Raw genomic sequence first — 110,003 nt, 5'->3', positions numbered from 1 at the left:
GCCACCATTGCCGGTATATCCACCTTCGCGGAAACCACCGCCAAGAAGCGACGTAGTGGCTGCGCCAGCAGCCATAATCCCCGCAATCGCAGCAACAGAGTTCACGCCGAAGCTGGCCAGCGAAGCCATGGTGGCAGCCGGAGCATAAGCTTCTGCAATGGCGGCCCCGGTTGTCGTAGCCTGAGTCACTGCGGTAGTGGATCCAGCCTGCCCGATAAATGCCTGCGCAGCCTGAGCTACAAGCCATTGCGCCGCCATCTGGGCCAGCGCCTGGACGATCGACTGCCCAATAGTCGCAGCGATATTGCCGAGCGCATCATTCAAGCTCTCGGCGCCAGTCAGAACATCGTAGATGCCATCGCTAAGCCCCTTAACGGAGCCATTCAGAATGGTGTTCGCGGCATCCGCCGCCTGCTGGTAGTAGTTGCTGGCGTTGTCGACGTAGTTCTGCAGGGATTCCTGTACGCCTTTCCCCCAATCCTGCTGGGCGGCGTCCAAATCTTCATAATGCTTCTTCTGCTTCTCTTTGGACTTGGCGTAAAAGTCATCGAGAGCATCCAATTGCTTCTTGTACTGCGACTGGCTAATTCCGCCATTGCCCTCGCCCAGGGTGGCCAATTTCGCAAGTTGGGCCATATCGTTCTGGCGACTCTGCTCAAGCCTCAATTGCTCCTGAATGCGCTGGCGCTCTTTGGAGCCCGCCCCAAGTCCAGCAAGATCCAGGTCATAGGCCTGCTGCTGGGACTGGAGCTTGCTGTTCAGGCTATCCTGATAGGCCAGAACCTTCAGGTTTTCCTGGCGCAGTTTCAGCTCCTGCTCCAGGCCAGCATTTCGCTTCAGCTGAGCCGTGATCAGGTCGGAGCTGGCCAGTAGCTGCTGCTGGTCTGCGGTGAGCGTCTTCTTCGACTTGATCTGTGCGAGCTCTTCTTCCCACTTAGCCAGCGCCTGAGCCTGGGCGCCCAGCTTTTCGCCGGTATCCAGTTGTAACTGCATGGAGGCGTATTGCTGGCGGAGGTTGTCCAGCATCTTGGTGCCGGCGTCTTCTTGGTAAGCCTTGGGCTTGGCGGTGGACTTCTTGTCGAACTGATCGTTGATTTGCTTAACCCGCTCGGCATAGGAACCACCAGAAAACTCCTGGCCGTTGTACTCGACGCCGGCCAGCAGCGGGCTTGATTGACCGGTAATCGCGGAGGCCTTCATCAACCCAAGGTATTCGTCTTTCAGATCATTCAAGGCCTTCGCCTTGCGCTTCTCTGGCGATCCATTGGAGAGCGCAGCATCAATGGTGCCGGACAGGCGGATATAGTCCTGCTGCGCCTGGTTAACGTCGGCCTGGGCTTGCGCCAAGTCCCCTTCGGATTTGACCTGTGTATCCAGCAGCTTGAGGCGCTGCTGAAGGTATTGGATACCTTCCTGGCCGGTGACGGTGCGACGCTCACCAGGGACGGAAACCTCTTGTCCCGGAAACTTCTGCAGGAAATCCAATTGGCTCTTGGTCTGAGTCAGAAGCTCGGAGTTAGTCTGTGGCATGAACTTTGAGCGACCGAAGTTGTAGGCACTGGCCGCAGCCTCAGCGATGCTGTTCCAAATCTGCTGTACGCCAGTAAGGGATTCCTTGTAATCCTTCAAGCGCGCCATTGCGTTCTTGTTCAGGCTTTCCCCGAGAACATCCAGAGCCTTCTGGTGGTCGCCTTGATCATCAAGGGCCTTGATAAGATCGTATTGCTCGGCGGTGACAAGGTGATATTGCTCACTTGCCTTCTGTGCCGCTTCAGTGGCGTTTTTACCAAGCCCGGCAAAGGCAGTGGCGATGTCGGCAGCGCTCTTGCCTGTGTACTGAGCCACGGCAGCAGCAGCTTCGCCGAGATTAGCGACTTGGCTATAGCTGAGGTCACCGGCAGTGGCCAGGGCTTTCACCGCATCTTCAGCATCACTAAAGTCTCCGACCGTAGCGCCAATCTGACTGGAGAGCGCAATTAGTTGCCCAGTGGTAGCGCCGATGGTCTTGTTTCCAGCGAGGAGAGCTTGATCGAACTCGCTCTGCGTCTTCTCTGCATCGTAATAGGTAAGCGCAAGTGCAGCGACAGTCGCTCCAGCCAAAGTCGCAGGCCCAACCAACCCAGCAATATACCCGGCAGTACCTTTCAAGGCAGAGCCAACACCGCCAAACTGATCCTTGATTTGGCCGCCTTGTTGCAGAAATACCGTCAGCGGATTTTGTCCGGCCTGAAGCGATACGGCGATATCTGTGAACTGGGCCGGAAGGCCGCGCATGGCCCAAGCTGCTTGTTTGGCAGTTTGGCCATACTTATTTAGCGAAGAGCCACCAGCATCCAAGGAATTTCGCGCTTCATTAATAGCTTTGCTGAGGTTCTCATATTCCGTCTTATCAATAACCCCGGAACCGCTTTTGAAAATGCGATTCAGTTGTTCTTGTCTCTTTTCCAGACGATCATAGGCAGCAAGCGTCGGGTCGAATTCTTTCCGGAGATTCTCCAGGGCCTTCTGCTGCCCCTTGATGGTCCGCTCTGCCTGATTCATACCGCGCTCAAAGCCACCGGTATTGGCGATCAGATCGACCGTCAGGGTGCCAAGGGAATCTGTTGCCATATCAATCTCCGGACAATAAAAAACCCGCCTAGGCGGGTTGTGTTAAAAACACAATCAATAGAATCTGATAACGAATCCGTGCAGTTTAATTTTTTTGTCAATTTCTTCTGCCTTCGAATCAGCAATGCTCCTGCTGTCGAAAGGCCCGGCGTAAACTAAATTAACCCCATCCCGCTCCTTGATATATGACGGGATATCAATAGATTCGACATTCCCCTTGATTTTTTCCGCTCTATCCCTTGAAGAAAGAGATGCCAGCATGACAGACCATTTAACATTACTGGCCTCTGTATTTGCTGGCTCTATTTTATACTTTTCCGGATCATACCCGATCACGCACCTGGGATTCCAAAATGTCATTTCGAAAGGAGTTTCCAGCCTACCGGGAACGAATTTATCTTCTCCAGTATCCATCTGTGCATCTACTACAATCGCGCCAGATTTAGACAGAATTGTTTTTGCCACGAATCTAACTGATCCGGCATAAGCTCCAAATGCATTCTTTCCGTTTACGTATCCGCAAACATAACCTATCGGCTGATTGTCTACTGACTCTTCCGATCTTTTTAATGCGACATCTTCAAATTTTGCTGAATCCGGGTCCTTCAGCATCCTTGCTATTGATTTCTTGGCTTGGCTAATTGCCAGCTGCTCATTATCACCGCATCCGACAAGCAGAGCGGAAACAATACAAATAAGCGCTACTTTCCTCATGGCATCCCTCCCAGTCATAGACCGGTCGGAATCTAGCATGGAGCAGCGCCTGGGCCTAGATGCGAGAAGCCCCGCACGGGGCGGGGCTTCTTCTAGGTATTCTTCTTCTGCGAGGGACACACTTCATGATTCGGATCGTGCCACAGTACCTTGAAAGCCGATCCGGCCTGGAACCCGAAAATCCTCAGCGTTCCCGTCAGACGCATCGAGAAGATGGAATCCTGATCGTCAAGTTTCAGTTCAGTCAGACGAGCCTGCGCCTCCTTCGATATCTGATCGACGGGAATGCTATGACTGTTGGTTCCGTTGGTCCTTCCTCCAGAAGCGCTCTTGATTTCCTGCCAAGTCATTGTCTCGATGTTGGCAAGATGGCCGGAAGTGAACAAATCCCAGCAGGACTGAGCTTCCAGCTTCGACCATCCCCAACGCTCATGATCTTTGTCGATACGCGAGAATTGCCATGAGACCTTCTGCGTATCCTGTGATGCAGGATTCACCCCTGCCCTGGGAGAGCCAGCGGCAACAGCAGCGCCCTGCTTTGGCTTTCCAGCCTTAGGCTGGCTCCTTGCCTTAGGGGACGCCATCAGAGCGAACTGTAGTATTCGATCATGGACTCAAGCGTGATCGGGTTGCTCGACCGTTCCCCATCAGGAACATCATGGCGCGCAAGCCGCCAAGGTTCTTCCATGTGAGTCAGATTGCTGAGCCACTGAGGGTCTTTATCCCCGTAGAAGGCAAGCACCTTGTCTATACTTTCGGCCTCGTGCGGTTGCAATTCTCCGGTTCTGGAGCCAGCAAATTGCCCGGGGGTTACGCGGAAATTACCGCGATGAGCCGTATACAGCTCCTTGACTACGGGGCCGTTAGCCCAAGCCTCAATCTGCTCCGAGAACAGAGGATGCTCGTGCCAGGTGAGGTGCCATGCCTGGCTGTAATAAACGAGCTTCTGCAGCTTCATGGCGGACATGTCACCAAGACGTTGAAGTATGTACTCCGCCACGTCAAAGACGTTTGCCATTCCCTGCCCTCCTCTCGAAACCGCTACGTCATCGTCTTGATTACGCATATGCATAATCAAAAAATGAGGCGAATTCTCCACAAGTCAAGAGCTGTGTCAAACCGTACCAGTCCGTGTCACTCCGTCCCAATCCGCTGTAGCCCGCTCTGCGCCGGACCTGTAGTCATGCGGAACACCGGCAAAGAGATTTGTAACAGCGGAACGCCAGCACCAAAACCCAGCTTGGGCTGGGTTCTGGATCATGCTTGGAGTCGTGCTACGCGACCATGCCGCGCGCCGCGCAGTCCTCGGGACGTAGTGCCAGGTTAGAAACCCCGGACGCCGTCAGTTCTCAAACTCTTGGCTGTCTCGTCGGTCTTGAAGGTGATCGACCGTTCATCACGATGCTCCCACACCCCGTGCATCTGCATGGAGATATCCCTGTAGCTCTCCAGGTGGTGACGCATGGCCAGAACCTCAATCCGGCAAGCATCCACCTCATAGCCATTTCTGGAAAGCGTTCCGAGTAGCCGCAACGTGGGAGACTTCGAATCCATCCCGCACAGCCCTTTCAGCGGGATTCCAATGCTTGGATCCGAACTGGAAAACCGCCCATAGACATGCGGGTTCAGTTCCGCCAGACGCTCTGCCGGCCAATCAATAGGCAGCCGCTCTGCCTTTCTCTCCCGCGGAAGCCATTCTCCCTCCAGGGCATACGCCCCGATGAAGTTGCGCACGCTGTCCATCTGGCTGGCCGGGATATCCTCGACGCTTACCACGCTGAACGCCTTGTGAACCTGCGACCAGATGTGGTTCTTGGCGCCGCGGCGATACGGGGCCGGCAGATGACGGACCTTGCCGTCGACTACGGCAGCCAGGCAGTGGAAGCCATCGGTGCCGATGGTCTGGCCGACGAGCGTTGCCATGCGATTTTCCGTGTCCTCGTACCGGCCGTGCTTGCGGATTGCCGGGAGGACTTCGGCGGTTACCCATTTACGGAACCGATGCTGAGGGGTTCCCGGAGTGGTCGCTTCACGGCTGCGCAGGATCAGGGTGAAAAGGCCGGATTCGTTGATGATATTGGCCTTCCCCTGACGGCCTATGTTGAACATAGACCGTTCGTCATCGTCCAGTGCCTGCAGCGCCTGGGTGGTGTTTGCGATACCAAGAGCCTTGCAGATGTCGCTCGCGACGAACCACGGATCGCTATCTATTACCAGGGTGCGTACCTCGCGAGTCTCAAACCGGAATGGAATGATCTGCGCTGTCGCAGCCTGGACATTGTTTTCTACTGAAATTGCGGTAGCATTCATCTCGTGAACTCCTTCCAAAGTTTTCACACCCGAAGCCCTAGGTGTTCCAGCACCTGGGGCTTCTTCGTTTCTGGCCATCAGGCCGCCTGCCGCTTCAGTTGCGACAGGAGATCCACCAACTGGCTGTTCATGGAGCGGTTCTGCTCTTTCGCCTGCTGCTTTACCCAGTCCATCAGGTCGCTCGGAATCCTGACCTGGGTTCTGGTCATCTGCTTCATTTCAGCCTCCGATTAGTGACACTCAGTCACTATACGAACCACTTTCCGTAGTGTCAACCTAGTGACATGGATGAAATCTACCGCTCACAATTCAGGCTGCCATACCCGCTGTATGAGCAGCTCAAGGCTTCCGCAGATGCCAATCGCCGCTCGGTCAATGCCGAGCTAGTCGCTCGCCTGGAAGAAAGCCTTCTCCGTGAGCAAGATCCTCGTATTGAGCTTCCAGACAAGGATGGCGACCTCCATAGCCTCTCCGTGAAGGAGGTTGAAGCCGCCTTACTTCAACTGAACAGCTTTGTGCGAAACGCGCTGGAGAAGCGCAAGAAGAAATAATCAAAAGCCAAGGAGACGGCCATGCTCGACCGCGACATCCAATACCGCATCCTGACCATGCTTGCTGATGCCTATCCAACTGGAATCTCAAATCCATCCGAGGAGATGGAGCTGGATGCGAAGGTCGGCGCGCAGAACTTCTACTACCTGGCCGAGCATGGGCTAATCCAGGTGAACCGCACCAGGGAGATCGGGCCGACCTATCCCACTCCGGCGATTGCCACCATCACAGCTAGGGGTCTCGATTTCCTCGCTGATGACGGAGGCCTCGGAGCAATCCTGGGCACCGTCACCGTCAAGCTCCATCAGGACTCCATCAAACAGATCATCGAGAGCAAGATTCAGTCCTCTGGCCTGCCAGAGCAGGAGAAGACCGGCCTTCTGAAAGCCGTGCGAGAACTTCCCGGCGAGGCCATGACACACCTGACAACGAAATTACTGGACCTGGGCATGGACAATCTGCCGGCAGCAGTCGGGCTAATTCGTAAAGCCCTCCATCACCTCTCCCAGTGAACTCTTCGCTACCGGCCAGTAGCAATTCTGCGTAGCCGATGACGCCATGGCTTCGGCTGTGCAGTTCGATGAAGAGCTTGGGTTCAGAATGGCCATGAATCGCCAGGAATGCCTCGGTCGAGTCAGCAGACAGCCGGCCGGCGGCGAAGATGCAGATCAGGTCACGCTGTTCGATTTTCACGCCGCATCTCCACCTAGCAAGCCCTTCTGCCCATCCCGCTCGGCCGCAACCTCTTCCAGGTCCATGTGCAGCCGGGTGATTTCCTCGTGCAGATCAGCCGCGGGGCCGGTGAGGTTCATGGGACCCCAGGCGCCACTCTTCAGCATCGCTGCCATTCGAATGACGCTTTCCTCTAGCTCGGCGTTCTTGCGTGCGCGCATTGCTTTCGTCTCCCTCGTCAATCCGATGCTCATCCGAGCAGTCTGTCCCACGGAAGATTTCCAGACAGGTATCCAACTGCAAGCACGATTCCGATCAGCCATAACGCCCAAAAGCGCGGCGGTGATAGCTTGTCAGTCATGATTCGCACCTCGCGAATGATCTTGCTAAAATCCAATCACGTTCTCCTCATGCTGCTTCATGGGGTATGAATGAAAAACCCCCGGACGTTGGCGCGTACCGGGGGTTTTGCTTTTGGCTCAAAGGTATGGGCTTGTGTCTACCGAACCCTGGCCATGCTCAGGATCGCCGCGAACTGTTCAATGGAAGCCTCTTGCGGCTCTGGATCTCCATATTCAGGTAGGAAGTCCTCCACTGCTGCTTTGCCGCCATTAACCCGCTGGATCACCCAGCAGACCTTGGCAAGCATCGCCTCGACTCGTCGGGTCGAGTTGATGGGGCCGTTTTGCTTGATGAATGAGGCCCATTGCTGGGCCTCTCGGTAACTCATTCGGGACTTAGCCTCGGCAACCGTCACCCCTCCGACACCGGCCAGCACGAGCTCATGCCAGAAGGCGTCGGAGGGATCTAGTTTTTTGCCGGTTCAGCCTGATAACCGTTGGCTGAGTTGATCGCGCCCAGCAGCGCGAAGAACAGGGTGTCGATCATCTTCCCTTCGCCAGTCTCGGGATCACCAGTGATCTGCTCCTGCGAGGTGAACACCGGCTTTCCGGAACGGTCGACGATGGACGACACGATGCGCGCCACCAGGACGTCGTTGCTCTCTTTCTGGAGCTCGAATTCGCGCATGGCGCGGTCGTAGGAAGAGAGGCGCACGAAGACGGTAGCCTTGTGCTCCTTTCCGCCCACTACCCAGGTGATTTCCTTCTCCACGGGGGCGCCGATTGCGGCGCCGGTCGATTGGATCAGGTCGAGGCTGAAGTCAGTCATGAGGTTTCCTTAGCTGCTGGATTTCGGGATCAGTACCGGCTCACCCGACACCTGGATGCCGATGCTCGACGTCACGACAGCGTTCTGCGCGAAGTCGAAGCTGAAGCTGTTCATGTAGCCCTCAAAGAGCAGCCAGGAACGGTCTTCCGGCAGGTCGAATTCGTAGTCGCCATCGCTGTTCGCAACGGCAGTCGGGGTGCTGGTGCCATCGGACCAGCCCACAGCCCAGTCCAGGCTCGCGCCAGCGTTCTTCAGTTCGAGCAGGCGGATGTGGACCGCATCCTGCGGGTTGGTGTTGATGCTGAACGTGGCGGTGCCCGGGGTGGCCAGGCCGGCGACGTAGCTGCGAGCGGTCTCGTTCAGGCAGGTGGTCTCGATCTGATCAATCGAGGTGTCGATGCCGGAGAGCGACGTGATGCAGCCAGCGTTCAGAACCTGATGGGAATCAGGATCGATGCAGAACAGGTCAGTGCCTTGGGCCTTGACCACGTTGTTTTTTGCCATGGGTGAATCTCCAGTACTGGACTTGGCCGCTTCACAGCGGTCGGTTGGCTGCCTCCCGGCAGTCGTTTTCCTTGCGCAGGAAAAGAAAAGCCCCGGCATGTGCCAGGGCTTGGAATTTGGTGCGCCCTGTCGCAACGTCTCCCGACGTGGCTAGGGGCGGCTTTGGAGGCGCGTCTCTCGACGAGGCCTAAGAACGTGGTTCGATCCAGTTCACATCGAAGCTGGACCGGTAATTCTGGGTTTCTGGATCGCGGAATTCGCCGTTGTAGCTGACCACATGGCAATCGAGCTCGATGGCATGCTCGATGGCATCCGCCGCTGAACGAGCCGCCGATGCCGTACTCGCATAGACATCGATCTGAATGCGATACCGGGCGCCGCCAGGCCTGCAGTTGAGGTGGTTATAGGGAACCCCGCCGGAGACCAGTTGCCACACCGCATAGGGCTTCTGAACGCCTTGTGTCGCTTGCCCAAAAGGGAAGAACCGAACCGGCGATGATCCAAGAAGTGCAGTCACTCCAGGATCGGCGGCCACCTTGGCGAAGATTGGCGGATACATCAGTACTCACCCAGCTTGATCAGTTGATACCGTGCGGAACTGATGAACTCGCGGAAGACCGCCTCCCTGTTTTGCTCCAGGGCCGGGCGAACGAAGGGGTGCGGAGCCGAATGCTCAGTGCCCAGCTCAACCCACCACCAGTAGAAGGTGTTCCCGCCGCCCTGCCCTTTCTTACGCTTGCGAACGCCCACCGATACGTAGGCTGCGCCCATTTCCTCGCCGAGCTTCTTGCGCTCGACCAAGGCGATGTTCTTGGAGATATCCGGCCAGGTCTTGGGATCGTCGACGCGCGATGCTCGCTCTTCCGCATCGGCGCGAACGATCTCCATCGCGTCCTTCGCCGCAGGAACCACTACCTTGCGCCTGACGTTCTCGGACAGGTTGCGGAACTTCGCCACGATATCGTCGGCGCCGCGCAGCTTGAACTCGATGAAGTCAGCCATGACGGCGGAACGCAAAGGAGGTGATGCCTTCCCGGCCAAGCTCGGACTCGGCGTGGTTGATCTCCATGACCTCGAAGCCTTGGCGGTCCATCCAGGCGATGAAGCCCTCCAGGGACCAGTACCATAGGTGTTCTGCCGGCTTGTAGTGCTTGCTCGCCAAGCAGTCCTTGGCGTCCTTGTAGATCGGCATGGAGACGAAGGCCCATTCACCGATGCCCTTCAGCACAACCTCAGGCTCGGGGATATGCTCCAGGCTGTCCCAGAAGGTCATGGCCGGCCAGCCGAAGTTCGGGTTCTTGTAGCGGCCATTGGCATGCAGCCACGCCAGGGCTTCGGGGTTCACGTCGAAACCGAAAGCATCGGCTTCCTCGACGAAGCGACCGCCGCCGATACCGATATCCAGCACCTGGCCGTCGAAGTGGCGACGGACCAGTTCAATGCGAGCGCGAGTCAGCGCCTCACCCATCGGCGTAGCATCGAGCTTCTGGTACTTCGCGAAATACTCCCCGCTATAGTCCATCGGCTGGCGAGGATGGAAGCCCATGCCAAGCTCTTCAGACCAGAGCAGGCAGTCGGTCAGCCCAGGCGGCAAAGCGTGCGTCATGATCGGCGATCCTTTTGTCACAAGTGTGCTGTTTCAGGGTGCAGCGGCAGAACCTGTCGGGGACCGCGAAGGTGATGCGGGAAAGGTCCATACATTTGTCAGTGATGTGTTCTGGCGAGTTGTATCCGCCCTGACCGCCGCAGATGATCCAGGCCGGCACCTTGGCGGCGATGGCGGCCGGAACGATCCAGCCAATCCCACCGATTACCGCGTCAGCGTGCTGGAGCAGCGCCAGCAGTTGTTCAACTGGCAGCTCGCCCTTGTGGAACTGGATGTCAGCCGGCGGAAGTGGATCGAGCGCCCACTCCTTTCCCGGCTCCAGGTCCGCCACGGAAACCACTTTCCAGCCCCTGCGGCGCATCTCTTCGGCAGCGCTGGCGATGTACTCAGGCAGTGGGTTGCGCGTGTCTGCGCGCCACTCAGCGCGAACCGTGGCTGGGCGAACCAGCACATAGCGCCCATCGACTGGCGGAGGACCAAAGTCCGGCAGGTCGAACTCGCCGGGTTCGCAACGGAACGCCTTGCGCAGCCCCTGAATGATCGGGTCTCGGCCGTAGGCGATGCGCATTTGGCCGCCGCCGACAGGGCGGTGCCAGTCGTGCTCGCGCTGGATGTTCTTGGCCTGGGTTCTCAACTGCGTCGCCGGGCGAACGCACTTCACGTCGAGGTCGAGGTAAAGCTCTGGCCAGGGTGTTTCGAGGAATGCGCCTGGGTACTTCCTCAGGAATGCCCTGGAATAGATCGAGTCGCCGAGGCCGAGCATTCCACGGATCAGCATGGATCAGTCAGCCAGTCTGCTACGCAGTTCGTAGCCCATCAGTGGCCAGATTTTGGAGACGGCATTCTGCCGGGAGATTTTCCGGCCGATCTCCGCGTCGAAGTTCGCCGGGCTCGCACAGGCCGACTCGCCGGTGACGGTGAAGCCGTTCTTCAGTACCAGTACGCAGAAGGTCAGCAATCCCAGCTCGGCGTGGTATCCCGTCAAACGCGTCAGCTCATCCTGCTGGTTGAAAGCGGTCTTCACCCCATCCTCGGCAGTGAAGAAGTATTCACCCACGATGTTCGCCTCAACGTCAGCAGGCGTGATGCGGGGAGCGGTCAGGCCCTTGGCCTGGATTTCTTGCTCGATTGCTTGGTCGGTCATTTCATGATCTCCAGAAACGACGAAGCCCGCTCAAGGCGGGCTTTCGTTCGTCGCGATTGGGTTAGGCGGCGTCGAGGCCGAAGGTCAATTGAAGCTGGTTGATGTACTCCAGCAATTCCTCCCCAGGGCTGAACCATTCGCCATGCTCGCGCAAACCAGTAAGCCGCGCGTGTAGCTCTCGCTCCGCACCGAAGGATCCTGGTACAGAGGCTATAAGTTCGAGGCGTTCGCCAGCTCCAGTTTCAAGCTGATGTAGGCGATCCTCGACATTCATACTCGAACCGATCTTGATCGATCCACGACTGTTCCGAATGAAGTAAACCATGCGGCGCTTCACCTTCCCGTCACCGTCGATCATCAATTCGTTTTCCCCTACGCCAGATAGCTCCAAAGCGTAGCGACACAAGCCCGCGACGCGCGAGTCTTCGCCAGAGGCTTTGATGCAAAGATCGATCTCGTTGATCGCTTCGAGGACTGCCATCTCATCGAATAGGCCGACAGTTCGGACGAGGCTGCATTTCAGGAAGACAGCGGCTATCCGATCTATTAGGTACTCATAGGCATCGGTCGCCTTCAAAGCAGCGTCCAGCCCATCAGCCAATCTCTTAATCTCGAAAACATTACTGTCGCGCATCTGTCGTTACCTCGCTCATCAGGCGAATAGAAACGCAGCGGGGCGGACGGATGAGCGACATCCGCCGTTCGGCTGTACGGGCCTAGCTGCGTGTTAGGTGCCCTTGTGGGCCAAATAGTTACCGACCGTCCGTCAATCCATCAGAACAGCGCAGTCTCCATTCGCGCCGAGCGGTGACATCGGTCTCTGCGCTGGTGATGTTGTAGACTCGGCCATCCCAGATGACCCGCCAGGTGTAGAGTTCTAGCCGGTCAATCGGAAACCACCGGCAGTTGATGCGAGCAGTGGTTTCGGCCTGCTGCGCATCGGCGGCGATCAGTTCACGGCCGGGGCCTGTCAGCACCTCTGCGGGCACCTCGGAACGACCGGAAAACAGAACGGTCTCCCAGGTCGTTATCACCTCACCAGTCACCGGATCTTGGGTATGCACCTGACGCTGGAACTCGATGCGGTGGCGCATGCGGTAGGCGAGCATTCAAACCCCCAGGCCGCAGCGGTACGGCATCAGTTTTACCTCGGCCGCCTTGCGCAGCGTCTCGATTTCATCGGGAGCGGCCTGGTAATTCGCCTGGAGCAGCAGCAGAACTCCTACAGTCACACTCGGCGGAAGTCCTGGCTCGCTGCTGGCCGCCTCGCTGCTCTCTTCGCAATTGCACAAGCCGTCCAGGGATTGCCGCCACATGAACTGGCAGGCTTCGTCTTCAGCACCATCCAGCAGCAGTTGAAGCTTCGCGTCATCCGAATCGTGGATCACATCCAGAAATGCCTTGGCCGTTTCAAGCGGGATCAGGCTCATTCAGCATTTCCTCCAGGGGGCGCCGAGCGAAGCAGGCCAGCGCTGTTTCGCGAGTGCAATTGATGATCTCGATTGCCGGGTTGTTGCGCTTCAGGCGCTCGAACTCGGATGGCCATTCCGCGATCTTGCCGGCGCTCCCAAGCCCCTTCGGGTGGTCGCCGTGCCAGTGTGATTGGCCATTGGTTTTCTGCATGTCATAGCCCAGCAGGATGATGCGCTTAGCGCCCCTGGCGATGGCCAAGGAAACTGCGCCGCCACCTGAGTTCCTGTAGTGCTCGATGCGTGCCGTCTTGATGCCGAAACGGTTGGCGTTGAGGGTGAGCAGTTCGCCCTGGAAAAGGGATTTGGCTTCCGATGCGTATCGCTCCCACCAGACCTTATCCATTGCCCAAAGGGCATCAGCCCAAGGCGTCAGTCGGAATGTCGTGTTTGTGCAGACGGCCGCCCTCTGCGGCGCGGCTGCTCTCCATTGACGGACTCGCTCGCAGTCTTCTGTAGTGAGACTTGGGCCGCTGGCGATGCAGACGGCGACTCGCCAGCCGGTGTCTTTGGGCGCTCGGCCTCCACAATGCAGCAGAGGCCGCGTGCCTCCAGTTGTTTTGCCAGGTGCGCGGAGACAGGGTAATCCGCCCCTCCCGCCTTCCTGATGATGCCGCGGTCCATGTAGGAGCGCAGCGGCCTGACCATGACTTCGGACATGAACACCTCGAAAGCGGGGCCGGTTGCCCGGCCCCTATCGGTTAGCTGGCGGTCAGCGAACCAGTGACGAACGCTTCGGGGCGATAGACCGCGAAGGCCAGTCGCTCTTCGGCGCGGATGGTGACCATATTGTTCTCGAAGTCCTTGTCGTTCTCGGTGGATACCAGAACCTCGATGTCCATGCGGTCGAAGATCTGGGCGCCGAGGGTGAAGGCTCCGGTCAGGAACTCGTCCTGGGCGATGGCCTGGGTTTCCACCACCGGCAGACGCCAGAGCGTCGGAGTGGTGCCATTCTGCGGGCTGCCGATGATGTAGCGGTTCTCGGCGTCCTTGGTCAGTTCGATCAGCGCCCAGTCGATGGGGTTGAGTACGATGCCACTGGCCGGAAACTCGGCCAGTTGCGCCTGCAGGATTGCCAGGCGGATGCGGTCGATGCGCTGCTCGGCCACCACCGATACACCACTCGGCGCGGCGTAGGCCTGAGCCTGCGGGATGATGCCGTGCAGGTTGGCGCCAGTGCCGTTGCCGTACAGCAGTTGACCCTCTTCCACCAGCATCAGGCCGTAGCGAGCGCGGGCGTCGATGTAGCTCTGCAGGGCCGCGGCATCGTCCAGGATCTGGCGGCTCGCCTTGAACAGGTGCGCGATGGTGCGAACCGGCGCGTTTTCCAGCTCGAAGGTCAGGTCGGAGTAGGGCTTCTGGGTGCCTTCCGAGACAGGAGCGGCGTTGTTGGTGAAGCCGGTCTCGCGGACGTACTCGACCGAATTGCTGGAGGTGGTGCCAGGCGCCACCAGGTCGCGGATGGTCAGGCGGCGCTGCGGGGCAGCCACGATGCCGGGGCGACGGTCAGGGGCAACCAGGGCGCCGCCGGAGCCGTCGATGGAGGTGATGGCCGAGCGCGGCATGGAGACGCGGTGCGAGCCGCGCAGGGAACTGTTCACGCCCTTCTCTTTCAGGCTCTCGGCCACCAGTTCGCCGGCGGTCTTCGGCGCGTCTTCACCGCCTTCACGCTTCTCGTTGGCCAGCATGGCCTGCTCGGCAGCACTCAGGCGCGCCTGCAGTTCGCCCTGGGCAGTCAGCAGGTCATCGACCTTGGCGCGGGTTTCCTTGTTCATCTCGCCGAAATTGGAGATCTGGGTGTTGACCTGTTCGGCCTGGGCTTTGATCTGGTCGCCGACCTGCTTCAGGCTGGCATTCAGTTCGACGATTTGTTTCTCGAAGTCGCTCATTGCGATTCTCCCTGGAGTATCTGGGTAAGTTCTCGCGCCGCACGAAGGGCGGCAGAAAGGTCAGGAGCGACAGCGCCAGGCATATCGGTCGGGGTGTCGCCACCCCCGCCAGCAGCGCCAAGCATGCTGGTCTTGAAATCATTGATGAGTTCGTTGCGCTGACTGCGCGGCATCCCGCTACGAGCCAGGGCGGCGTCAATCCGGCGCTTGGCCAGAATGGTTTCGCTGCGGTTGCTCGGGGCGCTGGAGATTTCGTCGGACTCCAGGAAGGCATCTGCCCATCCCTTGTCGACAGCCTCGCGTCCACCGATCCAGGTCTCGGCATCCATCTGTTTCACGATGTCGTCGAGATCGATGCCAGTGCGCTGGGCGTAGATGTCCGCCAGCGTCATATCGAACGGCTCCAGCCAATCGGCGATCTCGCGGAGGTCGTTCCGATTGCCCATGGCGATCAGCCAGGCGTTATGGATCATCAGGAAGGCGGCGCGACCGATGCGGATTTCATCGCCAGCCATGGCGATGAAGGAGGCTGCGGAGGCGGCAAGGCCGATGATGTTCACCGTGACCTTGCCCTTGTGCTCGCGCAGCAGGTTGTAGATGGCCAGGCCTTCGAACACATCGCCGCCGGGGCTGTTGATGTTCACGATCACGTCGACATCGTTGCCGATGGAGCGAAGCACTCCGGCAATGCGCTTTGCCGTCACTCCCTCCCCAGTCCACCAGTCATAGCCAATGGGCTCGTAGATGGTGATGGTGGTGTCGGGACTGTCGCCGGCGGCCGCACGAAGCTCAGGACGCCATGCATCCAGCGCTTTCGGGGCGAGGTCGCACTGGACGCCCGAGCGCGGGCGAGCCTCCGGCGCCGCCGGAAGATTTCGCAGAGTCATGGGTTACTCCTGTGGTTCTTCGAAGTCAGGCCCCGGAACCTTCAGTCCCGCGCCATGCTGATTGACGAGTTGCCTTGCTTCGTCGGCGGTGATCATCTTGCCGACGCCTAGATATGCCTTCTGTACTGCCTCTACAGCTGAGAGCTTCCGCTCGCCCCCCCCAATTGATCCAGAGGGACCAGGTTGGATTGGACAGTGAGCACGTCGGCATTTCCACCCTTGCGAGGAAGGTTTTCCTTAACCCTGCAATCATCGCGCGTGTAGATGCCGTTCTGAGTCATCTTGCTGTAGAGATCAGCGCGGCCCGCACTGTCGGCCCGAAGGAAGGCCTCAAGCGAGAATTCGGAGTAGTACCGCTGGCGTTCAACCGAAGTCAGCAGGCGTTTGTTCACGCATTGCTGAATCTGGTTGGTGAATGAGCTGATGCAGAAGGTAAGGAAGGCCAGCATTTGCTGCTCAAGCCCTGTCCCCCAGTTACTGCCCTTGTCAGTCTGCCCGATCATCCAGGGCGGAACCCCGAACCACCGACAGATTTCCTCGATGCTGAAAGATCGGGATTCCAGGAGTTGGGCATCGGCTGGGTTAATGCCAATGGTCTCCGGGGTAATCCCTTGCTCCAGGACTGGTGATTTCCCAGAGTTCAGAGCGCCGGAGATAGTCTTGACGTACTCGCGGAACTCATCGCGCTGGGCTGGCTGCAGCACCCGGTCAACCTTGAAGGCCACCGTAGGCAAAAGGCCGTTCTTGAACGTCCCGTTCGCCGCATCATCTGCCGACATTGCTGATCCAAACACGTCCACGCCGTAGCAGATGGCCGATAGGCCAACACGTCCATCAAGCGTGAAGGCCGGAATGTGCAGCATGTTCTTCCGGTCAATCTGCCGGCGGCTGCCTTTCTTCGGCGTGTAGTAGTACTCCAGTCGCCCGTTGTCGTCGCAATCCAGGTCGATTCGAGACGGGAGCAGGAAATCCAGTGCCGCCACTCGATCACCAACTCGCCGGATCTCGGCATAGGCATTCCCCCAGAGCAGCATGGAGGAAACCATTGCCTGCCAGAACTGGAAAGCGGTCATGTCGTCATTGGGGCTGGTATGAACGATGTCGTAGAGCGGCAGGCTCCGGGCATCCTCTCGACTGCCATCTGCCTTGCGCTCGTATACGCCCATTGGCAGGCCGGCAACCGATGTGGAGATGATCCGCACGCAAGCCCAGACCGCAGACAGCCGCATTGCACTATCAACGGTTACGGGCTTCCCGCTGGACGAGGTTCGACCAAGAATCTGCGTCCAGAAATCTCCGTCGGTCAGCCGGATCGTTTTCCCTGCCCAACCAAGCAGGGAAGCCCGGGGGGCTTTCACCGCACGATTCAGAACATGAGCCAAGCTCTTACTCACCGGTCAGCCCCTTGCGGATGAAGGCCGCACCAACGAAAGAGGCGCAGGCGCCAGCCATGAGCGACCAGCCAAGCCCGAAAAGGACAAATGCGCCGGCGACAAAAAGCGCCAGCCCAATCACGCCGAGCAGGAGATAGAGGCCAGTGGCGATGTTCATGCGATGATCGGGTTCCGTATGGCATTCATGAAGTCGTCACCGTCATCAATGCCGGCAACTAGAGCTCGCCCCATCGTCATGATCAAGGTCACCGGACCATCGATCTTGCAGTTGGGGTCGTTGTCGTTTTCCTTGCGCGGGTAGATGTTTTCCTTGGCGTCGATCTTCGCCGCCACGTTGCCCATCATCCAGGTCATGACCGGATTCCCGTCATGCCAGAGCGTCCGCGCGATTACCCTCGCCTCCACCTCCTTCATCGGGTCACTCATGTTCTTCACCGTCTGGTTGAAGTCCACAACCGGAATTGAGGTGCTGGAAAGCCGGGTGATCAGGTAGTTGGCCTGCCAGTCATCGAAGGCGACATCCTGCAGTTCTACCTTCTTCGCCAGGTCCAGGATGTCCGCCTCAATGAAGGCGTAATCGGTCATGCTCCCGGGCGTCAGGATCAGATGCCCGTCGAGCGCGAAATTCTGGTACTTCTCGTTTTCTTCGGCCGCTGCTTCGGGAGCGTAGAACCGGGGAATGCAGTAGAACTGCCCCGCCTTCTCGAACAGCATCACCAGGGCGGCCACGTCCTTCTTGCTGGCCAGATCGAGCGCCATCCAGCACCGGCAACCCGCCATGTCGGCTACCGTGAAGTCGCGCTTCTGCCGCTGCCAGGCCAGCATGTTCATCCAGACCGTCCGAGCCCCCACCCACTGGTTAAGGTGCTTGGTGCGGAAGGCGTTCTGTTTCGATGCCGAGCGCTTGGCTTGCTGGAGCTGGGCCAGGAGAAAGTCAGGGAATACCGATATGCCGTAGTTCGGGTTGGCCTTGATCAGGCTGGCCGGGTCGTCCCAGGCGTCATCCTCGTCGATTGTGTAGATGATGCCGAAAATCGTCTCATCGACCTCCTGTCCTTCGAGAATCCGAATCACATCCCGGCGCTTTTCGTAGCACGGGCCGCCAAGATTCGACCCCGCCGTCGTGATGATTGACAGCAGCGGCTGCTCGCGCGCGCCCATGCCCGTTTGCATGGTGTCCACCAGGGCATCGGTGTCGTGCTCGTGGTACTCGTCCACCAGGGCTGCGTGGGGACTTGCACCATCCCCCGGATTGCCGATAACCGTCTCGAACTTCGACATGTCCTCCATGACGAACATGGGGCCAGGGTTCTTCTGGTTGCCGGACAGTTCTATCCCAAATCGGTTGCGCAGATTCTCCAGCTTGTGAGCCATCATCCAGGCCGGACGGAATACCTCGAAGGCCTGCTTCTCGGTGGTGGCGCCGGAATAGACCTCGGCTCCCGACTCGCCATCCGCGGCGAACAGGTAAATGCCCCTGGCGGCCAGGCGAGCTGACTTTCCGTTCTTCCTCGGGATCTCTTCGTAGGCTTCACGGAACCGGCGCTTGCCGGTGTCCTTCTTCACCCAGCCGAACAGGTTGACCTCGATGAACACTTGCCAGGGCTCAAAGACCAGCTTCGACTTCGCTGCACTCCATTTGCCCTTGGTGTGGGGCATGAGCTGCATGAATTTTACGGCGCGGTCGGCCTTCGCCTCGTCGAAGACATAAAGCCAATCGGCATCGGCCTGCCGCGCCAGGTCATTCAGGAAACGCTGGCAGGCCAGCTTGACGTAGCGGCATGCAATGACATGCCCTTCCACGACATCGCTCGCATACTGTCGCGCAATGTCGCTGGGGGCCATGTCAGAAATCCTCGAATTCGTCCCTCTCCTTCGGCTTCTCCAGGCCAAACTTCTGGCGGTCGGATGGGGTCAAACCCAGCCGGGCCAGGTTACCGATCAGGTGGGTGTACTTGCCGACCGCGAACTCTGTCGGGTTGGCGCGGTATTCAGCGAGCAGGTTGGCCGTCACCTCCAGGATGATCCGGTCCGAGCCGGTCAGAACACCCTTCAGCGATTGCGAACAGAGCTCTTTCCACGCGAGCCGAGCTGGACCTTGCAAATGGATCGGGGCATCGCCGACATTGCCCTCGCCCTTCGCCGATTCCTGCCGATAGCGCTGGGGGTTTTTCTTGTCAGCCCCCTTGAACTTCGCCACCTCGGCAGGCTGCTTGTGACGGGCCATCTTGGAACCTGAATTCTGTGGAAATGAAGAAAGCCTTGGGGCGGGCGCGGTATCCCCTTGATTGCCCAAGGTTTCAGACCGCCCTACCTTGGTGCATTTTCATGCACTATTTTGGATCACTTTATTTTGCACCAAATTGGTGCGCAATATTGAGAACATTTATCATTTAGACGACAAGGTCATCATCCCCGGCCGTATACCGCTTCCACCACTGCACAGCGAGGTCGGCCCACTTCATTGGATCAGCTCTGGCCCTGGTCCTGCGCTCGCACTCCATCGCATCGACCGCGAGGACAATGCTGGTTGCATTGAGCATCTCTTTCCATCTGCGGCGCTCTCCCCATGTGGGGGCAGAGACGATGAGCCAGCAGCGTTCGTACCTGACTGGCTGCTTGGCCAATGCCCCGAGCTTGGCATTGCGCTCTCGCAGGGCTGGCTTCAGCCAAGAATCATCGACCTGATGCATTGGCTGGCCTGACAGCCTTACCTTGATCACGTCCAAGTCAAGCACCAGGTCGTTTGGGCCTGCATGCTCTTTGACGTATCGGCTCTTGCCGCTTCCACTCGGGCCGCACACTATGGTCACTGGAATCAGCGGCTTAAGTTTGAAGCTCGGGATGGTCGCCACCCGCTGGAGGCCTTGCTTGGATTCCTCTGCCGTTTTCTTACGATGGCATGGAATGCAGATCGCCTGAAGGTTGGAAGGATGATCCGTCCCGCCTTGGGCGAGGGAGCGAATATGGTCAACCTCTTTGGCTATCCTGGTTCGGCCTTCCTTGGAGCAAGGCTGGCAGAGGAACCCATCGCGCTTGAGGATTCGCTCCCTGAGCAACATCCAAGCTCTGCCGCCGCGGCTATTGCCCCATTGCGAAGGGAACTGTGCCGAAGGTGGCTGCTCTGATGTCGCCTGATGTTTTCTTACTGATGCTTTGGGCTTCCTATGCTTCTGCGGAAGGTCAGGCATCGCTCAATCCCAAGTACTTGGCAACCATCAGCGATTCGGCCAGGTCGCTGCCGTTCGCATCGCGCCATTCAGACACGCCGGCATCCTCCCAAGTGACAGGCTGGCCTGGCGGGTTAAGCCGGGCTCGCACGACCTTGTATCTCACCTGCAGGATCAGCTTGCCGAACCAGCCGCGGCGCACACGCACAGCATCGATCTCGGTTAATTTGGAACGACCGTAGATTGGCATTAGCGCTTCCTCACGAACTCAACATGAGGAGGCTCTTGAGGGATGGGCTCTCCATTCAGGTAGGTCTGAGGCTCTGCATCCGGATCGCGCTCATCGGCCATTGCCTCAACCAAGGCGAGGAGCAGGCTATTGGTCTTGCGCTGCTCATCGAGGAGCGACCGCAAGAGTGGGCAGATGTCGCTATGGATTCCCACCTGATGACCGTCACTCAGGATCAGCGGTTTGGCTCCGATGCTCTGGGCTATCGGCTCCAGCGCCTTGGTCATCTTCTCCCGGGCTTCGCTCGACAGAGGGCGGTCCGTACTGATTACTAGCAGGGGCTTTGCGCATTCGTTCATGGGCTACCTTCCACCATTTCTTCAGCCAGGCTCGGCGTTTCTCACAACCTGCACAGGCCATCAGTGACGAACTCCCTGCATGGCGAATCAAGACCGGTAACCTCGATCACGTCGACATCGAAGATGGGCTCCAGCTTGATCGCAATCTGGTTGCCCCAGGTATCGCAGAGGATCGTCTCGCGGGCGGGGACCATATGCTCCTGACCATCCAGGATGATCTTCACCTGAAGTGGTTCAGACATCTGGATACATCGCCGCTTCAAGGATGACTTGCTTACCCATTTCAAGTAGACCGATGACCTGGAGGTCGTCCGATTTCGGGCCAAAGCCCAATGTGTCGAGTGTGCCGTTCTTGCCCATCAGGACAACACATCCGGTTTCGCAGGGCTCGATCTCGCCGGATTCCAGTTGGGCGATGATGTTCTTCAGGGCGTCAATGGCGTCGGAATAACCATCGCGCTTGATCGGGACGACTTTCAGGTCGGTCATTCGGGCTTCTCGACCAGCTCATAGCGCTGGACTATCTCGAAGATGTCCTCAACCTGTTCTCGCTCTGGGCAGTAGCTGACATCAACAGCAACCAAGGCGTTGGTCTTCATCTCGAGCTTGATGGCGGTGACATGCTTTCCATCGAGGCCAAGGGCCTTGATGAATTCTTTGCCGATCGCCTGAGAAAGAACCGCCATCACTTCCTCCCCATCCGGATCTTCATAGCGCGCGTTACGGTAGCAGCGATCTTTTCTTCATCAGGCTCCATGCCAGTAAGCCAGGCGAAGAGCATGCAGGCGCGCAGGTAGGGGATTACCCACCAGGAGCGCTTGACGGAGACGGTCATGGTGCAGGTTGCCATCAGCAAGTAACCACCGGCTGGCCAAGGAAGTACGGATCATGCGGCCGACGGAATGGCCACACATCATGCGATCGCTCCCCGGCCTCGCGGATCGACTCAACGATCTTGTCGAGATCGCCAGTCGGTGCCTTGATGTCGACCTTGACCTCGGGCGTCACCTTCACGAAGACGGTCTTCAGGTGATCCTTGATGGACTGCCATTGCTCTGCTGTTGGCTCGGAGCCATTCAGCTCAACGAAGCCTTGGAGCCAGTAGGCGAACTGTTCGCTGGTCATGCCTGATCCGCCTTCCGACCAAGCCAGCGGTCGGCATAGTCCCTGATCTTCTCCACCCCCATGAAGCCAACCATGCAGCCGGCGAAGGTGGCAAGGTTGCTGGGGAGGCTCAAGTATTCCAGGACAGGGACCAGGGAGACGGCGATCAGGCCGCACAGGGCTCCTTCCAGCATCATCTGGCGCCGTCCGCCACCGCCGTAGATCACGCGCACCAGCGCGGTGAGGCCAGCCGTCAGGCCGGCGTAGATCTGCGGCTGGTGCAGGGAGAGCCAAGCCAGCAGTGCAGCCCAGAAGCTGGGATCTTCTTTCATTCGTGGCATCTCGGTTGTCCTAGCCCTTCGCCGGGCAGGCACTGCGCGTTGGTGAGGCGATGTGGTGCCGCCACAAGGACTTGAACCCTGGGCCTTCCGCTTACAAGGCGGCTGCTCTACCGGCTGAGCTATAGCGGCGAAGAAAACGCCCGGGGCCTACGGCTATACCGGGCATGCGCTGGGGAGCGCGAAAACTAGATCAGGCTGATGACCAGGAAGGTCAGGACGCTGATGACGGTCCAGCCGATGATGTTCAGGGTGGCCATGTCGTTCGGGCGAGTGGACATGGCTATCTCCTGGCTCAGAAGGCTGCGATGCGCTCAGCCAGAATTTGCTGATATTCGCGCATGGCGCCGAGCTGAACGGTCAGGCGCTCTTGCTCGGCAGCATCCAGCGAACGGAAGAATTCGCCATCGAGGAAGTCGGTCAGCTTGCCGACCTTGTCATCCAATTGCGCTTTCTCGCCAATCACTCGCTGCTGATGAGCAGGCAGATGATCAACGTGGCCGATCGGGATATATGCCGCTTCGAAAACGTCCTTCGGGCTCCAGCTCACATAGCCGTCTGCGTATTTAACCGCGTAGCCGGGCTGGCCGTCCTTGTCCTGTTCCCAGGCCAAAATCTGCTTGGTGCCGATGTAGCTCTGAGTCATTTCCAATCTCCAGAAAATTTTTTAGGCGACCCGCGCGAACTCTCCGTGGAGTCGTTCAGCAGCCTTCTGGTAGGCCTCATACGCCTGCTCAGCGGTATCAAAACGACCAAGACTGTGCTTCCTTCCGTTCGCGCGAATCTGCGCCCGCCAGGGCCGGCCGTTCTTGTCTGGATCGAAGTAGACGCCCTTGTAGCCAGACCGGTTATTCCGGTTCATCGTTCGGTTCCGCATGTTCTCGCCATGACTGCATACCCGAAGGTTGCATCGCCTATTGTCGAGCCCATTGCCGTTGATGTGGTCAACCATTTGGCCCTCACCGCAGTCTGTTATTAGCCTGTGGAGGCTTTCATAGCCGACGTACTCATGGCCGGAGTAGATGGTCCGCTGAACATATCCAGTAGTGCCGCTCATGCGAATCGTCCATCCGCTTATCTCAAGAAGATGGACATCTTGCTCATCGAGCAGGACGTCATGCCCCGCAACCTTGATTGTGGGCATGCTCAAAGCTCCGGAACGTCAGAACTTTCGTGGGCGCATAAAAAAGCCCCGGCATTGGCCAGGGCTTCTTGATCATCGATTGCGTAAAATCCGCAGGATGAGGAAATTTTGTTGCACAGTTGCACGAAAGTCAAGCGGCTTCGTTGAGAATAACCCCTTCATTGCGCAATAGTTCTCCAGCCGCATTCAGGGCCTCTTTCACCATCTCGTCGAGACGATCCTCGATCTGCTTCCTCCATCGCCAATAGGTCGACCGATTAAGCCCCTGATCGTCCCACTGCGCCATGTCATAGAACCTTGCTGGCAAAATGATCATGTCGGTTGATCGTTTCCCGTCCATCCCTTTGAGCTGAGGTATGGCCCAAACGGTTACGGCCTTCTGCACGAAGAGCTTCGGGGCATGGCTGGCTATCAACGGACATAGCTTTCCGATCGAATCGACCTTCCTGCCCTTGTGGGTGCTGTACCGGGCAACCAGCGCATCCCAATGCCGGGGCTTCAACTGGCTGTGCAGCCTGGCGAATACCCAACAGTCCGCATCGGTGCGCTGGATTCCGTCAGAGCCTCCGCTTCTGATCAGGGTGGCTAGGTCGAGACCATCCTGATACCCAGGTCGATAGAGCTTCTGCCATGCCTGCTTGCTAGTGTTGTCGATGGTCTCGGCGGCGAGAGCCGATACGACTGCAGCCAGGACGCTGGTATAGATCATTCTCCTTCCCCCTTGATCAGCCCGCACTCTCGAAGGATTGCCCATTGTTGGGCCACGTATTCGGCTAGTGTCATGCCGGTTTTGCCTCCTTGCGGAAGGCGGTGGCGACGATCAGGAACTGCACCATGAATACGGAGGCGCCAAGCATCGGATGTCCGCTGAAGATCAGGGCATAGACGTAGAAGATGGATGGCATGAATTGAATCCAGAAGGTCCGTCGAACGCGCGCACTGACCTCGTCCTTGACCATGCCGAGGAGCATCCCGATCCAGGCAAGAACGTTCATGATGACGCAGACGTAGAAGGCGAACTGCGACAGTTGACCGATGCCGGACAGCAGGGAAAGACTCAGCGTCATGCTGATGATGATCGAGATGGCAGTTTGCATCAGGCAGTCCTCTTCTTCAGTTCGCGCAGCTTGGCGCGGTATTCGGCCGTGATGGCCTTCAGTTCGTCGCTGGTGTACTTGCGGGGACGGTGATCGGCTTCCAGGGCCTCTACGGCTTCCAAGCCGATTCGTTCGATCAGGCCCTCCCGGAACCCCTGGGCAACGGTCAGCCCCTTCCTGGCGTACTTGCTGGAGCCGGCGTTACAGGCTTTGCACTGAAGCCATATGTTGGAGGGCTCCAGGCGGTGCTCAGGACGGGCTCCCTTACCGAGGAAATGCCCGGCATCGAAGGCGCCGCCGGTCTTCCACCCCTGGGCCGCCTGGACCTCTGCCTGCGACTTCCCGCAACTGATGCAGCCGCTGCCGATGGACAACTCGTAGGTGCGGCGGTAGTCGCGCACCGCCTTCTCGGCATCCTTCACGAAGTCGCTGTGGCTCTTCAGCTTCTCCTTCCGCGCCTTGATCTCCCGGCGGTTGCGGTCGGCGATCGCCTTCCTCGCCGGAGCCTGGTGCTTGTCCTTGGCGGCCAAGGCGCAGGCCGGTGAACAGACGCGCTGTCCCAGGCGCTGCGGGATGAACTTGGTGCCGCACTCGGCGTTCTGGCAGCGCTTAGGTTTTGGCTGCTTGCCTTGGATACCCATCAGTACAGGTCCTCGCTGAACAGCTCAGTGGAGTCGGGATGCGGGGTCTTAAGCCGGCGCACGTTAAGCTGGCCGGCAGCCTTGGCGACCTTGAATGCCTCTTCGCGGCTCATGAAGACGCCGAACTGGTCGATAAAGCCCTGCTCAGCCCGACCTACCGCCTCGAAGTCGAACAGCTTGTCCTCGCGAATCTGGCGAAGCTGGGAGTGCATCACCATGTCGTAGTGGCGGGCGCCGCAGACGATCAGGTCGCCATAGCGGCAGGCAGCGCAGACGACGAAGCGGCCTTCGATCAGGACGTTGCTCATTGGTAGATGCTCCCTGGCTGGCCTGTCTCGTTACTCCCAGTGCACCGTAGGCCGTGATCACTGGCGTGCGGGCATCGCTTGTTCCCACAGAGCGGGCAAAGGATCATCTTCGTAGCGGATAGAGGGAGCTTCAGAACACCCTCCCCGGTCAGGCCCTTCTCCCGGATGCAGCGGTGGCATTCGCAAGTGTTCTCAATCATCAGTAGGTCACTCCAATCCAGAAGTGGCCGACGCGCAGGTAGCAGTGGTGGCCGTCGTAGTACATCGGATTGCACCAGATGAATGGATCATCGGGCTTACTACCCCACTGCGGGTCCCAGCCGGCGCTCCATGCACCGTGACGAACCGCCCACCAGACGTGCTTGAAGATGCTCACGCTTCCACCTCCTTCGCCTTCTGCTGCTCGGGCTGGAAGTCGCAGCTCCGGAATCCGTTAGCTGCTTCGTAGGACTTCCTAGCGCAGGCTGCATCGAAGATCGTCTCGAACGAACCGAGATAAATGCTCTTTTGTTTTTCGCCAGTCCTGACCTTGACCTGAGCAACCCAGCGTGAGAAATCAGGACGCCATTGAACGCCCGCGATTCCTGACTTGTTGTTGCGCAGTAGCGGGAGATTCCTGCCATTAATCGCGTGAGTGACCATTCGAAGGTTCTCAGGGCGATTGTTGAGGCCGTCGCGGTCCTTATGGTCAATTTCGCTCTCGGGCCATTCGCCGCGCGTGATCAACCAAACCAAATGGTGCTCGCGAATGCTCAGCTGCTTACCATCGAAGTAGACCTTATGGCAGCGATAACGAGCCTGGCCCTCCTTTGGCTCAAGAATCCAGCCTTCAAGAACTCTGTTCGAAAAATGCGAGCAGACTCGGCCGCTAGCTTCATCCAGGAAGTAACGCTTTCGCATGGTGTCAATGAAGTCTCTGGAGCGCTTATCGATACCACCCGCCTTGAACTTGCTCATGCCGCTCTCCCCCTGCGCTCGCCGTAGATGGCCATCATCAGTTCATCCGGATGCGGCAAAAGCAGGCCCAGGTGCTCGGCGCAGTACGCATCGAGTAGCTCCAGGTAGGTCGTCATCTGCTGGATGTTGAAGGTCCGAGTCTTGGCGCGACCGACGCGGTACTTGGTGCCATCTGGTAGCTCTACTGGGTGGATCTGGCTAGGCCAGAGCTTGGCCACCAGGATCTCGTGCCATTCCTCTGAGCTGGCGATCTGGCCGAACGACTCGCGCAGGTGCTTCTGGATCTCGCCATTCCACATCCAGAGCAGACGGTTCTGAGCATCGCTGCGCTTGCTGCGGACTTCGCTGATGGCCACCTTGCGGGGCTTGCTCAGGTCCAGTCCGGAAATGAAGCCCAGCAGGCGCCTGCGGTCGGATTCGGTGCGGAGCTGGAGATCAGCCATGATTCGCCCTCCGCTCGCAGTTCTTGCAGCGCTTCCAGCTGCCAGCCGCGAACATCGGCACTCTGTCCGCGGTGACAGCATCCACTCCACAGAGAGCCACCCAATACTTCTCGCGCCCATGCGGGCCGATACTGTCGGCGTAGATGAGTTCGAAGAAGTGGGCCTTGTTCCCGCAAAACGGAGCCTTGCCCCAGCCTTTCTTGCCGGGAAGGGGGCCGTCAGATACCTGCGTTGTTGGGGAATTGAGGCGATCAATGAAGTCAGACATTGCGCGCCTCCCTGGCCTTCGCCTTGCAATCGGCACAGCGCCAAGCCTTGGACGCCGGAGCCTTGTCGCGGGGCTTCACCTGGTTGCAGCCGAAGCACATGCGCTTGTTGTAGGGAAGGTGGACGCCGTAGCTGGCTTGGTAGAACTGGCTGGGCTTATCCATTGGCTACCTCCACCGGGTGCGGAATGGTGTCGTAGATGAACTCCTTCACGTGCTGGAGGAACTGGCGAGCCACGTCCTCTCCGTAGCCGGTTGCCTCGTCGACCATGCGTTCAATCTCGCTGCGAGGGAGTCGATTTCCGGTCAGGCGAAGCCATTCGTTCAGGAAGCCGGATTCCACTGCCTCGTGGACGCACATCCAGAACCAGGGATCTGCGAAGTGGCGGTTGTCAGTCATGGCTCAGGCTCCTCTCCGGTTCCACGGGGGCGTTGAGCTTCACCTCGATGGCTGCGAGCAGCAGGTCACGCTGCCGTGTCACGACCTGAAGTTGCTCGCGAAGCGCAGCAGCTTTCTCGTGCGCGCAGATGTAGCAGTCGGGCACTGGCCCGCCCTTCTGCTCATGCCAGTCGTCGAACTGCTCGAAGCGCAGGCCGTGCTTTGTGCATTCCAGGGTTGTCTTACGGCTCATTGCACGCTCGCCTCCGGCCAGATGCTCTTCACGACCTGCAGCGGATCGCAGTCTTCCATCAGGATCATCACGAATGGCGCGCGGCCAGGGATAAAGACGTTCCAGGAGCGTTTCATTGGGAGGCCCTCCTTCCTGCCGAAGCCGATGCGGCGGGACCAGTCCCGGTGGGGAAGTAACGGTTTCGCCACCAAGCGATGCCGCGATCTGAAATCGACAGTTCGCGGTCAATCGAGCGGCGATCATCATTGGTTCGTTTGTGGGTAAGCCGGAGGCAGTCCTCTGCTTCGCTCCTGCCCATCGTTTCGAGCAGGACCTCGTCAAGGACTTCGCTGGCCGGGCGCAGACAATCCAGGATGTTTTCGCGAACCGAGAGAATCGCCCTGTGCCATGCGTACTCGCCGGCTGCTTTCAGAAAAATCTGACCAAGCCAATCCAGCGACATGGCTGCCCACTCGTCATCGCGCGGAACCAGCAGGTAGCAATTCATGAATCCGCGGGTGTCGCTCTGCGGCCTGGAAACCAGAAACACGACGGGGCGCCCCGTTGTCGTATGAACCTGTTCGGCTTTTGCCTTCTCGATGTCGGTCGGCCGCGTGCCTTTGACCTCCAAGTACATATCAGCCGACGGCAAGTAGAAATCGGGCAGGTACTTGCAGCCTTCGACTTGGAGCAGGTGAGGCTCGTAGAGGTAGAAAATATCCAGCGCATCCATGAGTCGAGCCCACATCAGTTCGGTGTACGAGCGGAGCTTGTATCCCTGGTGCTGGTAGATGGTCCGGCGCTCTTTCATCACCAGTCCTCCTTCTGCTCAGGCTGTTCGCGGTAGTGACTTGCCAGGGGTACGAATCGGGATTTGCTTCCCTGGAAGGCGGTGAAGACGCTGCCGATCTCCCCATCCCGGTTCTTCCGGATCAGGATTTCGCCAATGCCCTTCTTCTCGCTGTTCGGGAAATAAACCTCGTCCCGGTACACGAACATCACGATGTCCGCGTCTTGCTCGATGGCGCCGGACTCTCGCAGGTCGCTGAGCACCGGGCGCTTATCGGGGCGAGACTCACATCCGCGGTTCAGCTGGCAGAGCGGGAGCACCGGACATCCGATCTCCCTGGCCAGCAGCTTCATCTGGCGCGACATGGTGGTGACGTCATCCACGCGCCCCTTACCCTCGCCTTCCACTAGGCCCAGGTAATCGATGACGATCAGGCCCAGGTCGCCCATGCGGTGCTTCTGCCGGCGGGCAATGGAGCGGATGCGCGGCATCGTCATGACCGGTACGTCGCTCACGGCGATCTTGGCGTCGCGCAGCTTGAGGGTGGCCGCAGCGAGTTCGGTCGACTCCTTGTGGGTACAGGAACCGTCCTTTAGGTTTTGCAGGGGTATCCCGCCGACAGCAGCGATCAGGCGATCCATCAGCTGGCTCTTGGTCATCTCGAGACTGATCACCAGAACCGGCCTATTCTGCTTGATGGCCACGTCTGCCGCGATGTTCATTGCCAGGGTGGTTTTTCCCATCGCAGGACGACCAGCGACAACGATCATCTGCCCCGGCTTCAGGCCTTGCATGTACTGGTCAAGGTCGGGAATGCCGGTGCTCAAGCCATCCATCGTGTCGCCTTTCTGCGCGCGGTCATGGCGCTCCTGAAGCACCTCGACATGGTCGCGCAGGATGTCTCCCACCATCTGGCACTCACCATCAGCGCCGCCCGCATCCAGGCTGAGCACCAGGGCTTGCGCCTGGGCGATCTTGTCCTCAATGGAGCAGTTCTCGTGGGCGATCTGCTCGATCCCGCTGGCGGCGTCTGCGATCTGGCGGGAAATGGCGCGCTCACGAACGATACGGGCGTATTCCTTGGCGTTGGCCACGCTCGGCGTGTTGAGCATGATCTCGCCGGCATAGGCCATCGTGCGCGTTTCGTCCGAAAGGCACTCCCTGGCTTCTCCGAGCGTGATGATGTCAACCGGCGTGCCGGCCGATTCCAGATCGAGGATCAGGCGATACAGCTCGGCGTTGACGGAGTAGGCGAACGCATCCGGCGAAAGCTCGTCGGCGATGACGCTGATCAGGTGCGGCTGCTTGAGCATGGCGCCAATCACGCCGTGCTCCGCTTCGAGGCTGTGAAGTTCGATCATGCCTGCTCCTCCAACTGGCGGAACACGGCACGCGAGCAGATCACTTCGAGGCGCGGCACAACGTTGGCGCCGCGATACCAGACCTGGCTCAGGCGATTGGCACGTTCGAAGATGGTCTTCCACAGCGGGCTGGCCTGGTGCTTGTCGCTCTCGTTCCAGCGCTCGACGATCAGGGCGCGGAGAACCTTGTCGTTGGCGACGGATACCGCCGGCAGGTTCGGGCAAACGCGGTGGTACAGGTCGATGATCTTGTCGACAGGAACGCCCGACTCGCTCACGGACTTGTCGGCGCTCTTCGCCAACCACTTGACCAGGAACATGCGCCAGTTCTTCTTCGCCTTGCGAGGATTCGCGGCAGCCCAGACGGCAGCCCGGGAAACTTCGGTCTCCACGTCAACCGGGGCGTAGGCGCTAGTCCATTTGGCGATCAGGGCTGGCTCGACGTGGAACTCCTCGCCATCGAACGAAACCCCGTTCGGTTTTTCGATGGGGGACTGAGCAGCCCCTTGGGGGGCGGAAATCTGTTCCGAAGGAACAGTTTCAGGGGGTAGATCTTTTTTCTTTGTATAGAGAAGGGAGTGAGCAATTTTGGTCTCACTCGCATTACCGCTCAGTGAGACCACATTGTCCGAGTGAGACGATTTGGTCTCACTGAGACTGCTTTTCTTCTCTTCGTGGAATACCCACTCGTTGGCGGGCGATACGCCGAGCTCACCGCGGCTCCCACCGATACGGAACAGGATGCGACGCTCGAGGAGGTGGCTGATCGCCTTGGAAACCACGTCCCGGCGCATGTTGGTCAGTGCGCCAATCTCGTCTGCAGTAAGGCGCTTCGCCTCGACCTGGTAACCGATCGTCTGCCGGCTGATTGCGAAAAGAACCCGGAACTCGCGGGCAGGCAAATCGACCTTGGCCAGCGACTCCATCAGGCTGTTGTCCATTCGGGTAAACCCCCTGGACTTGTCAATCTGGACTACGTTTGTCATGATTCATCCCGTTCACAGCTTTATCGAATCAGCCGGGCCGCAATCCCGGCTTTTTTGTGTCTGTAATTCAGCCGACCACGCGGAACGGCCGGCCACCAACGTGGATGGCCAGTTCGTTTTCCATGCGGCGGCGCATCTCGAAGCTCTTCGACTCGACCAGTCGCAGGCGGTCGATAGCAGCCGGGAGTTCCGGCACGTCCTGCTCGTCGATCTTCCCGTCAGCCAGAACGGCGCTGCAGCGCTCCACGGCCTCTCCAAGGCCGGCGACCAGTTGGCCGAAGGCGCTCACCGGGCAGCCATTGACACCCTCGGAGCGGGCACCGATCAGGCCGTAGCGGGACGCCAGTTCGTTGATGCAGCGCTCCCGCCATTCGGGCTCAAGGGCTTCCACCCAGGCCTCTTCCACCCAGGCCGGAATCTCCTGGTCATCCAGAAGGCGCTGGACACGTTTCAGCCAGCGGCCGCCGGCCTTCAGGAACTCTGAAGGGTTGGCGCACAAGAGGTCTGATTCGAAATCCGGCACGCCCTTCTCTGCAGCCTTGGTCGGGCAGCGATCATGCAAGGCACGGCTCAACGCCTGGGCGAAGTCATCCGTACTGAGGCTGGTGCGCGCGATCTGGTCCGCGGCGTAGGCCACCAGAACCTGGTCGCGCGTCTGGGTATGTCGAAGGCTGGACGTTTCCACGTTGTGCTCCTGCTCGTAGCCTGTCATCACTCGATCAACCGACAGGGATTTCCCCATGGCCGACCTCTCCGAACTCCAGGGCGAAGTGCTCGCGCTTCGTTGCGCGCTTGCCGCCCTACTTCACTCACTGCCGCTGACCTATCAGTTCAAGGTCTGGCCGGCGTTCAATCACTACTCAGAACTGGTGCAAGACCGGCTGGATGACGCAGGAAAGACAGCCTTCAACCATGCGGTCACCCGGCTTGCGGCGCGCCGCAAATGACCGGTCTCAATGGGCGTCAGGCGCTCCGTGCTATCGTTTTGCTTCCACACACAACGAAGGCCGCGGAGGCCCGACATGAGCGTCGAAATCACCAAGCTTTCCGATCCGGTTGTCGATCCAGAAAAGGCTGCACACGAAGCGCTGGTCGCTCTGATTTCCTCTGCAGGGGGCGATCTTTTCCGTACAAAGGGAGTGAGCTCTGCGTCTGGAGCAAACGCCGCTGCTTTCCTGGTCGCGATGTACAAGGGGCTCACAGAGCACTACCGGTCGCTTCAGAAATAAGCCGCAGGCCGTCCACCAGTGCCTGCGCTACGTGGGCGGCCTTCTCTTTCAGCTCTTCACCACTGCAAGGCACCGTGGCCATTTCACGAACGGCATCGGCATACGCCTGGCTGGCAATCTGGACTTGGAGTTCGTTCATGGAGCGCTCCTATGAATTCGTGAGGCTGTCGGCTAGGCAGCGGACGGCTGACGACTGCGCAGGTACGCCCAGTCGATATCCGGGCGCAGCTGATCGCAGCTAACCGCCCCCTTGGTTTCCCGGTCGATATCGATTGCCAACGCAGCGCTTGCCCGGCGATGGCCGTAGGCGACCTGTTTGATTTGCCCGGCGCTGGTCTTGCAGCGAGCAGCGAAATCCTCCAGCTCCTCGCGCGACAGCGGCTTCATGTATTCGAGTAGGTTCATTTGAGCCTCCTTTTCTTGGAGCAAGATTAGCGTTTGCTAATGGCACAGGCAATAGCAAACCGTAATTTACAGTTTGCTAACTGGCTGCGACGATCAACGGATGGACATGAACCAATTACGAGTTGAGGCCCTTAAACGCCTGATGGGCGGCCTCACGCAGGCAGAATTTGCGAACAGGCATGACCTGAACGCCTCCTATATCTCTCAGTTGCTGAACGGCACCAGGAACTTCGGGGAGCGCGCTGCACGCAACATGGAGAAGAAGATCGGTCTACCGCCTGGATCCCTTTCCAGGCTGGACGGAGACGCCATTGATGGCGAGTTCGTCAGGATCTCAGGCGCCCTTCAGCATTTCCAGAACGTGGAAGGCGCGCCGATGGCAGTTAAGGACGGATTGGTTCCAGTCGTAGGGATGGCGCAGTTGGGAACGGATGGCTATTTCGAGGCCTTGGATTACCCCGTTGGCCACGGGGACGGGTATATCAGGATCAGCAGTGATGACCCAAACGCCTATGCGTTGAAGGTCGTCGGCGACAGCATGGAGCCAAGGATACGCAGCGGCGAGTTCGTCATCATTGAGCCAAACAAACCCTACGTCGCCGGGGATGAGGTGTTGGTCAGGACGACGAATGGCCAGTCCATGATCAAGGTCTTCATGTACGCGAGAGATGGCATGGTTCGCTTGCTTAGCGTGAACGATGCTCATCCGCCCCTAACGATCGCCGAAACCGACATAGAGAAGATCCACTTCATGGGGGCCATCTCGAAGTCGACCAGGTATGTCGAGCTCTAGCTCATAAGACAAGGAGGTCGCCATGCGCACCCTAGCCATCGCCATCATGGCTTCAATTCTTCTGACGAGCTGCGCCATCGTTGGAAAGAGAATCACCGATGCGCAGATGCAGCAGGTCATTCCTGGGAAGACAGACCGGCAGGACCTGGTTGCCCTCTTCGGGAATCCAATTTCAGAGACGCTCGACTCTGACGGCAATCGAACACTCGGCTGGTCCTACGTGAATACCGGATTCATGGGGATCGGTACCGAAATTCAGAGCGTGGGAATTCAGCTTGGGCCGGATGGCACAGTGACTAGGTTTACCCGCGGCGGGACAGCACCTATTTCGCCATATGAGCGAACCGTTCGCCCTGCTCCCACTGCAAGCACGACAGGTCAGCCGGCAGCCCTAGTATCTCGCGAGCAATGGCAACAGCAGCAACTCGAAAAGCTGAACGCCGAAACTGGCCTGAGCTACGACGAATACCAGCGCCGCTATAGGCAGATCATGGGGGAGTGAGCGGAGAGCACCGTCATGGCGATCAGATTCAGGAAGAGCTTCAAGGTCGCACCTGGAATTCGGGTGAACGTCAGTAAGAGCGGCGTGAGCGCGTCGATTGGCAAGAAGGGGCTCACCGCCAACCTGAGTAAAAAAGGTACACGGATGACCGCAGGCATTCCCGGCACCGGCCTTTCTGCGTCGAAACTCTACGCGAAAGGCGGCGGGCAGAAGACCGAAACCACAAACCTTGGTTTCGGCGGGTGGCTGATCGTGATCTTGATCGCCATCACAGTCGTGGCATGGCTAGCGCTGCGCTAGGTCCTCGGCGCCACGATGGAGCGGTGCAATCGATTGCACATGGCGATAGCTGCCTACAACAAAAAATGCGACAACGCCAAGCGTTTTTTGCAGAAAAGCATTGACGTCATCATCACGACGCTTATACTTCGCGGCATGAGTCGGGAGCGCTGACCTTCTTGCAGTGCGTCGGGGTTTCTACCCTGCCCGGCTTACCTAATTCCAAAGGCCGCGCATTGCGCGGCCTTTTCCTTTGGAGGCATGGATGCATCTACTGTACCTTGACGAATCGGGAAGCGTTGCCGATCCACAGCAACGTTATTTCGTGCTCGGCGGGGTCAGTGTCTTTGAGCGGCAATCTCACTGGATAGAGACTGAGCTCAATAAGATTGCAGAACGCTTCAAGCCTGCTGCTCCTTACGACATTGAGCTCCATGGATCTCCCATGCGGTCAGGCAGGGATGGCTGGAAGCAATTCCCGCTTGCGGACAGGGTTCAGGCAATCAAGGACTCGCTCGCTGTCAGCCTGACCAGCAAGCATGTACGTCTCTTCGCAGCAGTGATCGATAAGCAAGGATTTGCCGGGGCAGATCCCGTAGAACATGCGTTTGAGAAGCTTTCGATGCGATTCGATCTTTTCCTTCGCAGGCTCTATGCCAAGCATGGCGACCCCCAACGCGGAATTATGCTTTTCGATAAGAGCAGTACTGAGCGCAGAATCCAGACGCTCGCGCGCGAATTCAAGCATACCGGGCATAGCCAAGGCCAAACCAAGAATTACGCTGAAGTCCCCGTATTTCTGGATTCCAAAGCCTCTCGCCTGATCCAGCTCGCTGACCTGGTTGCATTCGCGATCTTTAGGAAATTCGAGCATGGAGACGGGCAGTTCTTTGAGGTAATCAAAGACAACTTCGATATCGATAGCGGAATCCAGCACGGCCTCTATACCAAGACTCAATCGAATCCAGCACCACAACCGGTAATCCAGGCGCGCCCGGCAAAAAATTAACCCCGCACCCGCGGGGCTTTTCGTTTCTGCCTATCCTTCCCTCCCGGCTCTCTACTGAGCTGACGACCGCCCCGCCCCGGCGCTGAACTCGCTCCAGCGCCGCCCCTCCCCGCCTGACACCGAATCCTGAGCCCGCCTAGTGCGGGCTTTTTTGTGGGCGTGAGAAAATATTTAGCAATTGCTATTGCAAAGTAATTTAGCGATTGCTAATTTCTCTACACACCAACGCAATCCACCGCGCTGGCAGGCCCCTCGGGGCAAGGCAGAGATGCCTCGGCGAAGCCGGAACGCTCTTTAACAACGCAGACCCCACCGCAGTCCCGACGCCACAGAACAGCGTGGCGAGCGACGGTGGATAAACACGACTGCTGATGCCGGGTAACCCCGGCCAGCTCGACGCCAGGCGGCGCGCTCCCTCAGCTCAGGACACTGAGCAGATAGCGCAAAGCGGGCTGAGGGTTGCACTGCTAACGCTCCCTGCTCGGGCCATGAATTGGCGCTTTCCCGGGCAAAGCGGACAGGCCATGCAAAGGCTTGCGGTGAACACAACCAATAGGAGGAACCCACCCATGCAGTAACAAGCCCAGCCGATGTTCGGATCGGCACCTCGCGAGCAGCTGCCCACATCACCAGGCCGCCGGGCTGCAGCGAACCCGCGAGATCACCCCTAGTCCCCCATGACCTGCTCCGTAAGCCGATTGAAGGCGCGGCGAGGGAAGCCCAAGGCCAAACACATCGAGTCCGAGCTGCTATCGGCAGTGGTGAGGACATGACGCCGCGCAAGACGCCAGATTGCTGAGCGCGGCGGGAAGCATCACTGAAGCGCCTTCACCCGAGGGCGCTTTGGGATGACAACCGGAACAGGAGAGGTCAATGAACGCTGCGATGACCGCCGACGAACAGTCCATGTTCGAGCTTGGGGCCAAATATCAACAGGCCGGATTGATGCTGACGCCGTATGACTGCCAGCCGGTCGATCAATTCATTTTTGCCGAGACGCGCGGGCTGGATCGCACTGAGCGGGCGCGTATCTACAACCGGCTGCGTGGCGCCTTCAACCGCGGATGGCATACCTCGAACGCCGCCGCCTGAATTCCCGGATCGCAACCGGGGTGTAGCAGAGGGTGCGGTAGCGCCGCACCACGAGTCGGCTCCGACCAGGGCGCACGGCGGCTCTGCGGATGGCGTATCCATCCAACCGCCACCCGATTTCCTCGATGCGCCTCCACCAGAGGCGCATCCGGGAAGACAACCGCCCGCAGGGCGCAGCAGAAGGGAGAACCGAGATGGACGAGACCAAGCTGAAGTTTCAGCGCCGCATGATCAACGCCATCGAGCGCGGCGACATGTACTCGCTTGAGAACTGGACCACCTACGAGCTGCACGACCTTGAGTTTGCCGCCGAGACCTGGGGCGCGAAGAAGGCCCAGGCGGCAATCCTGAGCGAACTCGATCGCCGCGATTTGCAGGTCAAGCTGTGCGTGGCCACTGCGCGCGATGCGAACCACGTTCGCATCCGCATGCTGAAGACCGGCTACCCACAGCACGCCAGCGCAGCGCTCGGCATGCGCGTTGCCTCCATGGTCAGCGCCCGTGAGCACGCCGGCCAGGTCGGCAAGGTGCCGCGCCTTCTTGCGCAGCTCCAGGCCTAATCCGCCGCCCTGCCGACGGCAGGGGCTCCCGAGAGCATCACTTCTGCACCTGGGCGACCGGGTGCAGCGGGATGACAACAGGAGGAACGCCATGCGCATCAACGTCTACAGCCAGGAGCTGACCAGCGAGGTCATCACCGTGGCGAAGGAATCGAACACCGGCATCGTCTACCACGCCGCCCAGCTGATCCTGCACAGCAGCGAGCGCCTGCACCACCCGCCGGCGGATGACGACCGCAGCGCCGTCACCTTCTGGCTGCCGAAATCGCAGGAGCGGCGCGAGGAAATGGCCCAGGCCTTCGAGCGCATCGCCGCCGTCTTCCGCGAGGCGCCGCCGGAAACCGGACTGGACTGAACCCGATCCCCTGGCCCAGCCAGGGCGCATCAAACCTTGGAGTCGTGAGGGGAGCGGTCTGCAAGTGAGTAGCCAGGCACCTGACTTGTAATCAGGCCGATGCCAGGTGGAACGCAAGCAGCCATCGCGAAAGCTGGGGACGCCCACGCAGACCGCTCCCCCATGGCTCCATACCTAAGACAGGAGAACAGCATGAGCATCACCGTTTCCGAGTACGTGGCGAAGCGCAAAGAAGAGCTGGAGCAGTTCGAGCGCTACTGGCTGCAGAACCAGGGATCACCCGGCTGGCCGAAGAAGATGGCCGAGGGCGAATGGTTCGAGCAAGAAGCCGCATGGGGCACTTACTCCGAACGTGTCGACTGACTTCCCCGGCAAGGACGCCACCTCTTAGCCCGGTTCGCCGGGCTTCTTTTCCCCGAGGAACCACCATGCTTCTGATCATCCTGATCGGGGTGTTGCTTTCGTTTGCGCCGCCGGAATCGGCGCAACCTGAATTGCCTACCCGATCCACCGGAAAGCCGGTGCGCCGGCATTGGTTCGGTCGATGTACCACCGGGCGCCACTGCAATCCGGTGCATAGCGTCCCGCCAACAAGCCTCAACCGCGCCGAAAGCCCGTGACACCGCACGGGCTTTCTCTTTCCGCCCTCTTTCGCATGCCGACGCATCGCCGGCAGCCGAAAGCGCGCACCGCCCAAACCACAAAGGAAACCCGACATGATCCCTGCATCGATCAAAGCATCCGAACTCCCCGCCTTTGGCCAGCCCTTTGCTGATGGCACCCTCTTCGCCCGCCAGTGGTACGGCAATTCCGAATACGCCCTGGTTGCTCTCGGCGCCGACGCTGAGATCAAAGGCGAATGGGGTAAGCGCGGGAAGAGTGTCGATACCAACCATGGCGACGGCGAGGCTAACACTCGCGCCATGGCTGAAGCGGGAAGCGAGCTGGCGGCCAAGGTTCTGGCCCTCGGCGCCGTCATCCCCTCGGCGCTCGAATCGCACCAAATGATGTTCGCCAAGCAGCAGGGGTATCTGAGCGACCTGGACGAGAGCGAGTGGTATTGGACCAGCTCGCAGTACTCCTCCGACCTCGCCTTCCCCGTGCACTTCCTCGGCGGCAGCACGTACATCGGCCTCAAGGACGGCAGCTTCCGCGTCCGCCCCGTCCGCAAGATTCTCATCCTCCACTGATTCAATCATTCAGTCCTTCTGGAGCACACCATGACCAAGGTCATTACCACTATTCTTGCGGATGAACTTCCGGAAATCGGTCAACCGCTGGCCGACGGAATTTTCAGTGCCCGCTACTGGCTGAACGGCTTCGAGAGAGCCCTGATCGACATCGGAGCTGAACGGGAATTCACCGGTAAATGGGGCGAGTACGGCGTCAACGTCGAAGGCGCCAAAAGCTTCCGCGACGGTGCTGCAAACACTAGCGCGATGGTCGAGGCCGGCAGCCCCATCGCCAAGCTGGCTGTGGAGATCGGCGATGGCGTATTCATCCCTTCCGCCCTGGAACTGAACCTTCTGTTCGCGGCGAAGCATGCTGGCGAGATCGGCAGATTCCAGGATCGCTGGTACTGGTCGAGTTCGCAGTACTCCTCCTACGACGCCTTCAGCGTGGACTTCGGCGCCGGCGGCACGGACATCATCAACAAGGACTACAGCTTCCGCGTCCGCCCCGTCCGCAGCCTCATCATTCAGTGATCCATTCCTTCAATCCCTTCTTGCAGGCGATTCGCGGGACCGTAGCCCCTCGACGGTCAGACCAGATGCTTGCCGAGTAGCGCCGGCCGCCTGCTCTTTTCTTCAGGAGTCGACATGACCACTGTCATCATCAAGTCCGGAAACACAGATATCGCCACCGATAAAGTGGAGTTCGCTGCGCTGATGCTCCAGATGCTGAGAGAAGAAGCCCTGGAGGCTGCTTCCTCTGCAGTAGGAACCCGGCCCGCCATCGGCACCGAATGGCCCGAGCAAGGAGGTATCTACCTTGGCGTCATGCGCGGTCGCGATGGTCATCCCGATTACGATCTCATCGTGGCGAAGGCCGAGAGCGATACGAAGCTCAAGTGGGGCGCCCACGGAGAGGATTCGAAGGCGACCAGCAAATGGGATGGCCTGGCGAACACCAGAGTGCTGATCGAGGAAGGTGATCATCCGGCTGCGGAGTATGCCGCAGGCATCACCATCGACGGGCACAGCGACTTCTACCTTCCAGCCCAGGCAGAGCTGATGCTGGCCTGGGCGAATGCCCCGGAGGTCTTCAGCGAAGGCTGGCACTGGAGCAGTACGCAGTACTCCTCCTACTACGCCTTCAACGTGGACTTCAACGTCGGCACCACGACCATCGACGGCAAGGACGACAGCTTCCGCGTCCGCCCCGTCCGCAGAATTCTTCGGTAATTCAGTCATTCAATCCATGGGGGTGCCAGGATGGCGATTCACACCGAACTGGCGATTCACAAGGCAGCCGAAGAGCTACTTGGGCTCACCCTTGATCTGGTCCGCAACATCCCGCGTGATCTGAAGCAGGTTGTTGGTTCCAAGCTCCGCGATGAGGTACTGCAGATCATGGTGCTGATCGGCAGAGCAAACATGGCGAAGGACAAGGTCGCTCACCTAAACCAATTGCTAGAAAGCGTATGGATGGTGAACTACCTGCTCCGCGCTCTCGCCAACAAGCGCTTCATCAGCCTCAAGCAACATGCTGCAGCTATGCAACTCACTGCCTCCATCGGCAAACAGGCAAATGCCTGGAAAGGAAAGTTCGCAACCGCGCCCGTTGCGTGAAGGTCAAGGCCTCCGCGCCTGCGCGCTGAATCTGGTCTCGCCGCTGCCTTCGGGCACCGCCATGCGCACCACGGAAACCATCAGGAACGACTGGAACGGTCCGGCGCAGTTTCTCGGCTGAGCAATCGGCTGGGCGACGTAGATAGCGAGATAGGTCGCAGTACTCCTCCAACAACGCCTTCAACGTGAACTTCAACGACGGCAACACGAACATCAACAACAAGAACAACAGCTTCCGCGTCCGCCCCGTCCGCAGAATCAGGAGTTGCGATGATGTTTCCTTTCGAAGATCTGGTTCAGGCCTACTACGACTGCCGTCGGCGCAAGAGCAATACGACCAGCGCGCTGAAGTTCGCGGAAAGCCTGGAAGAGAACCTGGTCGGCCTGTACGAAGACCTTCAGGCCGGAACCTACACCCCTGGCAAGTCGATTTGCTTCGTGGTGACGCGGCCCAAGGCAAGAGAGGTATGGGCTGCCGACTTTCGCGATCGCATCGTGCATCACCTGCTGTACAACCACGTCGGTGCGCGAATCGAAGCTACCTTCATCGTCGACAGCTGCGCCTGCATTCCCGGCCGCGGCACCCTGTACGCCGCCGAGCGGCTCGAAAGCAAGATACGGAGCGTGACGCAGAACTGGAGCCGTCCATGCTTCGGAATGAAGCTGGATTTGGCTAATTTTTTCGTCTCGATCGACAAGCGCGTACTGAACGACCAGATCGCCCGTCTGATTGACGATCCATGGTGGCAGTCGCTGGCCTTGCAGATCCTCTGGCACGACCCGCGCACCGACTACGAGACGCGGAGCCCTAAGCACCTGTTCCGCGAAGTGCCGCAGCACAAGCGCTTGACCGCGCAGCCGGCGCATCTCGGGCTGCCCATCGGCAACCTCAGCAGCCAGTTCTTCGCGAACATCTACCTCAACGATCTCGACAAGTTCGTGAAGCACCAGATTCGCGCCAAGCACTACATCCGGTATGTCGACGATATGGTGCTGCTGCACGAATCACCGCAACAACTGAACGCCTGGAAGGCAGAGATCGAGGCCTTCCTGCCAACCCTGGGCGCCCGGCTCAATCCTTCGAAAACGATTCTTCAGCCGGTAGATCGGGGTGTGGACTTCGTCGGTCACGTCATCAAACCCTGGTGCCGCACCACTCGCTCGCGAACGGTTGCCGAGGCTCACAGGAGAATCGCTGCGGCGCCCGATGAAGACATACGCACGCTCGCCAACAGTTACCTCGGCCTGTTCCGCCAGGCCAGCCATTCCCACAAATACCGCGCCGTAGTCGCCCGAGCCCTGCTCCGCAGAGGCTTCTCAGTCGATGCTGCGCTGACGAAAACCTTCTCTCCCAGGAGGAAGCCATGAACGCCAAACTCCAACGCGCCCAGGCGGCGTATGACGCGATGCTTCCTGACGATTCACCTTCCTGGTCTGAGAGCAGCGAATGGGAAAACCTCCACTTCGTCTGCGTCGATGACCTGATCAACAAGGGATTCGTCAGGGTGGCCGGCAAGAAGGTGCTGGAGGCCGACGTGCTCGCCATCAAGCTCCAGAAGGCCGCCGAGGACGCGATTCCGAGTGACCACGAATGCAACCTCGGCCAGCTCATCGTCGCGCTCGAAGCCAACAACCTGAGCGAAGCCAAGCGGCTCATGCGCTGCTTCATCGGCAACGACAAGGTGCGCGATATCGCTGGAGACCTGGTGAGCGCGAAGGAAGACGAGATCTACCGGCTGTACGTAGCAGCGCAGGAGGCGGCATGACAATCACCATCGACCTGACCAAGGCCGCCAAGACCATCATCTTCGCGGCCTTTTTCGTGGGCAGCGTTCTGGCCTTCGCCTGGGCTTTTGTGGGGATGGTGACGCCATGAACGGAGTTCAGCTTTTCGACGGCGACGCTACTTTCGTCAACAGCTTCACGAAGATCGGCTGGGGCGAAGAAACCGGGCAGAAATTCACCTTCGGTTTCAAGCCAGAACGCGGCAAGAAGTTCGTCGTGATGCTGCTTGGCGAGGTCGACAAAGACGCCACCGGCTACGACCTTGAGGCAGCCCTGAATCGCCTTGGCTTCTATCGGAAGGAGGAATAGCCATGCTCAGAAAAGCCCTCCGCAACGGCCTGATCCTCGCCATCGTCGCCATGCTCCTGTTCTTCAAGGCCATCGAGTTCGCTGACTCCATCACGGGGCGGTACAGCATCGAGTCGCCTCAGTACCCAATCACGCACCCGAGCGCAGCGGGCCGGTAAACCGGATATCTGCGACTGGATCAGCCGGATAGTGCCAGGTGTGAAAAACCCAGGCAGCCAAGGCCCGGAGCGCCCTTTTCTACGCCCGGACGACTTGGCCGAGTGGCGCCGTAAGCGCCTTCCCCTCCCTTCTACCTGGAGAACAGCATGAGCCATACGCCTGGCCCGTGGTTCGTCAATGGGCATGAACGCTACACCAAGTACGTTGAGGCTCGCATTGGCGGCGGCCTTCTACAAGAAGTCGCAGCTTGCGGGCCTACCGAAAGACAAGAGCAGCAGGAAGCCAATGCGCGCCTGATCGCTGCTGCGCCTGATCTGCTGGAGGCGCTGATCGATGCTGAGAAGAAGCTCTGCATTGCCGAGCATCTTTTGGATCTCGGAGAGGATGATTCGATCGCCTTTGAATCGGAAATCCTCTATGCCAGAGCCGCCATCGCCAAAGCCACCGGCCAGTAACCATCCCTCTACCAGCTGCGCGCCGCGCGGCAAAGGACCTGTACGCATGAAACTCTTCAAGAAAGCTGAGAACACCCAGGCCTACCTGAAGGCCGGCATCATGGGTTTCGCCGGTGACGGCAAGACCTTCACCGCGACCGAGATCGCCATCGGCATGGTCGAGCACATGCGAGCCAAGAGCCTGCCGGGTGGCGACAAGCCAGTGATGTTCCTCGACACCGAAACCGGCTCTGACTGGGTAAAGCCGCGCTTCGACGCTGCTGGCATTCCGCTGTTCGTAGCCAAGACTCGCGCATTCGTGGACCTGCTGACCGCCATCGACGAGGCCGAGGCTGAGGGCGCCTTCTTGCTGATCGACTCCATCAGCCATTTCTGGACCGGCCTCTGCGATGAGTATGCCAAGCGCCGCGGTCGCAAGCGTGGCCTGGAATTCAGTGACTGGGCGTGGCTGAAACAGGAATGGCGCCGCTTCACCGACCGCTACGTGAACAGCAACTGCCACATCATCCTGTGCGGCCGTGCCGGCTACGAGTACGATTTCTTCGAAGGTGAAGACGGCAAGAAGAACCTCGAAAAGACCGGCGTGAAGATGAAGGCCGAGGGCGAGACCGGTTACGAGCCGTCAATCCTGATCCTGATGGAGAAGCAGATGGACATCACCACCAGCCCTCCGCAGGTCTGGCGCACCGCCACGGTTCTGAAGGACCGCAGCACCAAGATCGACGGCAAGCAGTTCGCCAACCCCTCCTTCAAGGACTTCCTGCCGCACATTGAGTACCTGAACCTCGGCGGCCAGCACATGGGCGTCGACACCACTCGGGACAACGCTGAACTGTTCGAAGAAGACGGCGAACCACGCTGGCAGAAAGAGAGGCGCATGAAGGAAATCGCCCTGGACGAGATTGTGGAGCTGCTGAACAAGCACCACGGCGGCACCAGTAACGATGCCAAGAAGGCCAAGGGCGACATGCTGGAGTTCGCCTTCAACACCCGTAGCTGGGAGCGCATCAAGACCTTCGACTTCGCAGCCGTCAGCACGGCCCGCAATGCCCTCTGGCAGCGCCTGGAAGGCGTGGAATACCAGTGGGTTGAGCCTGGCAATGCGGAAGCCTATCAGGAGCCGCAAGCGGCCCAGGACGACGCGGCATGAGCATGATCCCCATCGACTACCGCACACGTCATCCTCTGGAAGATCGGCGGGAGCAACTGGCCGGCCAGGTTGAGCAGTACCTGGCGGCGGGTGGCGAAATTCACGTCATCCCGGGAATCGAACAGCGTCTAGACCAGCCGTACCAGTGGAACCGCAATGACCTGATCCTTTCCGGTAGCAGTCTCTCCAGCCCGGAAGAGAACCGAGTGGCTGCGGCGGTACGTAGGATTCGCGAGCTGGCTGAGAATGGAGCCGGCATCACTGCCATGAAGATGGACCTACGCATGGACTCCAGCCGCATCAAGCGTATCGCGGCTGAGCACGGTATCGAGATTCGGCACTCCACTGCTCAGCAGCGTGTGATCGGCGAGAAGGCCCGTAATGCATGCGTGGACGCCGGGAAGCTTAGGCGATCCAAGCTCGCACCGGTTATCCGGAAGCTCTGTGCAGAAAGCCTGACTATCGCCCAAATCGCCACGCGGGCCGAGACCTCCACCACCACGGTCCTACGGATCATCGATGAATATCAGATCCAGCGAGCCCGTCATGAGCAGTGAGCCCTACGGCCGGCTCGGTAACTCCGAGCTGGCCCTGGCCTACGAACTCCACTGCTCCGGATACGACTGGCAGCACATCGCAAGCGGCCTAGGCGTGAATGCCGACTGGCTGCGCAAGCGGGTGCGGCAGGTTGAGATCAACGGCCTTTCCGCGCCTCGCCTTCCCCGATAACCATCCACACGCCCTCCGCTGCACCGCGGCGGAGCTTTGTCTGGAGAAAGCCATGAACCCATATCACATTACTGGACCGGCACAGATCGGTTTCAGCGGCGGGAGATCGTCAGGCTTCATGCTCTACCACATCCTGGAAGGGCACGGCGGACAGTTACCCAGTGACGTGCACGTGACATTCCAGAATACTGGAAAGGAACGGCCGGAAACGCTCGACTTCATCCGCGAGTGCCAGCTTCACTGGGGAGTGCCGATCACCTGGCTGGAGTTCGACGGCGTTTATGGTCAAGGCCTGAGCTGGAAGGAAGTCACCTACGAGTCCGCGTCACGGAATGGCGAGCCATTCGATCTCATGCTCCGTTACTACGCCGACTACCGCCGCGAAGAGAAAGAAGAGCCGCCAATTCTTCCCAACCCCGCCAATCGAATGTGCACAGATCGGATGAAGATCAAGGCGGCCACCTGGTGGATGCGTGACGTCCTCGGCCACAGTTCCTGGGACGCGATCATCGGCATCCGAGCTGACGAGCCGAAGCGGTACCACCGGATGATGGCGGCCAACGAGAAAGGCTCCAACCGCTGGGAAAACGTCACCCCCATGTACCACGCAGGGGTGCTCAAGGCGGACGTGAACAGCTTTTGGGCGCGCCAGTTGTTCGACCTCGGTATCGATTCCGACCTTGGCAATTGCGACCTCTGCTTCCTGAAAAAGCCCGAGAAGATCATCCGCGCTATCGTGGAAAACCCGCAATGCGCCAAGTGGTGGATCGAGGCCGAGGATCGCTCGGGCCAAGTCTTCCGCCAGGACCGACCCAACTACCGCGCCTTGGCTTGGATGGCAGACCAACTAAGGCGGCAGATACCGCTCGACCTAGACTTTTCCGAAACGGAAGACCTGATCGACTGCATGTGCGGCGACTAGTCCTGGCTTAGCCAGGTGAACGGCAGGTCCCCGTAGGCCCATATCAAGGTCCCCACGATCGTCAGGCAGAACACCGTTAGCTCCGGCGCATTGAATTTCGGAATAAACCGATCTCGTTGCTCTTGGAGGCCGCCCCACCCCCACCCAACTGGTGTGATGGAGAGCTTCGCCCTAATAAGCACAGACTCAGCCAGGAGGGCAAACACAGTCGTGACCGCCCCGCTCCGACTAAACCAACCGCCAAGCTCAAGCCCTTTGAATGGCGGCATCGGCAACATAAGCGCCAGCATAGGGCTGATGAATGCTATGACGAGCAATCCATATGCGATGAAGAGGCTTGTCTGAAGCTCTGGATCAGTCGGTTCCTTCACTGCCACCCATTTCTCCTTGATCCGGCCCTATGCCGGGCCATCCGAACCTACCCCACTCCATGCCATTGCGCCACTACGGCGCGAGGTAACTTCCATGCCCCTCGACGAATCAGCCGTTCAGCGCGGTATCACCGAGCTGATCGCGAACCCGCACGCGCATTACCAGGCGCAGCTTGCTGAAGCTCTGTTCCACCAGCAGGCCCTGGACCTGATCCGGCGCATGAAATCCCACCTCACCAACGGAATCGGCGGCCAGCAGCTGAGCACAGAGGCTGCTGAGTTCATCGCCAAGCACACGAGGACGAAAGTATGAGCAAGGAACAAGAGAAGAGCGACGCCTGCGACTGGCTGCAGAACCTGGAGGGGGATGCCTGGGCCGATGCATGCGAGGAAATTGCGGCATCTGTGCGGAAGCAGGCAGAGGGCGCGCAGGGGGAGTTGTGGGCGATCCATGCACAAGGGCCTGACGACCTGTATGCAGCGTTCAACCGCGAAGACGCCGAGAAGCACGCCGCCGAGCTGAATGCCCTGCCAATGCCTGAAGGCATCTCCGTCGGCGCCGTGGTGATTCCGTCGCCATGGACACCTGCTGAGCACTGGCAGTACCTGGCAGAGCAAGAGCGCGAGCACAAGGACGCTATCGAAGGGCAGCGCCGCAACCTAGCAGCAACCCTGCTCAGCCAGAACCACGAACTGATGGAGGCCCGCGCTGCCCTGGCGCCGGAACTGGAGCAGCCGGGAGTCGTGGACTTCAATCCATATCGCCGCCATGCCGAGAAGATTCGGCAGCGAGTAGAAGAGGCGGCCAGCGTATACGAAGCCGGCGGAAGTGCTCTCGGGCACATGGAGGACATTGCCGAATCCGCGCTCATCGTCCGCAATGGCCTGGATGAACTGAGCGTCCAGCATGACCGCATCGTCGGCTCCCTGCGCTACAAGGCCGAGCTGTACGACGAAGTGTGGGAGTTGGTCACCGGCAAGGGCTACATGAACGTCACCACGGCGATCAGCAAGCTGGAGGCAGAGCGCGACACCGCCCAAGCCAGGCTCGCCGAGTTGGAGAAGCAGAAGCCGTTCTACTACTTCGCCGACTGCGACGATCCGGACTACTCCCGCCTGTACAACACCGAAGGCGATGCCCTTTCACAGATCAGCGATCACGGCGGTGACGTGGTGAAGCTCTACGCCGCCCCGGTCGCCCAGGCTGGGCAGGTGCCCCAGGCCTGGCTCGACGTGCAGGCCGAGCGGCGCCGCCAGGTGGCGGCCGAGGGCTGGACGCCGGAGCACGACAACGAGCACGACCACGGCCAGATGGCCCGCGCCGCCGCCTGCTACGCCCTGGCCGGCTCCAGCGCGGCGGATGATAAAACCGCAGCTCTGCTGGTTTCGCTGGCCTGGCCGTGGGACCAGCAGTGGTGGAAGCCGACCACCGCGCGCCGCGATCTGATCAAGGCCTGCGCGCTGGCGTTGGCTGAGATAGAGCGCCTGGACCGAGCCGCCGCGCCTCAGCCGGCAGAAGGTGAAGCGTGATCTACCGCATCCTGCTGCGCATCACCGAATGGCTGGAGCGGCTGATGAAGCGCAGCCCCAGCTACTCCCGAAACGATCCAGACTGGAACGAACTGCAGAACGAGGTCACCGCCCTGAAGCGTGACCTCCGGAAGAAGGGAGGCCGGGATGGACGCGATCATCAGTGACTGCGGCCTGTACCGCTACCTGCTCACCCGCGAGACCGGTCTGCTGCTGGCCGAGAAGCCCGGTGCGCTGTTCGTCATGCTCAACCCGAGCACCGCCGACGCCACCCTGGACGATCCGACGATACGCCGCTGCATCGGCTTCGCCACCGCCTGGGACTGTGCCGGCCTGGCCGTGGCCAACCTCTACGCGTACCGGGCAACGGATCCCCGGGAACTATGGAGGTGCGCCGATCCGGTCGGGCCGGAGAACGACCGGCACCTGGCTGCGCTGGCCGCCGAGTACGGCGACATCGTCTGCGCCTGGGGCTCGCACGCGAGGCCGGAGCGAGTCGCCGCAGTGGTGAACCTCCTGCAGGCCGCCGGTGCGCGCCTGTGGTGCCTCGGCGCCAATCAGGACGGCAGCCCGAAGCACCCGCTCTACATCAAGCGGGACCAGCCGCTGGTCGAGTGGCAGCCGTCAGCACCGCTCCAGCGCTAACCCCCCCATTCAGCACCACCCCACTCCAACATCGCCGGCCAGCATCAGTCAGCCGGCGCGATGAGGTATTGCCCATGGAAAGCGAAATCCTTTCCGATGAGGAACTGGCCGAGATCACCGGCTACAAGGTCAGAGCCTGGCAGCGACGCTGGCTTGATAGTCACCACTGGGTTTATGTCGAGAGCCGCGGAAAGCGTCCGCTGGTTGGGCGCCTCTATGCCCGGATGAAGCTCGGGATAGTCCCGCCGCAGGTAGATTCTGCTCCGCCGCCCAAGCCCAAGCGCGGCCCTGACTTCTCACGGATCAACGAATGAGACCCCGCAAACCAGAGAACCGACACCTCCCCATCAACGTCTACCAGCGCAACCGCAAGCGCAAGAACGGTAAGGTCTGGACCAGGTACTACTACCGCACGCCTGACGGCAAGGACATCCCGCTTGGCGCCGACCTGAACGAAGCCCGGCGGAAATGGGCGGAGCTTGAATCCACAGCTATCCCGGGAGAGGCAACGCTGATGCGATCAATCTTCGACCGGTATGAGCGGGATATCATCCCCAAGAAGGCCGCGCGCACCCAGGCGGACAACAAGTCGGAGATGAAGCGCCTGCGCCGAGCATTCGATGAGATGGCCATCGAGGACATCACTCCGTCGATGATCGCGCAGTATCGAGACGCCAGGGAGGCCAAGACTCGGGCAAACCGGGAAATCGCCCTGCTCAGCCACGTCTTCAACACCGCCAGGGAATGGGGGCTGTGCCAGCAGGCCAATCCTTGCCTTGGAGTGCGAAAGAACAAGGAGAAACCCAGGGACTACTACGCCAACGACACGGTCTGGAAGGCGGTCTATGCGCAGGCCTGCCATGAGTTGCGAGACGCCATGGACCTGGCCTACCTGACTGGCCAGCGCCCTGCCGACGTGCTCGGGATGCGCAAGGATGACATTGTCGACGGCTATCTGCTGGTCACTCAGGGAAAGACCGGCAAGCGCCTGCGCATCCAGGTCGAAGTCGATGGCGAGCAGAACTCGCTCGGGAAGCTGCTGAAGCGTATAGAACAAGGGAATGATGGACTGCTGTCGCCGTTCCTGGTGCTGAGCCGGAACGGCAAGCGGGTGTCCTGGCCAATGCTCAGGAATCGGTGGGATGAGGCCAGGTCAAAAGCGGCCAGTGAAGCGGAGGCGAATGGTGAGCCCGATCTTGCAGTGCGTATCCGGCAATTCCAGTTCCGCGACATCCGACCAAAGGCGGCGAGCGAAATCCGGGATGTGGCCGACGCGAGCGTACTGCTGGGGCACTCGAAGGAGGGAATTACAGAGCGGGTTTATCGCCGAGTGGGTGCTGTTGCGAAGCCGGCGAAATAGGAAAGATTCTGGAACGCGTACCAGAACATACCGTTTCGCGTGGCTATCTGGAGCGCAAATAAAAAGCCCCGTAGACCTTGATCTACGGGGCTTTCATGTTGGAGGCTGAGGTCGGAATCGAACCGGCGTTCACGGATTTGCAATCCGCTGCATAACCACTCTGCTACTCAGCCTTTGAACCTGGCAAACCGCGTTGCGATTCGCTGCAATTCTGTTAGGTCCGGCTCTCTTTCAAGCTCTAACCTATTGATTACACAGAGTTTTCATCGCCCTGCGCTTTCGATGGCCGGGATTATGGACTAATGGGACAAGACTGGCAACACCTGAGATTAAATTTCTTCATGACCCGGCTGGCGGCAGGAGAGGAAGCAAGTCCATCAGGTCTCGTGATGCAAGCCCGAACACGGACTGCTTCACCTTCCCTTCGCAATCCTGTCAGTTGCAAAGGAGCACAGCCAACCGTTACTTACACTGCAATCGGGGTTTTCGCGACCTGAATCGGGTAGTGGTGCAAATGTGAATTCGTATCATTCACACCTATCTCATTCAGGCGTGAATTCCATGGCTCGCACTCCCCTCTTCCAGTCTGCCCGCTGCCTCCTTCTGTTCTGCGGTCCCCTGCCGTTGCTGCAAACCGCCCAGGCGGCCGATTCCGCCCCCAGGGAGTTGGATGCCACCGTCATCACCGCCACCAAGCAGGACACCCCGGAGTTCAACACCGCCAACAGCGTCAGCGTGGTGAGCGGGGAAAAGCTCGCGGACAGCCACCTGGACACGCTGGGTGACGTGGCCCAGCGCCTGCCCAACGTGTATTTCAGCACCTTCACCCAGCACACACCGTCGTTGACCATCCGCGGCCTGGGTTTCTCCGACGACGAAGGCGACAGCATCAGCAACAGCGTGTACATCGATGGTGTGCCGATGAACGGCATGGTCCTCGGCCAGCTCTACGACCTGGAGCAGATCGAGGTGCTGCGCGGCCCGCAAAACACGCTCTATGGCCAGAACAGCATGGGTGGCCTGGTAGCCCTGCGTACCCGCGACCCGGAGTTCGATGCCGGCGGCAAGCTCAAGCTCGAATACGGCAGTCACAACCGGCAGCGCGCCGAGTTCGCCGGCAACCTGCCGCTTTCCGGGAATACCGCGTTGCGGCTCAGCGCCGGCGGCGAGCAGAGTGACGGCATGGTGGCCAACCCGACCCTCGGGCGTCACGACAGCGCTGGCTGGAACAGCGGTTTCGGCCGTATCAAGCTGTTGCACCTGGACGATGACGGTGGTGAATGGCGCTTTGCCCTGCACCAGATGAACACCCATGGCGACAACGACTACTTCGCCCCCCGCGAGTTGGCCAGGAAGCACGAATCCAACGCCACCGACACCGGCAGAAACGACACCGCATATACCCTGTTCAGCGGTGAATACCGCAAGCGTTACGCCGACGACACGCAGTTGGTGGTCAACCTCGGCGCCAATCGGACCGAGTGGGACTACTGGTTGCCCGAATCGATTTTTGGCGGCGAGGCTGGCTACGACATGGAGACCCGCCAGTACAGTGCCGAGGCCCGCCTGAACGGCGAACGGGGAAAATGGGACTGGCTGGTGGGCGGCTTCCTCTCCCATGTACGCCGGGACGCGCCCTACACCTTCGACCTGAGCCCGTACTACCTGAGCGATACCAAAGCCAAGGTCACCGGCGACACCGCGGCGGCTTTCGGTGAGCTGGGCTGGCGCTTCCAGCCGGACTGGCGCCTGGCCGCCGGCCTGCGCCTGGAGCACAACCGTCGCAGTATGGACTGGAGCAGCCACCAGAGCGGCCTGTTCGACAGCAACGGCGACGGCGTGCCGGATACCCCGTTCGACAGCCTGGAAGCCTTCGACGACCGCAAGGTCAACGAAACCGTGGCCCTGCCGCGCCTGAGCCTGGAATACAGCCCCAGCGACCAGCACTTCAGCTACCTGGTGCTGGCCCGCGGCTACAAGGCCTCGGGATTCAACACCTATGCCACGGGTGCCGCCGCGGCGGGCAATGCCTATGATCCGGAATACGGCAACTACGTCGAGTTGGGCTACCGCTATCGCGCCCCGGACAATCTTTGGCAAGCGGGTGCGAACCTGTTCTACACCCGCCTGCGCGACCAGCAGGTGATCGTCGAAGATGTCGGCGGCCAGACCTTCACCAGCAACGCCGGCAAGTCCCACAACAAGGGGGTGGAACTGACCGCCACGCTTTTCCCGCTGGCATCGGTGCAACTCAACGCCTACGCCAGCTTTGTCGAAGCGGAGTTCGACGACTACAGCCGCGGCTCGGTGGACTACGCCGGCAAGCAGTTCCCCAGTACCCCCAGGCACAGTTTCGGGGTGTCCATGGACTGGGCCGCCACCGACCGCATCACCTTCGGCACCGGCCTGACCCGCCAGGGCGAATCGAACCTGTACCCCAGCGCCAACATCGAAAACGACGCCTACACCCTGTGGGACGCCAACCTCGACTACCGCCTCAGGCAGTGGAGCATCGGCCTGTTCGGCAAGAACCTCAGCGACGCCACCTACTACACCCGCGCCATGGCCAACGACATGGTCATCGCTGGCCAGCCGAGGACAGTGGGAATGCGCGTGGGCATGGAGTTCTGAGCCTCTTGTCGAAGTGTGACCGAAGCTGCAGAAACGGCGCCCGGATGCGGGCATCAAACTTGAAAATGATAATCATTGGCAATAACATGGAGTCCATCTTGAACGCTCGCAGGGATCTCCGAGCCCCATAGCGAATGGATTCGTTCCACCGCCATAAGCAGGGAGACCTGCGAGCCCTCTCCCTATGCCCAGCCCACCTGGGCGCAGGCCCGCGAGGACGACCATGTACCAGCTTCGCGCTTCCACCTTTTTCGACACGGCAACGCCCAAGGCCGGCCCGCCTGGCTGCCACGTGCTCACCCAGGTTTTGCAGCCGGGCCTGGAAGTCTCCCTGGTGTCTTTCGATGCCACCCGCAACCTGAGTATCAGCACCATCGACGACAGTTCGCACCTGCACTTCAGTTGCATGCTCAACGGCGACGTCGACGTCCGCACCGGGCAGAGGGGCCTGCGCCTGGGCCAGAACCAGCTGATGGCCAGCTTTGCTCCGGCCGAGCGTTTCGAGCTGGAGTTTGCGCCGGCCCACCGTAACCTCGAACTGCGCATCACCCCGCAACGCCTGCACGAACTGGCCGGCGACGATTACCAACGCCTGGGGGACAGCATCGAACGCAGCTTCTACCTGCAGGTCAGCCACGGCAACCAGAGGATCAAGGACGCGGCGCTGCGCCTGGAACGCCTGCTGGGCGACGAGACCGCCTTACCGTTGCTGGTGCATTCGGCCACCCTGGAGTTTCTCGCCTGGCACCTCAAGGCCTGTACCCCGCAGGACCTGGGGGAACGGGTATCCAAGCGTGAACAGCGGCTGCTGCTTGCCGCCCGCGAGCGCTTGCTGATGGACCTCAGCGCGCCCCCCACCATCGAGCAACTGGCACGGGAAATCGGGCTCAACCAGCTCAAGCTCAAGCGCGGCTTCAAGGCCCTGTTCGATACCAGCATCTACGCGCTGTTCCAGCGTGAGCGCATGGGCAAGGCCCGACAGTTGCTGCAGCAGCATGGCGTCACCGATACCGCATCGATGCTCGGCTACAGCAATATCAGCCACTTCAGCGCAGCCTTTCGCAAACAGTACGGGGTACTGCCCCGCGATGCCCGCAAAGGCGCGCTGGAATAACGCCTCAACCTGCCTGCTGGCGGCGCCACAGTTCGGCATACAGGCCATTCTCGGCCAGTAGTTGTTCGTGGCGACCGCGCTCGACGATACGCCCTCCTTCCAACACCAGAATCAGGTCGGCATGGCATACCGTGCCCAGACGGTGGGCAACCACGATCAGCGTGCGCCCCTGGGCCAACTGCGAGAGCCCTCGCTGGATCTCGTACTGCGCCAGTGGGTCCACCGAGGCGGTAGCCTCGTCGAGCAACAGTATCGGCGCATCCTTGAGCAGCGCCCGGGCAATCGACAGGCGCTGACGCTCACCGCCGGACAGGCGCTGGCCATTCTCGCCGATCCGTGTGTCATAGCCCTCGGGCAGGCTGCGAATGAACTCATCGCAGCAGGTCTGGCGACACACCTCGACCACCTCCTCCAGGCTGGCCTCGGGCTTCGCCAGACACAGGTTGTCCAGCACGCTGCCGTCGAACAGCTGCACATCCTGAAAGACGAAACTCGACTGCCGGTAGAGCTGCTCCAGGCGCATCTGCCGCAGGTCGACGCCTCCCAGTTCGATGCTCCCCTGCTGCGTGTCATGAAAACGCGCCAACAAGTGCAGCAGGCTGCTCTTGCCGGCACCGGAGGGACCGACGATCGCCACCATCTGCCCTTCCTCGACGACGAACTCCACCCCCTGCAGCGCCCATTGCGCTTGACCCGGATAGCGCAGGCCGACATTTCTGAAGACGACCCGATGGCCATGCAGCGAGGCCGGCGCCAGAGGTTCCTGCACCTCGGGCAATTGCATCAGTTCCTGCAGACGGGTTTGCGCCTGGGCCAGGCCGCGCAACTCACTCAGGTAGGCCGCGGCATCCAGCAAGGGATCGAGCAACCGGTTGGCCACCAGGGCGAACAGCATCCAGCTCAGGGCCGACAGCTGCGACGTCGCCGCCAACCAGGCCGCAACGGCCAGCATGAGCGCCAGGCTCATATCGATGCAGATGCGATACAGCTGAATCGCACTGCCGGCCCAGGCTTCCACCCCCAGGCTGTGACGCTCGATGGCGCGGAACTGGCAGTCCAGCCGGGTACGCCAGGGCTCTGTACGATCGAACAGACGCAAGGTACGCAGACCGCCGATGAACTCCACCAGCAACCCCGCCGCTTCGAGAAAGCCTTGCTGCTTACGCCGCCCCACCGCGAGGAAGAAGCCGTTCAACAGGTTGAGCATGGCGAACGCCAGGGGCAAGGTCACCAGCAGCGCCAGGGTCAAGCGCCAGTCGACCCATACCAGCACCAGCATGAACATCAGGGGCACGCTCAAGGCCGCCAGCAGCTCGGCCAGGACGTGGGTGAAAATGCTTTCGATGCGCTTGACGTCCTCGGTCAAGCGCTCCCCCAGCTGGCCGATCCGCTCACGCCGCAATGCCCCCAGGGGCAGCCGCCCGACATGGTCCAGCAAGCTCCGGCGATAGCCGTGCATCAGTTGATAGCCGCCGAGAAATGTATTGAGCTGGCCGAAGTGCGAACACAGCAGCTGTACCATCAGCAATGCCAGCAGCCCCACTGCCAGCCAACCCGGCGACGCAGACTGTGCCAGGCCCTGGTTGCCCGACGCGGGATCACCCAGCCAGAAAAAGCCGAGAAAGAACGGCGCCATGGCGCAGGCCCGCTCCAGCACCCGCAGGGCCAACCCCTGCCACAGGCGCGGCGCCCGCGTATTCGCCGTAGCCATCACCTGACGCAGCCCTTCAGTCAGCCACCGCATGCTGCGGGCTCCTGTTGCGGATGGACCACTGCTCGGTCTCGAACTGGCGCCGCCATTGCTGCGCATACAGGGGGCTGCGCTCCAGCAATTGCGGATGCTGCCCCCGGTCGGCCAGTACGCCGCGTTCCAGCACCACGATCTGCTCGGCATCGCGGACGCTGCCCAGACGATGGGCAATCACCAGCACGGTCTGCTCCGGCCAGGCCTGGCGCAGATCGCGATAAAAGCGCTGCTCGGTACGGCTATCGGCGAAGGCCGTGGCTTCGTCCAGCACCAGGACCGGCGTCTCGGCCAACAACGCCCGGGCCAGCCCGATGCGTTGCCGTTCGCCACCGGACAAGCGCACGCCCCGCTCGTCCAGCGGCGTATGCAGGCCCTGGGGCAAGGCACGCACGAAGTCTTCGGCCTGTGCCACGCGCAAGGCGGTGAACAGCTGTTCCTCGCTGGCGTCGGGGCGGCCGATCAACAGGTTGTCCAGCACGGAGCCCCGAAATACGAAAGCCTCCTGGGAAACCACGCCGACCGTCACCGCCCGCGTCGCGTCACTCATCGCGGCCAGGGGCCTGCCGCCGATGCTCACCCGTCCGGAATCGGCGTCAAGAAGGCCGCCGAGCAGCCAGGCCAGGGTACTTTTGCCGCTCCCCGACGGACCGACCAACGCAGTCATCTGCCCGGCAGGCAGGCACAGGTCGATATCGCGGAGCACCGGCCGCCCGTCATAGCTGAAACACACCGCCTCGAAACGTACCTCCAGCGCCCCCTGTGGCACCTGCTCGTTTCCTTCTGCGGGTTGCGGCCACTGCAGCAGAGGGGCGAAGCGCCGTACGCCACCGATGATTTCCTGAATCTGCGAGTTGAACCGCGCCACCCGCAGCAATGGCCTGAGCATGCCAGTACCGAGGATCAGCACCAGTACCAGGTCGGACAGCCCCAGTTCACCCCGCGCATACAGCCACAGGCCTAGAGGGAAGAGGATGGCCACGTTGGCCCCCAGCAGCACCGTGAACGCCGACCAGCCGGGCACGCTCAGGGCGATCATGCGGCCGATCAGGCGCCGGTAGCGATCCAGGGCTTCGCGCATACGCTTGAACGAGCGCGAGTCCTGGCGGAAGGCTTTCATCAACAGTGCATTGCGCAGGTATTCCAGTGTCGCGCCGTCCAGATCGTCCACGGCGCCGGCGTACTCCCGCAGCCGTCCCTCCAGGCCGCGCATCATCCAGCCCTGGGCGAACAACGCCAGGGGTACGGGAAGCAAGGCACAGAGGGCCAGGCGCCAATCGACGGCGCACAGCAGCGCGAACGCCCACAAGGGGCTCAGCAATGCCGCCACGCACTCGACGCTGTGGTGGGCGATGAACTGCTCCATGCGCTCCACGTCCTGGATCAGCCGCCGCTTGAGTTCGCCGCTGGACAAGCGGCCGAGCCAAGGCAGGGGCGCCCATGACAAATGCCGTACCAGGGCCCTGCGGGTGTTGAACAGTACCCGATAGGCCGCCACGTGGCTGAGGTAGTAGGCGAAGGTGTAGAGCATGTACTTGAGCAGCACGCACAGGGCCATCCAGCCGGCCAGTTGCAGCAGACTGGCGCTTGGCGCCGGTTCCTGCAGAACCAGGTTCACCGCCTGGGCCAGCAGCACGAAAGGCAGCAACTCGACGCCGGCAGCCAGCACCGCCATCGCCACCGCCCCGCCCAGGCGCCAACCCTGCCCACGCAACAGCCAGCGCCTGGTAGGCCTTTGCCCTCTGCTGAACTCGCCCCCCATGACCGTCCCCACTCGCCAACAGTGCCGACAGCATCCGCTACGCCCTGGCCAGGGGACTGCCCTGATCGGTTCTGACAGACCCCGGATGAGGACTATTGCCCTCCCGCCATGGCCCTGCGCCCTGCCATCCGGGAGCGTCGACGGCTTGGGCATAAGCTCATGACAAAAAATGCCGATCGGGGCTGAGGCGTTCGGTTTCGGGGAGTCTCCCCACAAAGCATAACAATAATCATTCTCAAATTTTGGAGTTTCCTGCGACCCTGCAAAAGGAGCAAGCCCATGCCCACTCTTCACTGGCGTGACACCCAGGCCCGGAAATTCGTGCAACAAGGCTATTGGGAACCCCGGAGCCTGAATGAGCACTTGCAGGAGTGGAGCCACCGATTCGGCCCGCGCATCGCCCTGGTTGAAGGCGAACAACAGCTCAGCTATTTCGACTTCGAACAGCAAGTCTGCTGCCTGGCCGGTGGCCTGGCCGACCTGGGTATCCAATGCGGTGACCGGGTACTGCTGCAACTGCCCAATGGCATCGCTTTCGCCAGCAGTTTCTTCGCCCTGCTGCGCCTCGGCGCCTGGCCGATCCTGGCCATGCCGGCCCACCGCGAACGGGAGATCCAGGCCCTGTGCGAGCTGGCCGAGCCGACTGCCTACATAGTCGCCGAACGTTTTCTCGGCTACGACTACCGGCCCATGGCCGAGCGGCAACTGGGCAGGCAAGCGAGCCTGAGGCACCTGATCATCGCCGGCAAGCCAAGCAATGCCGGGGTCCCCCTGAGCGCGTTGAACGGAGAAATTCGCCGCCCAGCCGTCGTGGATCCCCTGGACACCGCCCTGTTGCTGCTGTCCGGCGGGACCACCGGCACCCCGAAGCTGATTCCCCGCAGCCATGCCGACTATGCCTATAACGCCAAGGCATCGGCTCGCCTGTGCGGCTTTGCTGGCGACTCGGTATACCTGGCCGCCCTGCCCATCGCCCATAACTTCCCACTGGCCTGTCCAGGTCTGATCGGAACCCTGTCGATGGGCGGCAGGGTGGTGTTCGCTCTTACCCCGGGGGCCGACGAAGCCTTTGGCCTGATCGCGCGCGAAGGCGTTACCCACACCGCGTTGGTACCATCACTGGTCAAGCTGTGGCTACAGGCCCGGGAGTGGGACAAGAGCGACCTGTCCAGCCTGCGCCTGTTGCAAGTGGGTGGCGCACGCTTGCCGCCGGAACTGGCGGCGCAGGTCACACCGATATTGGGCTGCGCCCTGCAACAGGTGTTCGGCATGGCCGAAGGCCTGCTCTGCTACACCCGCCTGGACGATCCTCAGCAGGTGGTACTCAATACCCAAGGCCGCCCCCTTAGCGAAGCTGATGAAGTGCGTCTGATCAGTGCCGACGGGCAACCGGTAGACGACGGTCAAACCGGTGAACTGATCGTGCGCGGCCCTTATACCATTCGCGGTTATTACCGCGCCGAGGCGCACAACCAGCAGGTGTTCGACGCCGAAGGTTTCTACCACTCCGGCGACCTGGCGCGCTGGTCCCCGGATGGAAATCTGGTGGTCGAAGGCCGCCTCAAGGAACAGATCAACCGTGCCGGCGAGAAAATCGCCGCTGCTGAAATAGAGCAATTGCTGCGTGAACACCCCCAGATCCAGGACGCCGCGGTGATCGCCCTGGCCGATAAGCGTCTGGGTGAACGACTGTGCGCCTGCGTGATTGTGCGAGACGACCAAACTCTCGAACTGACTGACCTGCACCAGCACTTCCAGGCCCTGGGTCTACCCCGCCACAAATGGCCAGACCAGTTGGAAACCCTACACAACTGGCCGCTGACCAGCATCGGCAAAATCGACAAGCGCCAGCTGCAACAACGTTTCCAGGATGAAGCCGCGTCGCGCGCGGCCTATCTGGAGTGCGGCGTGCCCATCCGCGAAAAACCTCAGGAATTGGCAGCAGCGCTGGTCGAGCATTACCTGCCCGACGACCTCACCCTCTACGAACACAACGGTGAATGGGCCCTAGGCATTGGCAGCGCGGCATGCATCCGCTTGCTTGGCAACCAACTGCAATTGAGCATCGCCGAGCAGCGCAGACAATGGCCCGCCGAGGACCTGCCCGAAGCCCTGGGCAAGGCCCTGGGGGAGCTGCCCTTCCAGGACTGGCGAGCTTACGGTACCGCCTGCTTCGAACTGGCCCGGCGCCTCCATGGCCTGCCTGTGCAGGATGGCAACCGCCCGCCGCTTCGGTTGGATATCCCGGCCGTGGATATTCGTCTGCGCGACGGCACGGCGCTGATCCGGGCCCTGCAGCCCGAGGCACTGGCCAGCGCAAAAGCTCGCTTGCAGGAACTGGATGCCAAGCCACTTGCTCCCATCCGCACCGGCCATGCCCAGCCGAACGTGGCAACCCACGACGCCGCGCTTTATCGCGGTCAGGTGGCCAGCGCCGTGGCGGAAATCCGGCAAGGCCGATACCAGAAGCTCATCCTGTCACGCAAAGTGCCACTCAAAGGCAATCTGGATCTGGTGGCCAGCTATCGTGCCGGGCGCCAGGCCAACACCCCGGCCCGCTCCTTCATCCATCACCAGGGCGACTTCGCCTGCGTTGGCTTCAGCCCGGAAACCGTGGTCGAGGTCAGTGCCCAAGGCCTGGTCGGCACCCAGCCCCTGGCCGGCACCCGCGCGCTGGGAGACAGCGTCGAGAAAGAAGCGCAACTGCGTGACGAGCTGTACAGCGACCCCAAGGAAATCGCTGAACATGCGGTTTCGGTCAAGCTGGCTTTCGAGGAACTGCAGGCGATCTGCGAGCCGCAACAGCTGGGGGTCAGCGAGTTCATGGCAGTTTCCCGGCGTGGCAGCGTGCAACATCTGAGCTCGCGGCTCAGAGGCCAGCTCCGGGACGGCTGCAACGCCTGGCATGCCTTCGCCGCGCTGTTCCCGGCGGTCACCGCCTCGGGCATTCCCAAACGTGAGGCCCTGCAGGCCATCGCGGCCCATGAGGGGGCCCCCCGTGACCTCTACAGCGGCTGCGTGATGATCTGCGACAGCCACGGCATGCTCGACGCCGCGCTGGTGCTGCGCACAGCGTTCCAGCATCGCGACCAGGCCTGGGTCCAGGCCGGCGCTGGTATCGTCTCCCTCTCGCTGCCGGAGCGCGAACTGGAAGAAACCCGTGAGAAGCTCGCCAGCATCGCGCCCTACGTACACCTGGCCGAACATCAGCTGGCAACCGTGCGGCAAACAGCCGAGGTGCAGCCATGAGCACGCTGCACGCTACCCTGCTACGCCAGCAGATTCGTGCCTTGCTACCCCAGGGCGAGTTGTTGGACGACAGCGCCAACCTGATCGAACGAGGCCTGGACTCACTACACCTAATGCGTTTGGTCAACGAATGGCGCCAGGCTGGTGCCCAGGTCACCTTTGCCGAACTGATCGAACAACCGTTCCTCGAGCACTGGCTGCCGCTGCTAACCAAAACCAGCGGAATACCTGTAGCACTCCTGCCTCTGCCTCGTGACGAACCAACCCCACAGGCGCCCTTCGCCCTGACCGATGTACAGCACGCGTACTGGATAGGCCGCGGCGATGAACAGCTACTCGGCGGAGTCGGTTGCCACGCCTACCTGGAATTCGACGGTGCGACTCTACAACCCCGGTGCCTGGCAACGGCCTGGCAAGAGGTGCAGCAATGGCACGGTATGCTGCGTGCCCGCTTCGACGATGAAGGCAGGCAGCAGGTGTTGGAACGGGGCCAGTCCCGGTTACGCGTGCAGGACCTGCGTCAGCTGGACGAGGCCACCGTACAGCAGGCCCTGGTGGCGACCCGTGAACGCTTGTCGCACCGGCGCCTGGCGGTGGAGCGCGGCGAAGTCGCCGGGCTGGAGCTGAGCCTGTTGCCAACGGGCGCCTGTCGCCTGCATTTCGACATCGACCTGCTGGTGGCCGACGTCCATAGCCTGCATCTGATCCTGCGAGATCTGGCTACTCGCTACCGTGGCGAAGCACTGCCGGAAGCCGGCCGGGACTGGTATTTCGCCCGTTACCTGGCCGTACGCCCAGCCCCTTCGGCCAGTTCCGCCCTTTATTGGCAGGCACGCCTGGACCAGTTGCCGGCGGGACCGGAGCTGCCGCTCGCACGTCCTCCCGAGTCGATCGAGCAGGTACGCTTCTCCCGTCGCCAGCAACGGCTGTCGGTCGAGGTCTGGACGCGCCTGCGCGAACAGGCTGCACGGCACTGCGTGACCCCTGCCATGCTGCTGGCCGGATGCTTCGCCCAGGTGCTGGGGCGCTGGAGCCGCGTGCCGCACTTTCTCCTCAACCTGCCGCTGTTCGATCGCCAGGGCGGCCAGCCAGCACTGGACCAGGTGGTAGCGGACTTCACCAACCTGCTGTTGCTGGAGGTCGACCTGCGTAGGCCCGGCACCTTCGCCGAACAGCTGAAACGCCTGCAGACGCAGTTCCACCGAGACATGGCCCATGCCGACTATTCCGGCGTCCAGGTGCAACGAGACCTGGCTCAGCGCCATGATGGCCAGCGCAGTTTTTCCCCCGTGGTGTTCGCCTGCAACCTCGGCACGCCGCTGCTCGACCCGGCGGACGCCGACGTCCTGGGTCGCCTGAACTACATGATCTCGCAGACCCCGCAGGTCTGGCTCGACCATCAGGTATACGAAGAGGACGGCACCCTGCTGCTGGCCTGGGATGCCCAGGACACGCTGTTTCCGGAAGGCCTGCTCGACGCCATGTTCGGTACCTACATCGACCTCTTGCATGACCTGCAGGGGCCAGCAGCCTGGGATTCACCAGTGCTACCGGATCTACCTGAGGAGCAGCAGGCGCTGCGCCAACGGGTCAATGCCACCCAGGCCAAGATCCCCGTCCGTACCCTGCTGGAAGCGCCCTTCGCCATTGCTGGCGAACGCCTGGCGCTGATCGATGGTGAACGCCGGTTGAGCTACACCGCCTTGCGGGACGGTACCCTGAGAATTGCCAGTTACCTGCTGGAACAGGGAATACAGCCCGGTGACGCAGTGGGCGTGTGCCTGCCACGTGGCAGCGACGCAGTGATCGCCCTGTTCGGCGTACTGGCCGCTGGCGCCTGTTATGTGCCGATCAGTCCCGGCCAACCACCTGCCCGCCGCGAGCGCATAGCGCAACGTGCCAACATTCGCAGCCTGATAGATATGGAACTGCTGCAGCAAGCCCTCGATTACGTGCCCTTGTCCGCTCCCGTATACGTCGATCCGCAGAGCCCGGCCTATGTGATCTTCACCTCCGGCTCCACCGGTGAACCCAAGGGCGTGCAGGTCAGCCACCGTGCCGCCTGCAATACCCTGGACGACCTCAACCAGCGCTTTGCCGTCGGCCCCGAGGACCGCGTACTGGCAGTCTCGGCGCTGGATTTCGATCTGTCGGTCCACGACCTGTTCGGCGTGTTGGCGGCAGGTGGCTCTGTGGTACTGCTGGATGAACAGCAACGCCGCGATGCCACTGCCTGGCTCAGGCTGATCCAGCAACACCAAGTGACCTTGTGGAACTCGGTGCCATTGTTGCTGGACATGCTGCTGACAGTGGCCGAAAGCGATGGGCGCACCCTGCCCTTGCGCCTGGCCTACCTGTCCGGCGACTGGATCGGCCTCGACCTGCCGGCCCGCCTGCACACCGCCACTGCCGGCGGCTGCCGACTGATTGCCATGGGCGGCGCCACCGAAGCCGCCATCTGGTCGAACTGGCAACCCGTGACGCTGCCCTTGCCTGAACACTGGACCTCGATCCCCTACGGCACGCCCCTGGCCAACCAGTGCTTCCGCGTGGTCGACAGCCTGGGCCGCGACTGTCCGGACTGGGTCTCCGGCGAGTTATGGATCGGCGGGGTCGGCGTCGCTGACGGCTATCGCGGTTCGGAACAGCTCAGCACCGAGCGTTTCGTCCAGCATGAGGGCCAGCGCTGGTACCGCACTGGCGACATGGGTCGTTACTGGCCCGACGGTTGCCTGGAGTTCCTCGGCCGCCGCGACCAGCAAGTCAAGGTCCGTGGCCACCGCATCGAACTGGGGGAAATAGAAAGCACCCTGCTCGCCCTGCCCGAGGTACGCCAGGCCATGGCCGTGGTACTGGGTGATCCGCCCAGCCTGGCGGTGGCGGTAGTGCTGCATCGGGAAGTCGCGCCGGACCACCTGTGCCAGCAGCTGCGCGACAGTCTGCCGGACTACATGATTCCTGCCAGCCTGCATACCCTCGACAGCCTGCCCTTGAGCATCAACGGCAAAGCCGACCGCGCGGCCCTGCGCCAGCAGTTGCTGGCCTGTCGCGGAGCAGAGACCGACAGTACCGGTGAGGCCCCACAGGGAACCACCGAGCAGGAAATGGCAGCGCTGTGGAGCGAGATACTGCAACGCCCGGTTGTCGATCGACACATCGATTTCTTCCTCCTGGGCGGCGACAGCCTCAGCGCCACGCGCCTGATCGAAGCCGTGAAACGTCAGAGAGCGGGCAACCGCTCCCTCACTCTGCGCGAACTCTTCGCCCATCCCAGCATCGCCGAGCTGTGCGCGTACCTGATCGCTCCTGGTGAAGCCCCCCAGCATCCTCACGCCACGCACTTCGAGGAAGGCAGCCTATGAACACCCTCAACATCTCCGCTCTCCTGGCCGACTGCGAAGCCCTGGGCATCCAGCTTTGGACCAAGGACGGCCAATTGCGATACCGCGCGCCGAACGGCGTCATGGACGACACCCTCAAGCAACGCCTGCGCGAGCACAAGAACGGGCTACTGGCCCTGCTCGCACCGCAGGAAGTCCAGGTGCAGGCCGATCCCCGGCATCAGTTCGAACCCTTCATCCTGACCGACGTGCAGGCAGCCTACCTGGTGGGACGCAGCGACGCCTATGACTATGGAGGCGTAGGCTGCCACGGCTACGTAGAACTGGATGGCCCAGACCTGGACCCGAAGCGTCTGGAACTAGCCTGGCACACCCTGATCCTGCGTCATCCGATGTTACGTGCAGTCATCGCCCAAGCCGGCTTCCAGCAGGTCCAGCAGCGGGTGCGCCTGCCTCCATTGGTTTGCAACGACCTACGCGGGCGCAGCGCCTCGCAGGAAGAACAGGCGTTGCTGGCCACCCGTGCGGAACTGGCCAACCGCGTCTACTGCGCCGATACCTGGCCCCTCTATGAACTTCGCCTGAGCCAGCGTGACCAGGGTAGCCGAGTACATCTGTCCATCGATCTTCTGATCGCCGACTTCGTCAGCATCCAGTGCCTGCTATGCGAGCTCGACCAGCTTTACCACGAACCCGAACAAGCATTGCCGGAGCTGCAACTGACTTTCCGCGACATCCTCCTGGCCGAACGCACGGCCCGTGACGCCCCGGCGGCCCGCGCTCGACGCGAGCGCGACCGCGACTACTGGCTGCAGCGCCTGCCGACACTGCCAGACGCTCCCGAACTGCCACTACTGGAACAACAGCAGCCAGGCACAGGCTTCGATCGTCATGCCTTGTACCTGGACTCCCGGCAATGGCAAGGCTTCTGCCAACAGGCCGCCGAATTGCGTCTGACGCCCTCGGCAGCAGTGCTCGCGGTGTTCGCCGAAACTCTTGGCCACTGGTCGCGGCGCCCGCACTTCAGCCTCAGCGTCACGGTGCTCAGACGTCCGCCGTATCATCCGGACATCGGGCGCATCGTCGGCGACTTCACCGCAATCAACGTGCTGGCGGTGGAGCCACCCGGCGCCAGTGACTTCAACCAGCGCGCCCAGGCCTTGCAGCAGCGCCTGTGGCAAGACCTGGAACACGAAGCGTTTTCCGGCGTAGAGGTGCTGCGCGAGCGGGCCCGGCTGCAATCCCGCAGCCTGCTGCCAGTAGTGTTCACCAGCACCCTGGGCGTGGGCGACAACCGCCATGCCGAGGGCGACTTCCTGCGCGGAGCCAGGCTGGGCTACGGCATCACCCAGACCCCGCAGGTGTGGCTCGACTGCCAGGTGTCCGAGCGCAATGGCAGCCTGCTGATCAACTGGGACGTGCGCCAGGGCCTGTTCGCCGAAGGCCTGATCGAGGCCGCGTTCAGCAGCTTCCACGGTCTGCTGCTGGAGCTGGCCCAGGGGCCCGGCGCCTGGCACCGGACGCAGCCACTAACCCTGCCGGCGACCATGGCCGAGCGCCGGCAGGCCAGCAATGCCACCGAACAAGACTTGCCGGTACGTTGCCTGCACGACGGCTTTCTCGACAGCCTGCGCGCCATTCCAGACGCCTGCGCACTGATCTGTGCCAGCGGCCACTACAGCTACCACCAGTTGGCAGAACGAGCCAATGCCGTAGCTGAATGTCTGCGCGACAGCGGCTGCCAGCCGGGCAGTCCGGTGGCAATCATCCTCGACAAAGGACTTGAGCAGGTTGCCGCGGTACTCGGCACCCTGTTGGCAGGTGCGGTCTACGTGCCAGTGGACAGTGGCCAGCCGGATGCCCGACGTGATGCCATTCTCGATGATGCGCGAATTCGCTGGGTGCTCACCGACGCCGGGCAGCGCGAAAGCCGCGCATGGCCTGGCAACGTGGCCCTGATCGCCGTGGACAGCCTGTCCCCACTGCCGTTCCGCCAACTGCCCCGACACCACCTCTGTGACCCGGCCAACCTGGCTTATGTGATCTACACCTCGGGCACCACCGGCCGCCCCAAGGGCGTGATGATGAGCCACCGCGCCGCCTTCAACACCGTGGCCGACATCAACCAGCGCTTTGCGGTAGACGCCAACGACCGCCTGCTGGGCCTGGCCAACCTGGGCTTCGACCTGTCGGTCTACGACCTTTTCGGCACCTTCCTCGCCGGCGCGACTCTGGTGCTGCCATCTCCCGCGCAGCGCAACGACCCGGCGCACTGGGCCAGCCTCATCAACCGCCACGCTGTCAGCCTGTGGAACTCGGTACCGGCACAAATGCAGATGCTCTGCAGTTACCTTGACGCGGAACCAGCCACCACACCCCTCAGCCTGCGCCTGGCGATGCTTTCCGGCGACTGGGTCGGCGTCGGCCTGCCCGCCGCGATCCGCCACCATTGCCCGGCATTACGCCTGATCAGTCTGGGCGGCGCCACCGAAGCGGCCATCTGGTCGATCAGCCATGAGATCCACCAGGTACCGCCAGGGACGCGCAGCATTCCCTATGGCACGCCACTGGCCAACCAGCGCTTCCATGTGCTCGACAGCGAGTTGCAGACGCGCCCGGACGGCGTAGCCGGCGAGCTGTACATCGGCGGCGCCGGCCTGGCCGAGGGGTACCTCAACGATACCGCACGCACGGCCGCACGCTTTATTCACCATCCCCATAGCGGCGAACGCCTGTACCGTACCGGCGACTTCGGCCGTTACCGTAGCGACGGCCTGATCGAGTTCCTCGGCCGCGAAGATACCCAGGTCAAGCTGCGTGGCCACCGCATAGAACTCAGTGAGATCGAAAGCCTGCTACAGGAGCATCCGGACGTGGCCCAAGCGGTGGTGGTGCTGGCCGGCGAGGCCCAGGAGCGGCGCCTGGCCGCCTTCGTTACGTCTCGGGGCCTGACCACCGCCACGCACGACAGCTGGAACACCGAACTGGCGGCTTGCGCCATGGATTGTGGCGAACGGGCCACCCTCGGGCTCGACCGGGCGCTGCTCGCACAATGGGTGGACATGGCCAACCACATCGCCCTGCTGGATATCCTCAAGACCCTACGTGGCGCCGGCCTTTTCGTCGATCCACGGGCCTGCCACAGCATTGCAAATGTACAGCAGCAATGCCGCGTTGCTCCGGCCCATAGACGCCTGATGCGACGCTGGCTCAAGACACTGGCCAGCGAAGGCTGGCTAATCGAGGACAAGGCCACGGCCAGCTATAGACTCGTCGATGCGCCGGACGAGCGACAGAGCGCCCAGTGCTGGCAAGCCATGGGCGAACTGGAAGCACGCCTGCACTACGGCACTGAGCTGCTGCGCTACCTGCGTGACTCCAGCGACCGCCTGCCACAGTTGCTCAGCGGTGAGGTCGACCCGCTGGCCCTGCTGTTCCCCCAGGGGCGCATGGACACGGCGCTGGCGGCTTATAACGACAACCTGCTGATGCGCTGCATGAACCAGGTGATCTGTGCCTGCGTGCTCCAGATCGCCAGTACCCGGGCGCACAGCGGACGACCCTTGCGGATCCTGGAAGTCGGCGCCGGCGTGGGCGGGACCAGTCGCGAGCTGATCCCGGCGCTGGACGGTTTCGCCGTGGACTACCTGTTCACCGATGTTTCGGCCTTCTTTCTCAACGAAGCGCGGGAGCAGTTCGCCGACCGGCCTTGGGTGCGCTTCGGTCTGTTCGACATCAACGCCGACGCCCTCGGCCAGGGCCTGCACGGCAGCAGCTGGGACGTGATCGTCTGCGCCAACGTGTTGCACAATGCCCGCCACGCCCCGACGGTGCTACGCAACCTGCGCGAACTGGCTGTACCCGGCGGGCACCTGTTGGTGATGGAAGCAACCCGGGAGATTCTCTCGCTGCTGACTTCCATGGAGTTCAAGGAAGGCCTGGACAACTTCACCGACTTGCGCGCCGACAAAGACCAGACCTTCATCAGCCGTCATCAATGGCAGGAACTGTTCGAGGATACCGGAGCTGAGCTGGTCGCCGCGTGGCCGGTAGCCGAAGACCCGCTGGACTGTGCCGGGCAAACCACCTTCATCGTCCGCTTCCCATGCGAACAGGTCGAACTGAACCGCGAGGACCTGCTGCATTACCTGCAACGATGCCTGCCGAGCTACATGCTGCCCAGCTACCTGGAAGTGTTGGAATGCATGCCGTTGTCGCCCAATGGCAAGATCGACCGTGCGTGCCTGAGCGCTCGCCTGCCCGGCCACGGCAGCCGCCAGATGGTCCCCGGCGAAGCCCCCCGAGGGGACCTGGAACAGCGCATCGCCGCGCTCTGGAGCGCCGCCCTGGGTTGCAACGACATCGCCCGTGACCAGGACCTCTTCTCCGCCGGCGGCGACTCACTGCTGGTGGCACAGATCGTCGCCAGGATGCGTGAACAGATTCCGGAAAGCGCGTGCTGGGAGTGGGATCGACTATTGCGTGAAGTGCTGCGCGAACCGACAGTGCAAGCCTTGGCCACACGCTTGCAGGAAAGCCCCGATGAGCGCGACGACGAGCCCGCCAGCCGGCACTCGCCCCTGAACGTGCTGGCCCCGGCCCGAAGCATCGATTGCAACACCGTGCATGTGCTGGTGCACGATGGCAGCGGCACCCTCGCGCCCTACCGCGCCTTGCTCGGCGCCTTGCGCAATGAGCCAGCGCGCCAGGGCGCGATCCTCGGCCTGAGCCTGCCAGGGGAAGCCGACTACCTGGCGCGCCCTGCCGCAGGTTTGATCGAATGGCTCGGTGCCGAGTACGCCCGCTACTTGCTCGATTACGGAGTTCAGCGCTTCGAGCTGGTGGGTTACTGCATGGGTGGCTTGCTGGCCATCGAGACTGCCCGGGGGTTGCTGGAAGCCGGGGCCGAGGTAGGTATGGTGAGCGTCATCAGTAGCGACCGCTTCCGTTACCAGATCGACGACGAACTGCTGCTGGAACGGGCCTTCGGCCGCCTGCTCGGCGCCACCATCGAAGCCGCTGGCCACGAGATAGAAGATGCCGTACTGCACCGGGCCCTGGAGCATCTGGTCAAGCGCCACGGCCCGCGGTTGCCGGCCGGTTGCCTACAAAACCTGGACGGCGAATGGGCCCCGGTCGCCGAGTGTTATCGCCGCCTCGCACAATGTCCCGCCGAACAGCGCCTGGCAACCCTCGCCGGCTGTGTGCCGACCCAGGCCGCCCCCCTGTCGGCCGTGCAGGCACACAGCCTGTTCCGGGTATTCCGCCATAGCCTCGACGCCGTAGCGGGGTATCGGCCCGCCCCCTTCGCCGGCAACCTGCAGGTACTGCTGGACGACCAGAGCCTGCATTTCCTGCCGGGTCTGCAAGGTAACATGCGAGGCTTCTGGAGAGACCTCGCTCTTGGCGACATTCGCCTGCTGAACATCAATGGCAACCACGTGAGTTGCATGCAGCCTCCCCATGTTGACCAGTTGCTGCCGGTGCTGATGGGTGAGGTGTCATGAGCGCGCCACTGATCGGCCTGGTCGGCTCCGGCGGCAGCGTCGGTGGCGCAGCACTGGCCCTGCTGCGCCACCGACCGGGGCTGCGCCTGCGCTGCGGACAGCGACGCCCACAGGCCCAGTCGGCAACGCTGGAGACACATCCGCTGGATGTTTTCGATGCCGCGCAACTGGCGACGTTCTGCGAAGGTTGCCAGGTGGTGCTCAACTGCGCCGGCCCCTCCTGGCTGATCGGTGAGCGTGTTGCCTGTGCTGCCCACCGGGCCGGCGCGGCCTATGTCGATGCCTTCGGCAATGCCGCCTTGCTGGAGGCGCTGCAAGGAGCCGATAGGCCCTCGATCATCGGCGCCGGTGTCTTCCCCGGCCTCACCGCCCTGCTGCCACGCTGGCTGGTCAACCAGGGCCTGGAACGCCCGACCCACCTGCGAATCCTCTCTGGCGGCCGCGAACCTTGCAGCAGCGCTGGCGGCGCCGATGTACTGCTCAGTGCGCTGGGCGGCTTCGGTACGCCCAACACCCACTGGTACGACGGCCAGGTGCAGGCCCTGGTACTCCCCCCGGGCACCGAGGAACTACCGGGCTTCCCCGAACTGGCCCACCGCTCGTCCTACCTGACCAATGAACTGCTGCAACTGGCCCAAGCTCTGGAACTGCGCGAAGCGAGTTTCTGCAACGTGTTTTCCAACCCCGAGTTGCCCACGCTGATCGCCAGTCTGTGCCAGCGCCTGAGCCAATCGCATGACCCGCACAGTCTGCAACAGGCAGTGGCGCAACTGGTTCGCGCGGCAGACCTGGAGCTGCAAGGGCGCACACCGTACTACCGCCTGGTGGTGGAGCTGGAGGGTTGGCGCAGCCAGCAACCCTACTGCCAACGGGCGGTATTGCGCAGCCACGACAGCTACAGCCTGAGTGCCACAGTAGCGGTATGCGCCACCGTACGGCTGCTGGAAGACGATGCCTGGAGTGGTGCCCATTGGGCGGCACAGGCCCTGCAACCCGCCACCGTCATCGACGCCGTCCTTCAGCAGGCCTGCAATGACCTGAGCCTGGTCGAACTGCCCGGACAACAGGCCCGTAATTCCGGCAAAGAAGAAGGAGCCCTATGAACCAGCCTCTGCGTGTCATCGTTTGCGGCACCACCTTTGGCGCCATCTACCTGCAAGGTATCGCCCGCCTGCCACAACACTACCGGCTGGTAGGCATCCTCGGGCGGGGCAGCGAGCACTCCCGCGCCTGCGCCAAGCGTTGGCAGGTCCCCTTGTACGAGTGCGTCGCGGCTCTGCCGTCCGAAGTCGATCTTGCCTGCGTGGCGGTACGCTCGGCGGTAGTCGGCGGCCCGGGCACCGAGCTGGCCAAGGCTCTGCTCGAGCGAGGTGTTCATGTGATCCAGGAACATCCGGTGCACCACGACGAGGTCGCCGCATGCCTGCGCATAGCCCGGCAAAGGGATCTGCAGTACCGGCTCAATCCGTTCTACAGCGACCTGGCGCCGGTGCGTTGTTTCATCGATGCCGCGCGACATGTCCTGGGCCAGCGGGAGGCGTTGTATGTCGACGCCGCTTGCAGCGTGCACGTGCTGTTCCCGCTGGTGGAAATACTCGGCCAGGCCCTTGGCGGCCTGCGCCCCTGGGCCTTCACCGTGCAACCCCAAGACACAGGCCCCTTCCTCAACGTAGCGGGTAACCTGGCCGGGGTGCCCCTGGCCTTGCGCGTGCAGAACCAGCTAAACCCGGCCGATCCAGACAACCACACCCAGGTGTTGCATCGCATCACCCTGGGCACCAGCGGCGGTACCCTGAGCCTGACCGATACACATGGCAGTGTACTGTGGAGCCCGCGGGCCCATGTCCACCGCAACCCCCAGGGCGTGCTGGAAATGGATGGTGACTCGGCGGCCCTGGACCTGGCCGTCAGCAGCCTGATAGGCCACCCGCAGCCACCGACTCTGCGCCAGGTATTCGCCAAGCTGTGGCCAGCCAGCATCGCCTGCAGCCTGGAGCGTTTCCACCTGAGTCTGCAAAAGCCCGCCGAGCCAGCCCTGGCACAATTCCACCTGAGTTGCTGCAAGGCCTGGCAGCAGTTGGGTGCCGAGTTGGGCCCGCCCCAGATCATCAACCCGGCGCCTCCGCTGCCGCTGGACCTGGGTCAATGGCCTCCGCCGCGGGAGAGCATCTCATGCTGAACGAAATCAGACAGTTGCAGCAGTACCAGCAACGCTGGTTCCGCCGTTTTACAGAGCGGCCCCGAGCACGCCTGCGCCTGTTCTGTCTGGCCCACGCTGGTGGCGGTGCACGCTTCTTCGCCAACTGGGCACAACTGTTGCCCGAAAGCATCGAACTGGTCGCCATCCAGCTACCAGGGCGCGAAGAGCGCATCGACGAGCCACCAATCGAGCATATGACGCCACTGGTCAGCGCCATCAGCAATGCTCTGCAGCCTTGGCTGGACCGGCCTTACGCAATGTTCGGCCACAGCATGGGCGCCGCAGTGGCCCACGAACTGTGCCTGAGCATACAGCGCCAGGGGCTGCCACTCCCACTGCGCCTGCTGGTGTCCGGCCGCGAAGGACCTAGTCGCAATCACAGCAGCAAGCTGCACAAGGCCTCAGACGAGGACTTCCTGGCTGCGATCATGGCTCTAGGCGGCACCTCGCCGGCGTTGCGGGAATCCCCGGAGCTGTTCACCCTGGCGCTGCCGGTCCTGCGCAACGACTACCGTTTGATCGAGACCTACCACCCCGATCCACGGCGGCCGCCCTTGAGCCTGCCGATCGAGGTGCTGTTCGGACAGGATGACCCGGAACTGCACCCAGGTGATGCCCAGGCCTGGACGTTGGAGAGCAGCCAGGGCGTACGCCTGCACGGCTTCCATGGCGGACATTTCTACCTGACGCCACAGTGTCAGGCAGTGACGCAATGCATCAGCCGATGCCTGGGAGAGTACTCCCCGGAGTCCCTGGAAATGCCCTAGGTTCGGCCATCGTCCAGACCGGCTCCGGCGGTGCTGCTGCGAACCTGCCGCAGCACCGCCAGCGCCGCGCATAACGCCAGCAGGCCAATGCCGAGACCACTGGCGTACCCCCAATAACCAGCCACGCCGATGGCCAGTGACGACACCAGGATTTCGCCAAGGGTTTGCAGCCCCAGGAACACCGAGCAGTCGGTACCGGGCTGCTCTCCTTGCTGGGCGAAACGCATCGCCAGGGTATAGGACGCTACGCTGGTGACACCGATACCCAACCCACCCAGCAATGTCGCCAGCCCCACATAGCCGCTGCCGGCGAGGCTTGGTTGCAGTACCAGTGCAAGCCATAACAGCCCGGCAGCCCCCACCAGGAGCAAGCCGCAGAGCAGAGTGTTCCAGCGCGACACCTGACGCAGCAGCAACCCGGCCAGACCGCAGCCGAAGATGATCGCCAGCAATTGGCCAACCCCGGCCAGCACACCGACATCGCTCATCGACCAGCCGATGTCCAGCAGGATGAGCCTGGCCAGACCGAAGAAGATCGCCCCTGCAAGTGTCACCAGCATCACCAGAGCCGTGAGTCGCCCGGAAAAGCGCCGCTTGAAAAAGCGGCGCAGGCTGGCCTTGGACGGAGCCACCAGCGGCGCCGGCTCGCGCCAGAACAGCACCGGCAGGCCACACAGCAGCGCCACCGCAGCCAATAGAAGAAAGGCAGCAGACGCATCGAAATGATCGAACAGCACCATGGTGCCCGGCCCGCCAAGCAGCATGCCGCCCATGAAGCCGGCAACCTGGAAGGTATTCACCCGGCCCAGGCTGGCGCTGGGCAAACGCTCTGCGGCCAGGCCGTCGACAGCGATGTCCTGGGTGGCGCAAAGCAGCGAGAGCAAGGCGATCAGGCCCAACAGCATCCCCATGTTGGCTACGTCGAACGGTACCAGCGCCATCAACGTCAGGGTCGCTACCGAGCCGGCCTGCAACGGCAGGATCCAGCTACGGCGGCGACCGATGCGCTCACTCCAGCGGTTCTCCACCGCCGACGCCCACAGCAGCTTGGCGACCCACGGCAAGCTGGCCAGGGGCGTGAGCGCTACCAGGTCCAGCGAAGCACCCATGTTGCGCAAGAGGGTCGGATACGCCTGGAAGGCCAGCCCCACGGGTAAGCCTTGGGCCAGATACAGCCCACCCACCAACAGCAGAACCTGCCATGCACGCCCCTGCTCCCGCGGCAGGGGCTTCGCTTCTACGGCAACCGACGTCATGTGCTCCCCCAAAACCAAAGCTGTAAAGGCGCCATGGAAGTCCATGCCCCCTCAAGGCGCCACCCGAAACCAGCGGCGCATCCCCCGAATAGGAATTAGCTGTGTGGACGGCGGCGCAGCACCGCGGCCGGGATCAGCGCGTCGCCCAGCGGCTCCAGGACAAAACCCGCTACGCCAGCCTCCTGGGCAACCTGTTCCAGGCCAAAGGTGTGCCAGTCATGCTTGGCGCTGAAACGGCGCACCACGCTGTTGCCGGCCAGCACCTGGTAGTCGAGGGTCCAGTGCATCAGGTCCCCACCCGCCGGCTCACCCTGCAGGAAGACCCGGTAGAGGTGCTCGCCGATCTCGGCACAGGCCACCTGCATCAGCGGCACCGGCTGCGGCGTGTCGAGCATCATCACATCGACAATCACGATGCCGCGCTCATCCAGGCGCTCCGACAATTGCTGCCATAGGCATTGGCGCTGGAGTACATCGAGGTAGCCGAGAGTGCCGCAGATCACCGCCGCTGACAGTTGTGGCGGCAAGGTCACCTGCTCTAGCGTGCCTGCCAGCACAGTGACCCGCTGACGCAGATCGGCGCTGCGCATCAGCCGGCCAAGCAACGCCGCTCGCATGGCCGCCGAGGGTTCCACCGCAAGAATCCGAGCCTGGGGCAAGGCATCGGCGATCACTTGCACGCACGGCCCGGTGCCAGCGCCGACATCGAGAATCAGCCCCTGCGGATCGATCTCCTGCAATGCCGCGCTTATGGAGTCTCGACGTTTCAACCATTGCTGCTCGCTGAGCACGTCATAGAATTCTGCGGACAATGCATAGGGATCGGAGTACTGGGTAGACGCCATGGGAAACCTCCCGGGTGCTGAAATTTAAATGATAAAAAGTCTCACTATCATTTAAGCATCATCAGCGTCCCTCGTCCTATGCCAGGGAGCGGATGCATTCTCCGACAAAGATTGTTGGCCTGGCCTGAATTTCCGTCTGAATTCACCCCATCGCCATTTGGCGAGGGCCGACAGGCTTCCGATGAATGCCGCCCAGGCCGACCCAGCCGGATACCTGGTTTTCAAGGGCAACACCGGGCTCTGGCAGGTTGAGCTGTTCGAGCAGGAAGGACATGAGCTACCGCTCGTGTCAGATAGATTCGTCGCCGACACCTACGAAGCGGCCAACCACAAACGCACCAACACCGAACGGCAATCCGGGCCGAACGTAAAGACCTGATACGGCGCTGTAGTGGCAACTGCACAGCGGTTTTCGCCAGGATTGGCAGGATTAATCTGTCAGGAGAACACCATGAAAGTCAGTGCCCGCAACGTCTTCAAGGGCAAGGTTCGCGAACTGCGCCCTGGCGCGGTGAACAGCGAGGTCATCCTAGAGCTCGCCGGCGGCGAGACGCTGGTGGCGGTCGTCACCGTCGAGAGCGCCAACAACCTGAAGCTGGCCCCCGGCGCCGATGCCATCGCCCTGGTCAAGGCACCCTGGGTGATGCTGATGACCGATGCCAGCGACATCCGCCTGTCCGCCCGCAACTGCCTGGCCGGCAAGGTGCTGAGCGTCACCGATGGCGCGGTGAACGCCGAGGTGGTGCTCGAGTTGCCCGGCGGCGCCAAGGTCTATTCCATCGTCACCCGCGATGCCGTCCAGGAGTTGGGCCTGGTGCCTGGCGCCAGCGCCACCGCGGTGATCAAGGCGTCCCACGTCATCCTCGGCGTGCCGGCCTGACCTTCCCAGCGGAGCCTCGCCCGGGGCTCCGCATCTTCAGCACCTCCAGCACCCGGCATGGCCAACGGCTGCGCCCACGGCACAGAAAGTGCCCCCTCCGAACTGCAGCCACACCTTCTCCATGAGCACTGCCCGAGACCATCGAGGTTGGGACGCGAGTGTCGTGGGCAGGGATCATTACGACGTTCCGCGACTCGGCAGGCAAGGCACAGGCGTCTATAGTGGGGGCGCCTCGGCCTCCAAGCGGCGGGGCCAATCAGAACAATGATCCGGCCCGCTGTGCAACCGGGCCACAGGAGTGCCTGCCGTGTTCATCAGGCAATTGAACTACCTGGTCGCACTGGCCCGCGAGCAACATTTCGGCCGTGCCGCCGAGGTCTGCCATGTGTCGCAACCGGCCCTGTCCGCCGCAATCCGCAGTATCGAGGTGGAGCTGGGCATCGTCATCGTCCAGCGCGGACGCCGCTTCCAGGGCTTCACGGCCGATGGACTGCGCGTCCTCGCCTGGGCCCGCCGGGTACTCGCCGACTGCGAACATCTTCGTGACGAGGCCCGCTCGAACGAAGCGGACCCACAGGGCACCCTGCGCCTGGGCGCAATTCCCGCGGCGCTGCCGCTCGTGCCCCTGCTCACCCAGAGCTGCCTGCAGACCTACCCGCGTATCCGCCACGGCATCCACACGCTGCCGGCCGAGGACATCCTGCGCAAACTGCTGGATTACGAGCTGGACGTCGGGCTCACCTACATGGACGACCCGCGCCTAGCCCGTTATCAGGTCATCCCGCTGTTCCGCGAGCGCTATGTGCTGCTGGCCGGCAGCCGCGAGCAACTGAATGCTGTCGGCGCCTTTACCTGGGAGGTCGCAGCACAACTGCCCTTGTGCCTGCTGAGCACCAACATGCAGTGCCGGGCGGGGATCGACGCCCTGTGCGCCGCGCGCGACCTGAGCCTGACGCCCCAGGTCGAGACCGACTCGCTCACCGCGCTCTGTGCGCACGTGCGCCATTCGGGCTTCTACAGCATCGTGCCGCACAGCGTGCTGTGCCAGCAGGAAGCCGGCGCGCCGCTCTATGCCCATGTGCTTCAGCCGGTCATGGAGCGCGATATCGGCCTGGTGGTCCGCCGGCAGGACAGCCAGGGCCCGCTGCTGGACGCCGCGCTTGGCAGTTTCGCCAGCCTCGACGTACAGGCCTGGGCCGATCGGTTCCTGCCGGCGGAACCCGCCCGGCGCCCCCGGGCGCGCCGCTCAGCGCCGGGGGCCCCACAGGTAGCGATGGGCGAGCGCGATCACCACCAGCAGTGACGCGCCAGCCAGTGTCGGCAGGAGCAGGAAGCTCCAGTCCGGCTGGTAGAGGAAGATGATCACCGGGTTGCTGCCCGCTGGCGGGTGCACCGTATCGGTGGCCACCATCAGTGTCGCCGCCAGCGCCCCGGCCAGGGCCATCGCATACCAGGCGTCCCCGGCCAGGTGCAGGACGGCCAGGCCGATGGCCGAGGCGATGAGGTGGCCGCCGAGCACATTGCGTGGCCGTGAGAACGGTGCCTCGGGAAAGCCGAACAGCAACACGCAGGACGCCCCGAACGAGCCCATCACCCAGGGCATGCCCGTGTAGTGGGCAAGCGCCCCGACCGCGGCCAGCCCCAGGAACACGCCGGTACCGACCATCAGCAGGCGGCGAGGCCGCCTGGCTGAGGTGGCCGTGGTGGCCAGGCTGTTCATGTACGGGCCTTGTAGCGCGCCGCCTCCTCGGAACCGCCAGTGGCATTGCCGGCACTGTAGGAGTGGGCGCCGACACCCGCGAGCTCGCCGCCCTGGACGATCAGGTACTCATCGCGGATGGGCCGGTTCTCGAAATAGCACTCGAGGATCTCGCGCGTGCCGGCGGCATAGCGGGCCTGTGCCGAGAGGCTGGTGCCGGAGATGTGCGGGGTCATGCCGTGGTGCGGCATGTGCCGCCAGGGATGGTCGGCCGGCGCAGGCTGCGGGAACCAGACGTCACCGGCATAGCCGGCGAGCTGGCCGCTCTGCAGGGCCGCGACTATGGCGTCGCGGTCGCACAGCTTGCCGCGCGCGGTATTGATCAGGTAGGCCCCGCGCTTGAAGTACTTGAGCGTATCGGCGTTGATCATGTGCTCGGTTTCCGGGTGCAACGGGCAGTTGAGAGTCACTACGTCGCACACCCGGGCCAGGCTTTCCAGGCTGTCGTGATGGGTGAGGTTGAGTTCCCTTGCCACCGCTTCGGGCAGGCGGTGGCGATCCAGGTAGTGCAGCTTCACGTCGAACGGCTTGAGCAGGCGCAACACGCGCAGGCCGATGCGCCCGGCGGCGACGGTGCCCACGTGCATCCCCTCCAGGTCGTAGGAGCGCGCCACGCAGTCGGCGATGTTCCAGCCCCCCTGCACCACCTGGTTGTAGGACGGGATGTAGTTGCGTACCTGCGAGAGGATCATCATCAGCACGTGCTCGGCCACGCTGTTGCTGTTGCAGTAGGTGACCTCCGCCACGGTGATACCGTGGTCCATCGCCGCCTGCAGGTCGGTGTGGTCCGAGCCGATGCCGGCGGTGACGATCATCTTCAGCTTCGGCGCCCGGGCGATGCGCTCTGCCGTCATGTATGCCGGCCAGAAGGGCTGCGAGATGACGATCTCGGCGTCGTGCAGTTCACGATCCAGAACGCTGTCGGCGCCGTCCTTGCTGGACGTCACGATCAACTCGTGCCCCAGCGACTCCAGGTATTTACGCAGGCCCAGTTCACCGCTGACGCTGCCCAGCAGGGTACCGGGCGTGAAGTCGATGGCCTCGGGGGTGGGCAGGGTCTGCCCGTCGGGGTAGCACTCCAGCTTCGGCAGGTCGTCGCGGGCATAGCGAGTGGGATAGCCATCTACGGGGTCGTCGTAGAGAACGCAGATTACTTTGGCCACGTGAGTCTCCTTGTTATTGGGTTGCTCGTTCCTGCCGTGTCGGCTGACCGGTCAGGTGCGGCCATCATGGTGCGGGGGTTCATGGGTGATCCAATCGTTTGGCTGGATCACCTGATAAGGCCCGGTTATCAAGCGCACGTGCTTTCAAGCCGGCTGTGCAGTGCCAAGGAGCCCGCTGGGCAATCGGCGCCAGGCCATGGCGCAATCTGGAGCACGTCGCCATTTGTTGGTGCAGGTGCTACCCGCCTAGGCGCTGTCAGTCGCCCTGAGGCCCGCCAGCGGCGGCGCTTCCAGCCGGTCGGCCGGTAGCTGGCACAGGCATTGCCTGGTTGACCCCGGGCGATCAACGTCGATCGCCCCACTCACGACAACGACGCCGTGCAGCCCCCGTGACAACGGAGGGCTGCATGGCGTTTTTGCTTTTCAGGGGCGGAACGGCCATGGCGGAAAAGACGATTCGGAGCGTGTGTCCCTACTGCGGCGTCGGCTGCGGCATCGTCATGCAGGTGCGGGACGGCCGCGTGGCCAAGGTGGCGGGCGACAAGCAGCACCCGACCAACTTCGGCCGCCTGTGCACCAAGGGCAGCACCTGCAGCCAGGCCATCGCCGAGTCCGGCCGCATGGAACATGCCTACCGGCGCGACGACAGAACCCGTGAGCCGGTGCGCGCGCCGATCGCCGAGGTCATAGGTTCCACAGCCAAGCGTCTGCGGAGCATTCTCGACACCCATGGCCCCGACGCCATCGCCTTCTACGTGTCCGGGCAGATGTCGCTGGAGGCGCAGTACCTGGTCAACAAGCTGGCCAAGGGTTATGTCGGCACCAACCAGATCGAGTCCAACTCGCGCCTGTGCATGGCCAGCGCCGGCAGCGGCTACAAGCTCTCCCTCGGCGCCGACGGCCCGCCCGGCTCGTACCAGGACTTCGACAAGGCCGATGTGTTCTTCGTCATCGGCGCCAACATGGCCGACTGTCACCCCATTCTCTTCCTGCGCCTGATGGACAGGGTCAAGGCCGGGGCCAGGCTGATCGTCGTCGACCCGCGGCGCAACGCCACCGCCGAGAAGGCCGACCTCTTCCTGCAGATACGCCCCGGCACCGACCTGGCGCTGCTCAACGGCCTATTGCACCTGCTGCACGCCAACGGCCACACCGACGCACGGTTCATCGCCGAGTTCACCGAAGGCTGGGAAGACCTTCCCCCCTTCCTCGCCGAATACACGCCGGAACGGGTCGCCGAACTGACCGGCCTCGATCCCGCGGCCCTGCGCCAGGCCGCGCAGTGGATCGGCGAGGCCGGCGCCTGGATGAGCTGCTGGACCATGGGCCTGAACCAGTCGACCCACGGCACCTGGAACACCAATGCCATCTGCAACCTGCACCTGGCCACCGGCAAGATCTGCCAGAGCGGTAGCGGCCCCTTCTCCCTGACCGGCCAGCCCAACGCCATGGGCGGTCGCGAGATGGGCTACATGGGGCCGGGGCTGCCAGGGCAGCGCTCGGTGCTGGTCGAGGACGACCGGAGCTTCGTCGAGCGGACCTGGGGCGTCCCCGAAGGCACCCTGCACACCCGCCTGGGCGGCGGGACCATCGCCCTGTTCGAGGACATGGCCGCCGGGAAGATCAAGGCCTGCTGGATCATCTGCACCAACCCGGTGGCCAGCGTCGCCAACCGCGGCAAGGTCATCGAGGGCCTGCAGGCCGCGGAACTGGTGATCGCCCAGGACGCCTTCCTCGACACCGAGACCAACCGCTTCGCCGACGTGCTGCTGCCCGGGGCACTCTGGGCCGAAGCCGAAGGCGTGATGATCAACTCCGAACGCAACCTGACGCTCATGCAGCAGGCGGTGGAACCGCCCGGGGAAGCCATGGCCGACTGGCGCATCATCGCCGAGGTGGCCCGCGCCATGGGCTTCGCCGAAGCGTTCTGCTACGCCTCGGCGCAAGAGGTGTTCGAGGAGATCAAGCGCTTCCACAACCCCAAGACCGGCTACGACATCCGCGGCGCCAGCCACCGGCGCCTGCGCGAGACCCCGCTGCAATGGCCATGCGCCGATGCCGAAGGCGACGACCGCGCGCCCATCCGCTACCTCAACGACGGCATCAGCCAGAAACCCAGGCTCAGTGACGACGGCTCCTGCCCCCGCCTGGCCTTCCCCACGCCCAGCGGCAAGGCGCAGTTCTTCGCCCGGCCGCACCTCGACCCGGCGGAAATGCCCGACGCCGACTATCCCTTCGTGCTCAACACCGGCCGCCTGCAGCACCAGTGGCATACCCTGACCAAGACCGGGAAGATCGCCACCCTCAACAAGCTCAACCCCGGCCCCTTCGTCGAAATCCACCCGGAAGACGCGGAAGACCTCGGCGTGCGCGACAAGGACCACCTGGAGATCCGCTCCCGCCGTGGCCACGCCGTATTGCCCGTGGTAGTGACCGACCGGGTGCTGCCCGGCGGCTGCTTCGCGCCCTTCCACTGGAACGACCTGTACGGCGAGAACCTGGCGATCAACGCCGTCACCAGCGACGCCATCGACCCGCTTTCGCAACAGCCGGAATTCAAGTTCTGCGCCGTCAGCCTGCGCCGCGTCGAACTGATCGACCACCAGTTCCTGGAAACGCCCGCGGCTCGCAGCCACGCGGATGCTCCCCACCCCTTGCCCGAGGAAATCGATATGGCCCCTGTCGATGCATTCGCCGCCCTGCTCGGTGTGTCCGGCACGACACCGCCGCCTTTGAGCGAGCCCGAACGCGCCTACATGAGCGGCTTCATCGGCGGCTTGCGGATCACCCCGAATGCGGGCGTACCCACCCTGCCCTCCAGTGCGCCCCTGGCCATACCGACGCGGCTCTGGCTCGACGGGATGCTGGCCGGCATGTTCAGCCGGGCCAACCAGCAGCCGGTGCAACTCGAGGCCCCCGTCCAGCAGTCGCTGCCCACCCCGCAAGCGGCGGACGCGGCCCCTGTCACCCTGCTCTGGGCTTCCCAGACCGGCAACGCCGAGGCCCTGGCCGAGCGCGTCGCCAAGCGCCTGGAAACCGTGGGATGCAACGTGGAACTGGCCGCCATGGACAGCTACCCGGCGGAAAAGCTCGGCAGCGTGCGCAACCTGGTACTGCTCAGCAGCACCTTCGGCGACGGCGACCCGCCGGACAACGGCCGCAGCTTCTGGGAAACGCTCAACGCAGGCACGCCGGACCTGGCCCACCTGCGCTATTCCGTGCTCGCCCTGGGCGACCCCAGCTACGACCAGTTCTGCCAGCACGGCAAGAACCTCGACCGCCGCCTGGCCGAGCTGGGTGCCAGCCGCCTGGGCGCACGCCTCGACTGCGACACCGACTTCGAGGAAACCGCGGAACGCTGGCTGGGCGAGCTGCTGGCACAGCTGGAGCCCGGAAAGCCGGCCGCCAGCACGCCCCCTCCGACACCTTCAGCAACGCCGGTAGCGATCGGCAAGGAGCATCCCGTGCCCTTGCGCCTGGTCCTCAACCGGCGGCTGAACGGCGACGGCGCCAGCAAGGACACCCGCCAGTTCGCCTTCGCCCTGGACGACTCGGGCCTGCAGTACGAAGCCGGTGACGCTCTCGGCGTCTGGCCACGCAACTGCCCGGAGCTGGTCGAGGAAGTACTGCTGCTTACCGGTCTGAACGGGGAGCAGTCCGTGACCGTCGCCAAGGTCGGCGACATGCCCTTGCGGGCAGCGCTTGCGGACCACTACGAGATCGCCCGGCCCAGCGGCGAAGCCCTGGCCCTGGTCGCCGAACGCAGTGGCCAGGCGGAACTGCGCGAACTGCTGGGGCCGCGCAAGGCCGAGCTGAAGGACTGGCTGTGGGGACGGCAACTGGCCGACGTGTTGCAGATGTTCCCGGCGCGCCACGACGCCGGCGAGTTCCTCGGCGCCCTCAAACGCCTGCAGCCGCGCCTCTACTCCATCTCCTCCAGCCCCAAGGCCCAGGCCGGCGAGGTCCAGCTGACCGTCTCGAGCGTCCGCTACGGCCGGCGCAAGGGCGTAGCCTCGACCTACCTGGCCGACCGGGCCGGCGAAGCCCGGGTACCGGTCTTCGTCCAGGCATCCCGGCACTTCCGCGTGCCGGAACAGGGCGACCGGCCGATGGTGATGATCGGCCCGGGCACCGGCGTGGCGCCGTTCCGCGGCTTCCTGCACGAACGCCGGGCGCGCGGCGATGGCGGACGCAACTGGCTGTTCTTCGGCGAACAGCATGCGGCCACCGACTACTACTACCGGGACGAACTGGAAACCCTGCACAAGGACGGCCTGCTCACCCGCCTGAGCCTGGCCTTCTCCCGCGACCAGGCGGAAAAGATCTACGTGCAGGACCGCATGCGCGAGCACGGCGCCGAGCTTTGGCGCTGGCTGGAAGAAGGCGCGTACTTCTACGTCTGCGGGGATGCCAGCCGCATGGCCAAGGACGTCGACCAGGCACTCCGAGAGGTGGTCCAGGCCCATGGCGGTCTCGACGAGGAAGGTGCCGCACAGTACCTACGCTCGTTGAGCGAGCAGAAGCGCTACCTCAGGGACGTCTATTGAAGCGTATGTCCAGGAGACACCTGCCAGCCCGCAGCCAGTCCATCACGCCCCTACCAACTCGCCCGTGATACGGGCTTCCCTCCCCAACGGAAGAAGAGGCGAAGTCCGCTTATCAGGCGGATGATCTCGCCCAGGGTGGCGTCGTCGAGCACCACCATCAGGCGTCCCAGCAGGGCCGCCGTGAAAACCTCCCGCAGCGAGCGGGAACGGGGCGGGCCCTCCCCTCAAGCCCTTGGCCCCCGCTCGCCGCCGGCATGAGCGGCTGCCTCCGGCTAGGTACCGCGCTTCAGCAGCAGCCTCTCGATATGCCCGATGGCCGCCCGTGGCTTGAGCTTTTTCGGGCAGAAGGCGATGCAGTTGTAGATCGAGCGGCAACGGAACACGCTGAAGGGGTCGTCCAGCGCCGCCAGCCGCGCCTCGGTGGCCGTGTCGCGGGAATCGGCGAGGAAGCGGTAGGCGTTCAACAGGCCCGCCGGGCCGATGAAGCGGTCCGGGTTCCACCACCAGGACGGGCACTGTGTCGAGCAACATGCACACAGGATGCACTCGTACAGGCCATCCAGCCTGGCCCGCTCTTCCGGCGACTGCAGCCGCTCAATGGCCGGTGGTGGCTCGTCGTTGATGAGGTAGGGCTTTATCCGTTCGTACTGCCTGTAGAACGTCCGCATGTCGACGACCAGGTCCCGTATCACCGGCAGGCCGGGCAATGGCCGTATGACGATGTCCACGTCGCCCCGCAGCGGCCTGATCGCCTGCCCGGATGGCAGTTGCCCGCCGTGGAGCAGGGTCGAGACGCTGGTGATGCAGGCCAGGCAGTTGGCGCCGTTGATGTTCATGCCGTCGGAGCCGCAGACGCCTTCGCGGCAGCTGCGCCGGTAGGTCAGCGTCTGGTCCTGGGTCTTCAGGTGCTCGAGCAGGTCGAGCACCATCAGGTCCTCGCCCGGCTGCAGGTCGTAGGTGTAGTCCTGCAGGCGCGGCGCTGCATCCTGTTCCGGGAGATAACGGTAGATACGGACTTTCATCTCGCTCACCTCCGGGCCGATCTCCAGCGTGGACCTTCCAGGCGATCTGGCCGGGCCTCTGTCGGCAGCCCAGGAATTATACGACTCATCGATATGAGCAGCACCGGCAGAGGCGCCGAGTTGCTGGCCAATGGCAAGCTATGTGATGATTAGTATCGATTCTCATTTACCAGAAGACTCTGATGGCCGCGGGACACCACCCAGCGGCGTGGTGACTGTCTGTGAGTTCATCTGCCTATGCCACCCCTCCATCACTGGAGACACTGTACTGCGACCATCACGGCTGGCTGCAGGCGTGGCTGCGCAGGCGCCTGGGGCACGCCAGCGATGCCGCGGACCTGGCCCACGACACCTTCCTGCGGCTGATCGGCGGGGCCAGCCAGCCGCGCTTCGCCAGCATGGCCGAGGTGCGCGCCTATCTGCGAACCACCGCCAGGAACCTGTGCATCAACCTGTGGCGGCGCCAGGAAATCGAACGCGCCTGGCTCGACACCTTGGCGGCGCTGCCGGAAGAGCAGTGCCCCTCCGCCGAGCGGCAGGCCGCGGTTCTGCAGGCCCTGGAGGAAATCAGCTGCATGCTGCAGACGCTGTCCGCCAAGGCGGCACGGGCCTTTACCCTCGCCGTGGTGTGCGAGATGACCGACGACGAGGTCGGCGCGCAGCTGGGGGTTTCCGGGCGCATGGTACGCAAGTACGTGGCCCAGGCCATGCTCGCGTGCCTGACATTGCGCGCCGGCGAGACGGTTGCCGCGTTGCGCCAGGAGCCGCTCTACTGATGGCGAGCCCCGGTCACGAAAGCCCCCTGCCCTCGCACGCCGTGCTGGAGCAGGCGGCCTACTGGTACGCCACCCTGCGTGACGGCCAGGCCAGCGCCCAGCAGCGCGCCCACTGGCAGGCATGGCTGGGCGCGGATCAGATGCACGAGCAGGCCTGGCGTTATGTCGAAGGCGTCAGCCGCAACTTCGAGCCGCTGCGTGGCCGGCCCGACACGCACCTGGCTGCCGATGCGCTGGGTATCGCCGCCGAACGCATGCATTCGCGTCGCCGGCTGCTGACCGCAATGGCGGCCATCGGCACTGGCACCCTGTGCGGCTGGCTGGGCTGGCGTGAAGCGCTGCTGCCGCCCGCCCTGATGGCCTGGGGCGCGGATTACCGTACCGCCACTGGCGAGCAACGTGCGATAACCCTGGCCGATGGCTCCCGCGCCTGGCTCAACACCGCCAGTGCCATCGACCTGGCGTTCAGTGCCCGGGCCCGCCGCGTCACCTTGGTGCGCGGCGAGGTGTTCATCGCCACCGCCAAGGGCGCGCGGCCCTTTTACGTCGAGACCGAACATGGGCGCCTGCAAGCGCTGGGCACGCGCTTCAACGTGCGCTGCGAGGGCGAGCGAACCTGGCTGGCCGTCTATGAGGGCGCTGTGGAAATACGCACTGCCAAGGGCCCCGTCCGCGTGCTGAAGGCCGGCCAGCAGGCGCATTTCAGCGCCAGCCGCATCGGTGACAGCCAGGCCGCCGACGCGGCCCGTGAAGCCTGGACCCAGGGCTCGCTGCTGGCCGACAACATTTCCCTGCGCGAGGTGGTGCAGGAGTTGCGCCGCTATCGCCACGGCCACCTCGGCGTTGCCGATGAGGTGGCCGACCTGCGGGTGTATGGCAACTTCCCCATCCAGGACCCCGAGCGCGTGCTGCGCATGCTGGCCTCGGCGTTGCCGATCCGTATCGAACAGCCCCTGCCCTGGTGGGCGAGCATCGAAGCCCGGCGCTGAGCAAGGCGGGCAAAAAAAATCGGAAAAAGGGTTCCGGGTTTCGCCTGCTCGCTGGTTTACCCAGTGAGAAGACGTGAAACATCGCCGCATCGGCGCCTTGAGGGGCCGTATGGCATCGGCTGTCGAGGGTCTTCGCTCATCAACCCTTGTCCCCAGAGGAATGCCGTCCATGTCCCTCCGCTGTCACCCGCGCGCTGCCCACCCGGGTGTTGTCGCACACGCTTTTGCCCTGCGCCCGCTGACCCTGGCGCTTCACCTGGCGCTATCGGGTAGCGCCATGGGCCTGGCCGGCTGGTCGCCGGTCGCCATGGCCGGGGACAGCGTCGTGGCTAGCGCCGAGCGCAGCTACGACATTCCCGCCGGCCCGCTGGCCAGCGCGCTCACGCGTTTTTCCCGTGAGGCAGGCGTGTACCTGGTCGGTGCCGGCAGCATGGCCGAGGGCGTGACCAGCCCGGGCCTGCAAGGCAGCTACACGGTGTCGGACGGCCTGGCCGCGCTGCTTTCCGGAACCGGCCTGGAGGCCGTTCAGCAGGCCGATGGCAGCTATGGGCTGCAGAGGGCGCCAAGCGCGGAGCCCTATCGCCTCGCTCCCGTCATCGTCAACGCCCAGGCGGTAGCGGACGACCCCTCCGCCTCGGTGGTGACCCGGGAACTGTGGGTCGGCGGCAAGGTGGCGACCAACATCCAGAATACCCCGGCCTCGGTTTCCGTCGTGACCCAGAAGGAAATCGAGCAGCGCAGCGCCAGCACGACCGAGGAAATCCTCCAGTACACCCCGGGGACCATCACCGACTACTACGGCACCGATGACCGCAACGACTACTTCCTGATTCGCGGCTTCCAGGCCACCACCTACCGTGATGGCCTGACCCTGGGCTCGATGCGTGGCGTGCGCGAGGAGCCTTTCGCCTATGAGCGCGTCGAGGTGCTGCGCGGCGCCAACTCCACGCTGTTCGGCCCGGCCGACCCGGGCGGCTCGGTGAACTTCGTGACCAAGCAGCCGCGTTTCAACAAGTTCGGCCAGGTCTATGCGACCTACGGCTCGTTCAACCACATGGAGGCCGGCCTGGACACCGGCGATGCGAACGAAGAGAAGACCCTGGCCTACCGCTTCACCGGCAAGTTCCAGGACAGCGATCGCGAATACGACCACTCCCAGGACGACAACAACTTCCTGATGGGCGGCCTGACCTGGGCGCCGACGGCCTATACCTCCGCCACCCTGGTGGTGGATCACCTGCGCCAGGACAACACGCCCAACAGTGGCGGTTACCCGATGGACAGGGAGTATGACCGCGACAAGTTCTTCGGCGAGCCGAGCTACAACTTCCACGATGTCGAGCGCACCAACGTCAGCGCCAACTTCACCCATGATTTCGACAACGGTTTCACCCTGCGCAGCAACCTGCGCCACAGCGACCTGAGCGATGAATACGGCTATGCCTATATCAGCGACGCTTCCGGGCATACCGGAACCCTGGTCGACCGTGGCTACCTGGGTTCCGACAGCGAAGCCGAGCAGTTCAACGGCAACCTGATGCTGCAGTACGACGCGCGCTTCGAGAACATCGATAGCAGCAGCATCGTCGGCGTGGAATATCTCGACTCCTCTGCCAAGAACGTTTCCGTCTATGGCTCCGCCGACCCGATAGACGTTGCCAACCCGGTATACCGCGGCGTTTCGCCGGCCATCGTCTACCAAGACAAGGACCAGGACAGCACCATCAAGTCGGTGTTCCTGCAGCAGAACCTGTCGTTCTTCGAGCGTTTCATCGTCACCGCCGGCATGCGCAACGACTCCATGGACGTTTCCGAAACCGACCACCTCTACGGGGTCAAGTCCTCGGACAGCTTCTCGGAAAACTCTTTCCGCGGCGCGCTGACCTATATCGTCAACGATGAGGTTTCCACCTACGTCAGCATGGTGGAGTCGGTTTCCCCGCCCGAGGTCGGCGTCACTCCGGAGCGCGGCACCCAGTACGAAGTGGGTGTGAAGTATTCGCCGCAGGAGATGAACGCGCTGTTCTCCGCTGCCGTCTACCAGCTGACCCAGGACGATGTCGCCACCGCGGTCGTGCAGCCGAACGGCGTCATCGACCAGCAGACCGTGGGCTCGCAGCGCGTGCGTGGCCTCGACCTGGAGGTCAAGGCCGAGCTGACGGAGAACCTGAGCCTGGTCGGCGGCTACTCCTACATGGACACCGAGGTGCTTCGCGGTGCGCTGCAGGTATGGGCCGGGACGGGTTACGAGGTCGTGTCGATCAAGGGCAACCAGCTCGTCTCCGCACCCAAGCACTCGGCTTCGCTCTGGAGCTATTACAACGTGCCGGGAACGGATGTCAGCGTCGGCCTGGGCGCCCGCTACACAGGGGCCTACTATTTCGGCGACTTCAACAATACCGGCAAGAGCGACGCCACCACGCTGTTCGATGCCGCGTTCAACTACCAGATACTCAAGGACACCGACCTGGCCATCAACGTCAGCAACCTGTTCGACGAGCAGCACGTGGTCGGTCGCGGTAGCGCGGACTACTACAACCCGGGCCGCGAGATCACGGCCAAGGTGAGCTACAACTGGTAAGGCAGAGCGCGCTACCCGATCGATTCCGCTCGGGTAGCGCGTCCGGCTACGGCTTGTTTGTGAGCAACGCCGCGAATTGAAAAGGCCGCCTGGGGCAACCCGGCGGTCTTTTCTGTCTGGGGCTCGGCAGGAGGGAGGGCTGAGCGCGCCTTCTTCAGGCGGGCGCTACTGAAGCAGGCGCCCAGGCAGGTAATGAGTGTGGAACAACGGCGCCGCTCCTACCTGCTGGAAAGCCTGAAAGCAGACCAGCGACACTCGCTCGACGAGGCCTGGCAACAACTCAAGGCTGCCCGGTAGCGACTACCGGTCGAGCAGCCCTCCGGTCGCCGAGGCTCATCCTCTCCCACGCCATCGGAGTTGGGCATCTCTTCCAACGCAACCAGTGGATGCCCTGCGCCGCTCGATCCAGCCCAGCACGTCCACCAGGAAGGGGAAAAGCTGCGGGCGGTACCGATCCAGCAATTTCGCCCTGAACCATGGCGCCAGCATCGAGGGCAATGGCGCTGGTGCCGTCGAAAGAGACTCATGCGTGGCGCGAAGCTGTACGCGCCTGGGGCGCCCTCTGCGGAATTGCCGGGCGGCCGGGCCGCACTACACTGCGGTGATACCGACGCTCCTGGCCGAGACCACTCACATGCCGAACGATGCGCCTCCCGGGCCCTGGTGGTTGGATACGAGCGTAGGCACAGAGCCCACAGGCCCCCACGAAGGCTTGTCGGCCAGCGAGGCCAGGGAACGCCTCGCCCGCTTCGGGCCCAATGCATTTCACCGGCTCCGCGGGCGCTCGATGCTGCGTCAGTACCTCAGCCGCTTCAGGAATCCGCTGGTGCTCATCCTCCTGGCCGCGAGCGCCGTCTCGGCGTTCAGTGGCGAACTGGTCAACTTCACGATCATCGCCACGATGGTGCTGCTGAGCGTCACCCTGGACTTCGTCCAGGAATACCGGGCCAATGCCGCGGCGGAAAAGCTCCAGCAATCCGTCGCCGTGCGCACCAGCGTACTGCGCGACGGCGCACCGCTGGAGGTCGCGGTCACGGACGTGGTGCCCGGCGACCTGGTCCTGCTCAGCGCCGGCGACATGGTTCCCGCCGACGGCCTGGTGCTCGAGGCGCGGGACTTCTTCGTCAAGCAGGCGCTGCTGACCGGCGAGCCCTACCCCGTGGAAAAACACCCGGAGCGGCCCCCCGCCTCGGCCACCGAGTTGGCCGAGGCCAGCAATGCGGTGTTCATGGGCACCTCGGTGATCAGCGGCAGCGCCCGGGTGCGCCTGGTCAGGACCGGCGCCCGGACCGCCATCGGTGCCATTTCGGACAGCATCGCGCGGCCCTCGCCGCCGACCTCGTTCGAACTCGGCACGCGCCGCTTCGGCCTGCTGATCATGCGCCTGACGATGCTCATGGTGCTGTTCGTGCTGTTGGTGAACACCGCCTTCCACAAACCCTGGCTGGAGTCGTTCCTGTTCGCCGTGGCACTGGCCGTGGGCCTGACGCCGGAGCTGCTGCCGATGGTGGTTTCCGTCACCCTGTCCCGCGGGGCCCTGCGCATGGCCCGCAAGCAGATGATCGTCAAGCGCCTGTCGGCCATCCAGGACCTGGGCTCGATGGACGTCCTGTGCACCGACAAGACGGGCACCCTGACCGAAGCGGTCATCCACCTCGAACGCTATGTCGATCCACTCGGCCGGCCCAGCGCGCGGGTGCTGGAGCGGGCCTACTTCAACAGCTTTTTCGAGACCGGCCTGAAGAGCCCGCTCGACGAAGCCATCCTCGCCAATCGCCAGGTCGAACCGGGCAACTGGCGAAAAATCGACGAGGTCCCCTTCGATTTCGAGCGACGCCGTGTCTCCGTGCTCATCGACAATGGCCAGACACGCTGGCTGGTGGTCAAGGGCGCACCCGACGACGTTCTCGGCCTCTGCACGCACTACGAAAGCGGGCCGGAAGCCGCCGCACGCCCCCTGGACGAAACCGCGCAGGCAGCCGTCCATGGCCAGTACCACGCCCTCGAACAGGAGGGGCTACGGGTGCTGGGCATCGCCTGGCGCCCAGTCCCACGGGACCATCCCCACGCGCGGGTCGACGACGAGAGCGCGCTGGTGCTGGCCGGCTTCGTGGCCTTTCTCGACCCACCCAAGGCCAGTGCCGGCGCCGCCCTGGCCGCCCTCGCCAGGGTTGGCGTGGGCATCAAGATCGTCACCGGCGACAGCGACCTGGTCACCCGGCACGTCTGCGGGCAACTGGGCGTGCCGGTCAGGGGCCTGCTGACCGGCAAGGAAATAGCCGGGATGGACGACCAGGCCCTGCGCGCCCGGGTGGAGACGGCCAACCTGTTCTGCCGGGTCAACCCCGGGCAGAAGGAGCGCGTGCTCCGGGCCCTGCGCGCCCGCGGCCATGTGGTGGGCTACCTGGGCGACGGCATCAACGATGCGCCGTCGCTGCACGTGGCGGACGTCGGCCTGTCCGTGGATTCGGCGGTGGACGTGGCGAAGGAGGCGGCCGACATGATCCTCCTGAAGCACGACCTGCACGTACTGCTCTCCGGCGTGCTGGAGGGCCGCCGGACCTTCGGCAACGTCATGAAGTACATCATGATGGGAACCAGCTCCAACTTCGGGAACATGTTCAGCATGGCCGGCGCGGCGTTGTTCCTGCCGTTCCTGCCCATGCTGCCGACGCAGATACTGCTCAACAACACCCTCTACGACCTCTCGGAAATCGCCATTCCGCTGGACAAGGTGGATACCCGGGACATCCGCCACCCGCAGGTGCTGGACCTGGACTTCATCCGCAACTTCATGCTGATCATCGGGCCGATCAGCTCGGTGTTCGACTTCCTCACCTTCTACGTCATGCTGCACGTGCTGCAGGCCGGCGAGAAACTGTTCCAGACCGGCTGGTTCGTCGAGTCGCTGTGCACCCAGGTGCTGGTGATCTTCATCATCCGCACCCGCGGCAACCCGCTCCGCAGCCGTGCGCACCCGCTGCTGACGATGACCTCGCTGGCGGTCGTGGCCCTGGCGATAGCCCTACCCTTCACGCCGCCGGGGCGCTACTTCGGCTTCGTTCCGCCACCGACGATGTTCTACGCCCTGCTCGGCGGGATGGTGCTGGCCTACCTGCTGGCCGTGGAGTTCGCCAAGCGGTGGTTCTACCGCTGGATGCAGGCCCGCACGGCCGCCCACCCAGCGACGGGCCAGGCGCCTCCGTGACGGATGCGGGCTCGCGGCGGCGAAACAGACCAGAAGTGAGCCAGGACATTTTCGCCCCGGGCCACGCCTGGAGGCCCTGAAGCCGGCTGCGGCGGACCGGGCCAACTGTTGGCCTGGAGACAGCCGCCCAACAGTATGGCCGGAAGAGCAACAGTAAAGGCCCGGCGCAAGGCCACAGCCCCCGGAGCCACTGGGGGCGCCGGTGGCACAGGGATTGCCTCGGGGCACCACGGCGTATTCCCGGGAACACCTCGCATGAGCCCTGCCCTGCCAGGTGCGCAGCGTCAACCTGACTAGCCTGTTCAGCATCGCCTGCGCCTGCCGGGGCAAAGCACAAAGGGAACGCCTGTCGATCCGAATTCCAGCAAGACCCCGTGCCATGCGTGCACCCACGGGGAACGCCCCAACTTCGACGATGGCAACGAGGATAGCAACATGAGTCTGGACGCATTCTGTGCCCCACCACCTTCCGGCGACCCAAGCCTCCCCCACGACGACCGGGAACAGGAGATCCGAGCATGAAGATCATCGACATGCGCTGCCGCCCCGCCTTCCTGCATCCCTTCTTCGGCGCCGTGCCCGGCTCGGCCGAACACGCTACGGCGCGCTGGCTGAACCGGCGCGTCGGCACCCGTGGCGACGATACCCACTTCGAACGCTCGCTGAGCCACGAAGGCTTCCTTGCCGAGGTGCGCGACGCCGGCCTGTACAAGGCCGTGGTGGTCGGTCGGCATACGCCAACGCAGCACCTGCCCAACGAACGGATCCACGCCATCGTGAATGGCCATGCGCAATTGCTTGGCATAGGCGCGGTGGACCCGGCGTTGCAGGGCGTGGAAGCTGCGCTGGCGGAGATCGATCATGCAATCGACGAGCTGGGCCTCGCCGGCATCGACCTGGAGCCCGGCTTCGGCGAACCGGCCCGGCACCCTGACGATGCGCTGTACTGGCCGATCTACGAGCACCTGCAGAAGCGCGCCATTCCCTTGTTCCTGATGAGCGGGCCAACGACGCCGGACCCGGCCTACAACGACCCCGGCCGCCTGGCGGCAGTGGCCCGGGCCTTCCCCGACCTGCGGATCGTCGTCTACCACGGCTTCTGGCCCAACGTGCAGCAGGCCATCGGCCTGGCCTTCCGCTACGAGAACATCCACCTGGTGCCGGACATGTACCTGTTCCTGCCCGGTAGCGAAGCCTACGTGCAGGCAGCCAACGGCTTCCTCGCCGACCAGTTGCTGTTCGGCTCGTCCTATACCTTCAGGCCCATCCGCCAAAGCATCGAGGACGCCTTGCGCCTCGGCCTGGCCGAGCAGGTCCAGGAGCGTTTCTTCCACGGCAACGCCGCACGCCTGTTCGGGCTCGACTGAGTGGCGCAACGCCCGCAGCGCCGTCGTGATCACGGCGCTGCGGGGAACGGATAACGAAACAGTTGCCGAAACCCGGTACGCAACCCGGAACGCCTGATTACGACCGATCCTGGGATTGGGCCTTTCGTCAGCAGGAATCCGGAAAGTGCCTGCGGAAAGGCTGGACTTGAAGATGGGCCTGAAAGCCCTGGCCGGGGGTGGATTCCGGCAGATGGCGCAGAAACGAAAAAAGGGCCTTTCGGCCCTTTCTTCAGCGACTTACAGCATTCACCGAACCCTGCAAGTCAATATTTGGAGCGGGAAACGAGACTCGAACTCGCGACCCCGACCTTGGCAAGGTCGTGCTCTACCAACTGAGCTATTCCCGCGTCGTGTTGACGGGCGCCATTCTATCTTTTTCTGGAGCCTCGTCAACCCTTTGATTCAAAAAAAGTTATTTCTCTTTCGGGGTGGTGCTCAGGTGCGGCCAGGCGGCCAGCAGGTAGTGCAGCATGGACCACAGGGTCAGGGCCGCGGCGACGATCAGCAGCCCGTAGCCCAGCAGCACCCAGAAGGTGAACACCGGGGCGTTGGCCAGCAGGATCACCAGGGCCGCCATTTGCGCGGCGGTCTTCCACTTGCCCAGGTTGGACACGGCGACGTGGGCGCGGGCGCCCAGTTCGGCCATCCATTCGCGCAGCGCCGAGACCACGATCTCGCGGCCGATGATGATCACCGCCGGCAGCGTCAGCCACAGGTTGGCGTGCTCTTCCACCAGCAGAACCAGGGCCACCGCGACCATCAGCTTGTCCGCCACCGGGTCGAGGAAGGCGCCGAACGGCGTGCTCTGGCCCAGCTTGCGCGCCAGGTATCCATCCAGCCAGTCGGTCGCCGCGGCCAGGGCGAATACCGCGCTGGAGGCCAGGTGGCTGCCCGGGAACGGCATGTAGAACAGCAGGATGAAGATCGGGATGAGCAGGACGCGGAGCAGAGTGAGCAGGTTCGGAATATTCATCGGGACCACTGGCCGGTGAGTTGAGCCCGGCATTCTACTCGCTGTGCAGGGCAGCATAAATCTGCTCGGCCAGCTTTTTGCTGATGCCCGGGGCTTTGGCGATCTCCTCGATACTGGCCCGGCCCAGTTCCTGCAACCCACCGAAATGCTTGAGCAGCTCGCGGCGGCGCTTGGGCCCCACGCCCACCACCTCTTCCAGGCTCGAGGTGCGCCGGGCCTTGCCGCGGCGCGCGCGGTGGCCGGTGATGGCGAAACGGTGCGACTCGTCGCGGATCTGCTGGATCAGGTGCAGCGCCGGGGAATTCCCCGGCAGGGTGAATTCGTGCTCGGCATCGTTGAGGTAGAGGGTCTCCAGGCCCGGCTTGCGCGTCACGCCCTTGGCCACGCCGAGCAGGATCAGCCCGCTCACCGCCAGTTCCTGGAGCACTTCCCGGGCCATGGCCAACTGGCCCTTGCCACCGTCCACCAGGAGGATGTCGGGCATCTTGCCCTCCCCCTCCTTCAGGCGGCTGAAGCGCCGCGTCAGGGCCTGGTGCATGGCGGCGTAGTCGTCGCCGGGGGTGATGCCCTCGATGTTGAAGCGGCGGTAGTCGGACTTCAGCGGGCCCTCGGGGCCGAACACCACGCAGGAGGCCACCGTGGCCTCGCCGCTGGAGTGGCTGATGTCGAAGCACTCCAGGCGTTGCGGCGGCTCGTCCAGGTCCAGCGCCTCGGCCAGGGACTCGAAGCGCGCGGCGACGTGCTGGCGGTTGGCCAGGCGCGCGGCCAGGGCCTGCTCGGCATTGGTGATTGCCAGTTGCTGCCAGCGCGCACGGGTGCCGCGCACCCGGTGGCTGATCTCCAGCTCGCGGCCACGGGCGCTGGCGATGGCCTCCACCAGCACCGGGAAGTCCTCGTGCACGGCGTTGACGATCAGCTCGGCCGGCAGCTCGCGCTCATGGTGGCTCAGGTAGTACTGGCCGAGGAAGGCCAGCAGCACCTCGCTCAGGTCTTCCTCGATGCCCACCTGGGGGAAGAAGTTCTTGCTGCCCAGCACCCGCCCGCCGCGCACGCTGATCAGGTGCACGCAGGCGCCGCCGGGGTTGACCATGGCGGCGATGACGTCGACGTCGCCGTTGCCGCCCTCCATGCTCTGCTGGTCCTGCACGCGGCGCAGGATGGCGACCTGGTCGCGCAGCTCGGCGGCGCGCTCGAAGTCCAGGCGCATCGCCGCCTGCTCCATGTCGCTGCTCAGCTCGTCGGCCAGCTGGTTGCTGCGGCCTTCGAGGAACATCACCGAGTGGCGCACGTCCACGGCATATTCCTCGGGCTCGACCAGGCCGACGCAGGGGCCCTTGCAGCGCTTGATCTGGTACTGCAGGCAGGGCCGGGTGCGGTTGCGGAAGTAGCTGTCCTCGCACTGCCGCACCAGGAAGGCCTTCTGCAGCAGGGCCAGGCTCTCGCGGATGGCGCCGGCGCTCGGGTAGGGCCCGAAGTAGCGGCCCTTGGCCTTCTTGGCGCCACGGTGCAGGGCCAGGCGCGGGTATTCGTCCTCGCTCGACAGGTAGACGTAGGGGTAGGACTTGTCGTCGCGCAGGAGGATGTTGTACGGCGGCCGCCACTCCTTGATCAGCGTCTGCTCCAGCAGCAGCGCCTCGGTCTCGTTGGCGGTGATGGTGGTCTCGACCTGGGCGATGCGCGCCACCAGGGCGGCGGTCTTGGGCGCCAGGCCGGTCTTGCGGAAATAGCTGGCCAGGCGCTTCTTGAGGTTCTTCGCCTTGCCGACGTAGAGCAGCTTGGCGTCCGCATCGAACATGCGATAGACGCCGGGGCGGCCGCTGCAGGTGGAGAGGTAGGCTGCCGAATCGAACACTGCGCTCATCTAGTTGCTGGCATCCACCATGCCGTGGCGCACTGCCAGCAGCGCCAGCTCGACGTCGCTGGTGATGGAGAGCTTCTCGTAGATGCGGTAGCGGTAGGTGTTCACCGTCTTGGGCGACAGGCAGAGCTTGTCGGAGATGCTCTGCACCTTGTGGCAATTGGCGATCATCAGGGCGATCTGGATCTCGCGCTCGGACAGCGAGTCGAACGGCGAGCCGCCCTTCTCCGGCTCGAAGGACTTCAGCGCCAGGCTCTGGGCGATCTGCGGGCTGATGTAGCGCTGCCCGGCGAAGACCTGGCGGATGGCCTGGACCATTTCCTCCAGGGCCGCGCCCTTGGTCAGGTAACCGGAGGCGCCGGCCTGCATGAGGCGCGTGGGGAACGGGTCTTCCTCGCAGACGGTCACGGCCAGGACGCGCACGTCCGGCTGGCTGCGCATCAGCTTGCGGGTGGCTTCGAGGCCGCCGATGCCGGGCATCTTCACGTCCATCAGGACGACGTCGGGCTTGAGCTCGCGGGCCAGCCGCAGGGCGTCCTCGCCGGACTCCGCCTGCCCCACCACCTGCAGGCCCTCGATGTCGGCCAGCATGCGGGTAATTCCGGTGCGCACCAGATCGTGGTCATCGACCACCAGCACCTTGATCACACAGCACCTCATGCATAAAGAGTGGAACCGGGCGCTGTGCGAGCGCCATCGAATCCGCGAACCTTAACAGAAAGCGATGCCCTGACCTAGCTTGGAACACAGCCGTCAAATTGCAAGCGCCAACGAACCAGCGAACGCCCCCTGGGCGCCCGCGCCAAGCTCACCAGGCCGCCAGCGAAGCGTCAAGGGTGGGCATCACGGCCATTCTTTCGGCTGAGACCGACGGTCGCGGGTACGCGACGGCGCGAAGGCCGCGGGCCATGCATCGACGCCCGCCGATACCGCCGCGACACGACCGCCCGGGCCCCGCCCCGACGAACGTCCCCGCCGCGTTACCAAAAGTGCCCGCCACGCACCAGCATGACGCACGCCGCGGCCAGGAAGTTACCTTTCGATGCCCCACCGGCAGCCTGCTGCCCTCCCCCATCTTCCCCGAACCTCTGGCGGATCAAGTACTTGCGCCTCGAACAGCCGTCCTGGCACGGCACCTGCTTGATTGCATGCATGGATAATTGGATACAGAAATCCAAAAGGAGCGCCCCATGCGCCTGGTACCCAACTACGACCGCCAACCCGTCACCGCCGAGGAAGAGGCCTACAGTTACCTGCTGGACGCCATCTGCAAGGGCCAGTACCGCACCGGCGACCGCCTGATCGCCGAAGACATCGCCAACGACATCGGCATGAGCCGCATGCCGGTGCGCGAGGCCTTCCGCCGCCTGGCCGCCGAAGGCCTGGTAACGCTACGGCCAAACCGCGGGGCCATCGTCAGCGGGCTGAACATCGAGGAAATGCGCGAAGTCTTCGAGATGCGCAGCGCCCTGGAAGGCCTGGCCATCCGCCTCGCCGTGCCGAAGCTGGGCGAACGCCAGCTGGCGCGTCTGGAACGCCTGCTGGACGAGATGGACGACTACCGCGACGACAGCGCCGAGTGGGTGAGCCGCCACCGCGTCTTCCACGAATACCTCTGCAGCCTGGCCGAGCGCCCGCGCCTGCTGCGCCAGATAAACGCGCTGTACTCGGTGATCGAGCCACACATGCGCCTGTGGCTGCAGCACGTCGACAAGCCGATGAGCGCCCGCGAGGAGCACGCGGTGATCCTCGACGCCCTGCGCAGCGGCGACGCCCGCGAAGCCGAGCGCGTGCTCTGCGAGCACATCGAGGGCACGGTGCCCTCGCTGCTGAAGTTCCTCGAAGCGACGGGCGCCTGAGACCCGGCCTTCGCCTGTCCCGTTGAACTGCCACGGCAACCCCACCCACTGGAGCTGAACATGTTCGTACGCAGGATTCCGCAGTGCCTTCTCGCCCTCTGCCTCACCGCCCCGCTGGCCCACGCCGACGCGGTGAAGATCCCCGACCGCCTGCAGGCCGCCGACAAGGTGGTGTTCTGCGGCGGCATGGACTCCCCGCCCATGGGCTTCTACGACGCCTCGCAGAAGCTCACCGGAGTGACCGTCGACCTCGGCGAGGCCATCGCCAAGCGCCTGGGCGACAAGCGCATCGAATGGCGGGTGACGCCCTTCTCCGGGCTGATCCCGGCGCTGCTGGCCAGGCAGTGCGACATGCTGGTGGACCAGCTGTTCGACAAGCCCGAGCGGCGCGAAGTGATCGACATGGTCAACTACATGTACTCCAGCCAGGCCGTGGTGGTCGCCAAGGGCAACCCCAAGGGCATCCATACCCTGGACGACCTTTCCGGGAAGAAGGTGGCGGTGCTCAACGGCTCGACCATCCGCACCCTGCTCGACGCCCATAACGAGAAGCTGAAGCAGGCCGGCAAGGCGCCGCTGAAGGTCATCGTCTACAACACCGACACCGACGCCTTCCAGGCCCTGCGTATCCAGCAGGCCGACGCCTACGGCACGACCGTGGAAACCGCCGGCTACTACCAGGGCATGGCCCCGGACCTGTTCGAGATCGGCGTGCCGGCCTTCGCCCGCATCCTCACCGGGCTGGGCATCCGCAAGGACGACAAGCAGCTCAGCGAAGCGGTGCAGCAGATCATCAGGAACATGCAGGCCGACGGCAGCTACCAGGCGTTGCTCGCCAAGTGGCACATCGAAGGCGACAAGCTCGACTGAGCCGAGGTAAGCGACCATGAACTTCAGCTGGGACGTGTTCTGGCAATACCTGCTCAAGCCGAGCGACATCTACCTGTACGGGCTCTGGCTGACCTGCGTGATCGCCGTCAGCGCCATGCTCCTGGGCTGCGTGCTCGGGCTGCTGGCGGCGCTGATGCGGCTGTCGTCCAACCCGCTGCTGCAGTACCCGGTGCGCTTCTACGTGTGGCTGATGCGCGGCACCCCGCTGCTGGTGCAGATCGTCTTCCTCTACACGGCGCTGGCCGCCGGCGGGGTGTTCCGCTTCGAGGACCTGGACCTTGGGCTGTTCGTCCTGCCCGGCAACATCCAGGCGGCGATCATCGCCCTGGGCCTGAACGAGGGCGCCTATATGGCCGAGATCATCCGCGCCGGCATAGGCGCGGTGGACAAGGGCCAGTACGAGGCCGGGCGTTCCCTGGGCATGACCTTCGCCAAGCTGATGCGGCGCATCGTCCTGCCCCAGGCCTTCCGCGTCATCGTTCCGCCGCTGGGCAACGAGTTCAACGTGATGCTCAAGAACACCACCCTGGTCAGCGTGATCGGCGTGCAGGAGCTGCTGCTGAGCACCCAGATGGTCACCTCGGCGACCTTCCGCGTGTTCGAGCTGTACCTGGTGGTGGCCATCTACTTCCTGCTGCTGACCACCCTCTGGGGCTTCTTCCAGCGCTGGCTGGAGAAACGCTTCGGCAAGTCCGAAGGCAACGCCCCGGCGGCGCCGAGCCGGATGTTCGGCCAGCAGGCCATGAAACTGCTGAGGGGGCGCTGAAATGATCCCGACCGCGAAAGAAGTGGTGATCCAGGCCCGCGACGTGCACAAGGCCTTCGGCGAGCTGGAGATCCTCAAGGGCGTGTCGCTGGACGTGCACAAGGGCGAGGTGGTGGTGCTGATCGGCGCCTCCGGATCGGGCAAGACCACCTTCATCCGCTGCATCAACCTGCTGGAAGACATCCAGGGCGGCAGCATCCGCGTCAACGGCGCGCTGATGGGCTACCGCGAGCGCGCCGACGGCAAGCTAGTGCGCGACTCGGAAGCCAACATCGCCCGCCGCCGCCGCGACATCGGCATGGTGTTCCAGCGCTTCAACCTGTTCCCGCACATGACCGTGCTGGAGAACATCATCGAGGCGCCGACCCAGGTGCTCGGCCTACCGCGCGGCGAAGCCATCGAACTGGCCCGCCGGCTGCTGGCCCGGGTGCGCCTGGCGGACAAGGCCGAGCACTACCCGGCGCAGCTCTCAGGCGGCCAGCAGCAGCGCGTGGCCATCGCCCGCGCCCTGGCGATGAAGCCCCAGGCGATGCTGTTCGACGAACCCACCAGCGCGCTGGACCCGGAAACCGTGGGCGAGGTGCTGCAGGTGATGAAGGAGCTGGCCGAGGAAGGCATGACCATGGTGGTGGTCACCCACGAGATGGGCTTCGCCCGCGAAGTGGCCGACCGCGTGGTGGTGCTGCACCAGGGCGAGCTGATCGAAGAAGGCCCGCCGGCCCAGGTGTTCGGCAACCCCCACCACCCGCGCACGCGGGAATTCCTCAGCCGCGTACTCTGATTCAAGGACGCCCTCCATGCTGCGTTTCTCCGCCCACGAATACCCCTATGCCTCCCAGCGCCAGAGCGTCTTCGCCCGCAACGGCATGGTCGCCGCCTCGCAGCCGCTGGCCGCCGAGGCCGGCATCGCCATGCTGCGCGCCGGCGGCAACGCCATCGACGCTGCCATCGCCACCGCGGCGGCGCTGACGGTGGTCGAGCCCACCGGCTGCGCCATCGGCGGCGACGCCTTCGCCCTGGTCTGGATCAAGGACAAGCTGCACGGCCTGGACGCCAGCGGCCATGCCCCGGCCTCGCTGAGCATCGACGCGGTGAAGGCCGCCGGCCACGTGAAGATGCCGGTGCACGGCTGGCTGCCGGTCACCGTGCCGGGCATTCCCTCGGCCTGGGCCGCGCTGTCCGAACGCTTCGGCAAGCTGCCCTTCGCCGACCTGCTGCAACCGGCCATCGCCCTGGCCCGCGACGGCTTCCCGGTGTCGCCGGTGGTGGCCCACCAGTGGCGCATCGCCCAGGACGAATACCAGGCCAGCCGCGAGCGCGAACCAGCCCTGGAAGCCTGGTTCGCCACCTTCCTGGTCGACGGCGAGGCGCCGCAGGCCGGCCAGCTGTTCCGCAACCCGGCCCAGGCGCGAACACTCGCCGAACTGGCCGAGACCCAGTGCGAAAGCTTCTACCGCGGCGCCATCGCCCAGCGCCTGGCCGCCCATGCCGCCGCCAGCGGCGGCCACCTGGACGCGGCGGACCTGGCCGGCTACCGGCCGAAGTGGGTCGAGCCGATCAAGACCAACTACCGCGGCTACGACGTCTGGGAAATCCCGCCCAGCGGCCAGGGCCTGATCGCCCTGATGACGCTGAACATCCTCCAGGGCTTCGACTTCGACCAGCGCGACAGCCAGCTCACCTGGCACCGCCAGCTGGAAGCGATGAAGAAGGCCTACGCCGACGGCCTGCACTACATCACCGACCCCGAGCACATGCGCGTGGCCTGCGCCGACCTGCTCGGCGCCGACTACGCCGCCCGCCGCCGCCAGGAGATCGGCGAGCGCGCGCAGCCACCGCGCCACGGCGACCCGCACGCCAGCGGCACGGTGTACATCGCCGCCGCCGACGGCGAGGGCAACATGGTCTCGTTCATCCAGAGCGCCTACCACGGCTTCGGCTCCGGCGTGGTGCTGCCGGACAGCGGCATCGCCCTGCAGAACCGCGGCTCGGAATTCAGCCTCGACCCCGACCACGCCAACGCCCTGGCCCCGGGCAAGCAGACCTTCCACACCATCATCCCCGGCTTCCTCAGCAAGGACGGCGTGGCGGTCGGCCCCTTCGGCGTGATGGGCGGCTACATGCAGCCGCAAGGCCATGTGCAGGTGGTGATGAACCTGGTGGACTTCGGCCTCAACCCGCAAGCGGCGCTGGACGCCCCGCGCTGGCAATGGCTGGGCGGGATGAAGGTGGGCATCGAGCAGACCGCCCCGCGCGACCTGGCCTTCGCCCTCGCCCGCCGCGGCCACGAGGTGCAGGTGGCCTGCGACCTGACCGACTACGGCCGCGGCCAGATCATCGTCCGCGACCCCGTCACCGGCGTGCTCTGCGGCGGTACCGAACCACGGGCGGATTCGCATATCGCGGTGTGCTGAGGCGCCCCGCTCCTACGGGGTGGGAAAGCCGTGTCTCACGGCAACTGTAGGAGCGGGCCCTGCCCGCGATTCGCGCGCAGGGCGCGCTCCTACAAGGGGGCACGGTGCATGAGCAACCCGGAGCCGATCTCATCCGCGAATCACGCCGGAACGGCCGGCTATCGCGGACAGTGGAATACCATGCCTCATGATGAACTGTAGGAGCGGGCCCTGCCCGCGATTCGCGCGCAGGGCGCGCTCCTACAAGGGGGCGCGGTGCATGAACAACCCGGAGCCGATCTCATCCGCGAATCACGCCGGAACGGCCGGCTATCGCGGACGGAGTCCGCTCCTACAGGGCGATACCGCCCATCTTCCCCGTCGGCCCATCACCGCGTAGGGCGCATAACGCCTACGGCGTTATCCGCCGCCCCCAGGCCCGCAACGGCTCAGGCCGCCAGGCACTGCTCCAGGCCGGCCTCCAGCCTTTCGCGCAGGCCGGCATCGGCGCTGGCGATGAACACCAGGCAGTTCTCCCCCTCCTGCGCCTGCGCCGCCAGGAACTGGCTGCGGCCGCCCACGTACTGCAGCCACAACGGCTGTTCGCGGCCGCGGACCTGGACGCGGCCCTTGAGGCGGAACAGGCCCTCCGGCAACTGCTCGAGCCAGGCGCGCAGGCGCTGCGGGTCGAGCTGGCCGGCGTGGCGCCAGGTCCAGCTGTCGAACAGCTCGCCGTGGTTCTGCCTGCCCACCGCCTGCAGGCGCCGCGGGCGCGCGTCCGGGCGTTCGCCGTAGAGCAGCTCGTCGGGGATCTGCGCCTGCACCGTCTGCAGCATCCGCCGCGGCTCGCCGAAGCGCTGGCGCAGGGCCTGCAGTTGCTCCGGCGTGGCGATGTCGGCCTTGTTCAGCAGCAGCAGGTCCGCTGCCGCCGCCTGGCGCCGCTCCAGTTGCGCGTATTCGCCTTCCAGCGGCTGGCTGCGGGCGGCGTCCACCAGGGTGACCAGCGCATCCAGGTGCATGTGCCTGCGCAGTTGCGGGTAGCCCAGGGCCTGGACGATCGGTTGCGGGTCGGCCACGCCGCTGCATTCGATGACGATGCGTTCCACCGGCGGCTGGACCTGGGCCAGGCGGCCGAGCTGGGCCAGCAGGTCGTCCTGCATGGTGCAGCACAGGCAGCCGTTCTGCAGGGCGTACACCGCGTCGCTCTGCTCGGCGATCATCTCGGCGTCCACGTTCAGCTCGCCGAAGTCGTTGACGATCAGCGCCAGGCGCTGCCCGGCGCACTGCCGCACCAGGCGGCGCAGCAGGGTGGTCTTGCCGGCGCCGAGGAAGCCGGCAACCACGGTCACCGGGATGCTCATCGGTCGTCCCCCATCACCTGCGGCACCTCGCCCTGCCATACCGCCTGCAGCGGGCCGTTGGCGAAGGTGCCCTGGCGGTCGTACACCGGGCGACCCTCGACGAAGGTCTGCTCGACCTGGGTACGGTGGATGTAGCCGCGCGGCGGCTGGGCGAAAAGGTCGCGGTCGAGGACGATGAAGTCCGCCGACTTGCCGGCCTCGATGCTCCCCGTCAGCGCCTCCAGGCCCATGGCGTGGGCGCCGTTGAGGGTCACCACCTTCAGCGCCTGCTCCAGGCCGATGGGCTCGCCGAAGCAGGCAGGGTCGTCGTTCCAGGGGTTCTGCCGGGTGACCATGGTCTCCAGGGCCAGCCAGGGGTCGATGGAGGCCACCGGCCAGTCGGTGCCCATCACCGCGATGCCGCCAGCGGCCAGCACGCCCTTGTAGTCGTAGATGCGCTTCAGCCGCTCGGCGCCGTAGCCGGAGCGCGCGCCGCTGGCGAAGGGCGTGGGGTACCAGGCCGCCGGGGAGAACTCGGCGATCACCTCCAGCTCGCGGAAGCGCCTGAGGTTGCCCGGATGCAGGAGAGTGCTGTGCGCGCACTGGTGGCGGATGCCGCTGAAGCCGTTGCGCCGGCGCGCCTCGGCCACGGCGTCGAGGAACACGTCGGAGGCGCCGTCGCCGGTGCAGTGGGCGATGACGCGGATGCCGCGGCGGTCCATGTCCACCACCATGTCGGTGATGTGCTCGGGGGTCAGGTTGAGCTTGCCGCGCCAGCTGTCCTCGCCCGGCCAGGGGCTGATGAGGAAGGACGAGCGCGGTTCCACGGTGCCGTCGAAGTGGAACTTCACCGCGTTGGCCGACAGCCGCGCACTGCGGTAGTAGTGGCGCTCGCCGCTGAGCAGTTCCCAGCGCCGGCGCACCGGGAAGATGTCGTCCTGCCAGCTGATGGCCGCTTCCACCCGCAGGGTCAGCTGGCCGGCGTCGTCCAGTTCCTTGAGCGCCTGCAGGCGGCGCTCGCAGACGTGCACGTACTTGCTGGCGGTCACGCCGCGGGCGCTCTGGAAATGCACGCCGTCGCGGTAGGCGCGGCGCAGCACCTCGATGGGCGTCGGCGGCATGGCGGCGTGGATCAGCGCGTAGGCGCCGTCGATCAGCAGGCCGTTGGGCTCGCCGGTCAGCTCGTCGCGCTCCAGGTAGCCGTTGCGCGGGTCGGGGGTGCTGGCGTCGATGCCGGCCAGCGCCAGGGCGCGGGAGTTGGCCATCATGGTCCCCCACATGCGGTCGAGCAGCGCCACCGGGCGGTCCGGCAGCACGCTGTCGAGCCACTCGCGGCCCGGCTTCAGCCCGGCCTCGCGGAAGGTGTAGCGCACCCAGTACTGGCCATAGACCCAGCCGTCGCCGGGGTGACTGTCGGCGTAGGCGCGGATGGCCGCGGCCAGCTGCTCGGGGCTCGGGTCCTCGATGCCGACGTCGAGGTCGTCGGCGTAGCGCGGCGCCAGGGCCAGGTCCGGGTGGGTGTGCATGTCGTGCAGGCCGGGCATGCAGAAGGCCCCGCCGAGGTCGTGCTGCAGGGTCCGCGGCCCCACCAGGTGCTCCAGCGCCTCGGCACGGCCGACGGCGAGGAAGCGGCCGTCGCGGATGGCCACGGCCTCGGCCCAGGGCTGCGCCGGGTCGAGGGTGTAGAAGCGGCCGTTGCGCAGCAGCAGGTCGGCGTGGCGGTTGGCAGGCGAATGGGACGAACGGAAAGTATCGGGCGCCGTCATCTCGGTGCTCCCTTGTTGTTTTGCGCCGAGTATAGGGAGCTGCCAGCGACCACGGACTAGCATAAGATGACAACTCGCTAGCCTCAGATAACAACAACATCCATGCCCGACCAGCAGTCCGAGATCGACTACGCCGCGCGCCAGCTGTACCAGCGCTTCCTCGAGGAATGGCAGGCCCGCCCGCACCTGCCGCCCCTGGCGCCGCTGCTCGCCGGCCTGGGCGTGCCGGCCGCCGAGGCCGCCGCCGGCATGACCTTCGCCCGCTACTACCGCCTGCTGCGCCAGGCCGCCGGGCTGCTCGGCGCCAGCGACTTCTTCCTGCGCCTGGGCCAGCGCTACAACCTGTTCGACCTCGGGGTGATCGGCTACGCGCTGATCAGCGCGGCCAACCTGCGGCGCTCCTGGGACATCTCCCTGGGCCAGCCCTCCAGCCTGCTGCCCCACCCCATCCACGTGGCCCGCGAGGAACACGGCGAGCACCTGGTGCTGGCCCTGCAGGCGCCGCCCTACAGCCCGATGGAAAGCCAGGCGCTGCTGGAGGAATGGTTCAGCAGCACCTGGCGCTGGTTGTGCCAGCGCCTGCCGGAGCTGGCCGAGTGCGACGGCATGCAGGTGCGCCTGCCGTTCGCCGCGCCGGCCCATGCCGCGCTCTATGGCGAAATCTTCCCCGGCCGCGTGGAATTCGCCACCAGCCGCGCCGAACTGCGCATCCCCAGGGCCTTCCACGACCGCCCCTTCTCCACCTCCAACCCCTCGGTGCTGCGCCTGTGCCAGGCCCAGGGCGCGGCCACCCTGGCCAGTTTCGAGAGCGGCGAGGCGCTGCCCGACGACCTGCGCTTCTACCTGCTGCAGAACGCCCGCGTGCCGCTGCCGGACCTGGAGCAGGCCGCCGCGCACTTCCGCCTGCCGCCGCACACCCTGCAGCGGCGCCTGCGCGCCCACGGCCTGACCTTCAAGGGCGTGGTCTACGAGGTGCGCATGGCCCTGGCCGAGCGCTACCTGCTGGCCAGCCACATGAGCCTGCAGGAGATCGCCTTCCTGCTCGGCTACGAGCACGTCACCAGCTTCCACCGTGCCTTCCTGCGCCATGCCGGGACCACCCCGGAAGGCTTCCGCCAGCGGCGCGCGCAAGCGCGCCAGGAGTGACCCCATGCGTTTCCCCTCGATGACCGCCCTGCGCGTGCTCGACGCCGTCGCCCGCCTGGGCAGCCTGTCCGCCGCGGCCAGCGAGCTGAGCCTCACCCGCAGCGCCGTGAGCCACCAGTTGCACAGCCTGGAGGACTGCCTGGGCACCGCGCTGATCGAGAAGGCCGGGCGCGGCATCGTGCTCACCTACCGCGGCGAGTACTTCGCCCGCGAGACCCAGCGCGCCCTGGCCATCCTCAACGAGGCGCGGCGCTTCACCGACGCCCAGGAGATCGCCGGGCGCCTGTGCGTGAGCTGCACCCCGGGCTTCGCCACCTACTGGCTGTGCCACCAGATCGGCCAGTTCCAGCGCGCCCACCCGCAGGTGGAGCTGAACCTGGTGGCGCCGCGCATCCCCGACGACGTCAGCAACCGCGACGTCGACCTGTTCATCGCCTACGGCGTGGGCGACTGGCCGGACCTGCACGTGGAGCTGATCGCCACCCTCGACACCTTCCCGGTGTGCAGCCCCTCGCTGCTCAACGCCGCCGGCGGTCTGGACTCGCCCGAGGACCTGGCCAACCTGCCGCTGCTGCACATGGTCGACCACTCCGACTGGCTGCTGTGGGCCGCGGCCGCCGGGGTGCGCGACCTCAACGTGCGCAACGGCATCGTCTTCTCCGACGCGCACCTGGTGCAGTCGGCGGCCATCGCCGGCCAGGGCGTGGCCATGGGCGACGCCCTGGTCAGCGGCGACGCCATGGCCAAGGGGCAACTGGTACGGCTGTTCAACGTCTCCATCGAGCCGCCGAACCGCTACTACTTCGTCACCGACGCGGCCAAGACCGAACGTCCCGACGTGCAGGCCTTCAAGGCCTGGATGAAGGCCGAGCTGCGGCTGTCCGAGCAATTCCGCAAGGGCAGCCGCGGCGGTGTGATAGGTGAAGGAAACAGGTGAAGGAATTTGAACAATGACGGCAAAAAAACGCGATTGAAGCGAAGAAGGATTTGACAATACTGCGCAAAAGGGCCGCTGACCGACCAGTCGGCCCACTCGTACAAGAACAAGAAACGAGGTAAAGCGCAGTGGAGCGACAGCCCCAGCTTCGTGCCATCCAGATCGGCAAGCGTTACGGCGATTTCCGAGCCCTGGACGAGGTGTCCATCGATATCCAGCAAGGCGAATTCCTCACCCTGCTCGGCCCTTCCGGTTCCGGCAAGACCACCTTCCTGATGATCCTCGCCGGCTTCCAGGACCCGTCCAGCGGGCGCCTCGAGGCCCAGGGCGGCGACATCACCCGGCGCCCGGCGGAAAAACGCAACTTCGGCATGGTGTTCCAGGGCTACGCCCTGTTCCCGCACATGAGCATCGAGGACAACGTCGCCTTCCCGCTGAAGATCCGCGGCGTGAAGGCCGAGGAACGCAACCGCCGGGTGCGGCGCATGCTCGAGGTGGTCGGCCTCGGCGAGCACCTGGGCAAGCGCCCCGGCGAGCTGTCCGGCGGCCAGCAGCAGCGCGTGGCCATCGCCCGCGCCCTGGTGTTCGAGCCGGACATGCTGCTGCTCGACGAACCGCTCTCGGCGCTGGACAAGAACCTGCGCGAGCAGCTGCAGCAGGAACTGCAGCGCATCCACCGCCAGGTCGGCACCACCTTCGTGTTCGTCACCCACGACCAGAACGAAGCCCTCGCCCTGTCCACCCGCATCGCCATCTTCAACCGCGGCCGCATCGCCCAGATCGACACCCCGCAGACCATCTACAACCAGCCCAGCAACCGCTTCGTCGCCGAATTCCTCGGCAAGATGAACCTGTTCCCGCTGAGCCAGGTGGGCCGCGCCGGCGCCCTCGCCCGCGGGCGCTTCGGCGACGCCGAGCTGCACGCCGAACCCTCGGCCGCGCTGGACGCCGCCGCGCCGCTGCTGGCGGTGCGCCCGGAGCACATGCAGCTGCACAGCACGCTGCCCAGCGTCGCCGGCCACAACGTGGTGCAGGCGGTGCTCACCGCCAAGACCTACCAGGGCGCCAGCACCGAGCTGGGCCTGGCCACCGCCGCCGAAGGCGCCTTGCCCATGAGCCTGGCGGTGCACGCCGACCACCAGGCCGCGCGCCTGAACCAGGGCTCCCGCGTCTGGCTGAGCTGGCCGATCGAGAAGAGCCTGCTGCTCGCCTGACCCGGGCCCCGCGCCCATCCCCTTTCGCTATTCCCCTGCCTGGGAGCCGCCACATGTTCAACCCGCATCAGCAAGACTGCATCGAAGTCCTCATGGACAAAGCCCGCCGCGGCCAGGTCGACCGCCGCACCTTCCTCAAGGGCATGGGCCTGCTGGCCGCCCTGCCCCTGGCGCTGCGCAGCGGCGTCAGCTTCGCCGCCGGCGACAAGCCGCTGGTGGTGGTGAACTGGGGCGGCGACGCCATCAAGGCGTTCGGCAAGGCCTGGACCGAGGGCTTTTCCAAGGCCACCGGCATCCCGGTGAAGATCGACGGCAGCGGCCCCACCGAGGGCGCCATCCGCACCCAGATGAGCAGCGGCCGGGTGAGCTGGGACGTGGTCGACGCGGAAAGCTCCATCCTGCAGAACCTGGGCAAGGAAAACCTGGTCGAGCCCATCGACTACAGCATCGTGTCGAAGGACAAGGTGCTGCCCGGCTTCGCCTACGAATACGGCATCGCCGACTACATGCTCAGCTACGTGATCGCCTACGACAGCGAGCGCTTCGGCGACAAGGCGCCGAAGACCTGGAAGGACTTCTGGGACGTGGAGGCCTTCCCCGGCAAGCGCACCCTGTACAAGTGGATGAACGGCATGCTGGAAGCCGCGCTGCTGGCCGACGGCGTGCCGGCGAACCAGCTCTACCCGCTGGACGTGCCGCGCGCGCTGAAGAAGATCGACGAACTCAAGCCGCACATCCTGGCCTTCTGGGGCTCGGGCGCCGAGACCCAGCAGCTGCTGATCGAGGGCGAGGTGAGCATGGGCGCGATCTGGAACACCCGCGCCCAGGTGATCACCGAGGACAGCGAAGGGCGCATCAAGTGGACCTTCGACAACGCTCTGCTCGGCTGCAGCAACTGGGGCGTGCTCAAGGGCAACCCGGCGGGCAAGGACGCGGCCATGCGCTTCATCGCCTACGCTCAGGACCCGCAGTCCCAGGTGGAACTGTTCAAGCTGTTCGGCAACGGCCCGGCCAACCCCGCCGCCGCCTCGCTGATCCCGGCCGACCGCAGGCACCTGAACTGCACCGACCCGGACAACCTGCCGCGGCAGATCATGCTCAGCCACGAGTGGTACACCGACCACTATGCGGTAGCCCTGGAGCAGTACCTGACCCACGTGTCCAAGTGAGATAAGCCCATGGCCGAGAACCCCTCGCGGCTGAAGCTGGCCTTCCTGCTGGCGCCGCTGCCGCTGGTGCTGCTGCTGTTCTACGTGCTGCCCTTCGCCGGGGTGGTGGGCTGGAGCTTCAGCCTGCCCACCCCGGGCATCGAGCAGTACCAGCGCATCGCCAGCGACCCGGCGATCCACGACGTGCTCTGGCGCACCTTCCGCCTGTGCACCACGGTGAGCGTGGTGTCGCTGCTGATCGCCTACCTGATGGCCTACTGCTGGGTGTACAGCCCGCCGTTCTGGCAGCGCATGGTGGAGATCTGCGTGTTCATCCCCTTCTGGCTGTCGGTGCTGGTGCGCGCCTTCGGCTGGCTGATCGCCCTGCGCAGCAACGGCCTGCTCAACGGCTGGCTGCAGGCCCTGGGCATCACCAGCGAGCCGCTGCAGCTGACGCGCAACGAGCTGGGCGTGGTGATCGGCATGGTCCACTTCATGGTGCCCTTCGCGCTCTTCCCGCTGGTGTCCACCATGCGCCGCCTCGACCCGCGCGTGCTGCTGGCCGCGCGCGGCCTGGGCGCCGGGCAGCTGCGCACCTTCTGGAGCATCTTCGTGCCGCAGACGGTGCCGGGCATCCTCGGCGCCTTCATCATCGTCTTCGTGTTCTGCCTGGGCTTCTTCATCACCCCGGCGATCCTCGGCGGCGGGCAGACGGTGATGGTGGCCGAGTACGTCTACCTGCAGATGTTCCAGACCAGCAACTGGGGCCTGGGCGCGGCGCTCAGCGTGGTGCTGCTGGCGCTGGTGGCCGGGCTGATCTGGGCGCTGCTGCGCATGACCCGCGTCGATAAACTGGTGGGCTGACGAGATGAACGCACACGAAAGCAAGGCACCAAGCCGCCTGCTCGCCGCCATGGCGATGATCTTCATGCTGTTCCCGCTGCTGGCGGTGATCCCGGTGTCCTTCACCGGCAAGCGCTTCCTCTCGATGCCCGACGGCAACTGGTCGCTGCGCCACTACAAGGCGCTGCTGGACAGCCCCGAGTGGCTCTCGGCGGTGGGCCAGAGCCTGGTGGTGGCCAGCGCCACCTGCGTGGTCGCCACCGCCCTGGCGGTGAGCTTCGCCCTGGGCATCTGGTACCTGCGCTCGCGCTGGGCGACCCTGCTGATCGGCCTGGTGCTGCTGCCCATGGCGATCCCACCGATGATCTCGGCGATGGTCCTGTACTTCATGGAAACCACCGTCAGCAAGTTCGCCCCGGGCCTGGGCTACGACACCCTGTTCGGCCTGACCATCGCCCACATCGTGATGGTGGTGCCCTACGGCGTGGTGACCATGCTGGTGGCGCTGAGCCAACTGGACCGGCGTATCGAACTGGCCGCGCGCAACCTCGGCGCCAGCCTGGCGCAGACCACCTTCCTGGTGGTGCTGCCGAACCTCAAGCTGGGCGTGGCCAGCACCGCGCTGCTGTGCTTCGCGCTGAGCTGGGAAGAGATCGCCGTGACCCTGTTCGTCACCAGCACCGAGGTCAACACCCTGCCGCGGCAGATCTGGTCCGGCCTGCGCGACAACATCGACCCGGCGGTGGCGGCCATCTCGGTGCTGCTGATCGCCCTAACCCTCATCGCCCTGCTCGGCCGCATGCTGGCCAGCCGCGCCGCCGCAAGACCGGCCGGGCACTGAGCAGCCAAGCCGGCGGCGTTGTCCGGGGGATTGTCGGCGCCCCGGACAGCGCCGCCGGCCTGGTTCACCTACAGGCACCACGGGGCCGCTTTTCGTAGGAGCGAGCTTGCTCGCTCCTACGAGAAGCCATGCTCGCCAGCAAC

At 63.3% G+C, this 110,003-nt stretch carries 126 protein-coding genes, 3 tRNA genes and 1 pseudogene (1 of these 130 running past the window's edge); 61 read left to right on the top strand and 69 right to left on the bottom strand.

The window, feature by feature from the left end; translation table 11 throughout:
- From DK254_RS11835 to DK254_RS11810, 6 genes are all read right to left on the bottom strand, one after another.
- A protein-coding gene (locus tag DK254_RS11835; RefSeq protein WP_109931515.1) for a phage tail length tape measure family protein crosses the window boundary here: on the bottom strand, positions 1-2,610 show its 5' portion. 285 nt of this gene lie to the left of the window's left edge; the window shows 2,610 of its 2,895 coding nt (coding positions 1-2,610); it begins with the start codon at positions 2,608-2,610; its stop codon lies beyond the left edge, outside the window.
- A gap of 54 nt (positions 2,611-2,664) precedes the next feature.
- The gene (locus DK254_RS11830) at positions 2,665-3,363 is read right to left on the bottom strand and encodes an SPOR domain-containing protein (protein WP_109931513.1); all 699 of its coding nucleotides are present in this window, start codon (positions 3,361-3,363) and stop codon (positions 2,665-2,667) included.
- A gap of 53 nt (positions 3,364-3,416) precedes the next feature.
- A complete protein-coding gene (locus tag DK254_RS33790) occupies positions 3,417-3,908 on the bottom strand; it encodes a hypothetical protein (RefSeq protein WP_146219535.1) in 492 nt (163 codons plus the stop codon).
- Positions 3,908-4,342: a Panacea domain-containing protein gene (locus DK254_RS11820; protein WP_109931509.1), complete on the bottom strand. Its 435-nt coding sequence runs from the start codon at positions 4,340-4,342 to the stop codon at positions 3,908-3,910. Before DK254_RS11820 ends, DK254_RS33790 begins: the two co-directional genes overlap by 1 nt.
- Positions 4,343-4,647: 305 nt before the next feature.
- Complete coding sequence (locus DK254_RS11815; protein WP_218281378.1) at positions 4,648-5,634, bottom strand: BRO family protein; 987 nt, start codon at positions 5,632-5,634, stop codon at positions 4,648-4,650.
- Positions 5,635-5,711: 77 nt separating this feature from the next.
- Positions 5,712-5,852 (bottom strand): Arc family DNA-binding protein, encoded by a 141-nt coding sequence (locus DK254_RS11810; protein WP_109931505.1) that lies wholly within the window; start codon positions 5,850-5,852, stop codon positions 5,712-5,714.
- A gap of 66 nt (positions 5,853-5,918) precedes the next feature.
- On the opposite strand from DK254_RS11810, the gene DK254_RS11805 reads away from it, so the two are divergent.
- Both DK254_RS11805 and DK254_RS11800 read left to right on the top strand, forming a co-directional pair.
- Positions 5,919-6,185 (top strand): Arc family DNA-binding protein, encoded by a 267-nt coding sequence (locus DK254_RS11805; RefSeq protein ID WP_109931504.1) that lies wholly within the window; start codon positions 5,919-5,921, stop codon positions 6,183-6,185.
- A gap of 21 nt (positions 6,186-6,206) precedes the next feature.
- A complete protein-coding gene (locus tag DK254_RS11800) occupies positions 6,207-6,698 on the top strand; it encodes a hypothetical protein (RefSeq protein ID WP_109931502.1) in 492 nt (163 codons plus the stop codon).
- A 177-nt stretch (positions 6,699-6,875) separates the two neighbouring features.
- On the opposite strand, the gene DK254_RS11795 is transcribed toward DK254_RS11800, so the two are convergent.
- From DK254_RS11795 to DK254_RS11580, 46 genes are all read right to left on the bottom strand, one after another.
- Positions 6,876-7,079 (bottom strand): hypothetical protein, encoded by a 204-nt coding sequence (locus tag DK254_RS11795; protein ID WP_146219534.1) that lies wholly within the window; start codon positions 7,077-7,079, stop codon positions 6,876-6,878.
- Between the two features lie 278 nt (positions 7,080-7,357).
- A complete protein-coding gene (locus DK254_RS11790; protein ID WP_109931540.1) occupies positions 7,358-7,588 on the bottom strand; it encodes a hypothetical protein in 231 nt (76 codons plus the stop codon).
- A gap of 77 nt (positions 7,589-7,665) precedes the next feature.
- A complete protein-coding gene (locus DK254_RS11785) occupies positions 7,666-8,028 on the bottom strand; it encodes a phage tail assembly chaperone family protein, TAC (protein WP_109931498.1) in 363 nt (120 codons plus the stop codon).
- A 9-nt stretch (positions 8,029-8,037) separates the two neighbouring features.
- Positions 8,038-8,532: a phage tail tube protein gene (locus DK254_RS11780; protein WP_109931496.1), complete on the bottom strand. Its 495-nt coding sequence runs from the start codon at positions 8,530-8,532 to the stop codon at positions 8,038-8,040.
- A gap of 187 nt (positions 8,533-8,719) precedes the next feature.
- Positions 8,720-9,091, bottom strand: a complete 372-nt coding sequence (locus tag DK254_RS11775) for a DUF3168 domain-containing protein (protein ID WP_109931494.1) — start codon at positions 9,089-9,091, stop codon at positions 8,720-8,722.
- The gene (locus DK254_RS11770) at positions 9,091-9,534 is read right to left on the bottom strand and encodes an HK97-gp10 family putative phage morphogenesis protein (protein WP_109931492.1); all 444 of its coding nucleotides are present in this window, start codon (positions 9,532-9,534) and stop codon (positions 9,091-9,093) included. Before DK254_RS11770 ends, DK254_RS11775 begins: the two co-directional genes overlap by 1 nt.
- A complete protein-coding gene (locus tag DK254_RS11765; RefSeq protein WP_109931490.1) occupies positions 9,527-10,138 on the bottom strand; it encodes a bifunctional 2-polyprenyl-6-hydroxyphenol methylase/3-demethylubiquinol 3-O-methyltransferase UbiG in 612 nt (203 codons plus the stop codon). Before DK254_RS11765 ends, DK254_RS11770 begins: the two co-directional genes overlap by 8 nt.
- Positions 10,089-10,916, bottom strand: a complete 828-nt coding sequence (locus DK254_RS11760; RefSeq protein WP_109931488.1) for a hypothetical protein — start codon at positions 10,914-10,916, stop codon at positions 10,089-10,091. The genes DK254_RS11765 and DK254_RS11760 overlap by 50 nt, the downstream gene beginning before the upstream one ends.
- Positions 10,917-10,919: 3 nt before the next feature.
- On the bottom strand, positions 10,920-11,282 hold the full coding sequence (locus tag DK254_RS11755; RefSeq protein WP_015648612.1) for a Gp49 family protein: 363 nt from the start codon (positions 11,280-11,282) through the stop codon (positions 10,920-10,922).
- Positions 11,283-11,343: 61 nt separating this feature from the next.
- On the bottom strand, positions 11,344-11,916 hold the full coding sequence (locus tag DK254_RS11750) for a GIY-YIG nuclease family protein (protein WP_109931486.1): 573 nt from the start codon (positions 11,914-11,916) through the stop codon (positions 11,344-11,346).
- Between the two features lie 118 nt (positions 11,917-12,034).
- On the bottom strand, positions 12,035-12,391 hold the full coding sequence (locus DK254_RS11745; RefSeq protein ID WP_109931484.1) for a phage head closure protein: 357 nt from the start codon (positions 12,389-12,391) through the stop codon (positions 12,035-12,037).
- Positions 12,392-12,712 (bottom strand): head-tail connector protein, encoded by a 321-nt coding sequence (locus DK254_RS11740; protein WP_109931482.1) that lies wholly within the window; start codon positions 12,710-12,712, stop codon positions 12,392-12,394.
- On the bottom strand, positions 12,693-13,097 hold the full coding sequence (locus tag DK254_RS11735; protein WP_177411996.1) for a hypothetical protein: 405 nt from the start codon (positions 13,095-13,097) through the stop codon (positions 12,693-12,695). Before DK254_RS11735 ends, DK254_RS11740 begins: the two co-directional genes overlap by 20 nt.
- Before the next feature lie 355 nt (positions 13,098-13,452).
- A complete protein-coding gene (locus DK254_RS11730) occupies positions 13,453-14,640 on the bottom strand; it encodes a phage major capsid protein (RefSeq protein ID WP_109931478.1) in 1,188 nt (395 codons plus the stop codon).
- Positions 14,637-15,527, bottom strand: a complete 891-nt coding sequence (locus tag DK254_RS11725; RefSeq protein ID WP_109931476.1) for a head maturation protease, ClpP-related — start codon at positions 15,525-15,527, stop codon at positions 14,637-14,639. Before DK254_RS11725 ends, DK254_RS11730 begins: the two co-directional genes overlap by 4 nt.
- 131 nt (positions 15,528-15,658) lie before the next feature.
- Positions 15,659-16,921 carry a phage portal protein gene (locus DK254_RS11715; protein WP_109931474.1) on the bottom strand — a complete coding sequence of 421 codons (1,263 nt, stop codon included), beginning with the start codon at positions 16,919-16,921 and terminating at the stop codon, positions 15,659-15,661.
- Positions 16,914-17,078 carry a hypothetical protein gene (locus DK254_RS34350; protein WP_177411995.1) on the bottom strand — a complete coding sequence of 55 codons (165 nt, stop codon included), beginning with the start codon at positions 17,076-17,078 and terminating at the stop codon, positions 16,914-16,916. Before DK254_RS34350 ends, DK254_RS11715 begins: the two co-directional genes overlap by 8 nt.
- A complete protein-coding gene (locus DK254_RS11710; RefSeq protein ID WP_109931472.1) occupies positions 17,075-18,766 on the bottom strand; it encodes a terminase large subunit in 1,692 nt (563 codons plus the stop codon). The genes DK254_RS34350 and DK254_RS11710 overlap by 4 nt, the downstream gene beginning before the upstream one ends.
- A 1-nt stretch (position 18,767) precedes the next feature.
- Entirely contained in the window at positions 18,768-19,148 is a 381-nt protein-coding gene (locus tag DK254_RS11705) for a hypothetical protein (RefSeq protein ID WP_109931470.1), read from the bottom strand.
- 166 nt (positions 19,149-19,314) lie between these two features.
- Positions 19,315-20,112, bottom strand: coding sequence for an HNH endonuclease (locus tag DK254_RS34155; RefSeq protein ID WP_158546383.1), 798 nt, complete (start codon positions 20,110-20,112; stop codon positions 19,315-19,317).
- Positions 20,105-20,341, bottom strand: a complete 237-nt coding sequence (locus tag DK254_RS11695; protein WP_109931469.1) for a hypothetical protein — start codon at positions 20,339-20,341, stop codon at positions 20,105-20,107. Before DK254_RS11695 ends, DK254_RS34155 begins: the two co-directional genes overlap by 8 nt.
- A complete protein-coding gene (locus DK254_RS11690; protein WP_256595766.1) occupies positions 20,341-20,607 on the bottom strand; it encodes a hypothetical protein in 267 nt (88 codons plus the stop codon). Before DK254_RS11690 ends, DK254_RS11695 begins: the two co-directional genes overlap by 1 nt.
- 113 nt (positions 20,608-20,720) lie before the next feature.
- Positions 20,721-20,921 (bottom strand): hypothetical protein, encoded by a 201-nt coding sequence (locus DK254_RS11685; protein WP_109931467.1) that lies wholly within the window; start codon positions 20,919-20,921, stop codon positions 20,721-20,723.
- Positions 20,914-21,168, bottom strand: a complete 255-nt coding sequence (locus DK254_RS11680; RefSeq protein ID WP_109931465.1) for a hypothetical protein — start codon at positions 21,166-21,168, stop codon at positions 20,914-20,916. Before DK254_RS11680 ends, DK254_RS11685 begins: the two co-directional genes overlap by 8 nt.
- Positions 21,165-21,365 carry a hypothetical protein gene (locus tag DK254_RS11675; protein ID WP_109931463.1) on the bottom strand — a complete coding sequence of 67 codons (201 nt, stop codon included), beginning with the start codon at positions 21,363-21,365 and terminating at the stop codon, positions 21,165-21,167. Before DK254_RS11675 ends, DK254_RS11680 begins: the two co-directional genes overlap by 4 nt.
- Positions 21,365-21,529 (bottom strand): hypothetical protein, encoded by a 165-nt coding sequence (locus DK254_RS34150; protein WP_158546382.1) that lies wholly within the window; start codon positions 21,527-21,529, stop codon positions 21,365-21,367. The genes DK254_RS11675 and DK254_RS34150 overlap by 1 nt, the downstream gene beginning before the upstream one ends.
- Positions 21,529-21,804, bottom strand: coding sequence for a hypothetical protein (locus DK254_RS11670; protein WP_109931461.1), 276 nt, complete (start codon positions 21,802-21,804; stop codon positions 21,529-21,531). Before DK254_RS11670 ends, DK254_RS34150 begins: the two co-directional genes overlap by 1 nt.
- Complete coding sequence (locus DK254_RS11665) at positions 21,801-22,115, bottom strand: phage holin, lambda family (RefSeq protein WP_158546381.1); 315 nt, start codon at positions 22,113-22,115, stop codon at positions 21,801-21,803. Before DK254_RS11665 ends, DK254_RS11670 begins: the two co-directional genes overlap by 4 nt.
- A 62-nt stretch (positions 22,116-22,177) precedes the next feature.
- Positions 22,178-22,253: transfer RNA gene (locus tag DK254_RS11660), tRNA-Thr, on the bottom strand.
- Positions 22,254-22,416: 163 nt separating this feature from the next.
- A complete protein-coding gene (locus tag DK254_RS11655; protein ID WP_109931460.1) occupies positions 22,417-22,767 on the bottom strand; it encodes a hypothetical protein in 351 nt (116 codons plus the stop codon).
- Positions 22,768-22,788: 21 nt separating this feature from the next.
- A complete protein-coding gene (locus tag DK254_RS11650; RefSeq protein WP_218281377.1) occupies positions 22,789-23,265 on the bottom strand; it encodes an AP2 domain-containing protein in 477 nt (158 codons plus the stop codon).
- A 130-nt stretch (positions 23,266-23,395) separates the two neighbouring features.
- The gene (locus tag DK254_RS11645) at positions 23,396-23,974 is read right to left on the bottom strand and encodes a hypothetical protein (protein WP_109931458.1); all 579 of its coding nucleotides are present in this window, start codon (positions 23,972-23,974) and stop codon (positions 23,396-23,398) included.
- A 70-nt stretch (positions 23,975-24,044) separates the two neighbouring features.
- The gene (locus DK254_RS11640) at positions 24,045-24,362 is read right to left on the bottom strand and encodes a hypothetical protein (RefSeq protein ID WP_109931456.1); all 318 of its coding nucleotides are present in this window, start codon (positions 24,360-24,362) and stop codon (positions 24,045-24,047) included.
- Positions 24,362-25,003: a recombination protein NinG gene (locus DK254_RS11635; RefSeq protein ID WP_109931454.1), complete on the bottom strand. Its 642-nt coding sequence runs from the start codon at positions 25,001-25,003 to the stop codon at positions 24,362-24,364. Before DK254_RS11635 ends, DK254_RS11640 begins: the two co-directional genes overlap by 1 nt.
- Positions 25,003-25,311: a hypothetical protein gene (locus DK254_RS11630; RefSeq protein ID WP_109931452.1), complete on the bottom strand. Its 309-nt coding sequence runs from the start codon at positions 25,309-25,311 to the stop codon at positions 25,003-25,005. The genes DK254_RS11635 and DK254_RS11630 overlap by 1 nt, the downstream gene beginning before the upstream one ends.
- Before the next feature lie 199 nt (positions 25,312-25,510).
- Positions 25,511-25,687: a hypothetical protein gene (locus DK254_RS34145; protein WP_158546380.1), complete on the bottom strand. Its 177-nt coding sequence runs from the start codon at positions 25,685-25,687 to the stop codon at positions 25,511-25,513.
- Complete coding sequence (locus DK254_RS11620; protein ID WP_109931448.1) at positions 25,684-26,268, bottom strand: HNH endonuclease; 585 nt, start codon at positions 26,266-26,268, stop codon at positions 25,684-25,686. Before DK254_RS11620 ends, DK254_RS34145 begins: the two co-directional genes overlap by 4 nt.
- A complete protein-coding gene (locus tag DK254_RS11615) occupies positions 26,265-26,711 on the bottom strand; it encodes a recombination protein NinB (RefSeq protein WP_109931446.1) in 447 nt (148 codons plus the stop codon). The genes DK254_RS11620 and DK254_RS11615 overlap by 4 nt, the downstream gene beginning before the upstream one ends.
- Positions 26,704-26,979 carry a hypothetical protein gene (locus DK254_RS11610; RefSeq protein WP_109931444.1) on the bottom strand — a complete coding sequence of 92 codons (276 nt, stop codon included), beginning with the start codon at positions 26,977-26,979 and terminating at the stop codon, positions 26,704-26,706. Before DK254_RS11610 ends, DK254_RS11615 begins: the two co-directional genes overlap by 8 nt.
- On the bottom strand, positions 26,972-27,142 hold the full coding sequence (locus DK254_RS34140) for a hypothetical protein (RefSeq protein WP_158546379.1): 171 nt from the start codon (positions 27,140-27,142) through the stop codon (positions 26,972-26,974). The genes DK254_RS11610 and DK254_RS34140 overlap by 8 nt, the downstream gene beginning before the upstream one ends.
- Entirely contained in the window at positions 27,135-27,377 is a 243-nt protein-coding gene (locus DK254_RS11605) for a hypothetical protein (RefSeq protein WP_109931442.1), read from the bottom strand. The genes DK254_RS34140 and DK254_RS11605 overlap by 8 nt, the downstream gene beginning before the upstream one ends.
- The gene (locus tag DK254_RS11600) at positions 27,370-27,609 is read right to left on the bottom strand and encodes a hypothetical protein (protein ID WP_109931440.1); all 240 of its coding nucleotides are present in this window, start codon (positions 27,607-27,609) and stop codon (positions 27,370-27,372) included. The genes DK254_RS11605 and DK254_RS11600 overlap by 8 nt, the downstream gene beginning before the upstream one ends.
- Positions 27,610-27,721: 112 nt before the next feature.
- Positions 27,722-28,399: a hypothetical protein gene (locus DK254_RS11595; protein WP_109931438.1), complete on the bottom strand. Its 678-nt coding sequence runs from the start codon at positions 28,397-28,399 to the stop codon at positions 27,722-27,724.
- Complete coding sequence (gene dnaB, locus DK254_RS11590) at positions 28,399-29,739, bottom strand: replicative DNA helicase (RefSeq protein WP_109931436.1); 1,341 nt, start codon at positions 29,737-29,739, stop codon at positions 28,399-28,401. The genes DK254_RS11595 and dnaB overlap by 1 nt, the downstream gene beginning before the upstream one ends.
- Positions 29,736-30,725: a replication protein gene (locus DK254_RS11585; RefSeq protein ID WP_109931434.1), complete on the bottom strand. Its 990-nt coding sequence runs from the start codon at positions 30,723-30,725 to the stop codon at positions 29,736-29,738. The genes dnaB and DK254_RS11585 overlap by 4 nt, the downstream gene beginning before the upstream one ends.
- Before the next feature lie 67 nt (positions 30,726-30,792).
- The gene (locus DK254_RS11580) at positions 30,793-31,467 is read right to left on the bottom strand and encodes a hypothetical protein (protein ID WP_371921079.1); all 675 of its coding nucleotides are present in this window, start codon (positions 31,465-31,467) and stop codon (positions 30,793-30,795) included.
- Between DK254_RS11580 and DK254_RS11575 the strand changes: the two genes are divergently transcribed.
- Entirely contained in the window at positions 31,466-31,672 is a 207-nt protein-coding gene (locus tag DK254_RS11575) for a hypothetical protein (RefSeq protein ID WP_109931432.1), read from the top strand. The two genes, DK254_RS11580 and DK254_RS11575, sit on opposite strands and share 2 nt — an antisense overlap.
- Before the next feature lie 75 nt (positions 31,673-31,747).
- On the top strand, positions 31,748-31,954 hold the full coding sequence (locus DK254_RS33785; RefSeq protein ID WP_146219532.1) for a hypothetical protein: 207 nt from the start codon (positions 31,748-31,750) through the stop codon (positions 31,952-31,954).
- Here DK254_RS33785 and DK254_RS34135 read toward each other — a convergent pair.
- Entirely contained in the window at positions 31,923-32,093 is a 171-nt protein-coding gene (locus tag DK254_RS34135) for a hypothetical protein (RefSeq protein ID WP_158546378.1), read from the bottom strand. The two genes, DK254_RS33785 and DK254_RS34135, sit on opposite strands and share 32 nt — an antisense overlap.
- A 32-nt stretch (positions 32,094-32,125) precedes the next feature.
- Positions 32,126-32,359, bottom strand: a complete 234-nt coding sequence (locus DK254_RS11570) for a YdaS family helix-turn-helix protein (RefSeq protein WP_109931430.1) — start codon at positions 32,357-32,359, stop codon at positions 32,126-32,128.
- A 100-nt stretch (positions 32,360-32,459) separates the two neighbouring features.
- Here DK254_RS11570 and DK254_RS11565 point away from each other — a divergent pair, with 100 nt between their 5' ends.
- From DK254_RS11565 to DK254_RS11475, 22 genes are all read left to right on the top strand, one after another.
- Positions 32,460-33,152, top strand: a complete 693-nt coding sequence (locus DK254_RS11565; protein ID WP_256595764.1) for a helix-turn-helix transcriptional regulator — start codon at positions 32,460-32,462, stop codon at positions 33,150-33,152.
- Between the two features lie 22 nt (positions 33,153-33,174).
- The gene (locus DK254_RS11560; protein WP_109931428.1) at positions 33,175-33,654 is read left to right on the top strand and encodes a hypothetical protein; all 480 of its coding nucleotides are present in this window, start codon (positions 33,175-33,177) and stop codon (positions 33,652-33,654) included.
- A 15-nt stretch (positions 33,655-33,669) separates the two neighbouring features.
- Positions 33,670-33,954, top strand: coding sequence for a DUF4236 domain-containing protein (locus tag DK254_RS11555; RefSeq protein WP_109931426.1), 285 nt, complete (start codon positions 33,670-33,672; stop codon positions 33,952-33,954).
- Between the two features lie 244 nt (positions 33,955-34,198).
- Positions 34,199-34,942: a DUF3800 domain-containing protein gene (locus DK254_RS11550; protein WP_109931424.1), complete on the top strand. Its 744-nt coding sequence runs from the start codon at positions 34,199-34,201 to the stop codon at positions 34,940-34,942.
- 873 nt (positions 34,943-35,815) lie between these two features.
- Positions 35,816-36,034, top strand: coding sequence for a hypothetical protein (locus DK254_RS11545; protein WP_109931422.1), 219 nt, complete (start codon positions 35,816-35,818; stop codon positions 36,032-36,034).
- A 194-nt stretch (positions 36,035-36,228) separates the two neighbouring features.
- Positions 36,229-36,594, top strand: coding sequence for a hypothetical protein (locus DK254_RS11540; protein ID WP_109931420.1), 366 nt, complete (start codon positions 36,229-36,231; stop codon positions 36,592-36,594).
- A gap of 91 nt (positions 36,595-36,685) precedes the next feature.
- Complete coding sequence (locus DK254_RS11535; protein WP_109931418.1) at positions 36,686-36,949, top strand: hypothetical protein; 264 nt, start codon at positions 36,686-36,688, stop codon at positions 36,947-36,949.
- Positions 36,950-37,141: 192 nt separating this feature from the next.
- Positions 37,142-37,312 carry a hypothetical protein gene (locus DK254_RS34130; protein ID WP_158546377.1) on the top strand — a complete coding sequence of 57 codons (171 nt, stop codon included), beginning with the start codon at positions 37,142-37,144 and terminating at the stop codon, positions 37,310-37,312.
- Positions 37,313-37,377: 65 nt separating this feature from the next.
- Positions 37,378-37,569: a hypothetical protein gene (locus DK254_RS33780; protein ID WP_146219531.1), complete on the top strand. Its 192-nt coding sequence runs from the start codon at positions 37,378-37,380 to the stop codon at positions 37,567-37,569.
- Between the two features lie 96 nt (positions 37,570-37,665).
- The gene (locus DK254_RS11530; RefSeq protein ID WP_109931416.1) at positions 37,666-38,139 is read left to right on the top strand and encodes a DUF1566 domain-containing protein; all 474 of its coding nucleotides are present in this window, start codon (positions 37,666-37,668) and stop codon (positions 38,137-38,139) included.
- Between the two features lie 30 nt (positions 38,140-38,169).
- Positions 38,170-38,655, top strand: a complete 486-nt coding sequence (locus DK254_RS11525) for a hypothetical protein (protein WP_109931414.1) — start codon at positions 38,170-38,172, stop codon at positions 38,653-38,655.
- A 114-nt stretch (positions 38,656-38,769) separates the two neighbouring features.
- Positions 38,770-39,354 (top strand): DUF1566 domain-containing protein, encoded by a 585-nt coding sequence (locus tag DK254_RS11520; protein WP_109931412.1) that lies wholly within the window; start codon positions 38,770-38,772, stop codon positions 39,352-39,354.
- Between the two features lie 30 nt (positions 39,355-39,384).
- Positions 39,385-39,741 (top strand): four helix bundle protein, encoded by a 357-nt coding sequence (locus tag DK254_RS11515; RefSeq protein WP_109931410.1) that lies wholly within the window; start codon positions 39,385-39,387, stop codon positions 39,739-39,741.
- Between the two features lie 270 nt (positions 39,742-40,011).
- Positions 40,012-41,109: an RNA-directed DNA polymerase gene (locus DK254_RS11510; RefSeq protein WP_109931408.1), complete on the top strand. Its 1,098-nt coding sequence runs from the start codon at positions 40,012-40,014 to the stop codon at positions 41,107-41,109.
- On the top strand, positions 41,106-41,507 hold the full coding sequence (locus DK254_RS11505) for a hypothetical protein (RefSeq protein WP_109931406.1): 402 nt from the start codon (positions 41,106-41,108) through the stop codon (positions 41,505-41,507). The genes DK254_RS11510 and DK254_RS11505 overlap by 4 nt, the downstream gene beginning before the upstream one ends.
- 106 nt (positions 41,508-41,613) lie before the next feature.
- The gene (locus tag DK254_RS11500; RefSeq protein WP_109931404.1) at positions 41,614-41,835 is read left to right on the top strand and encodes a hypothetical protein; all 222 of its coding nucleotides are present in this window, start codon (positions 41,614-41,616) and stop codon (positions 41,833-41,835) included.
- A gap of 2 nt (positions 41,836-41,837) precedes the next feature.
- Entirely contained in the window at positions 41,838-41,993 is a 156-nt protein-coding gene (locus tag DK254_RS34345) for a hypothetical protein (RefSeq protein ID WP_177411994.1), read from the top strand.
- A 147-nt stretch (positions 41,994-42,140) separates the two neighbouring features.
- The gene (locus DK254_RS11495; protein WP_109931402.1) at positions 42,141-42,449 is read left to right on the top strand and encodes a hypothetical protein; all 309 of its coding nucleotides are present in this window, start codon (positions 42,141-42,143) and stop codon (positions 42,447-42,449) included.
- Between the two features lie 46 nt (positions 42,450-42,495).
- Entirely contained in the window at positions 42,496-43,599 is a 1,104-nt protein-coding gene (locus DK254_RS11490; RefSeq protein WP_109931400.1) for an AAA family ATPase, read from the top strand.
- A complete protein-coding gene (locus DK254_RS11485; protein WP_146219530.1) occupies positions 43,596-44,156 on the top strand; it encodes a hypothetical protein in 561 nt (186 codons plus the stop codon). Before DK254_RS11490 ends, DK254_RS11485 begins: the two co-directional genes overlap by 4 nt.
- A complete protein-coding gene (locus DK254_RS11480; RefSeq protein WP_109931396.1) occupies positions 44,146-44,328 on the top strand; it encodes a hypothetical protein in 183 nt (60 codons plus the stop codon). Before DK254_RS11485 ends, DK254_RS11480 begins: the two co-directional genes overlap by 11 nt.
- 52 nt (positions 44,329-44,380) lie before the next feature.
- Entirely contained in the window at positions 44,381-45,250 is an 870-nt protein-coding gene (locus DK254_RS11475) for a hypothetical protein (RefSeq protein ID WP_109931394.1), read from the top strand.
- Here DK254_RS11475 and DK254_RS11470 read toward each other — a convergent pair.
- Entirely contained in the window at positions 45,247-45,627 is a 381-nt protein-coding gene (locus tag DK254_RS11470) for a hypothetical protein (RefSeq protein ID WP_109931392.1), read from the bottom strand. The two genes, DK254_RS11475 and DK254_RS11470, sit on opposite strands and share 4 nt — an antisense overlap.
- Positions 45,628-45,715: 88 nt before the next feature.
- Here DK254_RS11470 and DK254_RS11465 point away from each other — a divergent pair, with 88 nt between their 5' ends.
- From DK254_RS11465 to DK254_RS11445, 6 genes are all read left to right on the top strand, one after another.
- Positions 45,716-45,934: a hypothetical protein gene (locus tag DK254_RS11465; RefSeq protein ID WP_089394781.1), complete on the top strand. Its 219-nt coding sequence runs from the start codon at positions 45,716-45,718 to the stop codon at positions 45,932-45,934.
- Complete coding sequence (locus DK254_RS34755) at positions 45,931-47,151, top strand: hypothetical protein (protein WP_256595761.1); 1,221 nt, start codon at positions 45,931-45,933, stop codon at positions 47,149-47,151. The genes DK254_RS11465 and DK254_RS34755 overlap by 4 nt, the downstream gene beginning before the upstream one ends.
- On the top strand, positions 47,148-47,318 hold the full coding sequence (locus DK254_RS34125; protein ID WP_158546376.1) for a hypothetical protein: 171 nt from the start codon (positions 47,148-47,150) through the stop codon (positions 47,316-47,318). Before DK254_RS34755 ends, DK254_RS34125 begins: the two co-directional genes overlap by 4 nt.
- Positions 47,299-47,796, top strand: coding sequence for a DUF1643 domain-containing protein (locus tag DK254_RS11455; RefSeq protein WP_109931390.1), 498 nt, complete (start codon positions 47,299-47,301; stop codon positions 47,794-47,796). Before DK254_RS34125 ends, DK254_RS11455 begins: the two co-directional genes overlap by 20 nt.
- A gap of 74 nt (positions 47,797-47,870) precedes the next feature.
- A complete protein-coding gene (locus tag DK254_RS11450; RefSeq protein ID WP_109931388.1) occupies positions 47,871-48,110 on the top strand; it encodes a DUF4224 domain-containing protein in 240 nt (79 codons plus the stop codon).
- Complete coding sequence (locus tag DK254_RS11445; RefSeq protein WP_109931386.1) at positions 48,107-49,156, top strand: tyrosine-type recombinase/integrase; 1,050 nt, start codon at positions 48,107-48,109, stop codon at positions 49,154-49,156. Before DK254_RS11450 ends, DK254_RS11445 begins: the two co-directional genes overlap by 4 nt.
- A 99-nt stretch (positions 49,157-49,255) precedes the next feature.
- Here the strand turns inward: DK254_RS11445 and DK254_RS11440 are convergent.
- Positions 49,256-49,329, bottom strand: a tRNA-Cys gene (locus DK254_RS11440).
- 388 nt (positions 49,330-49,717) lie between these two features.
- On the opposite strand from DK254_RS11440, the gene DK254_RS11435 reads away from it, so the two are divergent.
- Entirely contained in the window at positions 49,718-51,787 is a 2,070-nt protein-coding gene (locus tag DK254_RS11435; protein ID WP_109933867.1) for a TonB-dependent receptor, read from the top strand.
- A 223-nt stretch (positions 51,788-52,010) separates the two neighbouring features.
- A complete protein-coding gene (locus DK254_RS11430) occupies positions 52,011-52,901 on the top strand; it encodes a helix-turn-helix transcriptional regulator (protein ID WP_109933866.1) in 891 nt (296 codons plus the stop codon).
- A gap of 4 nt (positions 52,902-52,905) precedes the next feature.
- Here DK254_RS11430 and DK254_RS11425 read toward each other — a convergent pair whose 3' ends face one another.
- Both DK254_RS11425 and DK254_RS11420 read right to left on the bottom strand, forming a co-directional pair.
- Complete coding sequence (locus DK254_RS11425; RefSeq protein WP_109933865.1) at positions 52,906-54,645, bottom strand: ABC transporter ATP-binding protein; 1,740 nt, start codon at positions 54,643-54,645, stop codon at positions 52,906-52,908.
- The gene (locus DK254_RS11420) at positions 54,629-56,320 is read right to left on the bottom strand and encodes an ABC transporter ATP-binding protein (protein ID WP_218281417.1); all 1,692 of its coding nucleotides are present in this window, start codon (positions 56,318-56,320) and stop codon (positions 54,629-54,631) included. The genes DK254_RS11425 and DK254_RS11420 overlap by 17 nt, the downstream gene beginning before the upstream one ends.
- Positions 56,321-56,686: 366 nt before the next feature.
- Here DK254_RS11420 and DK254_RS35180 point away from each other — a divergent pair.
- The 7 genes and pseudogenes from DK254_RS35180 to DK254_RS11390 all read left to right on the top strand — a co-directional run.
- A pseudogene (locus DK254_RS35180) lies at positions 56,687-58,261 on the top strand ((2,3-dihydroxybenzoyl)adenylate synthase); the annotation flags it as partial.
- 54 nt (positions 58,262-58,315) lie between these two features.
- Positions 58,316-59,656 carry a salicylate synthase gene (locus DK254_RS35175; RefSeq protein ID WP_256595856.1) on the top strand — a complete coding sequence of 447 codons (1,341 nt, stop codon included), beginning with the start codon at positions 58,316-58,318 and terminating at the stop codon, positions 59,654-59,656.
- Positions 59,653-63,018, top strand: a complete 3,366-nt coding sequence (locus DK254_RS11410) for a non-ribosomal peptide synthetase (RefSeq protein ID WP_109933862.1) — start codon at positions 59,653-59,655, stop codon at positions 63,016-63,018. The genes DK254_RS35175 and DK254_RS11410 overlap by 4 nt, the downstream gene beginning before the upstream one ends.
- On the top strand, positions 63,015-68,504 hold the full coding sequence (locus tag DK254_RS11405; protein WP_109933861.1) for a non-ribosomal peptide synthetase: 5,490 nt from the start codon (positions 63,015-63,017) through the stop codon (positions 68,502-68,504). Before DK254_RS11410 ends, DK254_RS11405 begins: the two co-directional genes overlap by 4 nt.
- Positions 68,501-69,607 carry a saccharopine dehydrogenase NADP-binding domain-containing protein gene (locus DK254_RS11400; protein WP_109933860.1) on the top strand — a complete coding sequence of 369 codons (1,107 nt, stop codon included), beginning with the start codon at positions 68,501-68,503 and terminating at the stop codon, positions 69,605-69,607. Before DK254_RS11405 ends, DK254_RS11400 begins: the two co-directional genes overlap by 4 nt.
- Entirely contained in the window at positions 69,604-70,683 is a 1,080-nt protein-coding gene (locus DK254_RS11395) for a Gfo/Idh/MocA family oxidoreductase (protein WP_089391363.1), read from the top strand. Before DK254_RS11400 ends, DK254_RS11395 begins: the two co-directional genes overlap by 4 nt.
- The gene (locus DK254_RS11390) at positions 70,677-71,471 is read left to right on the top strand and encodes a thioesterase II family protein (protein WP_158546418.1); all 795 of its coding nucleotides are present in this window, start codon (positions 70,677-70,679) and stop codon (positions 71,469-71,471) included. The genes DK254_RS11395 and DK254_RS11390 overlap by 7 nt, the downstream gene beginning before the upstream one ends.
- On the opposite strand, the gene DK254_RS11385 is transcribed toward DK254_RS11390, so the two are convergent.
- Together DK254_RS11385 and DK254_RS11380 are read right to left on the bottom strand one after the other, a co-directional pair.
- Complete coding sequence (locus tag DK254_RS11385) at positions 71,468-72,772, bottom strand: MFS transporter (RefSeq protein WP_218281416.1); 1,305 nt, start codon at positions 72,770-72,772, stop codon at positions 71,468-71,470. The two genes, DK254_RS11390 and DK254_RS11385, sit on opposite strands and share 4 nt — an antisense overlap.
- 50 nt (positions 72,773-72,822) lie before the next feature.
- On the bottom strand, positions 72,823-73,572 hold the full coding sequence (locus DK254_RS11380; protein ID WP_109933858.1) for a trans-aconitate 2-methyltransferase: 750 nt from the start codon (positions 73,570-73,572) through the stop codon (positions 72,823-72,825).
- A 181-nt stretch (positions 73,573-73,753) separates the two neighbouring features.
- Here DK254_RS11380 and DK254_RS11375 point away from each other — a divergent pair, with 181 nt between their 5' ends.
- From DK254_RS11375 to DK254_RS11365, 3 genes are all read left to right on the top strand, one after another.
- A complete protein-coding gene (locus tag DK254_RS11375) occupies positions 73,754-73,951 on the top strand; it encodes a hypothetical protein (RefSeq protein ID WP_146219590.1) in 198 nt (65 codons plus the stop codon).
- A 72-nt stretch (positions 73,952-74,023) separates the two neighbouring features.
- Positions 74,024-74,452, top strand: a complete 429-nt coding sequence (locus DK254_RS11370; protein WP_109933856.1) for a molybdopterin-binding protein — start codon at positions 74,024-74,026, stop codon at positions 74,450-74,452.
- A gap of 307 nt (positions 74,453-74,759) precedes the next feature.
- Positions 74,760-75,755: a LysR family transcriptional regulator gene (locus tag DK254_RS11365; protein ID WP_109933855.1), complete on the top strand. Its 996-nt coding sequence runs from the start codon at positions 74,760-74,762 to the stop codon at positions 75,753-75,755.
- On the opposite strand, the gene DK254_RS11360 is transcribed toward DK254_RS11365, so the two are convergent.
- Positions 75,699-76,172, bottom strand: a complete 474-nt coding sequence (locus DK254_RS11360) for an HPP family protein (protein WP_109933854.1) — start codon at positions 76,170-76,172, stop codon at positions 75,699-75,701. The genes DK254_RS11365 and DK254_RS11360 overlap by 57 nt on opposite strands.
- The gene (locus tag DK254_RS11355) at positions 76,169-77,374 is read right to left on the bottom strand and encodes an NAD-dependent formate dehydrogenase (protein ID WP_109933853.1); all 1,206 of its coding nucleotides are present in this window, start codon (positions 77,372-77,374) and stop codon (positions 76,169-76,171) included. Before DK254_RS11355 ends, DK254_RS11360 begins: the two co-directional genes overlap by 4 nt.
- A gap of 440 nt (positions 77,375-77,814) precedes the next feature.
- Here DK254_RS11355 and DK254_RS11350 point away from each other — a divergent pair, with 440 nt between their 5' ends.
- Positions 77,815-81,921, top strand: a complete 4,107-nt coding sequence (locus tag DK254_RS11350; RefSeq protein WP_109933852.1) for a bifunctional nitrate reductase/sulfite reductase flavoprotein subunit alpha — start codon at positions 77,815-77,817, stop codon at positions 81,919-81,921.
- A gap of 272 nt (positions 81,922-82,193) precedes the next feature.
- On the opposite strand, the gene DK254_RS11345 is transcribed toward DK254_RS11350, so the two are convergent.
- A complete protein-coding gene (locus DK254_RS11345; protein ID WP_109933851.1) occupies positions 82,194-82,943 on the bottom strand; it encodes a succinate dehydrogenase iron-sulfur subunit in 750 nt (249 codons plus the stop codon).
- 221 nt (positions 82,944-83,164) lie between these two features.
- On the opposite strand from DK254_RS11345, the gene DK254_RS11340 reads away from it, so the two are divergent.
- The 5 genes from DK254_RS11340 (at position 83,165) to DK254_RS11320 (ending at position 91,864) form a co-directional block, all read left to right on the top strand.
- Entirely contained in the window at positions 83,165-83,719 is a 555-nt protein-coding gene (locus DK254_RS11340; RefSeq protein WP_109933850.1) for a sigma-70 family RNA polymerase sigma factor, read from the top strand.
- Positions 83,719-84,708 carry a FecR domain-containing protein gene (locus DK254_RS11335; RefSeq protein WP_109933849.1) on the top strand — a complete coding sequence of 330 codons (990 nt, stop codon included), beginning with the start codon at positions 83,719-83,721 and terminating at the stop codon, positions 84,706-84,708. The genes DK254_RS11340 and DK254_RS11335 overlap by 1 nt, the downstream gene beginning before the upstream one ends.
- A gap of 277 nt (positions 84,709-84,985) precedes the next feature.
- A complete protein-coding gene (locus DK254_RS11330) occupies positions 84,986-87,289 on the top strand; it encodes a TonB-dependent siderophore receptor (protein WP_256595855.1) in 2,304 nt (767 codons plus the stop codon).
- Positions 87,290-87,923: 634 nt separating this feature from the next.
- The gene (gene mgtA, locus DK254_RS11325) at positions 87,924-90,497 is read left to right on the top strand and encodes a magnesium-translocating P-type ATPase (protein ID WP_109933848.1); all 2,574 of its coding nucleotides are present in this window, start codon (positions 87,924-87,926) and stop codon (positions 90,495-90,497) included.
- A gap of 518 nt (positions 90,498-91,015) precedes the next feature.
- Entirely contained in the window at positions 91,016-91,864 is an 849-nt protein-coding gene (locus DK254_RS11320) for an amidohydrolase family protein (protein ID WP_109933847.1), read from the top strand.
- 292 nt (positions 91,865-92,156) lie between these two features.
- On the opposite strand, the gene DK254_RS11315 is transcribed toward DK254_RS11320, so the two are convergent.
- From DK254_RS11315 to uvrY, 4 genes are all read right to left on the bottom strand, one after another.
- Positions 92,157-92,232, bottom strand: a tRNA-Gly gene (locus DK254_RS11315).
- A gap of 65 nt (positions 92,233-92,297) precedes the next feature.
- Positions 92,298-92,858 (bottom strand): CDP-diacylglycerol--glycerol-3-phosphate 3-phosphatidyltransferase, encoded by a 561-nt coding sequence (gene pgsA / locus DK254_RS11310; RefSeq protein WP_009619678.1) that lies wholly within the window; start codon positions 92,856-92,858, stop codon positions 92,298-92,300.
- 34 nt (positions 92,859-92,892) lie between these two features.
- Positions 92,893-94,719 carry an excinuclease ABC subunit UvrC gene (gene uvrC, locus DK254_RS11305; RefSeq protein WP_109933846.1) on the bottom strand — a complete coding sequence of 609 codons (1,827 nt, stop codon included), beginning with the start codon at positions 94,717-94,719 and terminating at the stop codon, positions 92,893-92,895.
- The gene (gene uvrY / locus DK254_RS11300) at positions 94,720-95,364 is read right to left on the bottom strand and encodes a UvrY/SirA/GacA family response regulator transcription factor (RefSeq protein ID WP_009619673.1); all 645 of its coding nucleotides are present in this window, start codon (positions 95,362-95,364) and stop codon (positions 94,720-94,722) included.
- 542 nt (positions 95,365-95,906) lie between these two features.
- On the opposite strand from uvrY, the gene DK254_RS11295 reads away from it, so the two are divergent.
- From DK254_RS11295 to DK254_RS11275, 5 genes are read left to right on the top strand one after another with little or no spacing between them, the layout of a single operon-like run.
- Entirely contained in the window at positions 95,907-96,575 is a 669-nt protein-coding gene (locus tag DK254_RS11295; RefSeq protein ID WP_109933845.1) for a GntR family transcriptional regulator, read from the top strand.
- Between the two features lie 60 nt (positions 96,576-96,635).
- The gene (locus DK254_RS11290; protein ID WP_109933844.1) at positions 96,636-97,445 is read left to right on the top strand and encodes an ABC transporter substrate-binding protein; all 810 of its coding nucleotides are present in this window, start codon (positions 96,636-96,638) and stop codon (positions 97,443-97,445) included.
- A 16-nt stretch (positions 97,446-97,461) separates the two neighbouring features.
- Positions 97,462-98,232, top strand: coding sequence for an amino acid ABC transporter permease (locus tag DK254_RS11285; RefSeq protein ID WP_089391392.1), 771 nt, complete (start codon positions 97,462-97,464; stop codon positions 98,230-98,232).
- A gap of 1 nt (position 98,233) precedes the next feature.
- The gene (locus DK254_RS11280; RefSeq protein ID WP_109933843.1) at positions 98,234-99,013 is read left to right on the top strand and encodes an amino acid ABC transporter ATP-binding protein; all 780 of its coding nucleotides are present in this window, start codon (positions 98,234-98,236) and stop codon (positions 99,011-99,013) included.
- A 16-nt stretch (positions 99,014-99,029) separates the two neighbouring features.
- Positions 99,030-100,646, top strand: coding sequence for a gamma-glutamyltransferase family protein (locus tag DK254_RS11275; RefSeq protein ID WP_109933842.1), 1,617 nt, complete (start codon positions 99,030-99,032; stop codon positions 100,644-100,646).
- Between the two features lie 428 nt (positions 100,647-101,074).
- Here the strand turns inward: DK254_RS11275 and DK254_RS11270 are convergent, their stop codons facing one another.
- Together DK254_RS11270 and DK254_RS11265 are read right to left on the bottom strand one after the other, a co-directional pair.
- Complete coding sequence (locus DK254_RS11270) at positions 101,075-101,986, bottom strand: GTP-binding protein (RefSeq protein WP_109933841.1); 912 nt, start codon at positions 101,984-101,986, stop codon at positions 101,075-101,077.
- Entirely contained in the window at positions 101,983-103,731 is a 1,749-nt protein-coding gene (locus tag DK254_RS11265) for an amidohydrolase (protein ID WP_109933840.1), read from the bottom strand. Before DK254_RS11265 ends, DK254_RS11270 begins: the two co-directional genes overlap by 4 nt.
- 102 nt (positions 103,732-103,833) lie before the next feature.
- On the opposite strand from DK254_RS11265, the gene DK254_RS11260 reads away from it, so the two are divergent.
- From DK254_RS11260 to DK254_RS11235, 6 genes are all read left to right on the top strand, one after another.
- Positions 103,834-104,877, top strand: coding sequence for an AraC family transcriptional regulator (locus DK254_RS11260; protein WP_109933839.1), 1,044 nt, complete (start codon positions 103,834-103,836; stop codon positions 104,875-104,877).
- 4 nt (positions 104,878-104,881) lie between these two features.
- Positions 104,882-105,814 carry a LysR substrate-binding domain-containing protein gene (locus DK254_RS11255; RefSeq protein ID WP_089391398.1) on the top strand — a complete coding sequence of 311 codons (933 nt, stop codon included), beginning with the start codon at positions 104,882-104,884 and terminating at the stop codon, positions 105,812-105,814.
- A gap of 128 nt (positions 105,815-105,942) precedes the next feature.
- A complete protein-coding gene (locus DK254_RS11250; RefSeq protein ID WP_109933838.1) occupies positions 105,943-107,028 on the top strand; it encodes an ABC transporter ATP-binding protein in 1,086 nt (361 codons plus the stop codon).
- A 53-nt stretch (positions 107,029-107,081) separates the two neighbouring features.
- Entirely contained in the window at positions 107,082-108,197 is a 1,116-nt protein-coding gene (locus tag DK254_RS11245; RefSeq protein ID WP_109933837.1) for an ABC transporter substrate-binding protein, read from the top strand.
- Positions 108,198-108,206: 9 nt separating this feature from the next.
- Entirely contained in the window at positions 108,207-109,040 is an 834-nt protein-coding gene (locus DK254_RS11240) for an ABC transporter permease (RefSeq protein WP_109933836.1), read from the top strand.
- A 4-nt stretch (positions 109,041-109,044) separates the two neighbouring features.
- Positions 109,045-109,860, top strand: a complete 816-nt coding sequence (locus tag DK254_RS11235) for an ABC transporter permease (RefSeq protein ID WP_109933835.1) — start codon at positions 109,045-109,047, stop codon at positions 109,858-109,860.
- Positions 109,861-110,003: the final 143 nt, after the last annotated feature.

Source organism: Pseudomonas sp. RW407 (assembly GCF_003176655.1).
Classification (GTDB): Bacteria; Pseudomonadota; Gammaproteobacteria; order Pseudomonadales; family Pseudomonadaceae; genus Pseudomonas; species Pseudomonas delhiensis.
Note: the sequence above shows the minus strand (reverse complement) of the source record. Positions and strands in the feature narration are given on the sequence as shown.

Coding starts and splice junctions, on each gene's coding strand:
- DK254_RS11830 (WP_109931513.1), bottom strand. CDS start 3,363: ATGCTAGATTCCGACCGGTCTATGACTGGGAGGGATGCCATGAGGAAA.
- DK254_RS33790 (WP_146219535.1), bottom strand. CDS start 3,908: ATGGCGTCCCCTAAGGCAAGGAGCCAGCCTAAGGCTGGAAAGCCAAAG.
- DK254_RS11820 (WP_109931509.1), bottom strand. CDS start 4,342: ATGGCAAACGTCTTTGACGTGGCGGAGTACATACTTCAACGTCTTGGT.
- DK254_RS11815 (WP_218281378.1), bottom strand. CDS start 5,634: ATGAATGCTACCGCAATTTCAGTAGAAAACAATGTCCAGGCTGCGACA.
- DK254_RS11810 (WP_109931505.1), bottom strand. CDS start 5,852: ATGAAGCAGATGACCAGAACCCAGGTCAGGATTCCGAGCGACCTGATG.
- DK254_RS11805 (WP_109931504.1), top strand. CDS start 5,919: ATGGATGAAATCTACCGCTCACAATTCAGGCTGCCATACCCGCTGTAT.
- DK254_RS11800 (WP_109931502.1), top strand. CDS start 6,207: ATGCTCGACCGCGACATCCAATACCGCATCCTGACCATGCTTGCTGAT.
- DK254_RS11795 (WP_146219534.1), bottom strand. CDS start 7,079: ATGCGCGCACGCAAGAACGCCGAGCTAGAGGAAAGCGTCATTCGAATG.
- DK254_RS11790 (WP_109931540.1), bottom strand. CDS start 7,588: ATGAGTTACCGAGAGGCCCAGCAATGGGCCTCATTCATCAAGCAAAAC.
- DK254_RS11785 (WP_109931498.1), bottom strand. CDS start 8,028: ATGACTGACTTCAGCCTCGACCTGATCCAATCGACCGGCGCCGCAATC.
- DK254_RS11780 (WP_109931496.1), bottom strand. CDS start 8,532: ATGGCAAAAAACAACGTGGTCAAGGCCCAAGGCACTGACCTGTTCTGC.
- DK254_RS11775 (WP_109931494.1), bottom strand. CDS start 9,091: ATGTATCCGCCAATCTTCGCCAAGGTGGCCGCCGATCCTGGAGTGACT.
- DK254_RS11770 (WP_109931492.1), bottom strand. CDS start 9,534: ATGGCTGACTTCATCGAGTTCAAGCTGCGCGGCGCCGACGATATCGTG.
- DK254_RS11765 (WP_109931490.1), bottom strand. CDS start 10,138: ATGACGCACGCTTTGCCGCCTGGGCTGACCGACTGCCTGCTCTGGTCT.
- DK254_RS11760 (WP_109931488.1), bottom strand. CDS start 10,916: ATGCTGATCCGTGGAATGCTCGGCCTCGGCGACTCGATCTATTCCAGG.
- DK254_RS11755 (WP_015648612.1), bottom strand. CDS start 11,282: ATGACCGACCAAGCAATCGAGCAAGAAATCCAGGCCAAGGGCCTGACC.
- DK254_RS11750 (WP_109931486.1), bottom strand. CDS start 11,916: ATGCGCGACAGTAATGTTTTCGAGATTAAGAGATTGGCTGATGGGCTG.
- DK254_RS11745 (WP_109931484.1), bottom strand. CDS start 12,391: ATGCTCGCCTACCGCATGCGCCACCGCATCGAGTTCCAGCGTCAGGTG.
- DK254_RS11740 (WP_109931482.1), bottom strand. CDS start 12,712: ATGAGCCTGATCCCGCTTGAAACGGCCAAGGCATTTCTGGATGTGATC.
- DK254_RS11735 (WP_177411996.1), bottom strand. CDS start 13,097: ATGGATAAGGTCTGGTGGGAGCGATACGCATCGGAAGCCAAATCCCTT.
- DK254_RS11730 (WP_109931478.1), bottom strand. CDS start 14,640: ATGAGCGACTTCGAGAAACAAATCGTCGAACTGAATGCCAGCCTGAAG.
- DK254_RS11725 (WP_109931476.1), bottom strand. CDS start 15,527: ATGACTCTGCGAAATCTTCCGGCGGCGCCGGAGGCTCGCCCGCGCTCG.
- DK254_RS34350 (WP_177411995.1), bottom strand. CDS start 17,078: ATGAACATCGCCACTGGCCTCTATCTCCTGCTCGGCGTGATTGGGCTG.
- DK254_RS11710 (WP_109931472.1), bottom strand. CDS start 18,766: ATGGCCCCCAGCGACATTGCGCGACAGTATGCGAGCGATGTCGTGGAA.
- DK254_RS11705 (WP_109931470.1), bottom strand. CDS start 19,148: ATGGCCCGTCACAAGCAGCCTGCCGAGGTGGCGAAGTTCAAGGGGGCT.
- DK254_RS34155 (WP_158546383.1), bottom strand. CDS start 20,112: ATGCCTGACCTTCCGCAGAAGCATAGGAAGCCCAAAGCATCAGTAAGA.
- DK254_RS11695 (WP_109931469.1), bottom strand. CDS start 20,341: ATGCCAATCTACGGTCGTTCCAAATTAACCGAGATCGATGCTGTGCGT.
- DK254_RS11690 (WP_256595766.1), bottom strand. CDS start 20,607: ATGACCAAGGCGCTGGAGCCGATAGCCCAGAGCATCGGAGCCAAACCG.
- DK254_RS11685 (WP_109931467.1), bottom strand. CDS start 20,921: ATGTCTGAACCACTTCAGGTGAAGATCATCCTGGATGGTCAGGAGCAT.
- DK254_RS11680 (WP_109931465.1), bottom strand. CDS start 21,168: ATGACCGACCTGAAAGTCGTCCCGATCAAGCGCGATGGTTATTCCGAC.
- DK254_RS11675 (WP_109931463.1), bottom strand. CDS start 21,365: ATGGCGGTTCTTTCTCAGGCGATCGGCAAAGAATTCATCAAGGCCCTT.
- DK254_RS34150 (WP_158546382.1), bottom strand. CDS start 21,529: ATGGCAACCTGCACCATGACCGTCTCCGTCAAGCGCTCCTGGTGGGTA.
- DK254_RS11670 (WP_109931461.1), bottom strand. CDS start 21,804: ATGACCAGCGAACAGTTCGCCTACTGGCTCCAAGGCTTCGTTGAGCTG.
- DK254_RS11665 (WP_158546381.1), bottom strand. CDS start 22,115: ATGAAAGAAGATCCCAGCTTCTGGGCTGCACTGCTGGCTTGGCTCTCC.
- DK254_RS11655 (WP_109931460.1), bottom strand. CDS start 22,767: ATGACTCAGAGCTACATCGGCACCAAGCAGATTTTGGCCTGGGAACAG.
- DK254_RS11650 (WP_218281377.1), bottom strand. CDS start 23,265: ATGCCCACAATCAAGGTTGCGGGGCATGACGTCCTGCTCGATGAGCAA.
- DK254_RS11645 (WP_109931458.1), bottom strand. CDS start 23,974: ATGATCTATACCAGCGTCCTGGCTGCAGTCGTATCGGCTCTCGCCGCC.
- DK254_RS11640 (WP_109931456.1), bottom strand. CDS start 24,362: ATGCAAACTGCCATCTCGATCATCATCAGCATGACGCTGAGTCTTTCC.
- DK254_RS11635 (WP_109931454.1), bottom strand. CDS start 25,003: ATGGGTATCCAAGGCAAGCAGCCAAAACCTAAGCGCTGCCAGAACGCC.
- DK254_RS11630 (WP_109931452.1), bottom strand. CDS start 25,311: ATGAGCAACGTCCTGATCGAAGGCCGCTTCGTCGTCTGCGCTGCCTGC.
- DK254_RS11620 (WP_109931448.1), bottom strand. CDS start 26,268: ATGAGCAAGTTCAAGGCGGGTGGTATCGATAAGCGCTCCAGAGACTTC.
- DK254_RS11615 (WP_109931446.1), bottom strand. CDS start 26,711: ATGGCTGATCTCCAGCTCCGCACCGAATCCGACCGCAGGCGCCTGCTG.
- DK254_RS11610 (WP_109931444.1), bottom strand. CDS start 26,979: ATGTCTGACTTCATTGATCGCCTCAATTCCCCAACAACGCAGGTATCT.
- DK254_RS34140 (WP_158546379.1), bottom strand. CDS start 27,142: ATGGATAAGCCCAGCCAGTTCTACCAAGCCAGCTACGGCGTCCACCTT.
- DK254_RS11605 (WP_109931442.1), bottom strand. CDS start 27,377: ATGACTGACAACCGCCACTTCGCAGATCCCTGGTTCTGGATGTGCGTC.
- DK254_RS11600 (WP_109931440.1), bottom strand. CDS start 27,609: ATGAGCCGTAAGACAACCCTGGAATGCACAAAGCACGGCCTGCGCTTC.
- DK254_RS11595 (WP_109931438.1), bottom strand. CDS start 28,399: ATGAAAGAGCGCCGGACCATCTACCAGCACCAGGGATACAAGCTCCGC.
- dnaB (WP_109931436.1), bottom strand. CDS start 29,739: ATGATCGAACTTCACAGCCTCGAAGCGGAGCACGGCGTGATTGGCGCC.
- DK254_RS11585 (WP_109931434.1), bottom strand. CDS start 30,725: ATGACAAACGTAGTCCAGATTGACAAGTCCAGGGGGTTTACCCGAATG.
- DK254_RS11575 (WP_109931432.1), top strand. CDS start 31,466: ATGGCCGACCTCTCCGAACTCCAGGGCGAAGTGCTCGCGCTTCGTTGC.
- DK254_RS11580 (WP_371921079.1), bottom strand. CDS start 31,467: ATGGGGAAATCCCTGTCGGTTGATCGAGTGATGACAGGCTACGAGCAG.
- DK254_RS33785 (WP_146219532.1), top strand. CDS start 31,748: ATGAGCGTCGAAATCACCAAGCTTTCCGATCCGGTTGTCGATCCAGAA.
- DK254_RS34135 (WP_158546378.1), bottom strand. CDS start 32,093: ATGAACGAACTCCAAGTCCAGATTGCCAGCCAGGCGTATGCCGATGCC.
- DK254_RS11570 (WP_109931430.1), bottom strand. CDS start 32,359: ATGAACCTACTCGAATACATGAAGCCGCTGTCGCGCGAGGAGCTGGAG.
- DK254_RS11565 (WP_256595764.1), top strand. CDS start 32,460: ATGGACATGAACCAATTACGAGTTGAGGCCCTTAAACGCCTGATGGGC.
- DK254_RS11560 (WP_109931428.1), top strand. CDS start 33,175: ATGCGCACCCTAGCCATCGCCATCATGGCTTCAATTCTTCTGACGAGC.
- DK254_RS11555 (WP_109931426.1), top strand. CDS start 33,670: ATGGCGATCAGATTCAGGAAGAGCTTCAAGGTCGCACCTGGAATTCGG.
- DK254_RS11550 (WP_109931424.1), top strand. CDS start 34,199: ATGCATCTACTGTACCTTGACGAATCGGGAAGCGTTGCCGATCCACAG.
- DK254_RS11545 (WP_109931422.1), top strand. CDS start 35,816: ATGAACGCTGCGATGACCGCCGACGAACAGTCCATGTTCGAGCTTGGG.
- DK254_RS11540 (WP_109931420.1), top strand. CDS start 36,229: ATGGACGAGACCAAGCTGAAGTTTCAGCGCCGCATGATCAACGCCATC.
- DK254_RS11535 (WP_109931418.1), top strand. CDS start 36,686: ATGCGCATCAACGTCTACAGCCAGGAGCTGACCAGCGAGGTCATCACC.
- DK254_RS34130 (WP_158546377.1), top strand. CDS start 37,142: ATGAGCATCACCGTTTCCGAGTACGTGGCGAAGCGCAAAGAAGAGCTG.
- DK254_RS33780 (WP_146219531.1), top strand. CDS start 37,378: ATGCTTCTGATCATCCTGATCGGGGTGTTGCTTTCGTTTGCGCCGCCG.
- DK254_RS11530 (WP_109931416.1), top strand. CDS start 37,666: ATGATCCCTGCATCGATCAAAGCATCCGAACTCCCCGCCTTTGGCCAG.
- DK254_RS11525 (WP_109931414.1), top strand. CDS start 38,170: ATGACCAAGGTCATTACCACTATTCTTGCGGATGAACTTCCGGAAATC.
- DK254_RS11520 (WP_109931412.1), top strand. CDS start 38,770: ATGACCACTGTCATCATCAAGTCCGGAAACACAGATATCGCCACCGAT.
- DK254_RS11515 (WP_109931410.1), top strand. CDS start 39,385: ATGGCGATTCACACCGAACTGGCGATTCACAAGGCAGCCGAAGAGCTA.
- DK254_RS11510 (WP_109931408.1), top strand. CDS start 40,012: ATGATGTTTCCTTTCGAAGATCTGGTTCAGGCCTACTACGACTGCCGT.
- DK254_RS11505 (WP_109931406.1), top strand. CDS start 41,106: ATGAACGCCAAACTCCAACGCGCCCAGGCGGCGTATGACGCGATGCTT.
- DK254_RS11500 (WP_109931404.1), top strand. CDS start 41,614: ATGAACGGAGTTCAGCTTTTCGACGGCGACGCTACTTTCGTCAACAGC.
- DK254_RS34345 (WP_177411994.1), top strand. CDS start 41,838: ATGCTCAGAAAAGCCCTCCGCAACGGCCTGATCCTCGCCATCGTCGCC.
- DK254_RS11495 (WP_109931402.1), top strand. CDS start 42,141: ATGAGCCATACGCCTGGCCCGTGGTTCGTCAATGGGCATGAACGCTAC.
- DK254_RS11490 (WP_109931400.1), top strand. CDS start 42,496: ATGAAACTCTTCAAGAAAGCTGAGAACACCCAGGCCTACCTGAAGGCC.
- DK254_RS11485 (WP_146219530.1), top strand. CDS start 43,596: ATGAGCATGATCCCCATCGACTACCGCACACGTCATCCTCTGGAAGAT.
- DK254_RS11480 (WP_109931396.1), top strand. CDS start 44,146: ATGAGCAGTGAGCCCTACGGCCGGCTCGGTAACTCCGAGCTGGCCCTG.
- DK254_RS11475 (WP_109931394.1), top strand. CDS start 44,381: ATGAACCCATATCACATTACTGGACCGGCACAGATCGGTTTCAGCGGC.
- DK254_RS11465 (WP_089394781.1), top strand. CDS start 45,716: ATGCCCCTCGACGAATCAGCCGTTCAGCGCGGTATCACCGAGCTGATC.
- DK254_RS34755 (WP_256595761.1), top strand. CDS start 45,931: ATGAGCAAGGAACAAGAGAAGAGCGACGCCTGCGACTGGCTGCAGAAC.
- DK254_RS11455 (WP_109931390.1), top strand. CDS start 47,299: ATGGACGCGATCATCAGTGACTGCGGCCTGTACCGCTACCTGCTCACC.
- DK254_RS11450 (WP_109931388.1), top strand. CDS start 47,871: ATGGAAAGCGAAATCCTTTCCGATGAGGAACTGGCCGAGATCACCGGC.
- DK254_RS11445 (WP_109931386.1), top strand. CDS start 48,107: ATGAGACCCCGCAAACCAGAGAACCGACACCTCCCCATCAACGTCTAC.
- DK254_RS11435 (WP_109933867.1), top strand. CDS start 49,718: ATGGCTCGCACTCCCCTCTTCCAGTCTGCCCGCTGCCTCCTTCTGTTC.
- DK254_RS11430 (WP_109933866.1), top strand. CDS start 52,011: ATGTACCAGCTTCGCGCTTCCACCTTTTTCGACACGGCAACGCCCAAG.
- DK254_RS11425 (WP_109933865.1), bottom strand. CDS start 54,645: ATGCGGTGGCTGACTGAAGGGCTGCGTCAGGTGATGGCTACGGCGAAT.
- DK254_RS11420 (WP_218281417.1), bottom strand. CDS start 56,320: ATGGCGGTGCTGGCTGCCGGCGTCGAGTTGCTGCCTTTCGTGCTGCTG.
- DK254_RS11410 (WP_109933862.1), top strand. CDS start 59,653: ATGAGCACGCTGCACGCTACCCTGCTACGCCAGCAGATTCGTGCCTTG.
- DK254_RS11405 (WP_109933861.1), top strand. CDS start 63,015: ATGAACACCCTCAACATCTCCGCTCTCCTGGCCGACTGCGAAGCCCTG.
- DK254_RS11400 (WP_109933860.1), top strand. CDS start 68,501: ATGAGCGCGCCACTGATCGGCCTGGTCGGCTCCGGCGGCAGCGTCGGT.
- DK254_RS11395 (WP_089391363.1), top strand. CDS start 69,604: ATGAACCAGCCTCTGCGTGTCATCGTTTGCGGCACCACCTTTGGCGCC.
- DK254_RS11390 (WP_158546418.1), top strand. CDS start 70,677: ATGCTGAACGAAATCAGACAGTTGCAGCAGTACCAGCAACGCTGGTTC.
- DK254_RS11385 (WP_218281416.1), bottom strand. CDS start 72,772: ATGGACTTCCATGGCGCCTTTACAGCTTTGGTTTTGGGGGAGCACATG.
- DK254_RS11380 (WP_109933858.1), bottom strand. CDS start 73,572: ATGGCGTCTACCCAGTACTCCGATCCCTATGCATTGTCCGCAGAATTC.
- DK254_RS11375 (WP_146219590.1), top strand. CDS start 73,754: ATGAATGCCGCCCAGGCCGACCCAGCCGGATACCTGGTTTTCAAGGGC.
- DK254_RS11370 (WP_109933856.1), top strand. CDS start 74,024: ATGAAAGTCAGTGCCCGCAACGTCTTCAAGGGCAAGGTTCGCGAACTG.
- DK254_RS11360 (WP_109933854.1), bottom strand. CDS start 76,172: ATGAACAGCCTGGCCACCACGGCCACCTCAGCCAGGCGGCCTCGCCGC.
- DK254_RS11350 (WP_109933852.1), top strand. CDS start 77,815: ATGGCGGAAAAGACGATTCGGAGCGTGTGTCCCTACTGCGGCGTCGGC.
- DK254_RS11345 (WP_109933851.1), bottom strand. CDS start 82,943: ATGAAAGTCCGTATCTACCGTTATCTCCCGGAACAGGATGCAGCGCCG.
- DK254_RS11335 (WP_109933849.1), top strand. CDS start 83,719: ATGGCGAGCCCCGGTCACGAAAGCCCCCTGCCCTCGCACGCCGTGCTG.
- DK254_RS11330 (WP_256595855.1), top strand. CDS start 84,986: ATGGGCCTGGCCGGCTGGTCGCCGGTCGCCATGGCCGGGGACAGCGTC.
- mgtA (WP_109933848.1), top strand. CDS start 87,924: ATGCCGAACGATGCGCCTCCCGGGCCCTGGTGGTTGGATACGAGCGTA.
- DK254_RS11320 (WP_109933847.1), top strand. CDS start 91,016: ATGAAGATCATCGACATGCGCTGCCGCCCCGCCTTCCTGCATCCCTTC.
- pgsA (WP_009619678.1), bottom strand. CDS start 92,858: ATGAATATTCCGAACCTGCTCACTCTGCTCCGCGTCCTGCTCATCCCG.
- uvrC (WP_109933846.1), bottom strand. CDS start 94,719: ATGAGCGCAGTGTTCGATTCGGCAGCCTACCTCTCCACCTGCAGCGGC.
- DK254_RS11295 (WP_109933845.1), top strand. CDS start 95,907: ATGCGCCTGGTACCCAACTACGACCGCCAACCCGTCACCGCCGAGGAA.
- DK254_RS11290 (WP_109933844.1), top strand. CDS start 96,636: ATGTTCGTACGCAGGATTCCGCAGTGCCTTCTCGCCCTCTGCCTCACC.
- DK254_RS11285 (WP_089391392.1), top strand. CDS start 97,462: ATGAACTTCAGCTGGGACGTGTTCTGGCAATACCTGCTCAAGCCGAGC.
- DK254_RS11280 (WP_109933843.1), top strand. CDS start 98,234: ATGATCCCGACCGCGAAAGAAGTGGTGATCCAGGCCCGCGACGTGCAC.
- DK254_RS11275 (WP_109933842.1), top strand. CDS start 99,030: ATGCTGCGTTTCTCCGCCCACGAATACCCCTATGCCTCCCAGCGCCAG.
- DK254_RS11270 (WP_109933841.1), bottom strand. CDS start 101,986: ATGAGCATCCCGGTGACCGTGGTTGCCGGCTTCCTCGGCGCCGGCAAG.
- DK254_RS11265 (WP_109933840.1), bottom strand. CDS start 103,731: ATGACGGCGCCCGATACTTTCCGTTCGTCCCATTCGCCTGCCAACCGC.
- DK254_RS11260 (WP_109933839.1), top strand. CDS start 103,834: ATGCCCGACCAGCAGTCCGAGATCGACTACGCCGCGCGCCAGCTGTAC.
- DK254_RS11255 (WP_089391398.1), top strand. CDS start 104,882: ATGCGTTTCCCCTCGATGACCGCCCTGCGCGTGCTCGACGCCGTCGCC.
- DK254_RS11245 (WP_109933837.1), top strand. CDS start 107,082: ATGTTCAACCCGCATCAGCAAGACTGCATCGAAGTCCTCATGGACAAA.
- DK254_RS11240 (WP_109933836.1), top strand. CDS start 108,207: ATGGCCGAGAACCCCTCGCGGCTGAAGCTGGCCTTCCTGCTGGCGCCG.
- DK254_RS11235 (WP_109933835.1), top strand. CDS start 109,045: ATGAACGCACACGAAAGCAAGGCACCAAGCCGCCTGCTCGCCGCCATG.